At 65.6% G+C, this 113,756-nt stretch carries 104 protein-coding genes and 1 pseudogene (2 of these 105 only partly in view); 54 read left to right on the top strand and 51 right to left on the bottom strand.

Features of this window, described 5'->3' with window-relative positions:
* The 3 genes in view from AWC12_RS13505 to AWC12_RS13495 are tightly spaced (at most 16 nt apart) and all read right to left on the bottom strand, a layout consistent with a single transcriptional unit that may run on beyond the window.
* Window positions 1-599: the start of a putative bifunctional diguanylate cyclase/phosphodiesterase gene (locus tag AWC12_RS13505; RefSeq protein ID WP_024446530.1), read on the bottom strand. The gene continues 1,240 nt to the left of window position 1, outside the view; the window shows 599 of its 1,839 coding nt (coding positions 1-599); its start codon is at window positions 597-599; its stop codon lies off the left edge, out of view.
* A 16-nt stretch (window positions 600-615) separates the two neighbouring features.
* Window positions 616-2,727 (bottom strand): Rv1355c family protein, encoded by a 2,112-nt coding sequence (locus AWC12_RS13500; protein ID WP_085174905.1) that lies wholly within the window; start codon window positions 2,725-2,727, stop codon window positions 616-618.
* Window positions 2,724-3,476: a hypothetical protein gene (locus AWC12_RS13495; protein WP_085174903.1), complete on the bottom strand. Its 753-nt coding sequence runs from the start codon at window positions 3,474-3,476 to the stop codon at window positions 2,724-2,726. The genes AWC12_RS13500 and AWC12_RS13495 overlap by 4 nt, the downstream gene beginning before the upstream one ends.
* Before the next feature lie 789 nt (window positions 3,477-4,265).
* Here AWC12_RS13495 and AWC12_RS13490 point away from each other — a divergent pair.
* From AWC12_RS13490 to AWC12_RS13480, 3 genes are all read left to right on the top strand, one after another.
* Entirely contained in the window at window positions 4,266-4,718 is a 453-nt protein-coding gene (locus AWC12_RS13490) for a MaoC family dehydratase (RefSeq protein ID WP_085174901.1), read from the top strand.
* Between the two features lie 89 nt (window positions 4,719-4,807).
* On the top strand, window positions 4,808-6,145 hold the full coding sequence (locus tag AWC12_RS13485) for a flavin-containing monooxygenase (RefSeq protein WP_085174899.1): 1,338 nt from the start codon (window positions 4,808-4,810) through the stop codon (window positions 6,143-6,145).
* On the top strand, window positions 6,145-7,035 hold the full coding sequence (locus tag AWC12_RS13480; RefSeq protein ID WP_085174897.1) for an alpha/beta hydrolase: 891 nt from the start codon (window positions 6,145-6,147) through the stop codon (window positions 7,033-7,035). The genes AWC12_RS13485 and AWC12_RS13480 overlap by 1 nt, the downstream gene beginning before the upstream one ends.
* Here AWC12_RS13480 and AWC12_RS13475 read toward each other — a convergent pair.
* Window positions 7,029-7,849 (bottom strand): annotated as a pseudogene (locus AWC12_RS13475) (mycofactocin-coupled SDR family oxidoreductase). The gene AWC12_RS13480 and the pseudogene AWC12_RS13475 overlap by 7 nt on opposite strands.
* A 28-nt stretch (window positions 7,850-7,877) precedes the next feature.
* Entirely contained in the window at window positions 7,878-9,053 is a 1,176-nt protein-coding gene (locus AWC12_RS13470) for an acyl-CoA dehydrogenase family protein (RefSeq protein WP_085174895.1), read from the bottom strand.
* A gap of 107 nt (window positions 9,054-9,160) precedes the next feature.
* Here AWC12_RS13470 and fabG point away from each other — a divergent pair, with 107 nt between their 5' ends.
* Genes fabG through AWC12_RS13450 form a run of 4 tightly spaced genes read left to right on the top strand, consistent with a single transcriptional unit; the run spans window position 9,161 to window position 12,978 of the window.
* Complete coding sequence (gene fabG / locus AWC12_RS13465) at window positions 9,161-9,901, top strand: 3-oxoacyl-ACP reductase FabG (protein ID WP_024446538.1); 741 nt, start codon at window positions 9,161-9,163, stop codon at window positions 9,899-9,901.
* On the top strand, window positions 9,901-11,115 hold the full coding sequence (locus AWC12_RS13460; protein WP_085174893.1) for an acetyl-CoA C-acetyltransferase: 1,215 nt from the start codon (window positions 9,901-9,903) through the stop codon (window positions 11,113-11,115). Before fabG ends, AWC12_RS13460 begins: the two co-directional genes overlap by 1 nt.
* Complete coding sequence (locus tag AWC12_RS13455) at window positions 11,112-12,305, top strand: acyl-CoA dehydrogenase family protein (RefSeq protein WP_085174891.1); 1,194 nt, start codon at window positions 11,112-11,114, stop codon at window positions 12,303-12,305. Before AWC12_RS13460 ends, AWC12_RS13455 begins: the two co-directional genes overlap by 4 nt.
* A 4-nt stretch (window positions 12,306-12,309) precedes the next feature.
* Complete coding sequence (locus tag AWC12_RS13450) at window positions 12,310-12,978, top strand: GntR family transcriptional regulator (RefSeq protein ID WP_085174889.1); 669 nt, start codon at window positions 12,310-12,312, stop codon at window positions 12,976-12,978.
* A gap of 448 nt (window positions 12,979-13,426) precedes the next feature.
* Here the strand turns inward: AWC12_RS13450 and AWC12_RS13445 are convergent, their stop codons facing one another.
* The 6 genes from AWC12_RS13445 to AWC12_RS13420 all read right to left on the bottom strand — a co-directional run bounded on the left by AWC12_RS13445 (window position 13,427) and on the right by AWC12_RS13420 (window position 20,068).
* Window positions 13,427-14,113, bottom strand: coding sequence for a flavodoxin family protein (locus AWC12_RS13445; protein WP_085174887.1), 687 nt, complete (start codon window positions 14,111-14,113; stop codon window positions 13,427-13,429).
* Window positions 14,114-14,181: 68 nt separating this feature from the next.
* Window positions 14,182-15,240 carry a LacI family DNA-binding transcriptional regulator gene (locus tag AWC12_RS13440; protein ID WP_165762807.1) on the bottom strand — a complete coding sequence of 353 codons (1,059 nt, stop codon included), beginning with the start codon at window positions 15,238-15,240 and terminating at the stop codon, window positions 14,182-14,184.
* An 11-nt stretch (window positions 15,241-15,251) separates the two neighbouring features.
* Window positions 15,252-16,748: a purine-cytosine permease family protein gene (locus tag AWC12_RS13435; RefSeq protein ID WP_165762806.1), complete on the bottom strand. Its 1,497-nt coding sequence runs from the start codon at window positions 16,746-16,748 to the stop codon at window positions 15,252-15,254.
* An 11-nt stretch (window positions 16,749-16,759) separates the two neighbouring features.
* A complete protein-coding gene (locus AWC12_RS13430) occupies window positions 16,760-17,440 on the bottom strand; it encodes a gamma-glutamyl-gamma-aminobutyrate hydrolase family protein (protein ID WP_085174883.1) in 681 nt (226 codons plus the stop codon).
* Entirely contained in the window at window positions 17,437-18,792 is a 1,356-nt protein-coding gene (locus AWC12_RS13425; RefSeq protein WP_085174881.1) for a glutamine synthetase family protein, read from the bottom strand. The genes AWC12_RS13430 and AWC12_RS13425 overlap by 4 nt, the downstream gene beginning before the upstream one ends.
* A 7-nt stretch (window positions 18,793-18,799) precedes the next feature.
* Complete coding sequence (locus tag AWC12_RS13420; protein WP_085174879.1) at window positions 18,800-20,068, bottom strand: YlbE family protein; 1,269 nt, start codon at window positions 20,066-20,068, stop codon at window positions 18,800-18,802.
* A gap of 255 nt (window positions 20,069-20,323) precedes the next feature.
* Between AWC12_RS13420 and AWC12_RS13415 the strand changes: the two genes are divergently transcribed.
* Window positions 20,324-21,535 carry a CaiB/BaiF CoA transferase family protein gene (locus AWC12_RS13415; protein WP_085174878.1) on the top strand — a complete coding sequence of 404 codons (1,212 nt, stop codon included), beginning with the start codon at window positions 20,324-20,326 and terminating at the stop codon, window positions 21,533-21,535.
* Here the strand turns inward: AWC12_RS13415 and AWC12_RS13410 are convergent.
* The 6 genes from AWC12_RS13410 to AWC12_RS13385 are packed head-to-tail and all read right to left on the bottom strand — an operon-like array spanning window position 21,524 to window position 28,466.
* A complete protein-coding gene (locus AWC12_RS13410) occupies window positions 21,524-23,032 on the bottom strand; it encodes a class I adenylate-forming enzyme family protein (RefSeq protein WP_085174876.1) in 1,509 nt (502 codons plus the stop codon). The two genes, AWC12_RS13415 and AWC12_RS13410, sit on opposite strands and share 12 nt — an antisense overlap.
* On the bottom strand, window positions 23,025-24,593 hold the full coding sequence (locus AWC12_RS13405; RefSeq protein WP_085174874.1) for a class I adenylate-forming enzyme family protein: 1,569 nt from the start codon (window positions 24,591-24,593) through the stop codon (window positions 23,025-23,027). The genes AWC12_RS13410 and AWC12_RS13405 overlap by 8 nt, the downstream gene beginning before the upstream one ends.
* Window positions 24,590-26,032 carry a class I adenylate-forming enzyme family protein gene (locus AWC12_RS13400; RefSeq protein WP_085174872.1) on the bottom strand — a complete coding sequence of 481 codons (1,443 nt, stop codon included), beginning with the start codon at window positions 26,030-26,032 and terminating at the stop codon, window positions 24,590-24,592. Before AWC12_RS13400 ends, AWC12_RS13405 begins: the two co-directional genes overlap by 4 nt.
* Entirely contained in the window at window positions 26,032-26,829 is a 798-nt protein-coding gene (locus AWC12_RS13395; RefSeq protein WP_085174870.1) for an enoyl-CoA hydratase/isomerase family protein, read from the bottom strand. The genes AWC12_RS13400 and AWC12_RS13395 overlap by 1 nt, the downstream gene beginning before the upstream one ends.
* A gap of 3 nt (window positions 26,830-26,832) precedes the next feature.
* Window positions 26,833-27,645 (bottom strand): enoyl-CoA hydratase/isomerase family protein, encoded by an 813-nt coding sequence (locus AWC12_RS13390; protein WP_085174868.1) that lies wholly within the window; start codon window positions 27,643-27,645, stop codon window positions 26,833-26,835.
* 14 nt (window positions 27,646-27,659) lie between these two features.
* Complete coding sequence (locus tag AWC12_RS13385) at window positions 27,660-28,466, bottom strand: enoyl-CoA hydratase/isomerase family protein (protein ID WP_085174866.1); 807 nt, start codon at window positions 28,464-28,466, stop codon at window positions 27,660-27,662.
* Window positions 28,467-28,628: 162 nt separating this feature from the next.
* Here AWC12_RS13385 and AWC12_RS13380 point away from each other — a divergent pair, with 162 nt between their 5' ends.
* The 3 genes from AWC12_RS13380 to AWC12_RS13370 all read left to right on the top strand — a co-directional run bounded on the left by AWC12_RS13380 (window position 28,629) and on the right by AWC12_RS13370 (window position 31,548).
* On the top strand, window positions 28,629-29,354 hold the full coding sequence (locus tag AWC12_RS13380; RefSeq protein WP_024446549.1) for a FadR/GntR family transcriptional regulator: 726 nt from the start codon (window positions 28,629-28,631) through the stop codon (window positions 29,352-29,354).
* Window positions 29,355-29,364: 10 nt separating this feature from the next.
* Window positions 29,365-30,294, top strand: a complete 930-nt coding sequence (locus AWC12_RS13375; protein ID WP_085174864.1) for an enoyl-CoA hydratase/isomerase family protein — start codon at window positions 29,365-29,367, stop codon at window positions 30,292-30,294.
* Window positions 30,295-30,372: 78 nt separating this feature from the next.
* The gene (locus tag AWC12_RS13370; RefSeq protein WP_024446551.1) at window positions 30,373-31,548 is read left to right on the top strand and encodes a thiolase family protein; all 1,176 of its coding nucleotides are present in this window, start codon (window positions 30,373-30,375) and stop codon (window positions 31,546-31,548) included.
* An 81-nt stretch (window positions 31,549-31,629) separates the two neighbouring features.
* On the opposite strand, the gene AWC12_RS13365 is transcribed toward AWC12_RS13370, so the two are convergent.
* On the bottom strand, window positions 31,630-32,382 hold the full coding sequence (locus AWC12_RS13365) for a TetR/AcrR family transcriptional regulator (RefSeq protein ID WP_024446552.1): 753 nt from the start codon (window positions 32,380-32,382) through the stop codon (window positions 31,630-31,632).
* 220 nt (window positions 32,383-32,602) lie between these two features.
* On the opposite strand from AWC12_RS13365, the gene AWC12_RS13360 reads away from it, so the two are divergent.
* The 8 genes from AWC12_RS13360 (at window position 32,603) to AWC12_RS13325 (ending at window position 41,155) form a co-directional block, all read left to right on the top strand.
* Complete coding sequence (locus AWC12_RS13360) at window positions 32,603-33,364, top strand: crotonase/enoyl-CoA hydratase family protein (RefSeq protein ID WP_024446553.1); 762 nt, start codon at window positions 32,603-32,605, stop codon at window positions 33,362-33,364.
* A 10-nt stretch (window positions 33,365-33,374) separates the two neighbouring features.
* Window positions 33,375-34,172, top strand: coding sequence for an SDR family NAD(P)-dependent oxidoreductase (locus tag AWC12_RS13355; protein ID WP_085174862.1), 798 nt, complete (start codon window positions 33,375-33,377; stop codon window positions 34,170-34,172).
* A 238-nt stretch (window positions 34,173-34,410) separates the two neighbouring features.
* Complete coding sequence (locus AWC12_RS13350) at window positions 34,411-35,253, top strand: enoyl-CoA hydratase (RefSeq protein WP_085174860.1); 843 nt, start codon at window positions 34,411-34,413, stop codon at window positions 35,251-35,253.
* Window positions 35,250-36,467, top strand: a complete 1,218-nt coding sequence (locus AWC12_RS13345; RefSeq protein WP_024446555.1) for an amidohydrolase family protein — start codon at window positions 35,250-35,252, stop codon at window positions 36,465-36,467. The genes AWC12_RS13350 and AWC12_RS13345 overlap by 4 nt, the downstream gene beginning before the upstream one ends.
* Window position 36,468: 1 nt before the next feature.
* Window positions 36,469-38,100, top strand: a complete 1,632-nt coding sequence (locus tag AWC12_RS13340) for an acyl-CoA synthetase (protein WP_085174858.1) — start codon at window positions 36,469-36,471, stop codon at window positions 38,098-38,100.
* Window positions 38,101-38,174: 74 nt separating this feature from the next.
* Window positions 38,175-38,939, top strand: coding sequence for an amidohydrolase family protein (locus tag AWC12_RS13335; RefSeq protein WP_234814002.1), 765 nt, complete (start codon window positions 38,175-38,177; stop codon window positions 38,937-38,939).
* Entirely contained in the window at window positions 38,939-39,979 is a 1,041-nt protein-coding gene (locus tag AWC12_RS13330) for an acyl-CoA dehydrogenase family protein (RefSeq protein WP_085174854.1), read from the top strand. The genes AWC12_RS13335 and AWC12_RS13330 overlap by 1 nt, the downstream gene beginning before the upstream one ends.
* 3 nt (window positions 39,980-39,982) lie before the next feature.
* Window positions 39,983-41,155, top strand: coding sequence for an acyl-CoA dehydrogenase family protein (locus tag AWC12_RS13325; protein ID WP_085174852.1), 1,173 nt, complete (start codon window positions 39,983-39,985; stop codon window positions 41,153-41,155).
* Here the strand turns inward: AWC12_RS13325 and AWC12_RS13320 are convergent.
* The 3 genes from AWC12_RS13320 to AWC12_RS13310 form a co-directional block, all read right to left on the bottom strand.
* Window positions 41,152-42,297, bottom strand: a complete 1,146-nt coding sequence (locus AWC12_RS13320; protein WP_085174850.1) for a thiolase family protein — start codon at window positions 42,295-42,297, stop codon at window positions 41,152-41,154. The two genes, AWC12_RS13325 and AWC12_RS13320, sit on opposite strands and share 4 nt — an antisense overlap.
* 18 nt (window positions 42,298-42,315) lie before the next feature.
* Entirely contained in the window at window positions 42,316-43,125 is an 810-nt protein-coding gene (locus AWC12_RS13315) for a thioesterase family protein (protein WP_085174848.1), read from the bottom strand.
* Window positions 43,126-43,224: 99 nt separating this feature from the next.
* Complete coding sequence (locus AWC12_RS13310) at window positions 43,225-43,599, bottom strand: NYN domain-containing protein (protein WP_085174846.1); 375 nt, start codon at window positions 43,597-43,599, stop codon at window positions 43,225-43,227.
* 44 nt (window positions 43,600-43,643) lie between these two features.
* Between AWC12_RS13310 and AWC12_RS13305 the strand changes: the two genes are divergently transcribed.
* Complete coding sequence (locus AWC12_RS13305) at window positions 43,644-45,827, top strand: molybdopterin-containing oxidoreductase family protein (RefSeq protein WP_085174844.1); 2,184 nt, start codon at window positions 43,644-43,646, stop codon at window positions 45,825-45,827.
* A 75-nt stretch (window positions 45,828-45,902) separates the two neighbouring features.
* Here AWC12_RS13305 and AWC12_RS13300 read toward each other — a convergent pair whose 3' ends face one another.
* Complete coding sequence (locus AWC12_RS13300) at window positions 45,903-47,114, bottom strand: CaiB/BaiF CoA transferase family protein (RefSeq protein ID WP_085174842.1); 1,212 nt, start codon at window positions 47,112-47,114, stop codon at window positions 45,903-45,905.
* Window positions 47,115-47,327: 213 nt separating this feature from the next.
* Here AWC12_RS13300 and AWC12_RS13295 point away from each other — a divergent pair, with 213 nt between their 5' ends.
* Window positions 47,328-48,791, top strand: a complete 1,464-nt coding sequence (locus AWC12_RS13295) for an aldehyde dehydrogenase family protein (RefSeq protein WP_081660006.1) — start codon at window positions 47,328-47,330, stop codon at window positions 48,789-48,791.
* A 61-nt stretch (window positions 48,792-48,852) separates the two neighbouring features.
* On the opposite strand, the gene AWC12_RS13290 is transcribed toward AWC12_RS13295, so the two are convergent.
* Window positions 48,853-50,064 carry a cytochrome P450 gene (locus AWC12_RS13290; RefSeq protein ID WP_024446566.1) on the bottom strand — a complete coding sequence of 404 codons (1,212 nt, stop codon included), beginning with the start codon at window positions 50,062-50,064 and terminating at the stop codon, window positions 48,853-48,855.
* A gap of 201 nt (window positions 50,065-50,265) precedes the next feature.
* Here AWC12_RS13290 and AWC12_RS13285 point away from each other — a divergent pair, with 201 nt between their 5' ends.
* Window positions 50,266-51,756 (top strand): aldehyde dehydrogenase family protein, encoded by a 1,491-nt coding sequence (locus AWC12_RS13285; RefSeq protein ID WP_085174943.1) that lies wholly within the window; start codon window positions 50,266-50,268, stop codon window positions 51,754-51,756.
* Here the strand turns inward: AWC12_RS13285 and AWC12_RS13280 are convergent.
* Together AWC12_RS13280 and AWC12_RS13275 are read right to left on the bottom strand one after the other, a co-directional pair.
* Window positions 51,743-53,395 (bottom strand): medium-chain acyl-CoA ligase Mig, encoded by a 1,653-nt coding sequence (locus AWC12_RS13280; RefSeq protein ID WP_024446568.1) that lies wholly within the window; start codon window positions 53,393-53,395, stop codon window positions 51,743-51,745. The two genes, AWC12_RS13285 and AWC12_RS13280, sit on opposite strands and share 14 nt — an antisense overlap.
* Window positions 53,396-53,524: 129 nt before the next feature.
* The gene (locus tag AWC12_RS13275) at window positions 53,525-54,541 is read right to left on the bottom strand and encodes a Rieske 2Fe-2S domain-containing protein (protein ID WP_024446569.1); all 1,017 of its coding nucleotides are present in this window, start codon (window positions 54,539-54,541) and stop codon (window positions 53,525-53,527) included.
* A gap of 80 nt (window positions 54,542-54,621) precedes the next feature.
* On the opposite strand from AWC12_RS13275, the gene AWC12_RS13270 reads away from it, so the two are divergent.
* The 4 genes from AWC12_RS13270 to AWC12_RS13255 are packed head-to-tail and all read left to right on the top strand — an operon-like array spanning window position 54,622 to window position 58,835.
* Complete coding sequence (locus AWC12_RS13270) at window positions 54,622-56,250, top strand: flavin-containing monooxygenase (RefSeq protein WP_024446570.1); 1,629 nt, start codon at window positions 54,622-54,624, stop codon at window positions 56,248-56,250.
* Window positions 56,247-57,368 carry an alpha/beta fold hydrolase gene (locus AWC12_RS13265; protein ID WP_085174840.1) on the top strand — a complete coding sequence of 374 codons (1,122 nt, stop codon included), beginning with the start codon at window positions 56,247-56,249 and terminating at the stop codon, window positions 57,366-57,368. The genes AWC12_RS13270 and AWC12_RS13265 overlap by 4 nt, the downstream gene beginning before the upstream one ends.
* Window positions 57,369-57,423: 55 nt before the next feature.
* Window positions 57,424-57,798, top strand: a complete 375-nt coding sequence (locus tag AWC12_RS13260; RefSeq protein WP_024446572.1) for a nuclear transport factor 2 family protein — start codon at window positions 57,424-57,426, stop codon at window positions 57,796-57,798.
* Window positions 57,795-58,835, top strand: coding sequence for a TIGR03857 family LLM class F420-dependent oxidoreductase (locus AWC12_RS13255; protein WP_085174838.1), 1,041 nt, complete (start codon window positions 57,795-57,797; stop codon window positions 58,833-58,835). The genes AWC12_RS13260 and AWC12_RS13255 overlap by 4 nt, the downstream gene beginning before the upstream one ends.
* Window positions 58,836-58,893: 58 nt before the next feature.
* On the opposite strand, the gene AWC12_RS13250 is transcribed toward AWC12_RS13255, so the two are convergent.
* On the bottom strand, window positions 58,894-60,390 hold the full coding sequence (locus tag AWC12_RS13250) for an acyl-CoA carboxylase subunit beta (RefSeq protein ID WP_085174836.1): 1,497 nt from the start codon (window positions 60,388-60,390) through the stop codon (window positions 58,894-58,896).
* 77 nt (window positions 60,391-60,467) lie between these two features.
* On the opposite strand from AWC12_RS13250, the gene AWC12_RS13245 reads away from it, so the two are divergent.
* A complete protein-coding gene (locus tag AWC12_RS13245) occupies window positions 60,468-61,508 on the top strand; it encodes an LLM class F420-dependent oxidoreductase (protein WP_085174834.1) in 1,041 nt (346 codons plus the stop codon).
* Window positions 61,505-62,743, top strand: coding sequence for a cytochrome P450 (locus AWC12_RS13240; protein ID WP_085174832.1), 1,239 nt, complete (start codon window positions 61,505-61,507; stop codon window positions 62,741-62,743). The genes AWC12_RS13245 and AWC12_RS13240 overlap by 4 nt, the downstream gene beginning before the upstream one ends.
* Window positions 62,744-62,814: 71 nt before the next feature.
* On the opposite strand, the gene AWC12_RS13235 is transcribed toward AWC12_RS13240, so the two are convergent.
* The 5 genes from AWC12_RS13235 to AWC12_RS13215 all read right to left on the bottom strand — a co-directional run bounded on the left by AWC12_RS13235 (window position 62,815) and on the right by AWC12_RS13215 (window position 69,780).
* Complete coding sequence (locus tag AWC12_RS13235; RefSeq protein WP_085174830.1) at window positions 62,815-64,098, bottom strand: amidohydrolase family protein; 1,284 nt, start codon at window positions 64,096-64,098, stop codon at window positions 62,815-62,817.
* 54 nt (window positions 64,099-64,152) lie between these two features.
* Window positions 64,153-64,290 (bottom strand): CstA-like transporter-associated (seleno)protein, encoded by a 138-nt coding sequence (locus tag AWC12_RS13230; RefSeq protein ID WP_412093733.1) that lies wholly within the window; start codon window positions 64,288-64,290, stop codon window positions 64,153-64,155.
* A complete protein-coding gene (locus tag AWC12_RS13225) occupies window positions 64,290-66,596 on the bottom strand; it encodes a carbon starvation CstA family protein (RefSeq protein ID WP_085174828.1) in 2,307 nt (768 codons plus the stop codon). Before AWC12_RS13225 ends, AWC12_RS13230 begins: the two co-directional genes overlap by 1 nt.
* A 100-nt stretch (window positions 66,597-66,696) precedes the next feature.
* Entirely contained in the window at window positions 66,697-68,232 is a 1,536-nt protein-coding gene (locus AWC12_RS13220) for an ATP-dependent DNA ligase (RefSeq protein WP_085174826.1), read from the bottom strand.
* 30 nt (window positions 68,233-68,262) lie between these two features.
* The gene (locus AWC12_RS13215; protein WP_085174824.1) at window positions 68,263-69,780 is read right to left on the bottom strand and encodes a molybdopterin-dependent oxidoreductase; all 1,518 of its coding nucleotides are present in this window, start codon (window positions 69,778-69,780) and stop codon (window positions 68,263-68,265) included.
* Window positions 69,781-69,897: 117 nt separating this feature from the next.
* On the opposite strand from AWC12_RS13215, the gene AWC12_RS13210 reads away from it, so the two are divergent.
* Entirely contained in the window at window positions 69,898-70,665 is a 768-nt protein-coding gene (locus AWC12_RS13210; RefSeq protein WP_085174822.1) for an SDR family NAD(P)-dependent oxidoreductase, read from the top strand.
* A gap of 137 nt (window positions 70,666-70,802) precedes the next feature.
* Complete coding sequence (locus tag AWC12_RS13205; RefSeq protein WP_085174820.1) at window positions 70,803-71,855, top strand: phosphotransferase family protein; 1,053 nt, start codon at window positions 70,803-70,805, stop codon at window positions 71,853-71,855.
* A 14-nt stretch (window positions 71,856-71,869) separates the two neighbouring features.
* On the opposite strand, the gene AWC12_RS13200 is transcribed toward AWC12_RS13205, so the two are convergent.
* Window positions 71,870-72,634 carry a sulfite exporter TauE/SafE family protein gene (locus AWC12_RS13200; protein ID WP_165762805.1) on the bottom strand — a complete coding sequence of 255 codons (765 nt, stop codon included), beginning with the start codon at window positions 72,632-72,634 and terminating at the stop codon, window positions 71,870-71,872.
* 224 nt (window positions 72,635-72,858) lie between these two features.
* Here AWC12_RS13200 and AWC12_RS13195 point away from each other — a divergent pair, with 224 nt between their 5' ends.
* Window positions 72,859-73,314, top strand: a complete 456-nt coding sequence (locus AWC12_RS13195; protein WP_110808631.1) for a 2-isopropylmalate synthase — start codon at window positions 72,859-72,861, stop codon at window positions 73,312-73,314.
* A gap of 223 nt (window positions 73,315-73,537) precedes the next feature.
* Window positions 73,538-74,980, top strand: a complete 1,443-nt coding sequence (locus tag AWC12_RS13190) for an APC family permease (RefSeq protein ID WP_085174818.1) — start codon at window positions 73,538-73,540, stop codon at window positions 74,978-74,980.
* Between the two features lie 36 nt (window positions 74,981-75,016).
* On the opposite strand, the gene AWC12_RS13185 is transcribed toward AWC12_RS13190, so the two are convergent.
* Together AWC12_RS13185 and AWC12_RS13180 are read right to left on the bottom strand one after the other, a co-directional pair.
* A complete protein-coding gene (locus AWC12_RS13185; RefSeq protein ID WP_024446586.1) occupies window positions 75,017-75,394 on the bottom strand; it encodes a hypothetical protein in 378 nt (125 codons plus the stop codon).
* A 4-nt stretch (window positions 75,395-75,398) separates the two neighbouring features.
* Window positions 75,399-76,880 carry a cytochrome P450 gene (locus AWC12_RS13180; protein ID WP_085174816.1) on the bottom strand — a complete coding sequence of 494 codons (1,482 nt, stop codon included), beginning with the start codon at window positions 76,878-76,880 and terminating at the stop codon, window positions 75,399-75,401.
* A 127-nt stretch (window positions 76,881-77,007) separates the two neighbouring features.
* Here AWC12_RS13180 and AWC12_RS13175 point away from each other — a divergent pair, with 127 nt between their 5' ends.
* The gene (locus AWC12_RS13175) at window positions 77,008-77,628 is read left to right on the top strand and encodes a TetR/AcrR family transcriptional regulator (RefSeq protein ID WP_024446588.1); all 621 of its coding nucleotides are present in this window, start codon (window positions 77,008-77,010) and stop codon (window positions 77,626-77,628) included.
* Here AWC12_RS13175 and AWC12_RS13170 read toward each other — a convergent pair.
* The gene (locus tag AWC12_RS13170; RefSeq protein ID WP_085174814.1) at window positions 77,625-77,927 is read right to left on the bottom strand and encodes a hypothetical protein; all 303 of its coding nucleotides are present in this window, start codon (window positions 77,925-77,927) and stop codon (window positions 77,625-77,627) included. The genes AWC12_RS13175 and AWC12_RS13170 overlap by 4 nt on opposite strands.
* A gap of 76 nt (window positions 77,928-78,003) precedes the next feature.
* On the opposite strand from AWC12_RS13170, the gene AWC12_RS13165 reads away from it, so the two are divergent.
* Window positions 78,004-78,873, top strand: coding sequence for an SDR family oxidoreductase (locus tag AWC12_RS13165; RefSeq protein ID WP_085174812.1), 870 nt, complete (start codon window positions 78,004-78,006; stop codon window positions 78,871-78,873).
* A gap of 3 nt (window positions 78,874-78,876) precedes the next feature.
* On the opposite strand, the gene AWC12_RS13160 is transcribed toward AWC12_RS13165, so the two are convergent.
* Genes AWC12_RS13160 through AWC12_RS13150 form a run of 3 tightly spaced genes read right to left on the bottom strand, consistent with a single transcriptional unit; the run spans window position 78,877 to window position 81,765 of the window.
* The gene (locus tag AWC12_RS13160; protein ID WP_085174810.1) at window positions 78,877-80,055 is read right to left on the bottom strand and encodes an AAA family ATPase; all 1,179 of its coding nucleotides are present in this window, start codon (window positions 80,053-80,055) and stop codon (window positions 78,877-78,879) included.
* 10 nt (window positions 80,056-80,065) lie between these two features.
* On the bottom strand, window positions 80,066-81,151 hold the full coding sequence (locus AWC12_RS13155) for a DNA polymerase IV (protein WP_085174939.1): 1,086 nt from the start codon (window positions 81,149-81,151) through the stop codon (window positions 80,066-80,068).
* Window positions 81,148-81,765, bottom strand: a complete 618-nt coding sequence (locus AWC12_RS13150; protein ID WP_110808630.1) for a TetR/AcrR family transcriptional regulator — start codon at window positions 81,763-81,765, stop codon at window positions 81,148-81,150. The genes AWC12_RS13155 and AWC12_RS13150 overlap by 4 nt, the downstream gene beginning before the upstream one ends.
* 87 nt (window positions 81,766-81,852) lie before the next feature.
* Between AWC12_RS13150 and AWC12_RS13145 the strand changes: the two genes are divergently transcribed.
* The 4 genes from AWC12_RS13145 to nrdE all read left to right on the top strand — a co-directional run bounded on the left by AWC12_RS13145 (window position 81,853) and on the right by nrdE (window position 85,737).
* Window positions 81,853-82,410, top strand: coding sequence for an NAD(P)H-dependent oxidoreductase (locus AWC12_RS13145; RefSeq protein ID WP_085174808.1), 558 nt, complete (start codon window positions 81,853-81,855; stop codon window positions 82,408-82,410).
* Window positions 82,411-82,872: 462 nt separating this feature from the next.
* Window positions 82,873-83,112, top strand: a complete 240-nt coding sequence (gene nrdH / locus AWC12_RS13140; protein ID WP_024446595.1) for a glutaredoxin-like protein NrdH — start codon at window positions 82,873-82,875, stop codon at window positions 83,110-83,112.
* 40 nt (window positions 83,113-83,152) lie between these two features.
* The gene (nrdI, locus tag AWC12_RS13135) at window positions 83,153-83,599 is read left to right on the top strand and encodes a class Ib ribonucleoside-diphosphate reductase assembly flavoprotein NrdI (protein ID WP_019514555.1); all 447 of its coding nucleotides are present in this window, start codon (window positions 83,153-83,155) and stop codon (window positions 83,597-83,599) included.
* The gene (nrdE, locus tag AWC12_RS13130) at window positions 83,566-85,737 is read left to right on the top strand and encodes a class 1b ribonucleoside-diphosphate reductase subunit alpha (RefSeq protein WP_085174806.1); all 2,172 of its coding nucleotides are present in this window, start codon (window positions 83,566-83,568) and stop codon (window positions 85,735-85,737) included. The genes nrdI and nrdE overlap by 34 nt, the downstream gene beginning before the upstream one ends.
* Window positions 85,738-85,897: 160 nt before the next feature.
* Here nrdE and AWC12_RS13125 read toward each other — a convergent pair whose 3' ends face one another.
* Both AWC12_RS13125 and AWC12_RS13120 read right to left on the bottom strand, forming a co-directional pair.
* A complete protein-coding gene (locus tag AWC12_RS13125) occupies window positions 85,898-86,233 on the bottom strand; it encodes a DUF732 domain-containing protein (RefSeq protein WP_085174804.1) in 336 nt (111 codons plus the stop codon).
* A gap of 114 nt (window positions 86,234-86,347) precedes the next feature.
* The gene (locus AWC12_RS13120) at window positions 86,348-86,731 is read right to left on the bottom strand and encodes a DUF5997 family protein (protein ID WP_085174802.1); all 384 of its coding nucleotides are present in this window, start codon (window positions 86,729-86,731) and stop codon (window positions 86,348-86,350) included.
* Between the two features lie 28 nt (window positions 86,732-86,759).
* Between AWC12_RS13120 and AWC12_RS13115 the strand changes: the two genes are divergently transcribed.
* Complete coding sequence (locus AWC12_RS13115) at window positions 86,760-87,479, top strand: LysR family transcriptional regulator substrate-binding protein (RefSeq protein ID WP_085174800.1); 720 nt, start codon at window positions 86,760-86,762, stop codon at window positions 87,477-87,479.
* A 67-nt stretch (window positions 87,480-87,546) separates the two neighbouring features.
* Here the strand turns inward: AWC12_RS13115 and AWC12_RS13110 are convergent, their stop codons facing one another.
* The 4 genes from AWC12_RS13110 to AWC12_RS13095 are packed head-to-tail and all read right to left on the bottom strand — an operon-like array spanning window position 87,547 to window position 90,075.
* A complete protein-coding gene (locus tag AWC12_RS13110; RefSeq protein WP_024446600.1) occupies window positions 87,547-87,963 on the bottom strand; it encodes a VOC family protein in 417 nt (138 codons plus the stop codon).
* Window positions 87,964-87,965: 2 nt separating this feature from the next.
* On the bottom strand, window positions 87,966-88,373 hold the full coding sequence (locus AWC12_RS13105; protein ID WP_085174798.1) for a VOC family protein: 408 nt from the start codon (window positions 88,371-88,373) through the stop codon (window positions 87,966-87,968).
* Between the two features lie 9 nt (window positions 88,374-88,382).
* Window positions 88,383-88,886: a hypothetical protein gene (locus AWC12_RS13100; RefSeq protein WP_234813996.1), complete on the bottom strand. Its 504-nt coding sequence runs from the start codon at window positions 88,884-88,886 to the stop codon at window positions 88,383-88,385.
* A 7-nt stretch (window positions 88,887-88,893) separates the two neighbouring features.
* Window positions 88,894-90,075, bottom strand: a complete 1,182-nt coding sequence (locus AWC12_RS13095) for a geranylgeranyl reductase family protein (RefSeq protein WP_024446603.1) — start codon at window positions 90,073-90,075, stop codon at window positions 88,894-88,896.
* Window positions 90,076-90,227: 152 nt separating this feature from the next.
* On the opposite strand from AWC12_RS13095, the gene AWC12_RS13090 reads away from it, so the two are divergent.
* Complete coding sequence (locus AWC12_RS13090; protein ID WP_024446604.1) at window positions 90,228-90,968, top strand: TetR/AcrR family transcriptional regulator; 741 nt, start codon at window positions 90,228-90,230, stop codon at window positions 90,966-90,968.
* 65 nt (window positions 90,969-91,033) lie between these two features.
* Here the strand turns inward: AWC12_RS13090 and AWC12_RS13085 are convergent, their stop codons facing one another.
* On the bottom strand, window positions 91,034-91,402 hold the full coding sequence (locus tag AWC12_RS13085) for a DsrE family protein (protein ID WP_085174796.1): 369 nt from the start codon (window positions 91,400-91,402) through the stop codon (window positions 91,034-91,036).
* Window positions 91,403-91,529: 127 nt separating this feature from the next.
* Window positions 91,530-92,597 (bottom strand): alpha/beta fold hydrolase, encoded by a 1,068-nt coding sequence (locus AWC12_RS13080; protein WP_085174794.1) that lies wholly within the window; start codon window positions 92,595-92,597, stop codon window positions 91,530-91,532.
* A 199-nt stretch (window positions 92,598-92,796) separates the two neighbouring features.
* Between AWC12_RS13080 and nrdF the strand changes: the two genes are divergently transcribed.
* On the top strand, window positions 92,797-93,759 hold the full coding sequence (nrdF, locus tag AWC12_RS13075) for a class 1b ribonucleoside-diphosphate reductase subunit beta (RefSeq protein ID WP_036465041.1): 963 nt from the start codon (window positions 92,797-92,799) through the stop codon (window positions 93,757-93,759).
* 163 nt (window positions 93,760-93,922) lie between these two features.
* Complete coding sequence (locus AWC12_RS31625; protein WP_234813995.1) at window positions 93,923-94,690, top strand: Atu4866 domain-containing protein; 768 nt, start codon at window positions 93,923-93,925, stop codon at window positions 94,688-94,690.
* Between the two features lie 62 nt (window positions 94,691-94,752).
* Here the strand turns inward: AWC12_RS31625 and AWC12_RS13065 are convergent, their stop codons facing one another.
* The gene (locus AWC12_RS13065; RefSeq protein ID WP_234813994.1) at window positions 94,753-96,963 is read right to left on the bottom strand and encodes a PAS domain-containing protein; all 2,211 of its coding nucleotides are present in this window, start codon (window positions 96,961-96,963) and stop codon (window positions 94,753-94,755) included.
* A gap of 73 nt (window positions 96,964-97,036) precedes the next feature.
* On the opposite strand from AWC12_RS13065, the gene AWC12_RS13060 reads away from it, so the two are divergent.
* Window positions 97,037-97,390: a response regulator gene (locus AWC12_RS13060; protein WP_085174793.1), complete on the top strand. Its 354-nt coding sequence runs from the start codon at window positions 97,037-97,039 to the stop codon at window positions 97,388-97,390.
* Here AWC12_RS13060 and AWC12_RS13055 read toward each other — a convergent pair.
* Window positions 97,387-98,040 (bottom strand): response regulator, encoded by a 654-nt coding sequence (locus tag AWC12_RS13055; RefSeq protein ID WP_024446610.1) that lies wholly within the window; start codon window positions 98,038-98,040, stop codon window positions 97,387-97,389. The genes AWC12_RS13060 and AWC12_RS13055 overlap by 4 nt on opposite strands.
* A 113-nt stretch (window positions 98,041-98,153) precedes the next feature.
* On the opposite strand from AWC12_RS13055, the gene AWC12_RS13050 reads away from it, so the two are divergent.
* The 3 genes from AWC12_RS13050 to AWC12_RS13040 are packed head-to-tail and all read left to right on the top strand — an operon-like array spanning window position 98,154 to window position 101,796.
* Entirely contained in the window at window positions 98,154-100,280 is a 2,127-nt protein-coding gene (locus AWC12_RS13050; RefSeq protein WP_085174791.1) for a xanthine dehydrogenase family protein molybdopterin-binding subunit, read from the top strand.
* Complete coding sequence (locus AWC12_RS13045; RefSeq protein WP_085174789.1) at window positions 100,277-100,813, top strand: 2Fe-2S iron-sulfur cluster-binding protein; 537 nt, start codon at window positions 100,277-100,279, stop codon at window positions 100,811-100,813. Before AWC12_RS13050 ends, AWC12_RS13045 begins: the two co-directional genes overlap by 4 nt.
* Window positions 100,807-101,796: an FAD binding domain-containing protein gene (locus AWC12_RS13040; protein ID WP_085174788.1), complete on the top strand. Its 990-nt coding sequence runs from the start codon at window positions 100,807-100,809 to the stop codon at window positions 101,794-101,796. Before AWC12_RS13045 ends, AWC12_RS13040 begins: the two co-directional genes overlap by 7 nt.
* On the opposite strand, the gene AWC12_RS13035 is transcribed toward AWC12_RS13040, so the two are convergent.
* Window positions 101,793-103,385, bottom strand: coding sequence for an APC family permease (locus tag AWC12_RS13035; RefSeq protein ID WP_085174786.1), 1,593 nt, complete (start codon window positions 103,383-103,385; stop codon window positions 101,793-101,795). The two genes, AWC12_RS13040 and AWC12_RS13035, sit on opposite strands and share 4 nt — an antisense overlap.
* A gap of 233 nt (window positions 103,386-103,618) precedes the next feature.
* Between AWC12_RS13035 and AWC12_RS13030 the strand changes: the two genes are divergently transcribed.
* A complete protein-coding gene (locus tag AWC12_RS13030; protein ID WP_085174784.1) occupies window positions 103,619-103,960 on the top strand; it encodes a DUF3349 domain-containing protein in 342 nt (113 codons plus the stop codon).
* Window positions 103,961-104,024: 64 nt separating this feature from the next.
* Here AWC12_RS13030 and AWC12_RS13025 read toward each other — a convergent pair whose 3' ends face one another.
* Both AWC12_RS13025 and AWC12_RS13020 read right to left on the bottom strand, forming a co-directional pair.
* Window positions 104,025-105,071 (bottom strand): NAD(P)-dependent alcohol dehydrogenase, encoded by a 1,047-nt coding sequence (locus tag AWC12_RS13025; protein ID WP_024446616.1) that lies wholly within the window; start codon window positions 105,069-105,071, stop codon window positions 104,025-104,027.
* Window positions 105,072-105,181: 110 nt separating this feature from the next.
* Complete coding sequence (locus AWC12_RS13020; protein ID WP_085174934.1) at window positions 105,182-105,883, bottom strand: TetR/AcrR family transcriptional regulator; 702 nt, start codon at window positions 105,881-105,883, stop codon at window positions 105,182-105,184.
* 210 nt (window positions 105,884-106,093) lie between these two features.
* Here AWC12_RS13020 and AWC12_RS13015 point away from each other — a divergent pair, with 210 nt between their 5' ends.
* The 7 genes in view from AWC12_RS13015 to allB are tightly spaced (at most 5 nt apart) and all read left to right on the top strand, a layout consistent with a single transcriptional unit that may run on beyond the window.
* Window positions 106,094-108,118 (top strand): ABC transporter ATP-binding protein, encoded by a 2,025-nt coding sequence (locus AWC12_RS13015; protein WP_085174782.1) that lies wholly within the window; start codon window positions 106,094-106,096, stop codon window positions 108,116-108,118.
* Window positions 108,118-108,987, top strand: coding sequence for an ABC transporter permease (locus AWC12_RS13010; RefSeq protein ID WP_085174780.1), 870 nt, complete (start codon window positions 108,118-108,120; stop codon window positions 108,985-108,987). The genes AWC12_RS13015 and AWC12_RS13010 overlap by 1 nt, the downstream gene beginning before the upstream one ends.
* 5 nt (window positions 108,988-108,992) lie before the next feature.
* Window positions 108,993-109,997, top strand: a complete 1,005-nt coding sequence (locus tag AWC12_RS13005) for an ABC transporter permease (RefSeq protein ID WP_085174778.1) — start codon at window positions 108,993-108,995, stop codon at window positions 109,995-109,997.
* Window positions 109,998-110,645, top strand: a complete 648-nt coding sequence (locus AWC12_RS13000; RefSeq protein WP_085174776.1) for a cysteine hydrolase family protein — start codon at window positions 109,998-110,000, stop codon at window positions 110,643-110,645.
* Complete coding sequence (locus tag AWC12_RS12995; RefSeq protein WP_085174774.1) at window positions 110,642-112,219, top strand: ABC transporter substrate-binding protein; 1,578 nt, start codon at window positions 110,642-110,644, stop codon at window positions 112,217-112,219. The genes AWC12_RS13000 and AWC12_RS12995 overlap by 4 nt, the downstream gene beginning before the upstream one ends.
* On the top strand, window positions 112,219-113,055 hold the full coding sequence (locus AWC12_RS12990) for an N-acyl homoserine lactonase family protein (protein WP_085174772.1): 837 nt from the start codon (window positions 112,219-112,221) through the stop codon (window positions 113,053-113,055). The genes AWC12_RS12995 and AWC12_RS12990 overlap by 1 nt, the downstream gene beginning before the upstream one ends.
* Window positions 113,052-113,756: the 5' portion of an allantoinase AllB gene (allB, locus tag AWC12_RS12985; protein WP_085174770.1), read on the top strand. 690 nt of this gene lie beyond the right edge of the window; 705 of the gene's 1,395 nt are visible here — the first part of the coding sequence; the start codon lies at window positions 113,052-113,054; the stop codon falls past the right edge of the window. Before AWC12_RS12990 ends, allB begins: the two co-directional genes overlap by 4 nt.

Raw genomic sequence — 113,756 nt, 5'->3', positions numbered from 1 at the left:
CTCTGGTCGAGGTGCGCCAGCAGGGCCCGGCGGTTGAACAGCCCGGTCAGATCGTCGTGTTCGGCCAGATAGCGCAGCTTGTCCTCGGCCTGCACCCGGGCCTGGGCTTGGGCGAAGAGCGAGGCGATCGCTTTGAGCGCGTTGAGTTCGGCATCGGTCCAGTCTCGATCTCCGAACTTGACGAAGCCGAGTACACCGGTGGTGAGTTCTTCCGACAGCAGCGGCACACATGCCATCGATGTGGTGGGGACGTGCCTGCCTTCGTTGATCGTCTGCTGATACTCGTCGGTCGCCGGTTCTGGCCGGAAGACCACAGGTTCCTTCTGGTTCTCAGCGAGTGCGAAGACGGGGTCGGCGTCGGCGAAATAGACGACTCCCAGCGGATCGGGGTCAGGGATGTCCGGCCTCGATGGCCACTCGGCCACGAGCACCGACGCCCGGATCTCGTGATCGTTGCGCCGCAGAAAGCTCACGTCGACGTCGAAGTGCTTGACGAGGTCCGCCAGAACGCGCTGGCTGACCTCGACCCATGTTTGTGCCCCTACCCCCATCAGGCGCGTCGCCACTGAAGTGACCACGAGATCCAGGCTTTCGGACACTGACCTCCGTCCTGGTTCAGGTCGGTGTGGATCGACCGGGTAGTTGTCGACGCCGGCTCGGCACCGACGGATGGGGTGCGCGGCAGAGCCTGAGGATCAGGATCGGCGACTCATCCGATTCGATGTCAAACAACGTTTCGAGAGAGTATTGCAGGTCCGCGAGCTGCCGTGAGTACGCCGGTGACAGCGCGTCGAGTTCCCGAGGCTCTCGGGCGTACAGGAATGCAGGTGAGATAGGTTGAACGGCTAAATTTTCTTCCTGCGCGGCGATCCACACCGCTTCGAGTGCTGAACCCCCGCGCGCATAATCGGCGAGCGTGGTGCCGCGTACCGAGACCAGGGCGACGCCCGCGGCGTTCGACAGCGCCGACCGTGTCGCTTCGCCCAACGCCGAGCCTGCCTTCCAGTCGGCGAGGTGGCGCATCACCGCACCGCTGCGGAGGATGTCCAGGAATGCCAGGTCGGCCTCGGCCAGCTCGAGGCTCCTGATGTCGATTCCGGTGTCGGGACTGGGGTCCCCGGGCCAGCGGAGTTCGCTGATCATCTGCGTATGAAGGAGCGGAGTCAGGTATCTGATGCGGTCCGCCTCGGCCAGCGCCGAGGCGACGCCGTCGATATCCGCGGCCGCGGTGATCAGCTGGAGCCGTGCACCTTCCGTCTCGGCGATATGCGTCAGGGAAGCGACCGCCTCCGGTGCGATGTCCACCCGGACGCCACGATGGCGGTTTGTCTCGCGCCGCAGCATCGCGTCGAACTGGTTCGCGAGCTCGCTGTGCCCGTCGGGCCGGGTACGTACGACGGCGCTGAGCGGCGAGGAACTGTGCCCCTCGCGGTATTCGACGTCGGCCGTCAAACCGTGGGCGGCAGCAGCCACCCTGGCATTGAAGGCGGCGGCGCCGACTGCGACGGCGCTTCCGCGGAAACCGATGTCCATGGCTGACGTGAGATCGGGGTCGATCCGGATCGTCAGCGTGCCGTCGCCGACGTCGAGTGTCCATGGCTGGGTGTTCCCGCCGGAGGGAGCGCGTGCCGCCGCGGCGGCGATGGCTGTGATTGCATCACCCGTCGGCCCTGTTTCCGGCGGCAGGGCGTCAGGCGGGCCGGCGGTCTGCCCGCCGGACGCCACCTGCTCGTGCATCGGGTCTTTGATCTCGTCGAGGATCGCGGGGACGTCGACCTTCACCCGTCCCGAGTGCAGTGTCTCCCCGAGCCCGAGGCGCCGCACCGCCTCGGCCACTGTCGCGGCACCGATGGCGACTTCCGAGGACAGCTGCGGCCACGTCGACAACGTCTTGCCCACCTCGAGCAGAGAGGCCTGCATGCGCGGTCGTAACACCGCGGCGTCGATGACCCTCAGCACGTGGGGCACCTTGTCCTTGCTGCTGAGGCTCGCAAGTTGATCGGCGTTCACATCACCGAGGAGACCGTGGAAGATCGGACGCTGCGGATCTTCGTCGTATCGTTCGACGTCCAGCAGGCCGCCGCTGCTGGTGGCCATCAACACCGGCAACCGGCGTGCTCGCGCGCCCTCCCGGATCTGAACCTTGACGTCGAGCGAGTCGCATTCCTCGATCACGATGTCGAGGCCATCGAGGAACCCGTCGATCGACTCGGCTGTGATGCCTGAACTCAGCACCTGTACCGGGAGATACGGATTCAGCTCGGCGATTCGCCTGGCGCACGCCACGGCTTTGTTGACACCGAGGTCGAAGACCGAGGCGGGTACCCGGTTGAGATTGGTCAGTTCGAGGTCGTCGAAGTCGGCGAGTCGCAGTTCACCGCACAGCCCCTCGGCGGCCAAGGCATGCGCAACCGCATGTCCCACACTGAGTCCCACGACGCCTACACGCAGGGTCGCCAGGCGCGATAGTTCGTCGGCGGTGATGAGGTAGCGGTTCCGGTCGAGACGCGTGCGTTGGAACATGTCCGGGCCCAACACCCGCACGGCAGCACGACGCCACGGGTAATACGCCCACAGTGCGGTCAGCGCGTCGCGACCGTCTTCGGGTAAGCGGTCGATGAACTCGATCCGGCCGTCCGCACGAAGTCGGGCGATCTCGTGCGCATCTGCGGCGGCATCCAGCAGCACTGCGCTGTGGGTGGATTCGTGCACATCGGCGGCGGTCATCGAGTCGCTGCGTCGCTCACGGCAGGTGTGCTCCTCGGTTCCATAGCTGCAGACATCTGTCGCTGTTCGGCGAAGAACTTCGAAACCTGGGCAGGCGCAGCGTTCTTCGCGAAGCTCATACGATCCCACCATGCCAGCTTCGTGTCATATCGATGATCTGGATACGACGTGGCCGGAATCTTGGACGCCAGCACGCCACCGGAGGTCAGCCAGCGCTTGAGCACGTACGACGCTGCGGTGGCAACGATGAACTGGATGTCGAGCAGGGTCATGGTGTGCAAGGGGGTGCGTGCGATGGCGTTCGTGACTCGGCGGCTCGCCTCCGGATCATCGGTGACCCATGCGGTCTTCATCTCGGCGACGCCGAAGGGGATGCGGTCGGCCACCATCTTGTAGACGGCGTCCTGGCCGACCTGTCCATCCCATTCCTTGACGGCGTGGCACTCGTCGGCAGAGCGGTACGGGCCTCGCGCGCGGATGCCGCCGATCACCTGTCCCGATGCGTCGACGCACGCGGCGAACAGGGCGGTGTCGCGTCCTGAGCGCAGGGCGTCGGCGTCGAGGGCCGCCGCGACGCCGTGCTTTCGGTAGCTCTGGCAGGCCCCCTCGACGTAGTCCTTCCAGAGGTCGCGCTCGGTGGTGGGGGTGGCATAGACGATGGTGCATTCGATTGCAGGGTCCCAGTAGCTCGGAGTCGTCGCCAGGTTTGCGCTTTCGGCTGTGGCAGAGCGAAATTCGGGGATGGTCATTACGCTTCCATTCATCTGCGCCAGCCTTCGAACTCGACTGGACTTCGTGGGGGTACGTGACGTTATCTGCACGCGCGTCAAGTATCGCGCTGCAAGTGCCTGTATTACTAGTTATCGGCCAGTGACGTCAGGCAATTACAGAACCTCGCAGGATTGTCGGGAAGGCGCTTCCCCCGCGAAGACAGTAGATGGGCTATCAAAGGAGTCGATATCCCTGCAGGTCAAAATGCCCGTGTCCGATACATAGCGAACAATGAGTGCGGCTAGCGAGCGGACTTCGTGCAGCGAAGCGGCGAATGGACATTGTTGCTCTGCGCCCGTGTGGCCTGCGCAGGAACCCATTGTCCAGTGGCAACGACGAATATGGGGGGTCGAATGGTTACCGGCTGGTAACCGGTGTTTGGGTCTTTATCCGCGCGAACTCGCAGCGAATTAATTGTTATGCCGATGACGATGCCGTGAATTTGCTGAACTATGTTTGTGCGGACTCTTCGCTATCTCGATCAGTGTCTTATTGACGTCCGCGTGACGCACTGACGGACTGTTAGTTCTCTCTTTGTCACGTCGATTTCATCACGTGTCGACGCGCACCTAATTTCCGGCAACGGGAAAGAAATGGCGGAAGGGGAGCGATCGATTGCCATCGCTGGATGGCGCCACTCGGCCTGTGGCGTATGTGTGGTAGCCGCGCACCGGGGGGCTTCGCCTATGGCACAGTGAGCGCCGGATCGGCACGAGTACGGTCGAGCAGGATCCGACATCGCAGAGAGGCTTCAGAGGAGGCGCGGCGTGAAGAAGTTCAAGGACCTGGCTGAGTTCGTTGCGGCCGAGGGCACCCAGCTCGGACCCACCGAGTGGCTGGAGATCACCCAGGACCGGGTCAATCTGTTCGCGGATGCCACGGAAGACCATCAGTGGATTCACGTCGACCCTGCGCGCGCTGCCGATGGGCCCTTCGGCGGCACCATCGCACACGGATTGCTGACGCTGTCTCTGCTTCCGCATTTCACGCATCGGCTGTACTCCGTCGACAACGTCGCGATGGCGATCAACTACGGCTACAACAAGGTTCGTTTCATCACGCCGGTCCGAGTCGGCGCCAAGCTGCGCGCAAGGGCCGAAATTGCGGGGGTCGCTCAACTCGACAACGCGGTGCAGGCGACGCTGCGCACCACCGTGGAGATCGAAGGGTCGGAAAAGCCGGCGGCGGTCGCCGAGTCCATCGTCCGGTTCATCGGCTGATACCGGAAGACCTGGTCGCGACAAGCGTCAGGATCTATTGACGTTCGTCAAAAACGCTCCTACATTGCCATTTGGCGTGAGGAGCGACGGTGAACCCAACACACCCACGGGTCGCGGTCATCGGGGCCGGCATCAGCGGCCTCACCGCGGGCAAAATGCTCAAGGACTACGGCGTCCGGTACACCACCTTCGAGACGTCCGACCGCATCGGCGGCAACTGGGCGTTCGGCAATCCGAACGGGCACAGCAGCGCCTACCGCTCGCTGCACATCGACACGTCCAAGGATCGGTTGTCGTTCAAGGACTATCCGATGCCCGCGCACTATCCGTCGTTCCCGCATCACTCCGAGGTCAAGGCTTACCTCGACGACTATGCCGACGTCTTCGGGCTACTGGACCACATCGAGTTCGGCAACGGGGTGGTCCATGCGGCCAGGGCAGAGGACGGCGGCTGGCTCATCCGTGACCAGGCGGGTGCCGAACGTCGCTTCGATCTACTCGTCGTCGGCAACGGGCATCATTGGGATCCGCGGCTCCCGGATTTTCCCGGCACCTTCGCCGGCGACTCGATCCACTCGCACGCCTACATCGATCCGACCACGCCGCTGGAACTCACCGGCAAGCGCATCCTCGTCGTCGGCATCGGCAACAGCGCCGCCGACATCACGGTCGAATTGTCGTCGAAGGCATTGCGCAACGACGTGACCCTGTCGACCAGATCGTCAGCGTGGATCGTGCCGAAATACATCGCGGGCAGGCCGGGCGACACGTTGTTCCGAACGTCGCCGTATCTGCCACTGTCGTGGCAGCGTAAGGCTGTTCAGTTCATCGCGCCGATGCTGGGCACAGATCCGACGATGTACGGGCTGCCCCCGGCTGATCACAAATTGTTCGAGGCGCATCCGACGCAGTCCGTCGAACTGCCCCTGCGGCTGGGTTCGGGAGACGTCACCCCCAAGCCGAATGTGGCGCGCCTGGACGGCCCTACCGTGCACTTTGTCGACGGCAGCTGCGGCGACTTCGACGTCATCATCTACGCCACCGGCTACAACATCACGTTCCCGTTCTTCGACCCCGATTTCATCAGCGCGCCCGGGAACACTCTGCGGCTCTACAAGCGGATGTTCCTACCCGGTATCGACAACCTGGTTTTCATGGGGTTCGCGCAAGCGGTGCCGACCCTGTTTCCGTTCGTCGAGTGTCAGGCGCGGTTGCTCGCCGCCTATGCCATCGGGCGGTACGCGCTGCCTCCGAGAGACGAGATGGAGCGGGTGATCGACACCGACCAACAACTGCATGCCGGGCACTGCACCGACCGCCCACGCCACACCCAGCAGGTCGACTACTTCATCTATGAACACGATCTGCGCACACGCGAGATCCCGGCGGGACTCAAGCGGGCGGCCAAGGTTGCCGAGGTGGTGTGATGACGTACACGGAGATCGGCTTTCCCAGCGGTGAGGACGAGTGCAGCGCTTGGCATTTCCGCGCCCTGGGGGAGAATCGCCCGGTGGTGGTGATGGCCCACGGCTTCGGTGGCACGAAGGACTCGGGCCTGGAACCCTCCGCACGAAGGTTCGCCGGCGCCGGGTTCGACGTGGTTGCCTTCGACTACCGCGGATTCGGCACGTCGGGAGGTGTGCCGCGTCAGTCGCTGTCGGTTCGCAGACAGACTGAGGACTATCACGCGGCGATAGCAGCCGCCAAGAAGCTGCCGGGTGTCGATACCAACCGGATCGCTCTGTGGGGTGCGTCGTTCTCCGGCGGCCACGTACTGCGGGTGGCCGCAGAGCGAGACGACATCGGCGCGGTGATCGCATTGACGCCGTTGACAAGTGGGATCGCGGTCAGTCGCTCCGCCGCTGCGTCGCGCAACATCGTCACTTCGTTGCGGTGGACGCTGACCGGTGTGAAGAGCCGGATCGCGGTGGGGCGCGGTCGAGCTCCGACATTGATGCCGTTGGTGTCTCCGGTGGGCGAGTCCGGCGCGCTTGCCCTCGACGGGGCCTACGAGAGCTACACCGCCCTCGCCGGTCCGACGTGGCGCAACGAGATCGACAGCTCCATCGGCCTGCAGGTGCTCGGCGTGCGTACCACGACAGCAGCAAAGAAGCTGAGGTGCCCGCTACTGGTGCAGATCGCCGACTTCGACCAGTACGTGCCTGCCGGGGCAGTAGCCGCGACAGCGGCCCACGGGAGGGCGCAGGTTCATCGCTACCCGTGCGACCACTTCGACGTCTGGCCCGGCAACGAATGGTTCGACAAGACGGTGACCGATCAGCTGACGTTTCTGACCAGGACGCTCATCGATCAGTAGTGTGTTGAACCCTGGTCCACCGAGATCGCGCTCGCCGTGACGAATTTGGACTCATCGCTGGCCAGCCAGCACACGGCGTCGGCGATGTCCTCCGGTTCGACGGCCCACGTCGGCAGGAACGGTGTCATCATGTTCGACAGCTGCGGGTTCGTTTCCATCGCCGTGCGAGCGCGGCCACCATGTCGCCGGTGCCCATGTCGGTGACCACGGGGCCGGGGTGCACGCTGTTGACCCGAATCGAGTGCTTGCCCAGTTCGGCGGCGAAGGCGCGGGCCATGCCGGTCACCGCGTGCTTGCTCGCGGTGTAGTGAATCATGAACGGCTGCATCTTGATTCCGGCAGCTGAGCTGATCAGGATGATCGATCCGCCGCGGCCGCCGTCGATGATCTTGTGAGCGCCCGCCATCACCGAATTCCACGTCCCGGTGACGTTGATGTCCATCACGTCGCGAAAGTCGTCGGCGGTGATGTGATCCCAGGCCTGCGGCGCCGAGACGCCGGCGTTGGCGACGATGACGTCCAGTCGGCCCAGCTCCGCCACGCCCGCGTCCACCGTCGCGCGCAGGTGATCACCGTCGCGAACGTCGACCGCCGACGCGAGGATCCGACGGCCCGTCGCCTCAACGAGTTTGACCGTCTCCGCGAGATCGTCCGGCGTGGCATGGTCGTAGGGCACGCAGGGCGGTAGTGGCCCTGCGATGTCGACAGCGATGATGTCGGCGCCCTCGTTGGCCATTCGCACCGCGTGTGCGCGTCCCTGCCCTCGGGCTGCGCCGGTGATGAACGCCACCCGGCCCTGTAGCCGACCGCTCACTTCTGTCCTCTGCTCTTCGCGCAAGCGCTCATCGCTTCGCCGCCTTGCTCGCCGCCTTCACCAATCCGCCGCCGATGATCAGCTTTTGGATCTCACTCGTGCCTTCGTACAGCCGGAGCAGACGTACGTCGCGGTAGATCCGCTCGACCGGCACCCCGCGCATGTACCCGCTGCCGCCGTGGATCTGCACCGCGAGATCTGCCACTTTTCCCACCATCTCCGTACAGAAGAGCTTGGCGGCTGACGGCGCGATCCGTCGATCCTGCCCGGTGAGCCACTGCCTGGCGGTGTCTCGGACCATCGCGCGGCCTGCGAGCACGCCGGTCTGCTGCTCGGCGAGCATCGCCTGCACGAGCTGAAATCCACCGATGGGCGTGCCGCCTTGAGTCGCCGTCGCCGCATGCGCCACCGACTCGTCGAGCGCCCGCTGCGCGGTGCCGACCGCCAGCGCGGCGATGTGCACCCTGCCGCGCGCCAGCGATGTCATCGCTGCGCGGTAGCCGATGTCTTCGGATCCTCCGACCAGCGCGGCGGCAGGAACCCGTACGTCGGTGAAGTTCACGTCGGCGGTCCACGCACCTTCCTGGCCCATCTTCTTGTCCTTGGTCCCGACCTGCACGCCGGGGGTGTCCGCGGGCACGAGAAAGACCGCGATGCCTGCGCCGTTGTCGTCGGCAGGCCTGCTCCTGGCGAACGTGACGAACAAGTCCGCCGTCGGCGCATTGGTGATGTATTGCTTCTGGCCGTTGATGATCCAGTCGGACCCGTCGAGCGTGGCCTTCGTGCGCAAGCCGGACGGATTGGAGCCCGCACCCGGCTCGGTCAGGGCGAAGGAAGCGACGACGTCGCCCGACGCAATCCCCTCCAGCCACGTCGACTTCTGTTCGTCGGTGCCGTATCCGACCAGAACCTGGCCGGCGATGCCGTTGTTCGTACCGAACATCGATCTCAGCGCCAACGACGTGTAGCCCAGCTCCATCGCCAGCTCGACATCCTGGGCCAGATCCAGTCCGAGGCCGCCCCATTCCTGCGGGATCGCGTAGCCGAAGAGGCCCATGTCTTTCGCCTGCTCGCGCAGGTCGTCGGGCACCCGATCTTCGCGAAGGATCTCCTGCTCGCGCGGAACTACCGCGCTACGGACGAAGTGGCGGGTCTGGGCCAGGATCTCCTGGAAATCGTCGTCGCTGACTTCGGCGGTGGTCATCCGGTCGTGCTCCTTGTGGGAGGGAAGTGGAAGCCAATATCGTATATGAAATACGATAGCGTCCGATCTATCGGGGTCATTCGCAGAGCGCAAGGATGGGTGAAGAGATGGCATTGCTGACGAGCCGGATCGCCGTGGTCACCGGGGCGGCGCAGGGGCTGGGCTTCGCAATCGCACAACGCTTCGTCGACGAGGGCGCCAAGGTGGTGCTCGGCGACGTGAACGTCGAGGCGACGCAGGCGGCCGCGGACAAGCTCGGCGGTGCCGAGGTCGCCCGCGCGGTCCGGTGCGATGTGACCGACTCCGCGGAGGTGGATGCGTTGATTGCAGACGCCGTCGACGGTTTCGGCGGACTGGACATCATGGTGAACAACGCAGGTATCACCCGCGACGCGACGATGCGCAAGATGACCGAAGACGACTTCGACCAGGTGATCGCCGTCCACCTCAAGGGCACCTGGAACGGGCTGCGCGCCGCGGCTGCGGTCATGCGGGAGAACAAGCGTGGCGCGATCGTGAACATGTCCTCGATCTCAGGAAAGGTCGGCATGGTCGGGCAGACCAACTATTCGGCCGCCAAAGCAGGGATCGTGGGGATGACCAAGGCGGCCTCGAAGGAGCTTGCCTACCTTGGCGTCCGGGTCAACGCGATACAGCCGGGACTGATCCGGTCGGCCATGACAGAGGCTATGCCGCAACGCATCTGGGACTCCAAGGTGGCTGAGGTCCCGATGGGACGGGCCGGTGAGCCCGACGAGGTGGCCAATGTCGCGCTGTTCCTGGCCTCCGATCTGTCGTCGTACATGACCGGCACTGTTCTCGAGGTCACCGGCGGACGGCATCTGTGATGCGTGAAGCGGTCATCTGCGAACCGGTGCGTACCCCGATCGGACGCTACAACGGGATGTTCAAGTCCCTGACCGCTGTCGAACTAGGGGTGGTCGCGCTGCAGGGGCTGCTCACCAGAACAGGTGTCGCGCCCGAGGCTGTCGAGGACGTCATCGTCGGTCACTGCTATCCCAGCATGGAGGCACCCGCCATAGGCCGCGTCATCGCGCTGGACGCAGGACTGCCGGTGACTGTTCCGGGAATGCAGATCGACCGCCGCTGCGGGTCGGGGCTGCAGGCGGTCATCCAGGCGGCGCTGCACGTGGCAAGTGGCAACAACGATCTCGTCGTTGCCGGCGGCGCCGAGTCGATGAGCAATGTGGTGTTCCACTCGACGGACATGCGCTGGGGCGGGGCGAGGACCGGCGTCACCGTGCACGACGCACTGGCCCGGGGCCGAACGACCGCGGGCGGTAAGCACTATCCCGTCCCCGGGGGGATGCTGGAGACCGCCGAGAACTTGCGCCGTCAATACGACATCCCGCGCCAGGAGCAGGATGAACTCGCCGTACGGTCCCATCAGAAAGCCGTCGCCGCGCAAGAAGAAGGTCTGCTGGCGGAGACGATCGTGCCGGTGACGGTCAGCGACCGATCCGGTGAGCAGGTGATCGACACCGACGAGCATCCGCGCGCAGACACCTCGGTGGACGCGCTCGCCAAGCTCAAACCCGTTCTCGCCAAGACTGATCCGGAGGCGACGGTGACGGCGGGAAACTCCAGCGGGCAGAATGACGCCGCCTCCATGTGCATGGTGACGACACCGGAGAAAGCCGCCGAGCTGGGGTTGGAACCACTGGTGCGGATCGTCTCGTGGGGTGTGGCCGGCGTCGCGCCCAACATCATGGGTATCGGACCGGTGCCAGCCACCGAGATCGCACTCGCCAGAGCCGGCCTCAGCCTCGCCGACATCGACCTCATCGAGCTCAACGAGGCGTTCGCCGCGCAAGCCCTGGCCTGCATGCGCGAATGGAAGTTCACCGACCACGATCTGGAGCGCACCAATGTGCACGGCTCCGGGATCTCGCTCGGACATCCTGTCGGGGCGACGGGCGGCCGGATGCTTGCGACGCTGGCGCGCGAACTGGACCGGCGCGACGGCAGGTATGGCCTGGAGACAATGTGCATCGGCGGCGGGCAGGGCCTGGCCGCCGTCTTCGAGAGGGTGGGGCGATGACCAGACTTGCGCAGACCCTGGGGCTCACCGAGTTTCAGACCGAAATTGTTTCGACTGTAAGACAATTCGTTGACAAGGAGGTCATCCCGACGGCGCAGGAGCTGGAGCACGCCGACACCTATCCGCAGGCGATCGTCGACGCGATGCGCGAGATGGGACTGTTCGGTCTGATGATTCCCGAGGAGTTCGGCGGGCTGGGGGAGTCGCTGCTCACCTACGCGCTGTGCGTCGAGGAATTGGCCCGCGGCTGGATGAGCGTCTCGGGAGTCATCAACACCCACTTCATCGTTGCCTACATGATCCGTCAGCACGGCACCGAAGCGCAGAAGAGTCACTACCTGCCGCGGATGGCAACCGGTGAGACGCGCGGCGCGTTCTCGATGTCGGAGCCGGAGCTGGGATCCGACGTCGCGGCCATCCGGACCCGCGCAAAATCCAACGGTGACGGCACCTACACCATCGACGGCCAGAAGATGTGGCTCACCAACGGGGGGAGCTCGACCCTGGTGGCGGCTCTGGTGCGCACCGACGAGGGCGCCGACAAGCCCCACCGCAACCTCACCGCATTCCTGGTCGAAAAGCCCGCCGGCTTCGGCGAAGTCGTGCCGGGACTGACGATCCCGGGCAAGCTCGACAAGCTGGGCTACAAGGGCATCGACACCACCGAGCTGATCTTCGACGGCTATCAGGCCAAGGCTTCAGACATCCTTGGAGAGGCGCCGGGGCAGGGCTTCTTCCAAATGATGGACGGCGTCGAGGTGGGTCGGGTCAACGTGTCGGCGCGAGCCTGCGGGGTCGGTGTCCGAGCCTTCGAGTTGGCCGTCCGCTACGCCCAGCAGCGCACCACCTTCGGCAAGCCGATCGCCGAGCACCAGGCGATCGCCTTCCAGTTGGCCGAAATGGCAACCAAAGTCGAGGCTGCACACCTGATGATGGTCAACGCGGCCAGGCTCAAGGACTCCGGTGAACGCAACGACGTCGCCGCGGGGATGGCGAAGTTCTTCGCCAGTGAGGTGTGCGCCGAGGTCACCCAGCAGAGTTTCCGCATCCATGGCGGATACGGCTACTCCAAAGAGTATGAGATCGAGCGGTTGATGCGCGACGCTCCGTTCCTGTTGATCGGCGAAGGCACCAGCGAGATCCAGAAGAACATCATCAGTAAGCGGCTGCTGGCGGACTACCGGGTCTAGGCCGATGAGCATTCCCGAATTCGCGGCCCGGCCGCAGCTCGCCGAGGACGTCGCCCGGTTCGTGCGCCGTCGCATCTTCGACGGAATTTATCCGGCGGGCAAGTACATTCGGCTCGAACAGCTGGCCGACGAACTCGGAATCAGCGTCACCCCGGTGCGCGAGGCACTGTTCGGGCTGCGCGCCGAGGGCCTGCTCAACCTGTTGCCGCGTCGTGGGTTCGTCGTGCTGCCCATCACGAAGCGCGACATCGCCGATGTCTCCGACGTTCAGGCCCACATCGGCGGTGAACTCGCCAGCCGTGCCGCCGAGCGCATCACCGATGACGAACTGCATGAATTGGGGCTCATCCAGGATCAACTGGAGGTGGCGTATGCAGGCAACGATCATGAGGCGGCGGTCCGGCTCAACCACGCGTTCCATCGCGGCGTCAACGTTGCAGCGGGGTCGCCGAAACTCGCTCAGCTGATGGGTCAGATCACCAGGTTCGCGCTGGAATCGGTCTACCCGACGGTCGAGGGTTGGCCCGCGCACTCGATGCGCGACCACCGGGTGGTCCTGGATGCGCTCAAAGACCGCGACGGCGACGCGGCGCGCGCCGCCATGTCGGAACACCTCTGTGCCGCCGCGGGCCCGCTGATCGACCACCTCACCCGACGAGGCGTGATCGGATGATGGGCGTCCGTTGGTGATTCTCGAGGAGGGTGTTACTCAGTGCGAGTGACATGATGTGGATGAATTATGCGGGAAGGGCTTCGGCGAGATTCATATACCGTCGGCATTACTGTGTCGTCTTTGCGGATCGGTCCTAAGCGTTGGCGGGCCGTCGGGTCGGTCAAGACGCCGGACCTCACGCCCATGGAGGTCGGGAACGTGCCCGGCGGGCCTGGCAGATAGGAGACTTCGCAGCGGTGGTGGTCCTCTGACAGTACGATGCACCGGCCCACGGTGACCGCCTGCACGAACTCGCCGGCATCGGTCGCGACCACGCGGACGTGGTCGGCGACGAGCTGGCGTAGCTCGACCTCGGAACAACACGCGGGTACGACGACGCCGATCGTCTTCCACCCTGAATGCAATTCGCGCTGACGCGGTGCCTGGTGCTCGGGCCTTCCAACCCACGTCACCGGACTTGACCCGCGGACATCTCTGACTGCGCGAGTGGTTCCGCCGCGAGGCTCTCCCAAACGCGGTTGGAGCGAACGGTGTTGAGTCGGTAGTCGGTGACGCGAGTGTCGTACAACATCGCTGCCAACTTCTGTGCACGAGACACCGGATCGCTCGGATCGCGAACGATCTCGCCACGGCTGTTCCCATTGCCGACGACGACACCTACGAGGTCTTGATTCAGGTATCGGGTAAGTTCCTGGAACTGCGCGATCACACCCTGAGTAGCGCCGAGATAGCTTTCCTCGCAAGAGATCAGCACGCCGACCTTCTTGTGCATGATGCCCTCGACGACGAGATCTTGCTGTGGCGCGCTGTTGGCTGTGTAGCAGAACAGGCGGTCGAACACAGTCTTGAGTCGGCCGGGCATGCCATAGAAGTAGAGCGGCATCGCATAGATGATGCCGTCGGCTGGCAGCATCCGATCGACGAGCAACTCGCCGTACCGGTCGTCCAGAGAACACATGCGGTCCTCCGCGCGTCGGCACTTGCGGCAGTTATCCAGCATCCGCCGGACATAGTCGTCAAGGAACACGTGATCAACGGTCTGTCCGGCCGCCCGCGCGCCTTCTGCGGCCGCGTGCGCCAGGACGTGTGAGTTGCCATCCTCGCGGGGACTGGCGCTGATGATGAGGGTCTTCATGGAATTCTCCTATGGCAAAAGGTTTTTGCAGGGTGCGGATTCAGCTAGGCACGGGTATGCGGAAATGACTAGCTTTGCAGCGGGCGCAAGGTCGAACGGCGTACACGCAATTCGGTGGGCACGATGATCGTCTGGTCGGACGAGTCGTCACCTTCGAGCAGTGCGATGAGCAGCGACACCGACTGCGCTCCAATGGTGCGCGGGTTACAGAAGACTCCGCTGAGTTCCGGTGTCGTCAGGTTGAAAGTGCTGCTGTCGACACAGCTGCACACGCCCAAGTCATTCGGAACCATGATGTTCAGACGCGCGGCCTCGTGGAGGATGTCGAGGGCGATGTCGTCTGAGCCGCAGTAGATCGCATCAGGTGGCGTGGGTGAGTCCAGCAGCTCACGCAGGGCTGCCTTCGCCGAACGGTGTGAACCGGTCTCGAGCCACACGGGTTCGATCCCACGGCGTGCCGCCCAGTCCCGGTAACCGTCGATGACATCGCGCGTGTAGGAGCGGGCGAGATCGGTTATGACGGCGGCGGGACGGCGGTAGCCCTGATCCCAAAAATGCTCGAACACTCCCGACGCCGCGGCGCGGTGGTCGTTGTCTACGACGTGGCTGCCCGCTTGACGTCCGGCCGTGCGGCCGGCGGTGACGACGGGATGGGTCGCCGTCCACTCCGGATCCAGCAGTCCTTCGTCGCCGTGCGGGTCGACGATGATCGCGCCGTCGACCGCGAACGCGCTGATGGCCCTGGGGCCCACACCGGGAGGCGCGAGAACGAGCGCATAGCCATTCCGTTCTGCCTCGTCGGAGGCCCCGTTGAGTACCTCGAGGAAGTACTCGGAGTTGGGAATGAGCATGCTCGATTTGCTCTCCGTGTCAAAAGGGGCGACCTGGATAGCAAAGGTGCGACTGCGGTTTGTCTTGAGTTGCTGCGCATGGACATTGGCGCGGTAGCCGAGCTCGGCAGCGATATCGAGGACGCGTCGGCGCGTGTCCTCACCGATTCGCCCCTGATTGCTCAGGACGTGGGAGACCGTCGTCGGCGAGACGCCGGCGGCCGCTGCGACATCACGAATTGTCACCACCATGCTCGCCTCCTCGACCGCGGGGACTCCCATGATGTCAGAATCCACTACCGCAATCATCAGCGTGCGGTGACGGCGTCCGGCGCGAAGAGCTCCGGCGGTTCTGGGAAGGCACGGAGGGCCAGCGGGTAGGTGACGGCGGCAACCAGACCGGCAACCAAGAAGCCGAGATCAAGGCCACCGAAAAGGCGTGCGCCTGGTGCGGAGAACCACTCGTTGTTGGTGAACATCAGTCCGGCGGCCGCCGACAGTGACCACACGCCGACGCCGACCATGTTCAAGCCGCCGGTGAACCAGTAGACCCCGCCGCGCTCTCCTCGGTTGAACACCTGGAGGTCGGCGGTGTTGTAGTAGCCGCGGCGATGAAAGTGCCCGATCGTCAGGATGACGATCCACGGGATGGACGAGCAGGCTAGCAGCGCGAGGAACACTGCGACACCGTTTGCCAGCGCGGCGTAAAAGTGGCCGAGGTACACCAGTGACGTGGCCAAAGCGCACGCTACGAGGGTGGCCTGGACGCGGTTGAGACGTGGAATGATTGCTGAGGTGTCGAGGCCAGTCCCGTAGGTGTTGATGACGGCTTGTGCCGTTCCCGACGCCAGCCCCACATAGATCAAGGCAGGGATGAACCAGGCGGGCGCGCCGTTGACAAGTCCGAGCACGAAGGAACTGTCGGCGTCAGGGGTGCCAGACGCGAATAGGGCTGCGGAGGTGAAGACACCCCACATGATGGGCCCGCCCATGCCGAAGAGACCGCCGAAGAACATGGCGCGCAGGATGGAGCCGTCCGGGTGTAGCCGTGGCGAAATGTGCCGCGTCCAGTCTCCGGCGTAGGGGCCGTAGGACGCAACGGTAGAAGCGCACAAGAGGGCCGACAACAGCCAGGCTGCGTGGACTGACCCCAGTGCGTAGTCACCGGTGCCAGCGTAGGAGGGGTCGAAATCCACTCCGTAGACGAAGATTCCGACAATCAGACAGGTTCCTGCTGTCGGGATCATGAACTTCTGACAGAACACCATGCTCGAGTGGCCTAGCACCGACACTGTGGTGACGACGACGGCAAGAACGGCGTAGGCGCCGAGGCGCACGCCCTCGGTGTTCTGCAGATCGAAGAACCGAGTGAGCGCTCCGGCAAGGGCATCGCCGCCCGTCCAGATACTCAGCGCCGCGAAAGCCACCGATGCGCTGCCCTCGAGCACCGAGCCGATCAGTCGGCCAGCCACACCGAAGAATGCGCCGCTGGATACGGGGTTGTTTGTTCCCGTCCGAGGACCCAACAAACCAGTCGGTGCGAGAAGAGCGGCACCCATCGTCGAGCCCACGATGACCGCCGACGCCGCCTGCCACCAGCTCAGCCCGAAAGTGATCGGGAACCAGCCGATGACGATCACGCTGAAGGTCAGCGAGCCTCCGAACAAGATGCTGCTGACATTCCGAGGCGAGGATCGGCGCTCCTCTTCCGGGATGAAGTCGATGCCGTACTGCTCGATGCGCCCCGCTCGGTCCTTAGTGGGGAGGGAACCGGGATGTGACTGAGAGCTGTTGAGAAGACCCATGAGTTGCTCGCTTACTCGCCCTGCACGAGCCACCGAAATGGCTCGTGGTGACGATTGTCGTTGGTGAAGAGTGTTTCTGGATGCCATTGCAGCCCGAGAAGATTCGGACCTTCGACTGCTTCGATCACGCCATCGGTGGCCCACGCGGTCGCGTGCAGCACGTCGCCGGTGTGGCGGATGGCCTGGTGGTGATGTGAGTTGATCTCCGTGCTGCCGTCCAAGCTGGTCTCGGCCCGTGACCCGACCTCCGCTTTGATTCCGTGACGCAGCGTGGCGTAGCCGCGGTCGTGGCGGTGGTCCATGTGACCGAAGAAGCCTTCGACCGCAAGGTCCTGGATCAGCGTGCCGCCGGTGGCCACGGCCAGCATCTGGGCGCCCCGGCACACACCGAGGATCCGCTGACCGTTGGACATCGCAGCCCGCACGGCGCACCGCTCCACGTGATCACGGTGTCGGTCGACTGCGTCAAGGGTGACTCGCACGCGCTCCCCGTATTCCTCAGGATGAATATCGCCGCCACCGGAGAGCAGCAGCGCATCCACTCGCGAGATTGCCTCGGCGACAGTGTCATCGCCCTCCACAATGGTGGGCAGCAGTAGTGGCGTCCCCCCTGCGAACATCACCGCCTTGACGTAGGCGCCCACCACGGAGGGTTTTTCGGTGCTTCCGACTGTGATGCCGATGATCGTCATAGATTCAGCAGGTAGTAGTGGCGCTCACGGTCACTGACCTCGGCGTGGTCACGATGCCATTCGCCGCGCTTCATCTCTGTGTAATCGCGGACGAAGGCTTCGGGGAACACACTGTAGGTCAGCGAGTCCGCCTCGAATGCTTCAACGGCGTCGATGAGGGTGCGGGGCATGACGTCGATGCGATCGTCGGTGTAAGACAATGTGTCCTGAGGCTGGCCAGGATCGATGCCGTCACGGATGCCCTCGAGTCCGGCAGCGAGCATGAATGCCGCGGTGAGGTAAGTGTTGGCCGCCGCGTCCACGCTGCGGTTCTCGATCGCCGGACGATTGTCGGGCAGACGCAGCATGCATGACCGGTTGTTGTGACCGTAGCTGATCTTCGTCGGCGCCCAGGAGAAGTTTCCGTCTGCCAACCGTGGCACCAGTCGGCGGTAGGAGTTTGTGGTGGGATTCGACAGGGCCGCAAGTGCTTTCGCGTGTTTCAGGACTCCGCCGGCGAAATGCAGAGCTTCCTTGCGCCAGCCGGAACTGCCCGTGCCGGTCTTGAAGACATTCTCACCGCTGTGTCGATCCTCCAAGCTCATGTTGAAATGCGCTCCTGAGCCCCAGAGTTCGGCGAAGGGCTTCGGCATGAACGTCGCGACCAAGCCCTCCTCTTTGGCGGCCTGTTTGACGAGGGTGCGGAACAAGGTCATCCGGTCGGCTGAGTCGACGACTTCGGCGTGTGCAAAGTCGAACTCATACTGTCCTTCGCCACCTTCGGCGTCGAAGCTGAACAGGCCGAACTCCAATTCCGTCATATACCTCGTGACCCGGTCCAGGAAGGGCATCGCATCCAGCGTCACCTCGACGTCATACGCGGGTGTGGGCTGTAGGCGCCCGCTCGGTGCGATGGGCTCGAGGTGTCCCTGTGTCAGCGATTCCGGACGGAAGACGTAGAACTCCGGCTCGATTCCGAGCTGGCAGACGAAGCCCATGCTTGCTGCCTCGGCGACCTGCCGCTTGAGAGCCGAGCGTGGGCAGAGGGCGAACGGCTCGCGGCCACCCTGGTGCATATCGGCGATCATCCATGCGAATCGCCGGTCCCAGGGAAGAATCCGTAGGGTATTCGGATCCGGGAGGCCGACGACTTCGTCCTCGACAGGGTTCATCCGGCCAATCCCGCCCATGCCCCGGGGCGTGTACCGCTCGGATCCGGCGATCAGATTCGGTAGGTGGTCGATCGGTACGACCTTGGACTTCGGCCTGCCCAAGACATCGATCCAGCTGCCTACGGCATATCTGACGCCCTTACGCGCGAGATCGTCGGCGAGTTGGACGTACTGATCGGACAGCTGCGTGACGGTATCCATTAGTTCTTTACTTTCCTTCGGTTCTCTGGAAATTGGATTGGCGTAGTAATGCCTCGCTGGCAGTAGTGAATGGACCTAAGGGTGCGCGGGCGATGCCCGCCCCGATCTGGCCGCCTGCAGCGCCCGCGATGCCGATGTCCATAACCGGTGTGATGCCGGTATCGGCCACGGCATGGGCGTCAATGCCTGTGGGCGTTCCTCGGAAGCCCAGATACGGGAGCCTGAAGAAGGGGCTCTCGCCATGCGTGATCTGATACATCTGCTCGTTAAGTTCGATCATCCGAGTCACGCCACCCTGGTAGTCCTGCAACGTGAATGCTGCGGTCTGCGCGAAGGCGCCGAGCCCGCACACCTCAGTGGTGATACTTTCGCCACCCATGAACTGCGCGTCGTCGATGGTGACGCCAGGGGATAGGCGATAGTGCTCGAAGTGGGGCAGCGGGCCGGTGAACCACCTGCCCGGAATGCCGGACACCTGGATGCCGAATGTGCTGCAGGACATGGCCATTGCGGTGACTATCGATGACCCGGGCACCCCAGCCATCCGCGCGGCCATGACCTTCGCCGCAGCCATCGCCGGACGGAGGAAGAAATAGTCACCACCGGTGAGGTAGGTGACAAGGCGTTCACCCAGCGCGGAATCAGCAGCCAGCGACGGCAGGATCTCACGGACGAAGAGCAGCGATGCGGCAGTGTTGCGACTATGTAGCTCGTCTCCCTGCCGAAGAGCGCGGGCCATGATCGGCAGTAGCGCGACTCCGCCCCGATCGCGAATGGCCTTTCCCAATGCGGGACCTATCGACTCCGCAAGGAAACGCAGGTTGCGGTGCACCTCCGCGTTCCACACACCGTAGTTCAGCCGGGACGGCGTTTCCCCCTCGAAGAGCGTGCAGTAGGACCGAAGGCCGGTCGGACGATCCTCAACGATAAGCGCCGGCATCGACGCGGAGGTCACGCCAGCTAGCGATCCGATACAGCCATGGTCCTGACAACCCACGACCGTGACCTCACCGGTGTCGAGAAGCACCTCGGCGCCGGCGAGGTCAGCGGCAAGCCCTTCGTGCACAACGCTTCCGAGGATTGCGGTTCGCTGGCCGCCGGAGTACTCGGGCCACGGCATGGTTGGCCCCGATGTCAGGACTAGACGTGCGTGCATCGCGGGTATCGCCTCACGAGCCGGAAGCACGTCGACCAGAACCGGGTCCGCACCGGCAAATCTCGCCAGCGCCGCGTCGTTGGCGGCCCGCGTTTCTTCGAGTATCGCGGCGGGGGGCATGGGCTCTCCTCTCTCAATTAAGATAAATCGTTTTTTCACTGCTCGTACAAGACTGCCGAGAATTGATAAAACGTTTTGTCAGATGATGCACGTCACGCTGAACGGTGTCAAGACCGCTTCGTCACAGCTGTTCGGAGGGATGCAGGATCGCAGGCGTGGCTGTCTGCGAGGACGGCGGCGCACGTTGTGGTCATAGAGTGGCCGTGATGACTGATACCGTAATGCTTACAGTCAGCTTCTCTGTAAAGGCGGGTCATGGGCAGCGGGTCCATTGGCGGCTTAGCCGCCGTCCTGGAAGGCATCCGGGTGCTCGACTATGGCCGGTTCATCGCGGCGCCGTGGTGCGCGGCCCTGCTGGCGGATATGGGCGCCGATGTCATCCGGGTGGAGAAGCGGGAAGGCGGCGAGGACCGGTGGGTTCAGTCGGTCGCCGACAGCGGTGAGGGCGGCACATTCCTTCAGTGCAATCGGAACAAGCGATCACTGACGCTGGACACGACGATCGAGGAGGGGCGGGAGATCACCCGCAAGCTGGTCGCCGGCGCCGATGTCGTGGTCGCCAACATGCCCGCGGCGGGAATGCGGGCGAGCGGCCTGGACTACGACACCCTGCGCGCGATCAAGCCCGACATCATCCTGGCGAGTGCGACCGCTTACGGCGAGGGCGGGCCCTACAGTGACCGGATCGGCTTCGATGGTGCAGGACAGGTGATGTCGGGTGCGGTGTACCGGCAGGGTCTCCCCGACACACCGATCCGGACCGTGGTGCCTTATGCGGATTTCGGCACCGCGCTGACGTTGACGATCGGCGTGATGATGGCCCTGTACCACCGCGATCGCACCGGCGTGGGCCAGCATGTCGAAGGCGCCCTGCTGCCCACAGCGTTGATGCTGTCGAACGCGTTCCTCATCGAGCGCGCGCTTCTCGGGACGGACAAGCCCCGGATGGTCAATCAAGGGACGTCCGTCGCCCCGTGCGACCTGTATCGAACGTCCGACGGTGGTTGGGTGCTGCTCCAGATCGCGGGACCGCCGATGTTCAAGCGTTGGTGCCGGCTCGTCGGCAGACCGGAACTGTTCGACGACCCGCGGTTCGCCGATGACGACCTACGCTGGGAACACGGCGCGGAACTGAACGACATCATGGCGCAATGGTGCGCCGACAAGACGAAGGCCGAGGTGCTCGCGCTTCTCGAGGACGCCAAATTGCCTGCCGCGCCGCTGCATTCGACACAGGATGTGCTCGACGATCCGCATGTCGAGGCGATGGGTTACCTCCAGCGCATGCCATTCCCCGGAACGGCGCGGGACGTGCCGATCATCGAGACCCCGTTTCGGCTCTCCGAGACGCCCGGCGCGATCCGCCGTCGCGCCCCGCTGCTGGGCGAACACACCGAAGAAATCCTGGGCGAGATCGGTTACAGCGCCGATCAGGTCACGAGTCTGCGCTCGCGATCAGTCGTCTGAGAACAGGGCGCGCAGCCGCGTCACATCGACTTTCCCTGTCGGGCCACGCGGCACGTCGTCCTCGCTGTCCAGGAGTCTCCAGACAGTCGGGACCTTGAAGCTACTCAGCAGCGTGCGTGCCGCCGACCGCAACTGCTCAACCGTCACACCGCTGTCGGGCACCACCGCGGCGGCAACCCGATTACCCTCGGGACCAGCCACATTCGTCACAAAAACCATCCGGACACCGTCGAGAGCCCGTAGCGCATCCTCCACCTCAGTGGGATACACCGTGGCGCCGTTGACCTTGAACATGTCATCGGAGCGGCCGTGATAAAAGAGGAACCCGTCCCCGGTGAGATGACCGAGGTCGCCGGTCGGGTAGTAGCCGTCGGGAGTGAATACCTCTTCTCGGCTTCGTCCGCAGATGCCCCGCATTACGTGCGGACCCCCGATGTGAATCACGCCGATCTTTCCGGTGGGCGCCTCCTGACCGGACTCGGGATGGGCGATCCGCACCCGCATGCCCTCGAACGGTTGACCGCAGCTGCCCCAGGCTGATTCGGGCATGTCGGTATCGGCGGGATAGCCGCAGTAGGGCCCGAACGACTCGGTCATCCCGAACAGGCGGGCCCTACGTCCCGGCCGCGAACGCATCTGCGGCGGCAGCACAGCGTCGAGGCTGCCGGGTCGAAGCGTCGTCAGCTCGACGCCCGAGCTCGGAATGTGCCGGGCCAACGCCTCCGCCTGGTCGGGCCAGCCGCGGAACAATGTCACCCGTTCTGCTGCCAGCAGCCGCAACGTCGAATCAGGCCGGGGGACAGGCTCGGTGATCAGCGTCGCCCCGGAGATCAGCGCGGACAGCAGACCACCGCCGAGTCCGCCCACCCAGAAGAACGGCATCGGAAGATACAGGCGCGTATCGGCGTCGACGCAGCGCGGTCCCAGACCGGCACGTACCGCGCCGATCGCGTTGCCGTGCGAATGACAGACACCCTTCGGCTGTCCGCTGCTGCCGGACGTGAAGATGATCGCCATCGAGTCGGCCGGCCGGACACCGCGGGACATCGCCGCGGCGACTTCGGTCGCCGCCGCGTGGCTGGGCAGTGCGCCCATCTGATCCGTGGTCCATACGTTCTGGAGCGCGGGCAACGAACCGTCGAGCCCGTCGAGGTAACGGTGCCCACGGAACTCTTCGACGGCGATGAGGTGCTGTACCGACGCGGTACGCAACTGCGCCGTGAGCTCGCGCGGTGTCAGCAGGGTGCTCAACGGTACGACCACGGCGCCGATTCGCATGAGAGCCAGCGCGATTCGTGCCCACATCACGCCGTTGGGCATGATCAGGCCTACGCGTGCTCCCTTGTTCACCCCGGACGCCACGAAGACGGCCGCGAGGTCGCGGGTCTGCTCGTCCAGCTCGACGTAGGAGATCCGGTCGGCGGGATCGACGATCGCGTCCTTCTGCCTGTAGCGCGCAGCCTGATCACGCAGCAGGACGTCGACGGTGTCAGGCATCGAAGCGCCTTCTCAACGTGGGAAGGTCGACCTTGCCGCTGGACAGCCTCGGGACGTCGTCGTGGCGCAGTGTGATCATTCGCCGTGGGATCTTGTAGGCGGACAACTGCGGCCGCAGAGCCCTCAGCACCTCCTGCTGATCCAAAGCCGTCACAGTGTCGGTGGCGATGGCGGCGGCGACGATCTGCCCGCGTTCGTCGTCGGGCAGGCCGAGGACGTGGACGATGGCGCCGCGATCGATCGGTTGCAGGACCGTGTTGAGAGCCTTCTCGACCTCCGCAGGGGTGACGTTGGCGCCCGCCGTCTTGATCATCGCGCCGGTCCGGCCGACGAAGTAGAACACCCCGTCGTCGTCGCGCCTCACCAGATCGCCGGTGTGGAACCAGCCGTCGGCGTCGAACGTCTCCTCCCGGCTGCGCCCGTAGTAGCCCTGCATCAGGAACCGTCCACGCAGAAGGAGCTCTCCGACAGAGGTTTTCGTGTCACGACCGGTGTCGAGATCGGCGACCCGTGCCTCGAAGCCAGGGGCAAGGAAGCCGAAGGATCCGCGTCGGCTCTCCGGCTGGTCCGATTCGTCGCCACTGAGCAGGACAACGCTGCCGGCTTCGGTCATGCCGAGCATGTTGTGTCGGAGTTCGGGATCAACGGGTCGAACGTCGGCGGCCATGATGGGGTAGAGGTTGCCGCGCCGCATCGACGACAGGTCGCGGCGGGCGAAGCTCGGGTGCCGGGTCAGGTGTGCGATACCGGCCACGAAACCATTTGTGACGGTCGGCCTCTCGGCCTCGATGAGGTCGAGGGTGCGTCCGGCGTCGGTTGCGTTGGAGCAGATCAGCGTGGCCCCTGCCACCAGCGTGGCGAGAAGTCCAAAGGCGAATCCGCCGATCCAGAAGAACGGCGAGTTGCAGAACAGCCGATCGGACTCGGTGAGTGCGCGGATCTCGTTGAGGCTCCGTTGATGGCCGATCAGCGAGGCGTGCGTGTGGACGACGCCCTTCGGGTCGCTTGTCGAGCCCGAGGTATAGATGATCGCCAGCACGTCGCAGCCGGCGACGTGATCTTGCAGGTCCTCGACTACCTCGATCAATCGCGGATCGGTATCCGCGTCGAACTCGCCGTCGAAGACGATGTGGCGCAGCACCGGCACCGTGGCACTGAACAGGGAGCCCGTCGCCGGCGGTGCACCCACCGCCTCGCGCAGGGCGGCCTCGTAGTCGTGGTTGCGGTAGGTGCGGGCGGCGAGCAGGATGCTGACGTCGCTGTCGAGGAGCTGCCTACGGAGCTCGTTCGGAGTGCTGAAGGTGGAGAACGGCACCACGACGGCTCCGAGGCGTGCCGCGGCGAGCATCGCGACGACGAACTCGGATCCGTTGGGATACAACAGGCCGACGTGCGTGCCCTTACCGGCGCCGAGTGTGACGAGGCGTTGCGCCAGTACCGAGGATCGCGCGTCGGCGTCGGCGTAGGTCAGTCGGTCGTCGTCACAGATCAGCAGAGCCTTGTCGGCGAGCCGTTGCCGTTCGCGCAGCAGTCCTGCGACGGTGTCGCGCGGGGTGGTCACGGTGGCGGAAAGAATGATCGGACCGCCGTCAGGTCGGGCTTGCCCGAGGGGGTGCGGGGGATCTCGGCGGCGATCACGACCTGCGCCGGGATCTCGTAGCGCGCCAGACGGTCTGCTGCGTGCGCGATCAGCGTGTCGGGGTCAGCCGTTGCGTTGGGGCGGAGTTCGACGAGGGCCACCGGAATTTCGCCGAGGCGGGCGTCCGGCCGTCCTATCACTGCGGCGCCGGCGACGGCAGGATGGCTTTCCAGCGCGTTCTTGACGTCGTCGGGCATCACCTTGAACCCGCCGCGGATGATGGCCTGGTCGGCGCGTCCCAGGATCCATACGAACCCGTCGGCGTCGATGCGTGCGAGGTCGGTGGTCCTCATCCACCCGGCATCGCCGTCCACCTGCGCTGGGATCACTTCGAGGACCCCCTCAGTTCCCGGTTCCACCGGGGCGCCGTCTCGGTCGACGACCCGAAGCCGCGCTCCGGGGTTCGCCCGGCCCACGCTGCCGCGCTTGTCCTTCCAGAACCTCTCGTAGTCCGGCAGCGTCCAACTCGCCACCCCGCCACCGAATTCGGTGGCCGCGTAGGAGGTCAGTACGGGGATGCCGAACTTCGCCGTGAACGCATCGGCATCGTCGGCCGACAGGGGGGCGGTTCCCGACGTCACCACCTGAACGCCGGCCAGGTCGTCGCGTGTGAGCTCGGAGTGGAGCACGGTTCGCAGGGCTGCGGGCACCAGCGACACCGCTCTCGGCCGGTGTTCGCGCACGGCGTCCGCCCAGCTCGTCAGCTCGAACTTCGGTAGTAGCACAAAAGGCCGGGCCTCGACCAAGCAGAGAAGTACCCGAAACACACCCCCGACGTGTACCAGCGGTGAGTTGACGATCGCCACACCCCTACGGAGTTTCTCCGGGGCTGGAGACTTCTCGGGTTCGCGGCCTAGCACGCTGCGGGCCAGCATGTCGTAGGTGAGGTCGACCCGCTTCGGCGGCCCGGTGGTGCCGCTGGTGAGCATCCACACCGCGACGCCGGGGCGACCGACATCCTCGGACGTCGCCCCAGGTGTGATGGCGGGGCCGCTATCGAGGTCGTCGAGGGTGACGGTGGTGGCCGTCGTTCCCGGCGCCAGCGCCGCGAGATCCTCGGGGAGTCCGATGATGACAGGAAGCTGCAATTGCTCGATCTCGGCCCTGGTGCGCTCGTCGCCGCGCGCTGGGTTGATGACGACCACGGTGCCGCCACCCACCAGGACGCCGAGGAGAGCTGCGACATGAAGAGGGCTGTTGCGCAACATGATTCCCACTCGACCGGTGCCGGCGAGGGCGCTGATCTCGTCCGCGTACGCGGCCAGCTGACCCCAGGTGGACCACTGTCGTTCGAACTGGATCGCTGGCGCAGTCCGGTCGAGGCCCAGAACATCAATGATGCGCTGTGAGAGCGGGTGCATCAGCGAATCCGCGGAGCCGCTTTGGGAATCGGGCGTTCGGCGAGCTCCCGCGTGGCGATCGGATTTCCCAGACGCGTATAGATCAAGCCCTGATCCATCGCGGCCCGGTAGGGCTTGTCGAGGGATTCCCAGATCGCCTTGACCGTGCCCTGGGTGGCGGTCGGCGGTTTGGCGGCGATAGTCTGCGCGATGTCGTGAGCGCGGTCCCAAAGTTCGTTTTCCGGAACGACTTCGGTGACAAGCCCGATCCGCAGCGCGGTCTGCGCGCCGACTCGTTCGTCATTGCCCATCAGCGCCATGCGCAGCGTGTCACCGAGCCCGACGCGCCGCATCAGGCCGACCGGCTCGAGCGCGGAGACCAGGCCCGCGCTGACATGGGAGTCGAAAAAGGTCGCGCCGTCGGCACAGATCACGACATCGGCCTCGTTGACGAAGTAGAGCGCGCCCGCCGTGCAGATACCCTGCACGGCGCAGATCACCGGCTTCCACATCTTCTGCCATTTGGGGCTCAACAGCTCGCCGGGATCCTCGTGATTCCAGACGATGTCAGGCTGCCCATAGCTCGACTTGATGTCCAGGCCGGCGCTGAAGGCGCGCTCGCCGGATGCGCGCAGTACCACCGCGTTGATGTCCTCGTCGGACTTGATCACGTGCCAGACGTCGCGCATCTCCTCGCACATGGTTCGGTTGAACGAATTCAGCGCCTCGGGCCGGTTCAGCGTGATGGTGGCGACGCGGGTGTCGTGGTCAAGATCGAGCAGAATCGTGTCGAAGGTCGGTGTCGGCTTCACGGGCATTCCCTAACGGCACTGCCAGTTGGGCGCGCGCTTCTCGACGAACGCCAGCGGACCCTCTTTGGCGTCCTCGGTGCGGACGACGCGCTCACGAAACGTCTCGGCGAGGATCTCGCCCTCGAGCAAGGGCAGGTCGAGTGTCTTGTGGATGGCCAGGCGGGTTCCCCGGACAGCAAGCGGTGCATTGGAGTTCACGATGTCGGCGATTTCGTGCGCGCGTTCGAGCAACCTGTCGTGTTCGACCACCTCGGTGATCATTCCGAGCTCGTAGGCGCGCTCTGCGCTCATCCGCTCATGCTTGCCCATCAGTGCCATGCGCAGGGCGACCGAGCGAGGCAGCGCGCGTGCCAGCCGTACCATCTCGCGTGCTGCCACCAGGCCGATGCTCACGTGCGGGTCGAAGAACGTCGCCTTGTCCGACGCGATCACGATGTCACCGGTGGTGACCCAGTCCAGCCCTGCGCCGCAACAGATGCCGTTGATGGCCGCCAGCACCGGCTTGGCCATCCGGCGGAACGGGGGAGTGCCCTCCTGGGGTGCCTCCCACTGGTCGTAGGTGGACAGGTAGGGACGCTCGTAGATGACCTTGCCGTCCTCGGGGATCTCGGTGACGTCGGCTCCGGTGCAGAACGCGCGTCCGTTGCCGGTCACGATCATCAGCCAGATGTTGTCGTCACCCTCGGCTTCGTCATAGGCCGTCCGCAACTCGGTGACCATCTGGGGTGAGAGCGCATTGAGCGCCTCGGGGCGATTCAACGTGATGGTGGCCGTATGTCCGTCGACGTCGTAGGTGATGGTGTCGTACTGAGGAGAACTCACGTTCCTTCTTTCGTCTATCTGCCCTGAAAGTCGGGTGCTCGCCTGGCTCGGAACGCGGCCAGGCCCTCCCTGAAGTCTGCTGTTCGGCTGGATAATTCGAGGCCACTCAGCTCGTGGGCCATTGATTCCGGCAGCGATGCTCCATGCCCGAAGTTGATGGCTTGCTTGGCCAGACCGATGGCGACGGTGGGGCCAGAGGCCAGTCGCGAGAGAAGATCCTCTGCCACAGAGGCGAGGTCGTCTTCTGGGAAGGCGTCGTAGATAAGCCCCCAGTCGGCCGCATCGATACCGGTGACCTTCTCGCCGAGAAGCAGCATGCGTTTGGCTCGCGTCACGCCGGCGAGGCGGGGGAGCAGCCAGGTGGCACCGGAGTCGGGGCTGAAGCCGCGGTCGATGAACGGTTCCCAGAGGTTCGCATCATGGGTGGCGACCGTGAAATCGGCGGCGAGTGCGAGATTGCAGCCGAGGCCGACCGCCCAGCCCCGGACGCTGCAGACCACCGGAAGTTGGATCGTCGCAATGAGTTCGACCACTCGATTGGCCGTGTGCGGGATGCGTCGGGTGAGGTTGCCCGGTCGGGGCTTGCCGTCGTTGCTGTTGGTCGCCACCCAGTCGGCGCCCGCGCAGAAATCCTCACCCGCGCCGTCGATGTGGACAGCGCGGAGCGTGTCGTCTGAGGCGGCGTCGGTGAGGATCGCAACGAGCTCGTCGACCATCGTGTGGCTCAACGAGTTACGTCTGCTCGGCCGGTCCAGGATGATCCGCAGGATGGGACCGTCTCTGACCGGGCGCACCGCGCCCGAGTCCGCGTCGTCGCGCACCGAGCCACCGTCCTCTCGGGCCGTCTCGGGGCTATACAGATAGCCATACAGTTGGTACTACGATTACTATCCTGTACAACTTAGCAAGGAAAGGCCGCCAGCGGAACAGTGTCGTCTCAGCCGCGAGGACCACGAATTCGTCAGCCCCGGGTCGCAGAACTCGTGGCATCTCGTCTGCGCGACGACATCCTGACCGGACGACTCAAAGAGGGGGACGTGCTGCCCTCGCAGGAAGCGCTTTTCGCCGAGTTCGGGGTGAGCCCGCCCGCTGTGCGCGAGGCGATCCACATCCTCGAATCCGACGGGCTGATCTCCGTGCGGCGCGGCAATGTGGGCGGTGCCGTCGTCCACCTCCCGTCGGCGGAGCGTACGGCGCAGATGATCAGCATGGTGCTGCAGACGCGATCTGCCACGCCCGCAGATGTCAGCGAGGCGCTGCTGCATCTGGAGCCGATTTGCGCGGGCATGTGCGCCGCCCGCCCGGACCGGATGGTCGAGGTGGTGCCCCATCTGCAGGCTGCCGTCGACGCGCAGACCGCCGAATTCGACACTCCAGCAAGCTATGTGCCGAATGCTCGCAGGTTCCATGAGGCGATCGTCTCCCGGTGCGGCAACGAGCCGATGATCCTGCTGATCGGATCGCTGGAAGTCATCTGGTCGGCACACGAGTCATCGGTGTGGAGCGACGACCACCACGCCGGTGACCCGATGGAGCCCAAAACGATGCGGGCCGCGCTTCGTGCCCACCAGAAACTGCTCGATGCCATCACCGAGGGGAATTCCTCTCGTGCAATGCGTCTCGCGCAGGACCACCTCACCGCCGCGCGCCGCAGCACCCTCGCCGCCGGTTCGGACAAGACCATCGACGCCAAACTGATCACAAGCTGAGAGGCCGGACATGACCGCCGAAGACGATCGTGTGCTGTTCGACGTCGATCGCGACAAGCGCATCGCGACCATCACGCTGAACAACCCGAAACAGCGCAATTCCTATGACGCCGCGATGCGCAACCTGCTGGGGCGATACCTCGACGAGGTTGCCGAGGATGACGACATCACCGTCGTTCTGCTGCGCGGCGCGGATGGGGTTTTCAGCACCGGGGCCGATATGAACAACGCCTACGGCTGGTACGGCACAGGTGGTAGCGATGAGCGCTTGCGCGAAGAGCAGACAGGTAGCGATGAGCAGAAGCCGGGTCGCAAGAGCCGGCCGTCCCAACGTAGACGCTTGACTGTCGACCGAAAGTCGTTCGGGTTCTATCACAATCTGCTGGGCTTCCCGAAGGTCACCGTCGGCGAGATCAGCGGCTACGCGCTGGGCGGCGGCTTCGAGATCGCCTTGATGACTGACATCTCCGTCATCGCCCGCGACACGAGAATCGGAATGCCCGCCACGCGGTTTCTCGGCCCTGCCCTGGGCAGCCTGCATATGTTCTTCCACCGCCTGGGCCCGGTGTTGGCGCGGCGCATGCTGCTCACCGGCGACATCATCCGCGCGGCGGAGGTCGAACATCTCGGCGTCTTCACCGAGACCTGCGCTGCCGAATCGGTCACCGCACGGGCCCGATACTGGGCCGAGAAGGCGGCGAAGATGCCTGCCGACGGCGTGGTCATCGCCAAGGAGGCCTTCCGTCTGGTCGAACAGAGCCAGGCCTACCAGGGCGAGGAGGTCGCCAGTTATCTCTTCCACGCGTACGGCACGAATCTGCAATTCGCCGAGGGCGAGTTCAACTTCGTCAAGACGCGGGCGCAACACGGGACCAAAGAAGCGTTCCGCCTGCGTGACGAGCATTTCCACGTCCCCGAGCCGGACCCGAACCCACAGTGACCGGGCTCACCTTCTGGCCGCGCTACATTATCTGTTACTTTTGTAACGTCCTTCTGTCATGAAACCGAGGTCGAAAGCATGCCCACACCCGTCATCGTCGGTGCTGCCAGGACGGCCATCGGCCGCTCGTTCAAGGGCACGCTGGTCAACACCCCGCCCGAAACCCTGATCACCACGGTGCTGCCGGAGATCGTTCGGCGTTCGGGCGTCGACCCCGCCGACATCGACGACATCATCTTCGCCGAATCGCACTACGGCGGCGGCGACCTCGCCCGGTATGCGGCAGATGCCACCGGCCTCACGCACGTGCCGGGACAGTCGGTCAACCGGCACTGCGCAGGCAGCCTCACCGCGATCGGCAATGCGTCGGCCCAGATCGGCTCGGGTATGGAGCGCGTGCTGATCGCCGGTGGCGTGCAGTCGCTGTCCATGACACCGCTGGTGAACTGGCGCATCCCCGGCCCCGAGCTCAAGTTCGAAGAGCGCTGGATGCCGCCGACCCACGTCGAGACGCCGGACGCGCCCGCGAAGGACATGTCCATCACGGTGGGCTGGAACACCGCACAGTCTTATGGATTGACCCGTGAGGACATGGACGCCTGGGCCGCGCGGTCGCATCAGCGCGCCATCGCCGCGATCGATGCGGGCAAATTCCTCGACGAGATCGTGCCGCTCAAGGTCGAGCAGTTCGACGGTTCGGTCATCGACTTCAGCGTCGACGAGCACCCCCGCCGCGACACCACGGTCGAGAAGCTGGCCGGTCTGAAGGTTCTGCATCCCGAGATCGAGGGCTTCTCGATCACCGCAGGCAACAGCAGCGGTACCAACGATGCCGCCGCCGGTGTCGCACTCGTCGACGCCGATTACGCCGCAGCCAACGGGCTGAACGTGATGGCCAAGGTGCGGGCCTGGGGCGCTGTCGGCGTCGACCCGCGTGACACCGGTCTCGGTGGCGTCAAGGTCATCGGCAAGGTCCTCGAACGCGCCGGGCTCAAACCGTCCGACGTCACGCTGTGGGAGATCAACGAGGCGTTCGCGTCCGTGCCGATCGCTGCCGTGCGGGAGTACGGCATCGACGAGGAACTCGTGAACTTCTCGGGCAGCGGGTGCAGTCTCGGGCACCCCATCGCCGCCTCGGGCGCGCGAATGGTCACCACCCTGGTCTACGAGCTGCAGCGCCGCGGCGGTGGCATCGGTGTCGCCGCGATGTGCGCCGGCGGCGGCCAGGGCGGCGGCGTCGTCATCGAGGTCTAGCCTCACCTTTCGCCGAAACTGCATTCCACGCGGTCAAATCCGCGAAAACTCAACGCGGAATGCAGTTTCGGCGGGACGAATTCAGCGCTTGCGGGCGGTGGCTTTGGTGGCCGTGGCCTTGCGTGCCGGTTTCTGGTTCTGCTCGATGAGCCGCGCGGCGTGCTCAAGGATGCATTCCAGGCCGAACTCGAAATTGCGATCATCGGAGGCACTGAGGTGGTGCCCCTTTTCCGTGACGGCGGCTAGCAGCGGCGCGGTCTCCGGGTCGATGTTCATCGTGTCGTCGATGTCGCCGTGGCCGTCTTCACCGGCCAGGTTCTTGTCGCGTAACCGCTGCAGCACCACCGAGCCGCGGACATGAACCGACATTGCCGAGTACGTGTCGAATGCGTCTTCAGGGGACAGACCCGCCTCGACCAGGCTGCCGATGGCCTTTTCGACCTCCTGTACCCCCACCTTCGCCGCCCGCGGACTCAGCGCGGAGCGGATGAGGATGAGGTCGCACAGGATTGGATTGCCCATGAAGGTCTTTCGCATGGACCTGGCGTGGACGGCGAGCGTCTCCCGCCAGTCCTTGGCCTCGACGTAGGGGGTGGCGAATGCGTACTGGCGCAGTGCGCGATCGGTCATCGCGTTGAGCAGGTCGTCCTTTTTGCGGAAGTACCAGTAGATGCTGGTGACCCCGACGCCGAGGTGCTTGCCGAGCAACGGCATGCTGAGGTTGTCGATGCCGACCTGTTCGGCCAGTTCGAAGGCGCCCTTGATGATGTCGTCGGGATTGATGGACCCGCGTTCGCGGCGCTGCCGCTTCTCCGCGGTCGCTTGTTTGGCCACTCGGGGCTACCTCCATCAATTCGTGATCGCGAACCTATCGACAGCTATTAGTCTGAACTGCGCCTTTGCGTTCGTGTCGCCAGCCTGTCGCGCAGGCGACTCTACCGCCGCCGGCGGGATCGGATCCTGACGCCGATCTTCTCCTCTTTTACTGTAAGGCCTATAGTAAGCTTTTCCAGCACTCCCGGTGGTAACCCACACGAAAGGTGAAGGGCGACAGGTGTCAGACGAGGTTCTCCAGGAACGCCAGGGTCGGGTCCTGATCATCACCATCAACCGGCCGGAGGCACGCAATGCTTTCAACCTGGCGGTAGCCCAGGGGCTGGCTGACGCGATGGACGAGCTCGACGATTCGCCGGAGCTGTCCGTTGCGATCATCACCGGCGCGGGGGGCAACTTCTGCGCGGGCATGGACCTCAAGGCCTTTATGGCCGGTGAGGTACCCGCGATCGAAGGCCGTGGTATCGGCTTCACCGAGCGTCCGCCGCGCAAGCCCCTCATCGCCGCGGTCGAGGGCTACGCATTGGCGGGCGGCACCGAGATCGTGCTGGCTACCGATCTCATCGTGGCCGCCAAGAATGCCAAGTTCGGAATCCCCGAAGTGAAACGTGGTCTGGTGGCCGCGGGCGGAGGGCTTCTGCGGCTGCAGAAGCGGATCCCGTACCAGAAGGCCCTCGAGCTCGCCCTCACCGGTGACAGCTTCACCGCCGAAGAGGCGTCGCAGTGGGGCTTTGTCAACGTGCTGACCGAGCCGGGAGGGGCGCTCGACGGTGCGCTGGCCTTGGCCGAGCGCATCACGGCCAACGGACCGCTTGCCGTGGCGGCGACCAAGGAGATCATCGTCAAGTCCTCCGAATGGAGCGAGGCCGAGATGTGGAAGAAGCAGGGCGAGATCGCCTTCCCGGTATTCGGTTCCAAGGACGCGATGGAGGGTGCCACGGCATTCGCCGAGAAGCGCAAGCCGAACTGGACGGGAACGTAACCACCCGCCAATGGATCTGGGTCTGCGGGACGCCACCGCCGTCGTCGTCGGCGGCGGCCGGGGAATGGGCCTGGCGACCGCGCACTGCTTCGCCGAGGACGGCGCGCGAGTGGCAGTGGTGGGCCGCAACCAGGCGTCGCTCGACGGGGCGGCCGCCCAACTGCGGGAGCGAGGCAGCCCCGACGCGTTCGGCGTCCTCGCCGACACCACCGACGACGCGCAAGTCCGCGAAGCCTTTTCGGCTGTGAGCGACCATTGGGGCGGCAAGCTCAACATCCTCGTCAACGCCGTCGGTCCCAGCGTTCGCGGCACGTTCGACGAACTCGACGACGCCGACTGGCGCCAGGCCGTCGACGAAGGGGCGATGGGAATGGTGCGCTGCGTCCGCGCGGCCCTGCCGTTGCTTCGCGCCGCGGACTGGGCTCGCATCGTCAACTTCTCGGCCCACTCGACGCAGCGCCAGAGCGAAATCCTGCCCGCCTACACGGCGGCCAAGGCGATGGTGACCAGCGTCTCGAAGAATCTTTCGCTGTTCCTGGCGCGCGACGAAATCCTGGTGAACGTGGTTTCGCCGGGCAGTATCGCCTCGGAAGCGCTTGTCGGATGGGCGAATTCGGTGGGCGTCGACGGCGGTGACCCCTACGCGTTGATGGCCGCCATCGACGAGCACTTCGGTCATCCGGCGCATCTTCCGCGCGCGGGTCTGCCCACCGAGATCGGGCCCGTCGTCGCGTTCCTGGCCTCGCGCCGCAACTCCTACATTACCGGCGCGAACGTCAACGTCGACGGCGGCAGCGACTTCACCTAGGGCGAGGAGAATGTGGGGCGGCGGGTGTGAATTCGCGGCCTCGGTGCTGGGTCTGCCGATCGGGGACCACCCGCGTTCACGGCGCCGCAGGCGAGGCTTCCTGAGTTGGCGCAGAACGAGATTCGCGCCGTGTACAAGGCGGTGGGACTGGTCGGCGGATAGCGCGATCGAGCGTTTGCGGAAGCCACTACCGATAGGTGTACAGTATGTGCATCTATCCGCCTGAGGAGGTACGTCGGTGAGCGCTGTCGATCGCGTCGCGGAGCCCGCCAGCGCTGAACCGGTGCTCTACGAGATCCTCGACAGCGGTGTCGCGGTGCTCACCCTCAACCGACCGGATCGGATGAATTCCTGGGGTGGCGGCCTCGCACGCGCGTTCTACCAGTGCATCGATCGCGCCGAGGCCGACCCCGCTGTCCGGGTCATCGTGCTCACGGGCAACGGCCGGGCGTTCTGCGCGGGCGCCGACATGGGCGACCTCGACACGATCGGAGGCGCAAGCACCAACGGAGACGCCGACGTCACTGCGCTCGTCGGCGAACGTCACCCGCACTTTGTCACCGAACTGCGGAAGCCGTTGATCGCAGCCATCAACGGCGCGTGTGCCGGCATCGGTCTCACGCAGGCCCTGATGTGCGACGTGCGTTTCGCCGCGGCAGGCGCGAAGTTCACCACCGCCTTCTCCCGGCGCGGCCTCATCGCCGAATACGGCATTTCTTGGATTCTGCCGAAGGTGGTCGGCTGGGGCGCGGCGCTCGATCTACTGCTGTCGGGCCGCACGTTCTTCGCCGAGGAGGCCAAGGAACTCGGTCTCGTCAAGGACGTCTTCGCGCCCGAGGATCTGCTGCCGCAGGCCCTCGCCTACGCGCAAGACATGGCGCGCAACTGCGCGCCGAGCTCCCTTGCGGTGATCAAGCGTCAGATCTACCGGGATGCTTTGCGAAACGTCCACGAGGCCAGTGCCGATGCGGAGAAACTGATGCACGAGTCGATGCTGCGGCCGGACTTCATCGAAGGCATCACCGCATTCTTCGAAAAGCGACCGCCCGGCTTCCCGCCCCTCGAGGAGGAGACGTCATGACCACCACGCCACAGCCCTTGGACTACCGGGCAATCGACGTCGACAACCACTACTACGAACCGCTCGACGCGTTCACCAGACACCTGCCGAAGGAATTCAGGAGTCGCGGCGTGCAGATGGTTCAGGACGGCAAGCGCACGCTGGCGCTGTTCGGCGGCGTGGTCAACCACTTCATTCCCAATCCGACGTTCGATCCCATCATCGAGCCGGGTTGTCTGGATCTGCTGTTCCGCGGGGAGATCCCCGAGGGAGTGAACCCGGCGTCGTTGTTCAAGGTGGACCGGCTCGGAGATCATCCCGAGTACCAGGACCGCGATGCCCGGGTGAAGATTTTGGACAAACAGAACCTCGAAACGGTATTCATGCTGCCCACATTCGCCTGCGGCGTCGAGGAGGGGCTCAAGCATGACATCGAGGCCACGATGGCCTCGGTGCACGCGTTCAACCTGTGGCTCGACGAGGACTGGGGCTTCGACCGTCCGGACCACCGTTTTCTGTCGGCCCCGATCATCTCGCTGGCCGATCCGGACAAGGCGGTCGAAGAGGTCGAATTCGTGCACAGCCGCGGCGCGAAGATCGTCTGTGTACGTCCCGCGCCGGTGCCGGGCGAGGTGCGGCCGCGGTCTCTGGGCGACCCGGTCCATGACCCGGTGTGGGCACGCCTGGCCGAAGCCGGCACCGTCGTCGTCTTCCACCTCTCGGATTCGGGGTACATGGCCGTGCCGGCGCTGTGGGGCGGCAGTGGAGTGTTCAAAGGCTTCGGGAAGCGCGATCCGCTGGACATGGTGCTGATGGACGACCGCGCCATTCACGACAGCATCGCCTCGATGATCGTCCACCAGGTCTTCACCCGGCATCCGAAGCTCAAAGTGGCCAGCATCGAGAACGGCTCGTACTTCGTGTACCGGCTGATCAAGCGGCTCAAGAAGTCCGCCAACAATGCGCCGTACCACTATCAGGAAGACCCGGTCGAGCAGTTGAAGAACAACGTGTGGATCGCTCCGTACTACGAGGACGATGTCAAGCTGCTCGCCGAGACCATCGGGGTCGACAAGATCCTGTTCGGTTCGGACTGGCCGCACGGCGAAGGCTTGGCGGACCCGACATCGTTCACCGCGGACATCCCGCAATTCCCTGAGTTCAGCTACGAGGACACCCGAAAAGTGATGCGGGACAACGCTCTCACGCTCATCGGCGCGAACGTCACAGCCTGAAATGAGCGAGTGGACGATAGGCGATATCGTCGACGCCATCGCCGACGTCATACCGGACCGGACGATGCTCGTCTGCGGGGACCGCAGAACCACCTACGGCGAGATGGCACAACGCACCCGCCGCTTCGCGAACTTCCTGGCCGGCCGCGGATTTGGCGTACACAGGGAACGGCACGAGCTGGACAACTGGGAGTGCGGACAGGATCGCGTCGCGCTGTTCATGTACAACGACCGGTACCCGGAACTCGTGGTGGGCGCCCTGAAGGCCCGCACGGTACCGGTCAACGTGAACCACCACTACACGCCGCGCGAAGTGGCCGAACTGCTCGACTACGTCAAACCCCGCGCGGTCGTCTACCACAGGGCGCTCGGCGCGAAATTCGCGCACGTTCTGCCGCCGCCGGGGTGCGAACTGCTGATCGAGGTCGACGACGGCAGCGACGCGGCCGGTCTCGGCGGTGCGGTCCCGCTGGACGACGCTGTCGCGCAGGGTGATCCGGATCGACGCATCACCGGTTCCCCGGACGATCTGATCATGTACTGCACCGGAGGCACGACCGGACGGCCCAAGGGCGTGCTGTGGCGCCAGAGCGACACCTATGTGTCCTCGATGGTGGGCGCCGATCACGAGTCGGCGGCCGAAATCCACACGAAGGTGGCCGGCAATACCGGCGCCCCGTGGTTTGCGGTGTCGCCACTGATGCACGCCGCCGGGCTGTGGACGGTCTTCTCCGGCGCGCTCGCGGGCCTGCCTGTCGTCGTCTACGACGATCGGGCGAGGTTTGATCCGCAGCGAGTGTGGCAGACCGCCGAACGCGAGAAAGCAGGCCTGATGACGATGGTCGGCGACGCATATGCCGCGCCGTTGATCGTGGAGCTCCAGCGACGGGATTACGATCTCGCCTCGCTCTATGCCATCGGAACCGGTGGCGCCGCAACGAATCCCAGGCATGTCGCGGCATTGCTCGAGAAGCTTCCGCACGTGACCATCATCAACGGGTACGGCTCCTCGGAGACCGGGAACATGGGCTTCGGGCACAACCAGCGCGGCTCCCACCGCGAGACATTCGACCTCCGCGAGGGCGGCACGGTGGTTTCGGAGGATCTGAGCCGGTTCGTCGAACCGGGGGAGGCCGAGGTGGGGTGGGTCGTCAGGGTGGGCCGAATTCCATTGGGCTACTTCGATGATCCCGTCGCAACACAGAAGACCTTTCCCGTGGTCGACGGTGTACGGGTCGTGGTGTCCGGTGACCGCGCGTCACTGGAGTCCGACGGGACGTTGCGGCTGTTCGGCCGGGACTCGCTGGTGATCAACACCGGCGGGGAGAAGGTTTTCGTCGAGGAGGTCGAGGCGGTGTTGCGCGCACAACCCGGGGTGGTCGACGCGCTGGTGGTCGGCCGCGACAGCGAGCGCTGGGGGCAGGAGATCGTGGCCCTCGTTCAGAAGGCCCCCGAGGCTGTGGTCGATTCCGACACGCTGCGGGCGGCGTGCACCTCGGAATTGGCACGCTTCAAGACGCCGAAAGAATTCGTCTTCGTCGAGCAGGTACGCAGGCTGGGCAACGGCAAGGCCGACTACCGGTGGGCGAAAAGCCATGTGGCGCAGCAGGGCAAACTGGCGGTGCAGCCGTGACGCAGAAAGTCAACCGTGTCATTGACTGCCTGGTCAATGTGCACTTCGGCGAGACGGCCTCGCAGCCGGAGTTCATGCGCAAGGTCCGTGACGACTACTTCAAGGGGCCGAAGTCGCTCTACGACCAGGTCGAACTCCCGGCGCTGCTCGACGAGATGGCCGAACACGGCGTCGAGAAGGCCATCCTGATGGACAATCTCGTGAAGCCGTCGGTGACCGCGCGCCAGTTCGCCGAGGAGAGGCCCGACAAGTTCGCGTTGGCGATCGGCGGGGTGAACCTGCTGCGCCCGATGCCGTCGCTGCGTGAACTGACCTCCGTCGTGGCCGGGCTTCCCGTCGCCTACGCCGCGGTGGGGCCGAGTTTCTGGGGTGACGGCATGTACCCACCGAGTGACGCGGTGTACTACCCGCTCTACACCAAGTGCGCGGAACTCGAACTGCCCCTGTGCATCAACACCGGGCTGCCCGGACCGCCGATCCCCGGCGAAGTGCAGAACCCCATCCATCTCGACCGGGTGTGTGTGCGGTTCCCCGAACTGAAGTTGTGCATGATCCACGGTGCCGACCCGTGGTGGGATCTCGCGATCCGGCTCCTGATCAAGTACGCCAACCTGCGCATCATGACCTCGGCATGGTCACCGAAACGGCTGCCGGCCAGCCTTCTCCACTACATGCGGACGCGCGGCAAGAACAAGGTCATCTTCGCCTCCGACTGGCCCGTCCTGCGGCAGAGTCGCGTGGTGCCCGAGGCCCTCGCACTGGATCTGCCGCCCGAGGTGCTGGACAACTATCTGTACAACAACGCCGACGAATTCTTTTTCGGACCGAAGGGATCCTGATGGACCGTTACGAGCTTCGCAGGCTTGATTACAGCCTGTCCGAGGATCACCAGGCGCTGCAGGCGGCCTACAAGGACTTCTTCTCGACCCGCTGCACCATCGAAACGGTACGCGCGGCAGAGGAATCCGGGTTCGACAAGAACCTGTGGGAGCGTTTGTGCGCCATGGGTGCCTCGACGATGGCGCTGCCGGAGTCCGTCGGCGGTGACGGGGCGACGCTGGTCGACCTCACCCTGGTGGCCGAGGAAATCGGGCGATCACTGGCACCGGTGCCGTGGATCGACCACGTCGTGGCCGCCCGTCTCATGGCTCGGATGGGTTCGTCGGAAGCCGACGTCGTCAACGGCACGAAGCTGGTCGCGCTCGATCCCGCGCAGGACGCTTCCGACGGTGCCCGCTTGATTCCCGCCGGCTCGATTGCCGATCACGTCATTGTTCGCGACGGTGCAGACATCGTGCTCGTGCAGTTCTCGTCTCGACCTGCGCGCGTCGACAACATCGGCAAGCTACCCATGGCGTGGATCGATCCTGCTGCCGCGGACAGCCAGACCGTGCTGGCCAGCGGCCCCGCCGCGCTGGCCGAATATCAACGGGCGCTGGATGAATGGCGCCTACTCACCGGCGCCGCGTTGGTCGGTCTCGTCGAGGAGACAATGACGATCGCCGCGGAGTTCTCCAAGACCCGATTCACCCTCGGCGTCCCGATCTCCACCCTCCAGGCCATCTCGCATCCGCTGGCCAACATCGCGATCACAGTGCAGGCGGGTCGCAACCTGGCCCGCCGCGCCGCATGGTTCCTCGACAACGAGCCCGACGAGCGACGGGAGCTGGCGCCGTCGGTGTTCGTTTTCATGGCCGAGGAGGCCGCCAAAGCCGCGACGATGTCCGTCCACGTCCAGGGTGGGCTCGGCGTCTCCGCCGAGGCGGCGGCCACCGCCTACCTGGTGCGGGCCAGGGGATGGGCAGTCGCGGGCGGAGATCCGGGCGTGACGGCCAAGTACATCGCAGGAATCGTCGCCGATCGCGAAGGGCGGAGCTAAGCCATGGATTTCTCACGGGTCGAGCTGTCCGACGACGAGCAGAAGTTCCAGGACGAGCTCCGGTCGTTCCTGAGCGAAATCGTCACCGAGGACGTCATCCGGCGTGACCGGGAGACCGGCGACAACTTCGACGAGGGAGTACATCTCGCGCTCGGCGCAGCGGGCTACCTGGAGCGCGACTGGAAGGTGGGCTCCGAGCGGGCTTTCACCCGGGTCGAGCGGCGGATCTGGGAGCTCGAGAAGCGACGTGCCCACGTGCCGTGGGTGACCTCGGGCACCACCGCGATGATCGCGAAGTCCGTGGAGAAGTTCGGATCGCCCGAGCTCAAGGCCGAGGTGCTGCCCCGCGTGTACAGCGGGCACGTCCGGATGTGCCTGGGCTACACCGAGCCCGAGGGCGGATCGGACGTCGCGACCTGCAAGACCCGCGCCGTGCGGGACGGCGATCAGTGGATCATTAATGGCTCCAAGATGTTCACCACCGGTGCGCACAATTGCCAGTACGTCTTCCTCATCACCAACACCGACCCGAGCGCCCCGAAACACAAGAGCCTCACCATGTTCCTGGTTCCGCTGGCCACACCCGGCATCGAGATCCAGGGCATCCGCACCGTCGACGGCGACCGCACCAACATCGTGTACTACAGCGACGTGCGGATCGACGACCGGTACCGCCTCGGCGAGGTCAACGGCGGCTGGAGCGTGGTGCGCGAGCCACTCAACGCCGAGCACGGTGACGTGGCCGCCGCCGACGACGGTCTGGCGGATGTGTCGATCATGATGCACCAGGCGATGTTCATGGCGCACGCGGTCGACAAGGCCGCGGAGAAATCGGCCATCCCGGACCCACAGGGGCGCAGGCTCATCGACGACGGTGCCGTCGCCTATCGGCTGGGACGCAGCGTCGCCCGGCTGGAGGCATCGCTGTCGGCGCCGAGCATTTTCGGCCGCGTCGCGCTCGCACAGACCATGCGCGACATCTCGCCGGACCTGATGGATGTTCTCGGTACCGCGTCGGCGCTCCCGGTCGGTACCGACGGCTCCGCCGACGACGGCGCGGCCGAATACATCTATCGATTCGCGCCGCTGGTCGGCATCTACGGCGGCACGCTCGAGGTGTTCCGCAACATGATCGCGCAGTACGTCCTGGGCCTCGGCAAGCCGAGTTATCGCTAGGTGGTGAGGATGGTGGCACCTGCGGTGCCGGGCGCGCCGTACAGCTGGGCGAAACCGACCTTCGGTTCGCCGGGGATCTGGCGGTCGCCGGCCTCGCCGCGCAGCTGGCGCACGATCTCGTGCAGCTGGCGCAACCCGGAGGCCCCGATCGGTTCACCGTTGGCGAGCAGACCGCCATCGGTGTTGACCGGCATCGTCCCACCGATCTCGGTGGCGCCGTCGGCGATCAGCTTCTCCTGCTCGCCGTCTGCGCAGAAGCCGGCCTCGGCCATGTGGATGATCTCGGCGCCGGCGTCGGTGTCTTGCAACTGGATCACGTCGACCTCAGACGGCTCGATGCCTGCCTTCTCGAATGCCGCGCGGGACGCATAGACCGTCGGGGCCACATCCTCGTCGACCGGCGCGAAGGTGGTGTTGACCTCGTAGGCACCGTATTTGCGGGTGCGCACCTCGACGGCGCGGACGAACACCGGCTTGTCCGTGTACTTGTGCGCCAGGTCGGCCCGGCACATCACGACAGCGGCGGCGCCCTCGTCGGGGGAGCAGAACATGTACTGCGTCAGAGGGTAATTGAGCATGGGGGAGTCCAGGATGGCGTCCTCGTCCATGGGCTTGCGCCGAAAGGCGTTGGGGTTCAGTGCCCCGTTGCGCAGGTTCTTGTTGACCACTTTCGCCAGCGTCCGATGGCTGATGCCGTGCTCGTGGAGGTAACGGTTGGCCTTCATCCCGAAGAACTGGGTGGTCAGATACTGGCCGTTCTCGGCGTACCAGCTCGGCATGCCGACCAACCCGGGATCCTCGGTGAACGCACCTCGGGGATGCTTGTCCAGGCCGACGGCGATCCCGATGTCGTAGTCTCCCAGCCGGATTCCGTCCGCACATGCCTTCGTTGCGCTTGCCGCGGTGGCGCACGCGTTGAAGACATTCGTGAACGGGATGCCCGAGAGCCCGACCATGCCGACGATCGCGTCCGGGTTGGCGACGGTCCAACTGCCGCCCACGCCGAACTGGATGTCGTTCCAGGACACGCCTGCGTCGGTGACCGCGGCGGTGATCGCATCGATACCCATCTGCATCGCGGTTTTGCCCTCGAACCTGCCGAAGGGGTGCAGGCCCACCCCGATGATCGCGACGTCGTGCATCGTGTCAATCCTTTCGATCTACGCGCGGGAGCGCACCAGCTGCGCCTGCTGGATGGCGGCGACGGGTCCGCGTTCGTCGAAGAGCGTGCCGCGAGACATGCCGACGCCGTCAGCGCCGTAGTGGTTTTCGGAGCGGACACCGATCCAGATGCCCTGCGGCATGCGGTGGATGTGCACCGCGAGGTCGGTGTTGAGAAAGGTGTACTGGCTCGGGTCCAGGCGGCTTCCCATACCGTTGGCGACGTCGGCGACGGCGAACAACCGCTGCGCCGGCGTCATCGTCTCCCCGGCCACCAGATCGACCAGCGGCATCACCCAGCACTCGGCCCGCACGCTGTGCAGGATGTCGTTGAGCCAGCGCCAGTCCAGGCTCTGGATGTAGGTGCGTTCGCCGCCGTCTTCGGGGAGCCGGCGATACCCTTCGGTCACAGGCCGCATCGGCTCGACGGGTGTCTCGGGCAGTGTGATCGTCTCTGAACGCTGGAACCGCCATGCTGAGGCCGTCGCGACCCGTCGGGGCGTCTCGTCCGGGCCTGGTGCGGTCATGTCGGCGCAAAGGAGCTCGATCTGGCGGCCCGGCCGCTCGACGCGGGCCTGCACCCACAATTCGTCGCCGACAGGAACGGGTCCGAGAAGGTCGATCACGACGCGGCTGAGGCGGGCATCGTCGCGCGGCGCGCAATGCTCGATCGCCCGCACCAGGAGCGCCGACACCGGTGCGGCGTTCTGCATGGACGATCCCCACGTGCTGATGACGTGCTCGGAGGCGGCGAACCGTTCCCCACGGTGATCGTCACCCTCGACGAGCTCGTAGTAGGCGTCGGTCACGTCCCGTCCTGTCCTGTGCCGCGGTGGCCACCAGCAGGATAGGGTGACTTTTATCGAAAGCACAACTGGATGGCTTACAGGAGGCCGGGTGGCCGACGCTCACTGCTCGTCGATCAGCCGGCGGAACCGCTCGGCGGGCCAGACCGACGCGTTCGACGACCGGACGCGCTCAGCCAGCGTCCGGTCCGACGTCGCGACCCGGATCTGTTCCGGATGCGGATCGGCGGCGATGAGCCTGACGATCTCGTCGTCGGCGGAGTTCGGGCCGGGAACCGGCGCATGGGCGACGGTAACTGCCCCGGAAACGATCGGGGGCGACAGCGGGCGTTCGAAAACGACTGTCACAGCGACACCTTCGGCGTCCGCCCAGCGTTCGAGGCGTTCCACCAGCTTCGCCATCGCCCCGTGCCGGTCTCGCCACCAACCGTCGGGCCGTGAGCCGATCACGTTCATTCCGTCGACAATCCAGCGCATCCGCCGCAGACTATCGAAGAACCGCAGCCCAGAAGAGGATCGATATGGCGACCCACGTCGAGCACAAAGTCACGTTCTGCCGTATCTGCGAGCCGCTGTGCGGCATGATCGCGACCGTCGAGGACGGCAAGCTCGTCGCGCTGCGCCCCGACAAGGAGCACCCGCTGTCGGCGGGCTTCGCCTGCCAGAAGGGCATCGCCTTCACCGAGGTTGTCAACGACCCCGATCGCGTCACCACACCTCTGCGGCGCACACCCGACGGTTTCGAGCCGGTGAGTTGGGACGAGGCACTGGGCGACATCGCCGGCCGCCTTTCGGCGGTGCTGCGCGACCATGGGGCCGGCGCCGTCGGCTGGTACATGGGCAACCCCGGAGCGTTCAGCTACGCGCACGTGCTGTCGATCATGGCTTTCATCAAGGGCATCGGTCGCGGAACTCATTTCTACACCGCGTCGTCGCAGGACACGAACAGCCGGCTGATGGCCAGTCAGCTGCTCTACGGAACGCCGACCTCCGTTCCGATCCCGGATCTCACCCGCACGGATCTGCTCGTGCTCATGGGCGCCAATCCCGTGGTCTCACACGGTAGTTTCCTCACCGCGCCACGCATCAAGGACCGGATGCACGACATCGTCAAACGTGGCGGTCGCGTGGTCGTGGTCGACCCACGTAAAACCGAGACCGCGGCGCAGTTCGAGTGGTGCGGCATCGTGCCCGACACCGACGCGTTGATGCTGCTGTCGCTGCTGCAGGTGATGTTCGCCGAGGGACTCGCTCATTCCGGCGACATCAGGCTCGTCGTCGACGATGTGGACTGGCTGCGGGCACAGGTCGCGCCTTTCACCCCGGAGGCCACGGCGCCGCAGACCGGGGTCGATCCCGACATCGTGCGCGGCCTCGCTCGCGACCTCGCGGCCACCCCGCGCGCCGCCGTCTACGGGCGGCTCGGCACCTGCGTGGGCCGCTACGGAACCTTGACCTCCTACCTCATCGACGTCGTCAACCTTGTCGCCGGGAACCTGGACAAACCCGGCGGCTCCGTCATCAGCGGGCTGGGCATGCCCGCGCAGCGACTGGTCAACATCGGCATGGGCGCGCTGCTGCGCCGCACCTACCGGCGCAGGCGTTCACGCATCGGCGGGTTCCGCGCCATCATCGGCTCGGAGCCGGCCGCGCTGATGGCCAAGGAGATGACGACTCCCGGGCAAAGACAGATTCGGGCGATGTTCATCAGCGCGGGCAATCCGGTGCTGTCGGTACCCAATGGGGACGAGCTGGAGACGGCGCTGGACGGACTCGATCTCTCTGTGGCGCTTGACTTTTATCTGACCGAGACGACGTCGCACTGCGATTACGTCCTGCCGGTGACGACGATGTACGAACGCGACGACTTCCCGTTGACGTTCCAGCCGTTCCAGGCGACTCCCTTCCGGCAGGCGACCGAGGCCGTCGTGGCGCCGGTGGGCCAGGCGCGCCAGGAGTGGGAGATCGTCGGCGACCTGATCGGTCGGCTGTCCGGGCAGTCCCGGGTGTTCGGCGCGTTGACGGCAGGCGGTCGGGCACTGAGGAAGCTTGGTTCTCCCTTCACCCCGAGGATGTTCGCCGACGGCATCATCCGGGTCGCCACGGGCGGTGACCGCTTCGGGCTGCGCCGAGGCGGACTCAGCTTCGGTCGGCTGTCGCGCGATCACGCGCACGGCCGGGTGCTCTCACCGAACCTTCGAACGGGCGTGTTGAAGGAAGCGATCTCGTACCTGGACGGCCGAATCCACCTGAAGCACGACGACATCGCCGCTGAGGTCGCGGCGTTGCGGGCGCAGGAACAAGCGCAGGACTATCCGCTGCGATTGATCGGGATGCGCGAACCGCGTTCGGAGAACTCGTGGATGCACAACGCGCCGCTGCTGATGCGCGGCGATCGCGGCCAGCACGGGCTGATGAACGCCGATGACGCTGCCGAGCTGGAGATCGGGGACGGCAGCGAGATCCAGGTCAGCTCGGCCTACGGGACCATCACGATCCCGGTAACGCTGACGAAGGACATCATGCCCGGGGTGGTCGCCGTACCTCACGGTTGGGGGCACAAGGGTACGGGCGGCTGGCGGGTGGCCAACAAGGCCGGTGGCACCAACGTCAACCTGCTCACTTCGAGCGAGCCCGACGACGTCGAGTCGCTGTCGGGGATGGCGTGGCTGACGGGTGTGCCCGTCCGCGTCACCAAGGTCTGACCCCGCCGAAACTGCATTCCGCGCGCGATTTTTCGCGATCTGGCCGCGCGGAATGCAGTTTCGGCGGGAAGGGGGCTAGGCGATCGCGCCTTTGTCCTTGAGTTCCTCGATGCGGTCCCAGTCGAGACCGATTTCCATCAGCACGATCTCGGTGTGCTCGGAGGCTTGCGGCGCGCGCGTCGTCTCCAGCGGCTCGTGGTTGAACTGCACCGGGCCGCGGACCACCTTGAACGGCTTGCCGCCGTCGCTGGCTTCCACCTCGACGATCATGTCGTTGGCGATGGCCTGCTCGTCGGTGGCGAGATCGACCAGGCTCTGGAACGGCGCCCACTGACCCCTCATCGTCTTCAGGTGCTGGCGCCAGTACTCGAACGGCTTGGCCGCGATGGCTTCGGCGATGAGTTCCACGCCGGCTTCGGCATTCTGGATCAACGGCATCACATCGCTGAAGCGTGGATCGTCGGCCAGTTCGGGCAGGCCCAGATGTTCGAAGGTGTCGCGGATGTAGCCGGTCGGGCTGACGATGCACAGGTTGATCGTGCCACCGTCGGAGGTCGCGTAGTTGGCCATGAACGGGTTGACCGACGTCGTGGTGCCCGGCATCAGCGAGCGCATCGTCTCACCGGTCTCCATGCCCTGCGTCACGCTGGCGCCCGCCGCCCACCATGCCGTGCTCAGCAATGACACGTCGAGCTCGACGGCCTCCCCGGTACGCTCGCGATGGAACAGCGCCGCCGAGATCCCGCCCGCGATGTTCATGCCGCCGATCGAATCCCCGAACGCCGGAATGCCCTGGGGCAGAGCGCCGCCCAGCTCCTCAGGGGTCAGGGCGTGGCCGACGCCGCTGCGCGTCCAGAACGCCGTTCCGTCGAATCCGCCCACAAGGCGTTCGGGCCCCTTGTCACCGTAGGCGCTTCCCCGCGCGTAGATGATGTTGGGGTTCACCGCTCGGATATGTTCGATGTCGAACTTGTTCTTCTGGCGTGTCTGCGGCATGTAGTTGGTCAGGAAGACGTCGGCAGTCTTGGCGATCTCGTAGAGCACGTCCTGGCCCTCGGGCGTGGACACGTCGATCCCGACGCTGCGCTTGCCTCGATTGGGGTGCTCAATCAAGGGGTGGCGGTTGGGGTCCAACTGGAACCCGCCCATGTTGACGAAGCCGCGTTGGGTGTCGCCGCGCACCGGATGCTCGATCTTGATGACGTCAGCGCCCCAGTCGGCGAGTATCGCCCCGGCCGCGGGGACGAACGTGAACTGCGCTACCTCGAGGACCCGCACGCCCTCCATCACCTTGATCAAACTCGTCCCCTTTGACGACTGTGTCCTCACGACGATCTCGAGTGGCTCTTGGCGGGGAGTCTAGCGGAGATCCGATACTGTAATCTTTACCGTTGATCGTCCGAGACGTGGTGGAGGTGCCAGGTGAGCTCGATCCCCGCCGAACGTACCGAGACCAGCGTCGAGTGGGGCAGGCGGGCCGCCGCCGGGGCCGAGAGTCGGATGCTCATCGCCGGTGAATTGGTGGATGCCGCGTCCGGTGCGCGATTCGCCAACGCCAGTCCGGCCACGGGCGCGATTCTCGGTGACACGGCCGCGGCTGGACCAGAGGACATGGAGCGTGCCATCGCCTCGGCGCGGTCGGCGTTCGACACCAACGACTGGTCGACCAACCGCGCGCTGCGTAAGCGCTGCCTGAACCAGTTGCAGGCTGCCATCGAAGACGAGAAGGACGCGCTGCGAACAGAACTCGTCGCTGAGGTTGGGTGCCCGGTGATGACGACCGAGTCCGCGCAACTGGACTGGCCGCTCGCCGAATCATTGCGCTACCCGGCGCGGCTCATCGACGAATTCGGCTGGGAGCGCGTTCTCGAGGGCGGTGGCCTGTTCGGCGAGCGCAACATCCGCACCGTCGTCAAGGAAGCCGCCGGTGTGGTGGCCGCGGTGACGCCGTCCAACTTCCCGATCGAAGTCATCCTCAACAAGCTGGGTCCTGCGCTGGCCGCGGGCAACACCGTCGTCCTCAAACCCGACCCGCACACCCCGTGGAACGCGACCCGGCTGGGCCGTCTCATTGTCGAGAAGACCGACATCCCGCCTGGTGTCGTCAATGTGGTCACCACGCCGTCCAACGACGTCGCCGGTCTGCTCGGGACCGACCCGCGCGTCGACCTCGTGTCGTTCACCGGGTCGACGGCCGTCGGCAAGCTCCTCATGCGTCAGGGCGCGGACACGATGAAGCGGATGTTTCTGGAGCTCGGCGGAAAGTCGGCAGCGATCGTGCTCGACGACGCCAACCCTGCCGTGATCGTGCCGACCGCGATCGGGGTGTGTGTGCATGCCGGGCAGGCGTGCGCGGCCACCAGCCGCATGCTGATCCACCGGTCGCTCTACGACCAGGCGGTCGCCGACATCACCATGGCGTATCAACATGTGCCCGTGGGCGATCCGGTGGACCCCGGCACGCTCGTGGGACCGGTGATCAGTGCCGCTCAGAAAGAGCGGGTACTTTCGGCAATCGACGGGGCGCGCCGCGACGGTGCCGAGATCACCGTCGGCGGCGGGCCGGTGGAGGGACTGCCCGCATACTTGGCCGACGGACATTTTGTCGCACCGACGGTCATCACGGGCGTCGACAACGGCGCCGCGATCGCCCAGGACGAGATTTTCGGGCCCGTACTGGTGCTGCTGCCGTTCGACGATGACGACGACGCCGTGCGCCTGGCGAACGACAGCGCGTTCGGTCTTGCCGGGGCGGTGATGTCGCGGTCGGCCGAGCGGGGGATGAGCATCGCACGGCGCATCCGGACGGGTTCCTTCGGTGTCAACGGCGGCATGTTCTACGGTGCCGACGCACCCTTCGGCGGCTACAAGAGCAGTGGTGTCGGCCGCCAATGCGGTATCGAAGGTTTTCAGCAGTACCTCGAAACCAAGACCATCGCCCGGCGAGAGCGCAAGCGGGGCTGACTGTCACGTCGCGAGAGAGAAGCCAGGGCTGCGATGTCCGGCCCAACCGCAGCCAGGAATGCTATTCCGCGGGGGACGGGGTAAACGTCACCGGGAGCGCTGTCGGTGATCGGAACGGCTGACCGTGGATGTGGGGGTCGTCGTCGGTGATCAGCTCGATGTCGGACAACCGGGTCAGCAAGGTCTCGACGGCGACCCGCGTTTCCATGCGTGCCAGGTGCAGGCCCATGCAGGTGTGCTCGCCCGCCGCAAAGGAGATGTGCGGCAGCCTCTTCCGAAAGATGTCGAACTCCTCGGCACGCTCCCATCGCGATCCGTCGCGATTGGCTGACCCGATGCAGACGTCGATGACCGATCCCGCAGGAATCGGGACACCGTCGATCTCGGTGTCCTCGGTCGCGAAGCGTTGCACGGTGGTCAACGGCGTCTCGTAGCGCAGTCCCTCCTCGATCGCCGCGCCGATCAGTTCGTGGTCGGCGTTGACGGCGTCGAACTGCTCCTTGTGGGTCAACAGGAGGTAGAGAAGATTGCCCGACGACCGGTAGGTTGTTTCCAGTCCGGCCGGCAACAGCAGCCGCAGGAACGAGTAGATCGCCTCGTCGGTGAGCCGCTCGCCGTCGATCTCGGCGGACACCAGGTCGCCGATGATGTCTTCGGTCGGCGCCGAACGACGCTGCTCGATCTGGGTGAGGAAGTAGTCCTTGAGCGCCGCCGATGCCTCGAATGCGCGCTTGTATTTGACCGTGTAGCTGATCAATTCGACTGCGCGCTGGCGGAACCAGGGCAGGTCATCCTGGGGGAGGCCGAGCAGCCGGGAGATCACCCGGGTGGGGAACTCGAACGTGAAGTCGCCTACCAGGTCCGCCCGGCCCGCCTCGATGAACTCGTCGATGAGTTCGTTGACGACAGGCCGCACGATCTCAGGCTCCCAGCGCGCCAGGGATCGAGATTTGAAGGCCGCGGAGACGAGATTTCGGTGCTCCCAGTGTGGCTTGCCCTCCATCGCCAGGATGGTCGGACCGATGAACAGGCCGATTGTCGCGTCGTAGATTGTGGAGTTGAACACCTTGCCGTCGCGGAAGACGCGGTTGACGGCGTCGAACGACACTGCCGCGTAGAGGTTCTCGGGTTTGAGTGAGTCAGGCGTCTTCGACCAGTCCATCACCGAACCCCGGAACACCCCGCCCTCGCCGCGTCGGCGCGCGAACATCGGATAGGGGTCGCGCAGGTCGATGGGCTCATCGCTGGCGACGTTTTGGACGTGGGCTTCCACGCGGATACTGTAACGCTTACAGTATTGACATGTACAGCGTGTCAGGCGGTAATGGGGTCGCCGACAGTCATCGATTTGGTAGTGACGGCGTCGACGTGGGCGTGAGCTGTGGCGCCTCAAACCGAAAAAGCGACAGTAAGCATGACTGTAACTAATTCGCTAGCCGCGGACAGCGGCCGAACCGGTGTTACCGTGGGCGGCATGCCAGTGCCGCTTGAGGGCGCGAATATCCGCACACAGGAGCCGATGGCGGCCGTTCTCGAACGCCAGCGCAGAGCGTTCCTGGCGGACGGGCCACCCGATCTGGCGCTGCGACGGAACCGGATCGACCGACTGATGGCGCTGGTCCTCGACAACGCCGACGACTTCGTCGACGCGATGGCCGACGACTTCGGCACGCGGCCGCGGACGGGAACGTTGTTCACCGAGATCATGGGCATGATCTCGGTGATCGAGCACACCAGAAGCCATGTAGGGCAATGGATGCGCCCGTGCAAGCTGATGCGGCCCGCCCGGCCGTTCGGGCTGCGGGCTGAGGTGGAGCCGTCCCCGCTCGGGGTGGTCGGCATCGTCGGGCCGTGGAACTTCCCCGTCAACCTCGTCGTCCTTCCGGCGTCGGCGGCCTTTGCGGCGGGCAACCGCGTGATGATCAAGATGTCGGAGGTGACCGCGCGTACCGCCGAACTCATGCAGTCGCTCTCGGTCGCCTATTTCAGCCCGGACGAACTCGCCGTAATCGCCGGAGACGCCGCTGTCGCAGCGGATTTCGCGGCACTGCCCTTCGATCACCTCTTCTTCACCGGCTCACCATCGGTGGGGGCACTCGTAGCAGGCACGGCGGCAACCAATCTCGTGCCTGTCACGCTGGAACTGGGCGGCAAGAACCCGGTCGTCGTAGGGCCTGAAGCCGACATCGCCCGGGCGGCCGCCCGAATCGCCCAGGGACGCATGATCAACGGCGGTCAGGTCTGCGTATGCCCCGACTATGTGTTCGTCCCCGTCGAACGGACCGATGAATTCGTCGACGTCGTGCGCGAAACCTTCGTTCGCATGTTCCCGGCGATCGCGGCCAACGCGGATTATTGTTCGTCGGTCAACCCGGCCAATTTCGATCGCGTCGTCGCCCTCATCGAGGACGCCCGCGGCAAGGGCGCGCGCGTCGACTCGGTGGTGCCGCCGGGGGAGGCGCTGCCCGACCGCCGCAGCCGCAAGATCGCGCCGACGATCCTGCAGGACGTCGACCACAGCATGCGGATCGCCTCGGAGGAGACCTTCGGTCCTGTTCTGACGGTCGAACCCTACGAGCGGCTCTCCGACGTCGTCGACTACATCAACAGCCGCCCCTCACCGTTGGTCGCGTACTGGTTCGGTCCCGACGACGCCGACTTCCGCTCCTTCGTCAGACACACCAGAAGCGGCGGTGTCGCGCGCAATGACTTTGCCGCACAAATGATCCCGTCAGCGGCGCCGTTCGGTGGGGTCGGGCGCAGCGGCATGGGCGCCTACCACGGCAAGGCGGGTTTCGACACGTTCAGCCACCATCGGACGGTGGTCGGCAGCGATCTACCGTTCACCATCACCGGTCGCGCGGCGCCGCCGTTCACCCGGTCGATGCGGATGACAACCGCGCTCGCACTGCGGATGGCACGAAGCCGGACGCACAAGAGGCTCGGCCGGCTCACGACCCGCTGACCGCCTGCTCGCGGGCCCAGCGATAGTCGGCCTTGCCCGCCGGGCTGCGCTCGATGCTGGGTCGAAACACCACGGCCTTGGGCAGTTTGTAGCGGGCGATCACCGATGAGGCGTGCTCGATCAGCTCGTCGGCCGTTGCGGACGCACCATCGACCAGCGCCACCACCGCGACCACCTCCTGCCCCCACCGCTCGCTGGGCCGTCCGGCGACCACCACGTCGGCCACCGACGGATGCGATGCGATCGCCGACTCCACTTCCTCTGCGAAGATCTTCTCGCCGCCGGAGTTGATGGTCACCGAATCGCGGCCGAGGAGCTCGACCGCCCCGCCGGCGAGATGACGTGCGCGGTCGCCTGGCACCGAGTAGCGCACACCCGCGATGACGGGGAATGTGGCCGCGGTCTTGGTGGCGTCGTTCTTGTAGCCGAGCGGGACATAACCGCGCTGGGCGAGCCAGCCCATCCCGTCGTGCCCGGGTTCGAGGATGGTGCTGAGATCATCTGCGGCAACAAAGGTGTCGGGGCCCGCGGTGAACGTTCCCGTGGACACCGCCCCGGGGGCGGACATGTGCGTCATCTGCGCTCCGGTCTCCGACGAGCCGACGCCGTCGACCACCATTAGGTTCTCTTTGACGTCGATGAGGCGCTGTTTGGCCGTCGGCGTGAGCTGGGCCCCGCCGTTGGCCACCACCGCGAGTGACGACAGGTCGGCGCTGGTGCGTTCGATGGCATCGGCCAGCGGGCGGGCCATCGCATCGCCGACAACGGTGACGGCCAGGATCTTCTCGCGCTCGATGGTCGCGACGACATCGTCGACGTCGAGGTGGTCGACCACCGGTGAAAACACCACTGTCTGACCGGTGTTCATCGCGGTGAGCACCGCCCATTGGGCGGCGCCGTGCATCAGCGGAGGCAACACCATCAGCTTGGTGCCGGGGTTCTCGGCGCAGCGCTTGGCGATGTCGTCGTAGGACGTCGCAAGTTCGCCGGTGTAAAGGCTGCGCCCGCCGAACGAGGTCATGAAGATGTCGTGCTGGCGCCACAGCACGCCCTTCGGCATGCCCGTGGTTCCGCCGGTGTACAGCACATAGAGATCGTCGGGTGACGGCTCGACCGGGGGCACATCGGTGGGGCCGTCGGCGACGATCGACTCGTAATCAACTGCGCCGGGCAGCAATTCGTTGCCGGAGTCATCGGCGATCTGGATCAGGACTTTCAGCGCAGGCAGGTCCGCGCGCACCTCGGCGAGGCGCGGTGCGAAGGCCGCGTGATAGAGCAGGGCCGTCGCGCCGGAGTCGGACAGCAGGTACTGCAGCTCGCTCTTGACATAGCGGTAGTTGACGTTGAACGGCGCGACCCTGGCGCGCCATGCGCCCAGCATGCCCTCGACGTACTCGGGCCCGTTGTGGGCATAGATGCCGAGCAGATCCTGACCGACTTCATGGCCTGCCAGCTGCGACCGTTCGGTGTGGCAGCCCAGTCCCTGCGAGTGAAGGAAGGTCGCGAGCCGATTGGAACGCTCTACGACCTGCGCAAAGGTGAACCGCCGTTCGCCCTGGACGATGAACTCGCGGTCGCCGATGACCGCCGTGACAGCGTCGGCGGCGGCCGGGACGGTGAACTGAATCGACTCGGTCATGCGATGGACTCTAGACGGGCTCGCCGCGTGAGCATACAGTCGGGCAATAGTTGTCTACTCATGATTCTCTGGACCACGCTGCGATCAGGGCGGTGTGCCCTGGCGCCGCCAATTCGGTGAGGGGAATCCTCATCGGTGGGCGACCGGGTCACCAGCCGGGGGTACCTCGTAGAACTGCTGTGCCCACTTGCGCAACGCCATGTACGGCCTGGCGTCGATCTTCGCCAGCGCGGGATGTTCGATGTACTTCTGATAGCGCCAGATATCGCAGTCCTCCCACACCGTCTTGAGAAACTGCCGTTCCACCTTGTCGATGAGCTCGGGTGGCGGTGCGTCGGAGGTCTCGCCAGGAAGCTTCGGCCACCAGATCGAATAGAACATGTCGGACACCTCGTCGTCGACGGGGGTACAGGCAAAGATGAGCCGGTGATTCGATGACCCTTCGAATGCGCTCATTGCGAAGCCCAGGCCCGAGAAATGGCTGTGGATGCGCAGCGCCATCTTGTCCGGGTCGTCGCTTCGGGCATCGGGCCAGCCGGTCAAGAATCGCCATTCTTCGTCGACGTTCTCCCAGTGCAAGCAGACCGGTGTCACCGACGCGCCATGCACGTAGCGGAAATGTGAACTGTCCGGACCGTTCTCGGCGACGATCTGCGGATGCACCGGGATGGCGTCGGCGCGACGGGAGAACTCGGGGTATGGCCGGTAGTAGGCGTTCGCGTCGGTCTCGAACTGGGGGAATTTGTGAAAGATGTCGGGCAATTCCCACTGCGGCTCCTTGCCGTGCGGCTGGTACCACATGAAGACGCAGCCGTACTGCTCCTTCACTGGATACGACCGAAGCGTCAGTCCGCGGTTGGGGCGGTCGGGTTGGTACGGGATGTAGGTGTTGGAACCGTCGGGACCCCACCGCCACCCGTGGAACGGGCACTCGACGCAGTCGCCGACGACGGTGCCGCCGTGGCCGATGTGGGCGCCGAGGTGTTTGCAGTGCGCCTCCAGGACGTGCAGTGCGCCCGACTCGTCGCGGTAGGCGGCGAGGTCTTCCCCGAAGTACTTGAGCGCCTTCACATCGCCGATCTCGAACTCCGCCGACCACCCGATCATGAACCATCCCGTGACTTTCCAGGTGAACGGAACTTTCATGACGTCTCCTCGGATCCGACCACACAGTCCTGTGGACATGGATACTGTAACAGCGACAGTATTGCGGGCCCGGAGGAACAGTGACGATCGAACGTGACCCCACACGCTATGACGCGATCGTCGTCGGTGCAGGTTTCTCCGGCCTCTACGCGCTGCATCACCTTCGTGAACTCGGGCTCCGGGTCCGGGTGCTGGAGAAGGCGCGCAACGTTGGAGGGACGTGGCTGTACAACCGCTATCCGGGTGCGCGGTGCGACATCGAGAGCATCGAGTACTCGTACAGCTTCGCTGAGGCCATCCAGCAGGAGTGGGTGTGGACCGAGACCATGCCCGCCCAGCCCGAGATCGAGGCGTACCTCAACTTCGTCGCCGACCGGCTGGACCTGCGTCGCGACATCTCGTTCGGGACGAACGTCGCCGCGATGATCTTCGACGAGGACGCATCGGAGTGGACCGTGACGACAGATGCCGGCGACTCGTTCGTCGCGCCGTTCGTCGTCGCGGCCACCGGAATCCTGTCAGTACCGCTCGAGCCGACGATCCCGGGTATGGACGCGTTCACCGGCACCTCGCTGTTCACGAGTCGATGGCCCGAAGGCGGTATCGACCTGACCGGTCTACGGGTCGGCGTGATCGGAACCGGGTCCACCGGTGTCCAGTTGATTCCGGTCGTCGCCCGGGAGGCCGCGCACCTCACGGTGTTCCAGCGGTCACCGGCCTACACGTTGCCGTGGAAAGTTCGCCGGTTCGAGCCCGGGGAACTCGACGACCTCAAGGCCCGCTATCCGGAGATCCGCGCCGCGCAGCGTGAGCACCCTGTCGGTGCGGCACGGCTGAGCGCGTTCTCTGTCCTGCTCGAGATGCTCGCCAAACCGCCGCTGAAGTCGGCCTCGCGGGAAGAACGGACCCGCGCCGTCGAGGAGGGTGGCGTCATGGGCGCGCTCAACTGGGGTGACCTGTTCTTCGACATCGAAGCCAACCGGATGGCGGCCGAACTCTACGGCGAGGCGATCGCGCGGATCGTCGAAAACCCTGACACAGCAAGGGCGCTGACGCCGAGCCACCCGTTCGCCTGCAAACGACCGATCATCGACCAGGGGTACTTCGAGACCTACAACCGCGACAGCGTGACCCTGGTCGATCTGCGCTCCGACCCGATCGTCTCCGTGCGCGCCGCGGGTATCGAGACTCAGGGGGGCCTGCATGAACTCGACGTGATCGTGTACGCCACGGGATTCGATGCCATGACCGGGGCGTTGAGCCGCATCGATATCCGCGGTCGCGACGGTCTGTCGTTGGGTGACTTCTGGGCGGCGGAGGGACCGTTGAGCTACCTCGGGCTGGCTGTGGCGGGCTTCCCGAACCTGTTCACTATTCAGGGTCCCGGAAGTCCCTCTGCTGCATCAAATTTCGTCGCCGCACTGGAACAGAACGTGGAATGGATCGGCTCCTGCATCGACCATCTCCGCCAACACGGCCACCGGACCATCGAAGCGCTACCGGAGGCGCAGCGCGAATGGATCGAGCAGGCCACCGCACTGGTGGCACCGACCGTCCTGGTCCATCCGTCGTGCAACTCCTGGTACAACGGCGGCAACGTGCCAGGCAAGAAGCGCACGTACATGGGCTATACCGCCGGAATCCCCGAGTATCGGCGGCGATGCGACGAGATCGCCGCGGGCGGCTACACGGGGTTCAAGCTCGCGTGAGAACCACCGAGCGAATCTGGCGCATCGGCACCGATTTCGCGGGTGTGCTACCGCGTGCGCACCGTGCGGTTTCGGCATCGGGGGATTGGAATGCGTTCTCGTGGAGCGACCTTCGCCGGCTGGGTGAGGTCACGCTGGACGAACTGGCTCTGACGGGCATGACGCTGACGGCGCCCCCGCCGAAGCTGGAGCGTTCGCCGGGCTCGTGCGCGCCGGCGGCATCCGAGCTGTCCGCCCTCGGCGTCGCGGGCGCGAATGCCGCCCCCGATCCCGTGCGGGTGAACTCGCTGCAGCGGCGTCGGTTCGGACATCGCAGCTACGAGCAGATGACGTTCGACCACGACCCCCACCTCCCGGAGTCGCTGGTGCGTGCCGGATTCGGGGGGCCGGCGACCGCCGTCGTGCACCTGTGCCGGGCAGGTGACGATCGGCGTCCCTGGCTGGTGTGGGTGCACGGCGCCGGACAGGGGCAGCCCATCGACCTGCTGTTCGCCAGGGCGCGACGCATCCAGGAGGGCCTCGGAGTCAACGTCGCCCTGCCGGTCCAGCCGGGCTGCGGTGTCCGGGGCCAGACGTGGCCGGCGTATCCCACGATGGATCCGCTGGCCAACGTCGCCGGAATGATGCGCGTGGTGTCGGAGGTGCGGGCACTGGTGCAGTGGTTGCGGCCACAGGCCACGACGGTTGCCGTTGCCGGGGTGTCGATGGGAAGCCCTGTCGCGGGGTTGGTTTCGCATCTGGAGCCGGTCGACGCCGTCGCGGTGTTCACGCCGATCTCCGGACTCAATGCCATGATCGCCACGCACCTGGGCCGCTGGGGCCCTTCGGTCGACGAGACCGTCGCACTCCTGCGCTCTGATGTCGTCGAACAAATGATGTCCGCGCTCGACTACCAATCGGTCGAACCGACGGCGCCGACCGAGCGGCGGCTGATCGTCGGCGCGTCACACGACCAGATGGCCGGCCGCGAACCGGCCGAGGTGCTCCATGAACGCTGGGGCGGCGAGCTGCACTGGCACCGCGGCAGCCACGTCGGGCATCTTTTCGCCCCGTCCGTGCAAAGAGCCTCAGAGCGGCTTCTCAGCTCGATGGGTCAGGATCGGACCCGCAGTCGCTGATGAGCGCGGCGGCCATGATCCACTGGTAGGCGATCGACCCGACGGAGGTGTTCTCGTGACGCGTTCCGCCCGCGAGGTGGTGGAGCAGTACAACTTGATCGTGTGGAACGAGCGTGACTTCGCCCTGGCCGACGAACTGCTCGGTGAACGCGTCATCCGCCACGACGTGGGGGAGTCCACGACGCTGACGCACGAGCAGGCCGTCGCACGCGTGGTCGATCACTGGGACATGTTCGAGTCCATTCGCTTCGACCTCAACCTCGTGGTCGCCGGCGACGACGGGGAACACGTCGCGATCGTGTACCAGTCACCGATGAGGCTCAAGGACGGTACCGAGACCACCGTGGCGAGTATGGAGATCTTCCGTGTGGTCGATGGCAGGATCACCGAAGTCTGGAATTGCGGCTACAAGCAAGGGATCTGGTCATGACGCGCACCTTGGACGAACTGGGCTTCTACCTGCTGGCGGGTGCCGGCGGTGAGGGGCCCGCCATCCTGATGGACGAGGCCCGCCGTGGCGAGGAGCTCGGCTTCGGCACCGGTTTCATCTCCGAACGCTGGAACGTCAAGGAAGCTTCGTCGCTGACCGGTGCCGCGCTGGCGGTGACCAGCCGCATGCAGATCGCGACCGCGGCGACCAACCACAACACGCGTCACCCCCTGATCACCGGATCGTGGGCGACAACCATGCACCGGCTCTCCGGGGGCCGGTTCACGCTGGGGTTGGGCCGCGGAATCGCGGCGATGTACCACGCCTTCGGCGTGCCCGCGGTGACCACCGCGCAGATGGAGGATTTCGCGCAGGTGATGCGCAGACTCTGGCACGGCGAGCTGATCTTCAACCACGACGGTCCGATCGGCAAGTATCAGGTGCTGTTCCTCGATCCCGAGTTCCGCGAAGACATCCGGCTGGCGATCGTCGCGTTCGGTCCCCAGACGCTCGCGCTGGGTGGGCGTGAGTTCGACGACGTCATCCTGCACACCTACTTCACACCGGAAACCCTGCAGCGCGCCGTCAAGACGGTCAAGGACGCTGCCGAGCAGGCCGGCCGCGATCCGGCATCGGTTCGGGTGTGGTCGTGCTTTGCCACGGTCGGCGATCACCTGCCCGAAGAGCTGCGGCTGAAGAAGACCGTTGCCCGGCTGGCCACCTACCTGCAGGGCTACGGTGATCTTCTGGTGAACACCAACGGCTGGGATCCTGCGGTCTTGCAACGGTTCCGGGATGACACGGTGGTGCAGTCGATTCCCGGCGGCATCGACCACAAGGCCACCGCCGAGCAGATCGAGCACATCGCGACGCTCATCCCTGACGAGTGGTTGGAGCCCTCGGCGACCGGGTCGGCGCAGCAGTGCGTGGACCGCGTGCGCAAGGAATTCGACTACGGCGCCGACGCGGTCATCATGCACGGCGCCACACCCGACGAACTCGAACCGATCATCACCGCCTACCGCGCCAGCGCGTAGTGATTTCGGCGTGCTGAGTCGCGCGGAGCGCGACCAGACACGTCGAAATCGCGAGGGGCTAGGGGGTGATGGTGGTTCGGGTCACCGGTTGTGCTGCCGCCTGGCGGCTGTAGAGCCCTCGCTCCAGCGCATCGAGGAGTACGTCGCGGGTCTCTTCCGGGTGGATGAGGTCGTCGAAGCCGAGGTGCCCGGCCGAGCGGAACGACGCGTCCACCTCGGCCTGGCGTAGCTTGGCCTCGATGTCCTCCGTGGCGTGTGAGGCCTTGCTCAATGCGGCCGCACTCATCGCGCCCATCGTGGCGCCCGGGTAGGCGAAGGTCGCGCTCTGATTGTCGAATCCGAGCAGCGACATCACCATCGAGCCGAACCCGTATGCCTTGCGCAGCGTCACATGCAGCTTCAGTGTCGTCGCCGCGGTCTGAGCCGCGAACATCCGTGCACCGCTGCGCAACACGCCGGTCTTCTCGGAGCGGCTGCCCGGCAGCATCCCCGGGTTGTCGGCAAGGAACACGATCGGCAGGTGGAACGCGTCGGCGACCATGATGAAATGCGCTGCCTTGTCCGCGGCGTCGGCGTCGATGGACCCTGCGAGCACCTTGGGCTGGTTGGCCACCACCGCTACCGGATGGCCGCCGAGATGCGCGAGCGCGGTGATCATCGCCGGCCCGAACTTCGGTTGCACCTCGAACCAGTCGGTGTCGTCGAACACGACGTCGAGGACCGCGCGCATGTCGTAGACCTGGCGGTTGCCCCGCGGCACGATCTCCAGCAGCTCCGGCGTCGACCGGCGTCCCGTGGCCTCGCTCGCCGGAGCCGACGCCGGATACGACCATGCGCTCAGCGGGAAGTAGGACAGGTAGCGCCGGATATCGTCGAGCACCGCGGCGTCGTCCTGGCCGAGGTTGTGGATCACCCCGCTGGCCAGCGCGACGGCGGGCCCGCCAAGGTCCTCCTTCGAAATCTCCTCGCCGGTGGACTCTTTGACCACGGGCGGTCCTGCCGTGAAGATCGCGCCCTGGGTCGTCATGATCGTCCAGTCGCAGACCGGGGCGACAAGTGCGCCGTGCCCCGCGGAGGGTCCGAACAGTCCGCTGACGGTCGGCACCTTTCCCGAGCACTGGGCCTGCGCCAGCAGATCGGTGGGGGTGCGGCCATAGTGCTCGCCGCTGGGCCGGAAACCGGCGCCCTCCAACAGCATCACCATCGGAACACGATCCCGCAGCGCGAGTTCGGCAAGCCGGTACCGCTTGGCGTTGCCGCCAGGGCCGATACTGCCCGCGAGTGTGGTGAAGTCCTCTGCGCCGACCATCACGGGCCTGCCGTCGATGAGGCCGGAACCGGCGACGATTCCGTCGGCCGCGATGTCCCCGCCGACAAGCGTGCCGAATTCGCGGAAGGAGCCCTTGTCCAGCAGGTGGGCAATCCGGGCGCGCGCGTCGAGCTTTCCCTTGCCGTGATGCTTGGCGAGCCGTTGGTCGCCTCCCATGCTTCGGGAATGGTCGCGACGGCGGTTCAACTCGTCGAGTGTTTCCGCCCAATCCTCGGCCTTGGCCATGCGCAGACTCCTGTCCTCAACGGCGCGCCACGTGCAACGTTGACCATACTGAATCGCTTACTGTAGCTTCATCCACCATGGGTGCGGACGGCGGCCTCAAGGTCGACGCTGCCGTCGTCAGTCGACTGTCACACGTTCCCGCCGCCGCGGAGACGCTCGAACGCCGGGGCTACGACGGTTGCTGGACGGCGGAGATCAATCACGACCCCTTCCTGCCATTGGCACTGGCTGCAGAGCACACCAGTCGCATCCAACTGGGCACCAGCATCGCGGTGGCCTTCGCGCGCAACCCGATGACCGTGGCGCAGATCGGCTGGGATCTCCAGGAATACTCCGAGGGCCGGCTGCTGCTGGGGCTTGGCTCGCAGATCAAACCGCACATCGAGAAGCGGTTCAGCATGTCGTGGAGCAAGCCTGTCGCCCGAATGCGCGAGTTCGTGCTTGCGCTGCACGCTATCTGGGAATGTTGGCGCGACGGTACGCGTCTGGCATTCGACGGCGAGTTCTACACGCACACCCTGATGACGCCGATGTTCGTGCCGCAGCCGCACCCCCATGGCCACCCCAAAGTCTTCGTCGCCGCTGTGGGCGACCGGATGACCGAGATGTGCGGTGAGGTTGCCGACGGCCTTATCGCCCATGCCTTCTCGACACAGCGATACTTCCGCGACGTCACCATTCCGACGCTGACGCGAGGGATCGAACGGGCCGGCAGGCAACGGCGCGACGTCGAGGTGGCCAGCCCGCTGTTCGTGGTGACCGGCCGCGACGAGGCCGAGCTCACGCAGAACGCCGTCGCGACCCGCAAGCAGATCGCCTTCTACGCCTCGACGCCCGCCTATCGTGGCGTGCTCGAACTGCACGGCTGGGGCGACCTGCAAACCGAATTGCACCGGCTCTCGCGCGAGGGGCAATGGGACGCGATGGGCTCGCTGATCGACGACACGATGCTTGCGGAATTCGCTGTCGTCGCCCCGCTCGACAGTGTAGTCCGCGCGATCCGGGGGCGGTGCGACGGGCTGATCGACCGAGTCCTCGTGGGCTTCCCGCCGTCTGTAGACGAAGCGACGGTGATGGATCTCGTTTCAGAGTTGCAACGTGAGGAGAGCAGCCCATGACCGTGCGAGTAGCCGACGAGGCGGGCAAGGTCTTCGCCGACCCGACCGCATACGCCGACGAACAGCGACTGCATGCGGCAATGCGACACCTGCGGGCCAACGCGCCCGTGTCGTGGGTCGACGCCGAGGGGTACAACCCGTTCTGGGCGATCACCAAGCACGCTGACATCATGGCCATCGAGCGTGACAACGCGACCTTCACCAACTCGCCGAGGCCGGTGCTCACCACGGCCGAGGGTGATGCGCAGCACGCGGCCATGGCGATCAGCACGCTGATCCACATGGACGACCCCCAGCATCGCAAGATCCGGGCGATCGGAGCCGACTGGTTCCGGCCGAAGGCCATGCGCGCGTTGAAGGTTCGCGTCGACGAGCTGGCCAAGTCGTTCGTCGACCAGATGGCCGACCGCGGCGGTGAGTGCGACTTCGTGCAGGAGGTGGCGGTCAACTTCCCCCTCTACGTCATCATGTCGCTGCTCGGCATCCCGGAGTCCGACTTCCCCCGCATGCTGACCTACACCCAGGAGCTGTTCGGCAACGACGACGCCGAACTGCAGCGCGGCGTGACGATGGAAGAGCGAGGGCTCGCGCTGTTCGACATGTTCACCTACTTCAACGACATCACCGCCGCGCGGCGCGCGCAGCCCACCGAGGACCTCGCATCGGCGATCGCCAACGCCCGCATCGACGGCGAACCGTTGTCCGACATAGACACGGTGTCCTACTACCTGATCGTGGCAACGGCAGGGCACGACACCACCAGCGCGACAATCTCCGGCGGGCTTCAGGCGCTGTGCGAGAACCCCGACCAGCTGCAGCGGCTCCAACAGAATCTGGAGCTGCTCCCGTTGGCGGTCGAGGAGATGATCCGCTGGGTCACCCCGGTCAAGGAGTTCATGCGAACCGCACAGCAGGACACCGTCATTCGAGACGTGCCCATTGGGGCGGGCGAGTCGGTGCTGCTGTCCTACCCGTCGGGAAATCGCGACGAGGACGTCTTCGCCGACCCGTTCCGGTTCGATGTCGGCAGAGATCCCAACAAACACGTGGCGTTCGGCTACGGCGTGCACTTCTGTTTGGGCGCGGCACTCGCGCGCATGGAGATCAACAGCTTTTACGCAGAGCTGCTGCCCCGGCTGAAGTCGGTGGAGCTCGCAGGCGCGCCCGAGCACACCGCGACGATTTTCGTCGGCGGGCTCAAACACCTCCCGATCCGTTACTCGCTGAGTGGCTGATCCCGCCGAAACTGCATTCCGCGTGACCATTTCGCGCGAAGTGCCGCGCGGAATGCAGTTTCGGCGGTTGATCAGTCGCCGGAGTTGCCGCGGGCCGCGGCATGCAGCGCGTCTCCGCGGGTGCCCTTCTCGTGGTGCGACAAGGCCCTGATCGAAACATCGTGACCCTCGGCGGCTTTGCGCAGCGCCCCGACGGTCGCCTGGTCCTTCGGAATGTGGGCGAAGGGGTCCCAGTGGTACCAGCGCATCGCGTTCTCGTAGGTCATCTTGTTGATCTCGTCATCGGTGACGTTGTGGGCTTTGAGGACCGCATCGAGTTCCTCAGGGGCATTGGGCCACATCGAATCCGAGTGCGGATAGTCGGCTTCCCAGCAGATGTTGTCGATGCCGATGTCGTTGCGCAGTGTGACCCCCACCGGGTCGGAGATGAAGCAGGTCAGGAAGTGCTCCCGGAACACCTCGGAGGGCTTCTGCTTCCCGAAATCCTGCCCCGTCCACGTCGAATGCATCTCGTAGGTGCGGTCGGCGCGTTCCAGGAAGTAGGGGATCCAGCCCGTGCCTCCTTCTGACAGCGCGATTTTGAGATCCGGATACTTCTTCACCGGTGCCGACCACAACAGATCAGCGGCGGCTTGCACGATGTTCATCGGCTGCAGGGTGATCATCACGTCCATCGGCGCGTCGGGGGCGGTGATGGCGAGCTTGCCCGACGAGCCGATGTGGACGTTCATGACCGTGTCGGTGTCGACGAGCGCCTCCCATACCGGCGTCCAGTAGTCGTCATGAAAGCTCGGATATCCCATGGCGGCCGGATTTTCCGAGAATGTCAGCGCGTGGACGCCGCGTTCGGCGTTGCGGCGGATCTCCTTTCCACACGCTTCGGCGTCCCAGATGACCGGGAGCGTCATCGGGATGAAGCGCGCCGGGTAGGCGCCGCACCACTCCTCGACATGCCAGTCGTTGTAGGCCTGAAGCAGGGCCAGCGAGAACGCCGGATCCTCGGTGGCGAACAGGCGTCCCGCGAAGCCGGGGAACGACGGGAAACAGATCGAGCCGAGGATGCCGCCGGCGTTCATGTCCTTGACCCGCTCGTCGACCTTCCAGCAGCCGGGCCGGATCTCGTCGAGCCCCTGAGGTTCGAGACCGTACTCCTCTTTGGGGCGGCCCGCCACCGCGTTCAACGCCACATTCGGGATGACCACGTCGCGGAATTGCCATGTGTCCGAGCCATCTTCGTTGTGCACCAGCCGCGGCGCCTCATCCAGGTACTTTTTCGGGAGGTGGTTTTTGAACATGTCGGGCGGCTCGACGACGTGGTCGTCAACGCTGATCAGGATCATGTCGTCTTTGTTCATGGCCCGTCCCGTTCTGTGGGTGCTTACCGTATGGCCAACAGTTTAGCGCGACGGTCAGCAGCAGCGGGCGCCCGGATTGGCGTCCGCCGCGGCGTGACGGTGCCGCCAGTACTCGCGTTCGGACATCGCCTCTTCTTCGGCGTGGGTCCTGGCGTGGTGCTCGAGGTAGCGCTGGTAGTGGTTGTCACCCATCAGTGACTTCCAGTACCACCCGACCTGACCGAGGGCCTGGCGTGCGCGTCCGTTTGTGAATCCCATTGTCTCTGCACCTCCTTCTCCGCCTTGGTCATCAACATGCCCGACGGGGCGAACATGCGTGACGGTACCGGGGCATCTTCGGCGAGAGGCGTTCCCGTGCCTCGAATGGCTCTGAGCGCCACCATGACTCCGGCCACGAAAACGACGACGACGAGTACGGCGAAGATGATCGACAGTGTGCCCTGGATGAAGGTATTGCGGATGACGGCGTCGAGCTGGCCGGCATCCTTGGCCGCCCCGAAGCTGGTCTGGCCCGCGTCCCTGGCGTTGCGGTATTGGAAGTGCTGAGTCCAGTACCCGACCTTCGGGTCTCCCGAGAAGATCTTCTGCCATGACGCCGTCATCGTGACGACGAGATCCCACAGCAGCGGAATCCCGGGTATCCACGCCCATTTCAGCAGTCCGCGTTTGATGATTACCACGGTCACCACCGTGAGCGCGATCGCGGCCAGCAGCTGGTTGGCGATGCCGAACAGCGGGAAGAGAGTGTTGATGCCACCGAGCGGGTCGGTGACGCCCATCAGCAAAATGGACCCCCACGCGGCAACAACGATGACGCTGCAGATCCACGCGCCGACGCGCCAGCTGGGGTTCTGCAACTTCTTGAGCGGTCCGCCGAGATTACCGAGACCGTCGGAGAGCATGAATCGCGCGACGCGGGTGCCCGCGTCGACAGTGGTCAGGATGAACAGGGCCTCGAACATGATCGCGAAGTGGTACCAGAACGCTTTGAGAGCTTCACCACCGAACACCTTGTGCAGGACTTCCGACATTCCGAAGGCCAGCGTCGGAGCACCGCCGGTTCGGGACACGATGGAACTCTCGCCGACGCCCTTGGCGGCATCGTCGATCTCCTGCGCGGTGATCGGGTCACCCGAGAGGCCGAGTCCGTTGACGTAGTCGGCGGCGCTCTGGGCAGTGGTTCCGGTCGACGCGGCCGGAGCGTTCATCGCGAAGTACAGATGCTGGTTGAGGATTGCCGCGGTGATCAACGCCATGATCGCGACGAACGACTCGGTCAGCATGCCGCCGTACCCGATGAGCCGCATCTGGCTTTCTTTTTCGAGCAGCTTCGGGGTGGTGCCAGACGAGATCAGTGAGTGGAAACCCGACAGCGCGCCGCACGCGATGGTGATGAACAGGAACGGGAACAGCGAACCCGCGAAGACCGGCCCCGTGCCGCTACTGGCGAACGACGAGATAGCGGGGGCTTCCATCACAGGGCGGGCCAACAGGATGCCGACCGCGAGTAACGCGATGGTGCCGACCTTCATGAACGTCGACAGGTAATCGCGCGGGGCGAGCAGCAGCCACACCGGCAGCACCGACGCCGCGAGGCCGTAGATGATGATGCACCACGACAGGGCCACCTTCGACAGCGTGAACCACTCGACACCCCAGGACGTTTCGGCCACCCAGCCGCCCGCCACGACCGCGAGCAGCAGCAGGGCCACGCCGATCAGCGAGACCTCGGAGACGCGGCCGGGCCGCAGGAAGCGCAGATACAGGCCCATGAAGATCGCGATCGGGATCGTCATCGCGATCGAGAAGACGCCCCACGGGCTCTCGGAGAGCGCGTTGACAACGACGAGCGCGAGCACCGCGAGCAGGATCACCATGATCACCAGCACGCCGACGATCGCCGCGACGCCGCCGACGACACCGAGCTCGTCGCGCGCCATCTGGCCCAGGGAACGGCCCCGGCGCCGCACCGAGATCGACAGCACCAGGTAGTCCTGCACGCATCCGGCGACGACGGCGCCGATGATGATCCAGATCGCGCCTGGCAGATAACCCATCTGGGTCGCCAGGACCGGACCGACGAGCGGTCCCGCCCCGGCGATCGCGGCGAAGTGGTGCCCGTAGAGCACCCGCCGGTCGGTGGGCATGTAGTCGGTGCCGTTCTCGAAAACCTCTGCCGGCGTGGCATTGTCGTCGCGCGGCTTGACGACCTTCATCTCGATCAGCCGCGCGTAGAACCGGAATCCGATCACGTAGGTGCAGAACGCGGCGATGACGAACCAGACCGCGTTGACTGTCTCGCCGCGGAACAAGGCGATCATCGCCCACGCGATCGCGCCGAGCACCGCGACGACCGCAAAAATGATCTTGTGTTTGGTGGTGATCGGCGAGCGGTCGATGATCGCCACCGGCGGCAGGTCTTTGTCCGTGCGTATATAGGTGATGTCGCCGTCGACCTCTTCGAATCGCTCCGATGACGCGGCGGTGGGTATGGCCATGATCGCTCAGTCTCTCCCTCGTCGGCTCGACTGTGTTTCCTGCCGTGTCCGATACTGTCATCGGACGTTCACAGGATGTGCAGAAACCCCGTACTAAGGGTCAATTGGCGCGCTCGTAGAGCGTTCGCACGGTGTCGATGGTGTCGGCCTCGGCGGCCGTTTTGTCGCCGCGATAGCGCAGCACCCTGGCGAACCGCAGCGCCATACCGCCGGGATAGCGCGTGGAAGTCTGCAATCCGTCGAACGCGATCTCGACGACCTGCTCCGGGCGGACCTTGACGACGTAACTGTCGGTCGGTCCGTCCGCGATCTCCAGAAACCTGTCGGTCTGCCAGGCCAGCATCTCGTCGGTCATGCCCTTGAACGTCTTGCCGAGCATCACGAAACCCCCGGTTTCGGGGTCGCGGGCGCCGAGATGAATGTTGGACAGCTTGCCCGTGCGTCGCCCAGAACCCCACTCGACCGCGAGTACCACGAGGTCGAGGGTGTGGACGGGCTTGACCTTCAGCCACCCGGCGCCACGCCGGCCGGCCTCATAAGGCGCTGTACGCGACTTCGCCATCACCCCTTCGTGGCCGGCGGCCAGCGTGGTGTCGAGAAAGGCTTGCGCGCGTTCGGAATCCGACGTGACCAGGCGGTCGACGCGCTGGGTGGCCGGCACGATCGCGTCGAGTTTGGCGATGCGGTCTGCCGCCGGGAGATCGAGCAGGTCGACGCCGTCGACGTGGAGGAGGTCGAAGAAGAACACCGACAGCTTCTGGTTATGTCCCTCCGAGATCCCGCCGCGTCGCCCGAATCGGCTCGCGGTGATCTGGAATCGGTGCGGACGCCCGTCGGCTCTCAACGCGATCGCCTCGGCGTCGGCGATGAGATCCGTGACCGGGAGCGCCAGGGACGCCTCGACCACCTCAGGCAGGCGCGCGGTGACGTCGTCGAGGCTGCGCGTGAAGATCGACACCGACTCGCCGCGGCGGTGAATCTGCACGCGGGCGCCGTCGAGCTTCGCCTCGAACATTGCGGTGCCGCCGAGCCGTTCCAGAGCGTCGGCGACGCCGGTCGCGGTCTGGGCCAGCATCGGCCCGACCGGCTTGCCCGCCTGCAGCGTGAACTGCTCGAGCGCGCTCTCTCCGCCCGCCAGCGCGGCGGCGGCCACCGCGGGCAGGTCACCGCCCAACATCGCGGCTCTGCGCACCGCGGCGGCAGGCAACTCGGCCGCTTTGGCGACAGCATCGGCCATCACGCCGATAAGCGCGCCCTGGCGCAGCTCCCCGCCGAGCAAGCGGCGCAGGAAGGTCTGCTCGACATCGGTCGCTGCGGCGAACAGCGCGGCGAGCAGTTCCGTGCGGCGTGCCTGCGAGCCCTTGCCCGTCGTACGGCCGATCTCACCGAACCTGGCGTCGATGTCGGCGACCATCAGCGACGGCTCGGCCGCAGGCTCCGGTACGGAGCGCAGCGATGCCCAGCCGACCCCGATCTGGCGCTGCGTGAGCTCACCCGACAGCCACGACACCACGACTCGTACGTCGTCCCCGTCGTCGGCCAGCCGCAGTACGTCGGCAATCCGGGCGATCTTCGCCAGGCGCGCTGACGTGGCCGCGACCTCGGCGGAGGTGCGGGCGACATCGATCAGCAGCACGTCACCACTTTGGCATGCGCCGCCGACATGTCACCTGACGGCGAAGGTGATGGAATGCCAGCCGGTTGCGCCGTCAGGGACAGGGTCGACCCGTTCCGAGGTCTGCGTGTAGCCGGAGTTGTCGGTGGCGCGGACCGTGATCTTGTGGAACCCGGTCTCGCGGGCCTCCCACGGGAAGCTCCACAACCGCCAGGTGTCCCCGGAGTAACTGTCGCCCAGCGCCGCCTGCTCCCATGGGCCGTCATCGATCTGTACCTCGACGTTGCGCACGCCGCGGTTCTGCGCCCACGCGACACCCCCGAACGTCACAGGTCCGAGTGCGACGTCCTCACCGCTGCGGGGAATGTCGATGCGCGACTCTGTCTTGATCGGACCTCGCGGCGACCAGCCCAGCCGCGTCCAGTACGCCTCCGCGCGGTCGAACCGAGTGAGCTCCAAGTCTGTGACCCACTTGGTCGCCGAGACGTATCCGTATAAGCCCGGCACCACCAGGCGGGCGGGGTACCCGTGTTCGATCGGCAGCGGCTCGCCGTTCATGCCGACCGCGAGCAGCGCGTCCTCGCCGGTGAGCGCCTCTACCGGGGTGCCTGCGGTCCATCCGTCGACAGACATCGACAGCACCATGTCGGCATCGGAGCGCACGCCGGCCTCGGCCAGGATGTCCTTGACCCGGTAACCGGTCCAGACCGCGTTCGAGATCAAGTCACCCCCAACGGGATTGGAGACACACGTCAGGGTCACCACTTTCTCGACGACCTCGAACCGGTCCAGGTCCTCGTAGCGGAGAATGACCTCTCGGTCGACCATGCCGTGGATTCGCAACTGCCAGTCCGTGCGGCTGAGCTGCGGTACCGACAACGCGGTGTCGATACGGTAGAAATCGTCGTTGCTCGTGACGAACGAGGGCAGCGCGACGCCTTGTGGCTGCACCGAATCCGGGATGGGCGGTGCCGGCGTGTCGATTCGGGGAAGTGCGAACGCGTCGCGGTCGCCTGCCACCGAGGACGTCAGCCGGCTGATCACGACACCGACGACACCGCTGGCCACGCCCACGCCGAGCAACCCGAGTGTCATGAGGGACAGTCGTCTGCCCGGGTCCGTGTCGCGTTCGTCTCGCTCCTCATCGAACCGGCCTGAGACCAGGAAGCGCAGGACCGCCACCCCACACGCCGCGCCGACCAGCGTGGGCACGATGTCGAGCAGGGTCGCCCCGGCGCGCGACAGCACCGCGGCGCACCCCACGCCGCCGGCCGCCACGATCGCCGTGCTGCCGATCGGTCTGCGTTTGGACTCGGCCATCCCCGCCAGCGCGGCGATCACGGCAATCGTCAGGAGGACCATGACCGACAGGAAGAGCTTGTCCGCGGTGCCGAACGTGTCGATGGCCCACTCTTTGACGGGGCCTGGGGTTAGTTCGATGACCGATGAGCCGACCGCGGTGCGTACGTCGGCTTCGGGACCGAAGGCGGCGCCTACCAGCTGGGCCACGCCGACGGCCACCGCTGCCGCGGCGACGCCGCCCATCGCCTTGGCACCGAGAGTCGTCATACCGCCCAAGTTACCGGTGTGGATAACCCGAAATCCTTACCGAAAGATGTCATCGGCTAGGTTGCATGTGGGCTTTACAGATCGTCCATGTATTGGAAAGTTGGCGAAAGGGAGTAGATGGAGATCGAGGGCAAGAAGGCCATCGTCGTCGGTGGTGCGTCAGGCTTTGGGCGGGCGACCGCGGAGGCTTTGGCCAAGCGCGGCGCGAGCGTGGCCATCCTGGACCGTCCGCAGTCCAAGGGCAAGGAAGTCGCCGATCAGATCGGTGGCACATTCCACGAGGTCGACATCACCGACTTCGACGGCGCAGAATCCGTGATCAACGCCGCGGTCGAGGGTCTCGGTGGGCTGCACATCGCCGTCACCACCGCCGGTGGCGGCATTGCTGAGCGCACCGTCAAGAAGGACGGGCCGCACAGCCTGGACTCTTTCCGCAAGAGCATCGACTTGAATCTGATCGGCACCTTCAACGTCAGCAGATTGGCTGCGTGGCACATGTCGAAGAACGACCCGGTCGATGACGAGGCCGAGGAGCGAGGTGTCATCATCAACACGGCGTCGATCGCGGCGTTCGAAGGCCAGATCGGTCAGCTGGCCTACACGGCCTCCAAGGCGGCCATCGCCGGCATGTGCCTGACCATGGCTCGCGATTTGGGCAGCCTCGGCATCCGTGCGCTCGCGATCGCCCCGAGCTTGTTCGCCACCGGCCTCACCGAAGGTATCCCGGACGAGTACGCCACCGTGCTCACCAAGGATGCGGCGTTCCCCAAGCGCCTCGGCAAGCCCGAGGAGTACGCCAAGCTGGCGATCGCGATCGTCGAGAATCCGATGCTCAACGGCCAGTGTCTGCGACTGGACGCCGGGCAGCGCTTCGCCCCCAAGTAGCGGTGATCGGGCGCGCCGAGCGACGCAATGCGTCCGGGGGCGCGCCCGATTCCATGTTTGGCGAGGGTGTGCAGCCCTGCGGGACACTGGAGCCGTAATTGCGAACCGGCGGTCGCAGAACCTGACACGATGGCGCCATGCCAGTGGAGGTGACGCTGTCGGATGCCGACCAGGATGCGCTGCAGGATTGGATCCGTCGGGCCGGGATCGGGACGGCCGTGTCTGACGTCGAGCCGCTGACAGGTGGGTCGCAGAACATCGTCGTGCGCCTGGATGTCGATGGGACACCGATGGTCCTGCGCCGACCGCCGCCGCATCCCAGGCCGACGAGCGACAACACCATGCGGCGCGAGATCGCGGTGCTGCAGACACTGAAGGGCACCGACGTGCCGCACCCGCGTCTGATCGCCGGATGTGAGGACCTCGACGTGCTCGGGGTCGTCTTCTACCTCATGGAATCGATCGACGGTTTCAACCCGGGCACCGAGGTCGACGACGCTTACGTGCGCGACGCGGGCATGCGTCACCGCGTCGGCCTGTCATACGCGGGCAGTCTGGCAGCCCTGGGCAGGGTTTCGTGGGAAGGCAGTCCGCTGGCCGCCCTGAAAAGGCCGGGATCCTTTCTCGCGCGCCAGGTTCCGCAGTTCATGCGTCTGCTGGAGAGCTATCGCCACGACAACTACGCACCCGAATCGTTCCCCTCGGTACATGTGCTCGCCGAATGGCTGGATTCGCAACGCCCCGACGACACCGAGCCCGGAATCATGCACGGGGACTGCCACCTCAACAACGTCCTGCTGCGGCGCGACGTGCCCGAGTTGGCGGCCTTCATCGACTGGGAGATGTGCACCGTCGGCGACCCGCTGCTCGATGTCGGGTGGATGCTGGTCTGCTGGCCCGACGGGCCCAACCCGATCGATGCGGGCTCTGCGCTGGCCGCTCTGGGCGGGCTCGCGACACGGTCGGAACTGATCGAGGCCTATCGCGCTGCTGACGGTCGCCGTACTTCTCGGCTGGACTGGTACATCGCGATGGCCTGTTTCAAACTCGCGATCGTCATCGAAGGAACGTGGTCGCGCTACCTGGCCGGGCAGGCCAGCGCCGAAGCGGGCGAGCGCCTGCACACCTCGGCGGAGAATCTCATCGAGCTCGGTACCAGGGTGTCCAAGGGCGACAACCCTTTTCTGTGACCGGTCTTTCGTGATCATCGGTAGGCGTCGAAGCCGAGCTTGACGGCGAGCGAGAGGCCTGCGATCCCGATCGCGATCCGCATCGGTTTGTCGGGTGTATGTCGCACGACAATCGGACCGAGTCGGCCGCCCACCAGGCAGCCGAGGCCGAGCGCGACGACGGCGGGCCACTGAACGGGTGCCACCGCGGCGAAGATCAGCGCGGCAACGCCGTTGGCGGCGCCGAGCACAACGTTCTTGGCGGCGTTGGCATGTGCCAGTGTCTCACCGCCGATGCGCAGGAACAGTGCGAGCAGCAGGACACCCGCCGCGGCCCCGAAGTAGCCGCCGTAAATGCAGACCGCGAAGACCGCGATGCCCTGCAGGGCGAGCGCGCGCCGGGGCTTGGCGATCCGTCCGTCTCGGCTCGGTCGCACCGGCAGCACAATTGCCAGCGATGCGAACCCCAGCAGGACGGGGACGACCTTTTCGAATCCTTCATCCGGTGTGGACAGCAGCAGGACCGCGCCGGCGATGCCGCCGACGGCGGCGAACGGCAGGATTCGTTTGAGGAAAGCGCCCTGCCCTCGGAGCTCAGGCCGCGATCCCCAGATCGACCCGACGCCTGTAAAGACCAGCGACACGGTGTTGGTGACGTTCGCGGTCACCGGCGGCAGACCCGTCGGCAGCAGGGCCGGATACGTCGCCACAGACGCCAGCCCCGCGATGCTGCCGCACAGCCCGCCGAGGATTCCGGCCGCGAACAGCAGCACCGCATGCGACCAAGACACTCGGCACATCTTGTCCGACGGAAACTGTTTGCACGAATCAAGGCCGGGGGTCTAGCATCGCTGTCGTGCCGAGGCGACTCGTAGTAGCAACCCGCAGCGGGGTCTGATCCTGACCGACCCCTCGCTGTGGGTCGTCGCTACTTCGTCGGTCGATTTTCTTCGGATCAGAAGGCCGGCACATGAACTCCCCAGTCGCCACCACCTCACCCTCTTCGTCGATACTCTCTGCGTCGATGCCGTTCGCTGCCTACGTTGACGGCCGGATGCCGCGCCCGCTGCGCGAATCGGCCGAAACCAAGACGTTCGACGAGTTCGTCGACGAGTACGCACCGTCGGCCGGTCCGCTCAGACTGGGACAGTGGGCCTGCACCGACGGCGAGCGTCCATCGGGCCGACTGGGCCCGCAGGCCCGCAACTATCAGGCGACGCTGGCGCTCGGAGACACCATCGGCACCTCGCGCGCAGCAGCGTGCGGACCCGTCGCAGCGCTGACAGAGATGCTCCACGCCCGGGGTGTCGCCGTCGAGATGGTCGCGTTCCATCAACTGCCCGCAGGCGAGCACACGGCGACCTTCATCCGCGGCAGCCGCGACGGCAGCGACCGGTGGGCGATGGGATGGTCCGACGACCCGACCGACTCGGCGTTGCGCGCGGTCATTGCGTGCGCCAACCGGTTACTGGCCGATTAGCGAGGTTGTCTAGCGGCCATCGACCCAGCGTCGGGAAGCGCAGCACTGCGTCGATGGGATCCGTGCACCCGGGAGCAAGCGTCCCCGGGTGAGGAACATCAACGACCTTGTCGCCTCGCTGGTCCGAAAGCGACGCCGTTTGGGCACGGGCTTCAATCGGAGGCCTTAGCGTGAAGTCAGCCCCGAGCGGCAGCCGACACGAACCAGGGAAGGCGAGCGTGTGATGGACACGAAAACGGCCGAGCGGCCCGAGGATTCGTCCCTATTGAAGGTGCTCGGCAATTGGGATGTGTTGGCCCTGGGTTTCGGAGCCATGATCGGTTTCGGCTGGGTGGTGCTCACCGGGGACTGGATCGGCTCCGCCGGCACGTTGGGTGCCGTGCTCGCGATGACCGCCGGCGGCGTGATCATGGCTGTGGTCGGTCTGACATACGCCGAACTCACCGCCGCGATGCCCAAAGCCGGTGGTGAACACAACTTTCTCCTTCGCGGTATGGGCCCCCGGTGGTCGTTCATCGGCTCCTGGGGCATCGTCGGCGGCTACGTGACCATCGTGGCTTTCGAGGCGGTCGCTTTACCCAGAACGGCGTTGTATCTGTTCCCCGACCTGAACCACGTCCGGCTGTGGGAGGTCGCGGGCAGCGAAGTTCATCTCACGTGGGCACTGGTCGGTGCCCTCGCGGCAATCGTCATCACCACAATCAACATCCTCGGGGTCAAAACGGCCAGCGTCGCCCAGACCTTCGTGGTGCTATTGCTTCTGGTCATCGCCCTACTGCTGATCGTCGGAGCGTTCACTGGCGGGTCGACCGCCGATATGAAACCACTGTTCACCGGTGGCGCGGCCGGCTTCTTCGCTGTTCTGGTCGTGGTGCCTTTCCTGTTCGTCGGGTTCGACGTCATCCCCCAGTCCGCGGAGGAAGTGAACGTGCCGGCCCGACAGATCGGGCGCCTGGTCGTCGTCGCCGTGATCCTGGCGACGATCTTCTATCTGATCGTTATCGTGACCACCTCGTCGGCAATGCCCGCGAGTCGGCTCGCCGAGGCCGACATTGTCACCGCCGACGCATTCGGTGAGCTGTTCGGCAGCGATTTCATGGCGAAGATCCTGATCGCAGGAGGTATCGCCGGAATTCTCACCTCCTGGAACTCGCTGCTTCTCGGCGCGTCTCGTCTGATGTACTCGATGGCGCGGTCTGGGATGCTGCCCGCGTGGTTCGGCAAGCTACACCCGAAGTTCCGCACGCCGGTCAACGCACTGCTGTTCATCGGCGGCCTATCCTTCATCGCACCCTTCCTGGGTGAGGCGATGCTTGGGTGGCTCGTTGACTCGGGCTCGCCGAGCATCGTGGTCGCCTACCTTCTGGTGGCTGTCGTCTTCGTGATCCTGCGGCGCCGAGAGCCCGCCATGGACCGGCCACTACGGATCGGCGGAAAAGGCAACGGAGGCTTGCTGATCGGGGGCGCGGCGGTCGTGCTCTGCATCGGTTTGCTGAGTCTGTACCTGCCGGGGATGCCGGCATTCCTCGACGTCCAACCATGGGTGCTGTTCGCGGCCTGGTGGGTACTCGGCCTGTTCTTCCTCTTCCGTATCCCTACCGGCGTCGCACCGGGAGAAGACGCCGAGCATCGACTGCTCGCGGCGCTGAGAAATCGCCGGCAGTAGCGGCCCCGCACGCCGTCGATGTTCTGCCCACGCTGATCAGGTGCGGCGTGCCAGCGCCCATGAGCCGAACGCCACGGCGGCCGCGGGCACCCCGATCATGGCGGCGGCGTTCACCGGTTTGACGTCGTCACGACCGAGCACACCTGCTGCGCCGTCGGCGACGTCGCACAGCAGACCCACACGCGCCCAGGCGCGGCGCCTCGGTCCCGAGGACGTCACGGTGCCCAGCCCGACCAGGACGTCACGGACGCCGAACAGCCGCCACACATAGCGCGCCTGCCCGTCCGGGTGTGAGAACCCGAATAACTTGGCCGTCACGTCCGGTCGCGCCCATGCCAGCGCGCCGATACCTACCCGCATCGCGGCCAGCGCGACGACGCCGGTGTCGGCGACACGATCGCGTTGTTCGGTCACGAGCTCAGTGCAGTGGCCGCAGCATGATCGGCATGCCGTCGATCGGCACCGCCATACCGCCGTGGTCGTAGCGCGGCGTGTAACTCGGGTCGACGAGCTCCAGCCGGTACTTGCGCAGCAGCCTGTGCATGACCGTCTTGATCTCCAGCTGGCCGAACACCATGCCGATGCACTTGTGCGCACCACCGCCGAACGGCGCGAACGCATACCGGTGCTTCTTGTGCTCGTTGCGGGGCTCGGCGAAGCGTGCCGGGTCGAACTTCTCCGGATCGGTCCACAGCTCGGGCAGCCGGTGGTTCAGCGCAGGCCACGTCATGATCGCGGTGCCCGCCGGGATGTAGTAGCCCAGCAGATCGGTATCGCGCACGGCCTGGCGGAAGTTGAACGGCAGCGGGGTCACCATCCGCAGCGCCTCGTTGATCACCAGGTCGTAGGTCTCGAGCTTTTCGAGCGCTTCGATGTCCAGCGGGCCGTCGCCGATTCGCTCGGACTCTTCGCGGCAGCGGTCCTGCCACTCCGGGTTGGCGGCGAGGTGATAAGCCATGGTGGTCAGGGTCGACGTCGAGGTGTCGTGGGCGGCCATCATCAGGAAGATCATGTGGCTGACGACGTCCTGGTCGGTGAAGCTCTGACCGTCCTCGTCCTGCGCATGGCAGAGCACGCTGAACATGTCGGTGCTCTCGGAGCGGCGCTTCTCGGCGATCCCAGCGTTGAAGTAGTCCTCGAGCGTCTTGCGGGCGCGGATGCCTCGCCACCAGCTCAGCGGCGGCACCGGCTTGCGCACGATGGCGTTGCCCGCGCGAGTGGTGGTGGTGAACGCCTCGTTGACCGTGGTCACGAGTTGCTTGTCGGTGCCGGCCTTGTGGCCCATGAATACGACGGAGGCGATATCGAGCGTCAACTCCTTGACCGCCGGATAGAACAGGAAGCGTCGGTCGTTGGCCACCCAGTCGTTGGCGATGACCGCCGAAGCCACCGAGTCGATGTGCTCGACGTATCCGGTGAGCCGGCTGCGGGTGAACGCCTCCTGCATGATCCGGCGGTGATACATGTGGTCCTCGAAGTCACGCAACATCAGCCCGCCTTCGAAGAACGGCCCGATCACCGGATCCCACGCGCGCTGCGAGAAGTCCTTGTTGCGGTTGGAGAACACCGCCTGCGTCGCGTCGGGACCCAATGCCCCCACGGCGGGAAGCACCTGCGAGCCGGAGTAGTAGATAGGTCCGTACTTGCGGTACTGGTGCAGGATGAAGTCCGGCCCGCCTCGGAACATCTCGATCATGTGCGCGACGACCGGCAGACCGTTGTCGCCCTTGACGGCCTTGAGACCGCTGCCGGCGGGTGGCTCGGCGAGGATGATCTCGTCCCATTCCTTGTCGAGCAGGCGCTTTTCGATCGCTCCCATGCCGGGAATGGTCACCGGCGTGGGCTTGAGACGCCGTTTCGCCTGGTCGAGCAGATAATCCACCGTCGAGATCGTCGCCATCCAAGCACTCCTCAAACTAAGGGCTGTGGTCGATGTCACTTTGGCCTTATCCTGGTGGACACACTTGACGCCTGTCAAGTTTCGATGAGTTTGTGTCGGAGGTGCCGCGGTGCCAAGGTTGACAGCCATGACGGCCGAACCCACCGACCTTCGCCGCAGCAGGGGTGACAGGCAGCGGGACGCCATCGTCACCGCGGTCCGCGAACTCCTGCAGGAGAAGTCGTTCGCCGATCTGTCAGTGAGCACCATCAGCGAGCGCGCCGGAGTCGCGCGCTCAGGCTTCTACTTCTACTTCGACTCGAAATACGCCGTCCTCGCCGTGATCGTCGCCGAGGCGATGGCCGAATTGGACCAGCTGACCCACCACTACACCCCGCGTGAGCCGGGGGAGTCGCCGTCTGATTTCGCCAAGCGCATGGTCGGCTATGCCGCAACCGTCTTCGCCCTCAACGACCCGATCATGAGTGCGTGCAATTTGGCGCGCAGCACCGATGCCCAGATTCGCGAGATCATGGACGACTTCCAGGAGTCGGTCGTCGAGAAGATCGTCGGCCTGGTCCAACAGGACACCGGCGCACGCCCCATCTCCACGGATCTCACCGCGCTGGTGCGGACGCTCACCGCCGTCACGTCGATGTCGCTGTCGCACGACAGCGCATTCGTGGGGCGTGACGACCCGTCGCGCGCCATCGAGATCGTCGAGCGCCTCTGGCTGAGCGCGTTGTGGGGCGGCGACAACCTGCGCTAGTCGCTTGCGGGAAGCGGCTTGGCCTCCTTGAGGGACAGGGGAGTCGTCCCGACCGACAGCGTCCCCGCACCGGCCTTGGTCACCAGAACTTCCGCGCCGCCGTCGTCGACGTAGCGCTTACCCATCGCGTTACCTGCCGACAGATCGGGATCCAGCGACAGGGACCCGTCCTTGTCGGCGTCGAGGGCGATCATCGGCGCACCGCCGGCGCGGAGATCATCGAGGCTGTCGGCACTGCGCACGACAATGACCTGCGTATCGCACACCTGGCTCTGCAATCTGGTGCCGTTCTTGATCATCAGCGAATCGTATTGCGCCCAAGCCTGCGGCCGGGGTTCATTGGGCGTCGATGTCGCGCCGGTAATGTCACGTCATATGGCACGGAACGGATCTGACGGTTTTGCCGGCAAGCGGTGCTTCCTTACCGGGGCTGCCAGTGGGATCGGCCGTGCGACCGCGCTGAAACTCGCCGCCCATGGCGCGGAGCTTTATCTGACCGACCGGGACGCCGACGGTCTCGCGCTCACGGTGGCCGACGCGCGCGCACTCGGCGGAGTGGTGGCGCAACACCGCGTGCTCGACATCTCCGATTACGACGCGGTGATGGCCTTCGCCGACGACATCCACGCGGCGCATCCGGCGATGGATGTGGTGATGAACATCGCGGGGATCTCCGCGTGGGGCACCGTGGACACGCTGACCCATCGGGACTGGAAATCGCTCATCGACATCAACCTGATGGGTCCGATCCACGTGATCGAAGCGTTCGTGCCGCCGATGATGAAGGCTCGCCGCGGCGGCCACCTCGTCAACGTGTCCTCGGCCGCGGGCATCGTGGCGCTGCCGTGGCACGCCGCCTACAGCGCCAGCAAGTACGGTCTGCGCGGGCTTTCCGAGGTGCTGCGATTCGACCTCGCCCGCTACCGGATCGGCGTTTCGGTCGTCGTACCCGGAGCGGTGCGGACCCCGCTGGTCGACACCGTCCACATCGCCGGCGTCGACCGCGAACATCCGCGTGTGCAGAAATGGATCGGCCGCTTTTCGGGGCATGCAGTCTCACCCGACTTCGCCGCCGACAAGATCCTGCAGGGCATCGCCAAGAATCGCTACCTCATCTACACGTCGCACGACATCCGGGCGCTGTATCTGTTCAAGCGCACCATGTGGGTGCCTTACAGTATGGCGATGAAGCAGGTGAACCCGATCTTCACACGGGTGCTGCGGCCGAAATCGAAGGGCCGCTGACAGTTATCGCTTGCCCCAGTCCCACGGCGGCGTGGTGAGCAGGCCCTGGTCGGCGACCTTGGTCTCGCCCCAGTCCTTGTAGAGCTCGACCTCCCAGGCGTCGCCGTCGGATCCGATCGGTTCTGCGTCGAGTCGCTCACGCAGCGTCTGGGAGTGCGTGACCACCACGACCTGCGTGCGGGTGGCCGCACCGGCGATCAGCTCGGCCAGTGGTGGCACCAGATCCGGATGCAGTGAGGTCTCGGGTTCGTTGAGAACCATCAGCGACGGAGGTTGCGGGCTCAGCAGGGCGGCCGCCCACAGCAGGAAACGCAATGTGCCGTCCGAGATCTCGGCGCTTCGCAATGGACGTAGCATGCCGCGCTGATGCAGATGAAGGTCGAACAGACCGTCGGTGACCGACACCGAGACCGTCGCACCGTCGAACGCGGCGGCGACAGCCCGAGCCAGATCGTCTGTCCCGGTCTCCAGGATCGTCTGGACCGCGGCGGCCAAGTCGGCGCCGTCGTTGGCCAGCACCGGTGTCCTGGTCCCGACCTGTGCCAGGCGGGCGGGGGCATGGCTGTCGGCGCGAAAACCGTCGTAGAACCGCCAGTCTCGCAGCCGTTCCCGGACCATCACCAGCTCGGGTGCGGCGCCCGCCCAGTCGGCCAGAACGCTGTGGTGCGCCGGCAGATTGCGGGCGAGTTCGTCGAAGCCGCGTCCGGACGCGCTCCCGGATTCTGGGGCCACCTCGACCAGCCCGCGGACCCGGCGCACCAGTGTCGTAGCAGGCCGTGCTACCGGACCGGCGAACACCAGCTCCCGCTTGACTTCGGGGTCACGAGCGAATGCGCTCCCTCGCGCCTGGGGCAGCCCCAGGTCGATCAGATAGCCGAAATCATCTGCGGCATAGCCGAGTTCGATCGAAACCGACCTGGTGCGCGGCCCGCCCTGCGCTGTGCCGGTGCGCCGCGCCCCGGTGAGGTGCTCGGGGCCCGCCCACATCGTCGATTCGACACCGCCTTCGCGTGCGAAGGACGCAATCACCTCGCCGCTGCCACAGTCTGCAAGCAGGCGCAGCGCGCGGTACAGCGACGATTTTCCGGTGCCGTTCGCGCCGGTGATGACGGTCAGCCTGCGCAGCGGGAGAACGATGTCGCGCAGCGAGCGGTATCCGCGGATCGCGACTGTCTGCAACATGCCCCAGACGCTAACCGTCGGCGGCGACAACCGGACGTTCGACGTCGTCCATCGCGAGCTCCAGGCGCACCCCGAGCAGCCGAATGGGACGGTCCAGGTCGAATTGAGCGAGGAGGTCGAGTGCCGTCGCGGCGATCGGCTCGAAGTCGGTGGTCGGCGAGGCGAGTTTGCGGATCTTGGTCCTGGTGTAGAACGTCCTCGTGCGCACCGTGACCGCGACGCGGGTCACGACGCGCTGCTGTTCCACGACCTCGGCAAGGGTGCGCCGCGCGAGATCGGCCACGGCTGAGTCCATTTCGGCACGATCGGTGAGATCTTGCGGGAAGGTGATGACGTGGCTGCGCGACCGCGGAACCCAGGGCGTCGCGCTCACGGTGGTGTCCCCGCCACCCTTGGCGAGCAGCAGAATCCACAATCCCGTCGTCGGTCCGAACGTCGAGGTCAGAACTGCCGGATCCGTCGCGGCGAGGTCGGCAACCGTCGTGATTCCCATCGCGGCCAGCTTTTTCGCTGTCTTCGGCCCCACACCCCACAGAGCGTCGACCGGACGGTCACCCATCGTCGTCATCCAGTTGTCCTCGGTGAGCGCGTACACGCCGGCGGGTTTGCCGAAGCCGGTAGCCACCTTGGCCCGCTGTTTGTTGTCGCTGATGCCCACCGAACACGACAGGCCCGTTTCGGACGCGACGACGTCCTGGATGCGGCGTGCGAGCTCGACCGGATTGTCCACGTGCGCGCCGACATAGGCCTCGTCCCAACCCCACACCTCGACCGGATGACCGAGGTCGCGCAGCAGGCCCATCACCTTCTCTGATGCGGCGTCATAGGCAGCGGCATCAGACGGCAGGAACCTCGCCTCGGGACATCGGCGCGCCGCGGTGCGCAGGGGCATCCCGGCGTGGACCCCGAATTCCCTGGCTTCGTAGGAGGCACAGGTGACCACTTTGCGCGGCTCGGTCGGATCTCCGTTGCCGCCCACAATGACGGGCATACCGACCAACTCGGGATGACGCTGGAGTTCGACGGAAGCGAGGAACTGGTCGAGGTCGACGTGCAGGATCCACTGAGCCCGGGCCGCGGTCCCGGATCCGGTCATGACCCGCAGAGCTTGCGTGCCACCGTCTCCCACGCGTCACCGAGTTCCTGCAGGGTGCGGCCGCGGTCGGTGAGCTGGTGGTGGACGTAGTCGGCGTCGAGCAGCGACAGCAGTGCGGTGGCCTGGGTGTCGAGATCTCCCGTGGTTCCCGCGGTGTGGAGCAAAAGCCGGATATGGCTGTGGTGCAACATCATCGGCGCGTTGTAGCGCATCTGCGGGTCGCGGCCGACGTCGGAGAGCAGTGCGCGGTGCGTGTCGACGAACTTCAGTCGCTCCCGGCCGTAGGCGAGCAGGCGCTCCAGGGGAGGGGCGCCCGGGCCCAGCGGCGGCGGGCCGAACAGGAAAGCCTGCTGTTGGAGTTTCTCGTCCTCGTCGAGGAGCACGATCATCAGCCCGGCCCGGCTGCCGAAGCGGCGGAACAGCGTGCCCTTGCCGACCCCTGCTGCTACCGCGATGTCGTCGGTGGTGACCGAGTCGGCCCCACGCTCGTCGATCAGACGGCGCGCTGCATCGAGCAGCAGAGCGCGATTGCGCGCCGCGTCTCCGCGTTCGGGAGGCCCGGGATCGCCCGCCGGCAACACCGGCAGGTCGCTCCGATTCCCCGCCACGCTCACCTCGCAACTTTAACTCAGCGGGAATGTAACGGACCGTGGTCCGGTTACCTCATGGAAATGTGTCTACAAAACGATGAGGAGGAAGCGATGTCGGACCCCGTGAGCGACAGCACGGTGCTGGTTCTGGTGGGAAGCCTTCGTGCGGCTTCGGTCAACCGTCAGCTGGCAGAACTTGCCATCGAGTCGGCGCCCGACGGCGTCAGCCTCGAGCTGTTCGACCGGCTCGGCGAACTGCCCCACTACAACGAGGACATCGACAACGACGACAACGTCCCGGAATCCGCGGTCGCGCTGCGCGAGGCCGCCGCCCGCGCCGGGGCGGCGCTCGTCGTCACTCCTGAGTACAACGGCACCATTCCCGGGGTGCTGAAAAATGCCATCGACTGGCTGTCTCGTCCGTACGGCGACAGTGCGCTGAAGGACAAGCCACTGGCGGTCGTCGGCGCCGCTCTCGGTCAGTACGGCGGCGTGTGGGCGCACGACGAGACTCGCAAGTCCTTCGGGATCGCCGGTCCGCGGGTGGTCGACGATCTCGACCTGTCGGTATCGTCGGCGGCATTCGACGGCAAGCGTCCGCGGGAGAACGCCGAGGTTGCCGCTCGGGTGCGCGAGATCGTCGGCAAGTTGGCCGCCGAGATCGGCTGAGCTGTACTCGACTGAGAAGAGCCACGCCCGCAGCGGCGTGGCTCTTTCTCGTGCGCGCCGGGGCCGATTTGCTGAGCCGCCGCGGTTTCACGGGCCCGCCTGGCGGGAAATGTCGGAGCCCTCTGATAGACCGGGAGTAGGCGGTCGCCGCACCGCCGCTGTGATCTGTGACACGCCGAAAGCGGCGCGACACACCGCAGTTACCAGGGAAAATTCCAAACGTGTGATTACGACCATCTTGTGTGTGCTCTACTAACGGGGCACAACATCTAGTGGCTAGGGTGGAGAGCGGCGAAAGATGCGATTTGTCCTCGGCGGGGAGTCTGGGAGGAAGTTCCTTCCCGGACACGGCGTTGAGGATGACAGAGCTTCGGTCGTCCGGCCAGCTGTCCGTCACGTGGGGTGCGGAGTGACAACGAACCACAGGTCGTCGAAGAAAAATTTCGCTGAGGGAGCCCGCAAATGACTGTCACCGTGTACACCAAGCCCGCCTGCGTCCAGTGCAATGCCACCTACAAGGCTCTCGACAAGCAAGGCATCGCCTACGACATCGTCGACATCTCCGTCGACAGCGAGGCGCGCGACTACGTGATGGCCCTCGGTTATCTGCAGGCTCCCGTCGTGGTGGCCGGCAACGACCACTGGTCGGGTTTCCGTCCTGACCGGATCAAGGCGCTGGCCGCGGTTGCGGCGACCGCATAACTTCAGAACACATCGACCACGTGACATTGGAGAGGTAATCGTGAGCAATCTCGTCTACTTCTCCAGCGTGTCGGAGAACACCCATCGTTTCGTGCAGAAGCTCGAGCTTCCTGCCATCCGGATCCCGCTGAAGGAACGGATTCAGGTCGATGAGCCTTACGTGCTGGTGTTGCCCACCTACGGCGGTGGACACGCCAACGGTCCCGATCCCGATCGCGGGGGATACGTCCCCAAGCAGGTGATCGCCTTCCTCAACAATGAACACAACCGGTCGTTGATCCGCGGCGTCATCGCCGCGGGCAACACCAACTTCGGCGCCGAATTCGGCTACGCGGGGGTCGTCGTGTCTCGTAAGTGCGGCGTTCCATTTCTCTATCGGTTCGAACTCATGGGAACGACGGACGACGTCTTCGCCGTCCGCGCAGGATTACAAGACTTTTGGAAGGACCAGACGTGCCACCAACCGTCACAGCTGCAGAACCTGTAACTTCCACCGGCGCGCATGCCCTGCCGGGGGAGATGGATTACCACGCGCTGAACGCGATGCTGAATCTGTACGACGCCGACGGCAAGATTCAGTTCGAGAAAGACGTTCAGGCGGCGCGGGAGTACTTCCTGCAGCACGTGAACCAGAACACGGTCTTCTTCCACAACCAGGATGAGAAGCTCGACTACCTGGTCCAGAAGAACTATTACGAGCGCGAGGTGCTCGACCAGTACTCGCGCAACTTCGTCAAGACGCTGCTGGATCGCGCGTACGCCAAGAAGTTTCGTTTCCCGACCTTCGTCGGCGCGTTCAAGTACTACACGTCCTACACGCTGAAGACCTTCGACGGAAAGCGCTACCTGGAGCGCTTCGAGGACCGCGTCGTGATGGTGGCGCTGACGCTGGCCGCCGGTGACACGACGTTGGCCGAGCAGCTGGTCGACGAGATCATGGACGGTCGCTTCCAGCCGGCCACGCCGACGTTCCTGAACTCGGGGAAGAAGCAGCGCGGTGAGCCGGTGTCGTGCTTCCTGCTGCGCATCGAAGACAACATGGAGTCCATCGGGCGGTCCATCAACTCGGCTCTGCAGCTGTCCAAGCGCGGTGGCGGAGTGGCGTTGCTGCTGACCAACATTCGCGAACACGGCGCCCCGATCAAGAACATCGAGAACCAGAGTTCCGGCGTCATCCCGATCATGAAGCTGCTAGAGGATTCGTTCTCCTACGCCAACCAGCTCGGTGCCCGACAGGGTGCGGGGGCGGTGTATCTGCATGCGCACCACCCCGACATCTACCGCTTCCTCGACACCAAGCGTGAGAACGCCGACGAGAAGATCCGTATCAAGACTCTCTCGCTGGGTGTCGTGATTCCCGACATCACCTTCGAGCTGGCGAAGAACAACGAGGACATGTACCTGTTCTCGCCGTACGACGTCGAGCGCGTGTACGGCGTCGCCTTCGCCGACATCTCGGTCACCGAGAAGTACTACGAGATGGTCGACGACGCGCGCATCCGCAAGACGAAGATCAAGGCGCGCGAGTTCTTCCAGACGCTGGCCGAGCTGCAGTTCGAGTCGGGCTACCCGTACATCATGTACGAGGACACCGTGAACCGGGCCAACCCGATCGAGGGCAAGATCACGCACAGCAACCTGTGCTCGGAGATCCTGCAGGTGTCGACGCCGTCGTTGTTCAACGAGGATCTGTCGTACGCCAAAGTGGGCAAAGACATTTCGTGCAACCTCGGCTCGCTCAACATCGCCAAGGCGATGGACTCGCCGGACTTCGCGCAGACCATCGAGGTGGCCATCCGCGCGCTGACCGCGGTGAGCGATCAGACGCACATCTGGTCGGTGCCCTCGATCGAGCAGGGCAACAACAGCTCCCACGCCATCGGCCTGGGGCAGATGAACCTGCACGGCTACCTGGCCCGTGAGCGGATCTTCTACGGCTCCGACGAGGGCGTGGATTTCACCAACATCTACTTCTACTGCGTGCTCTACCACGCGCTGCGCGCCTCGAACCGCATTGCGATCGAACGGGGTACAGCGTTCGGTGGTTTCGAGAAGTCGAAGTACAAGTCGGGTGAATTCTTCGACAAGTACACCGATCAGGTGTGGGAGCCCCAGACCGACAAGGTGCGCGCGCTGTTCGCCGACGCGGGCATCCGCATCCCGAATCAGGACGACTGGAAGCGGCTGAAGGAGTCGGTGCAGCAGCACGGCATCTACAACCAGAACCTTCAGGCGGTGCCGCCGACCGGATCGATCTCCTACATCAACCACTCGACGAGCTCGATCCACCCGATCGCCAGCAAGGTCGAGATCCGCAAGGAAGGCAAGATCGGGCGCGTTTACTATCCGGCGCCCTACATGACCAACGAGAACCTGGAGTACTACCAGGACGCCTACGAGATCGGCTACGAGAAGGTCATCGACACCTATGCCGCGGCCACGCAGCACGTAGACCAGGGCCTGAGCCTGACGCTGTTCTTCAAAGACACCGCGACGACGCGCGATGTGAACAAGGCGCAGATCTACGCGTGGCGCAAGGGAATCAAGACGCTGTACTACATCCGCCTACGTCAGATGGCTCTTGAGGGCACTGAGGTAGAGGGTTGCGTCAGCTGCATGTTGTGAGCTGAACCGTTCAGCGCCGCCGGTGTTTTCGCCGGCGGCGCGGCGCGTTCGGCCCGGCAGCGGCGACCGTGGGGGTTAAGTACGTGTTCGGGCGGTTTGGCGTGCATAAGGCCCACGTTCGGCCGCGATCCCGTTCTCCAACGGCGTCGTTCGAAAGGGGTCAGCCGGGGGCCTGCGTGCACATGGTGCCGCGTGCGGCGCCCACCAATGCGGAGGCCTGGGCCGGGCTCGCGCCATATGGTGCGGTCACGGCAGCCACAGCAGCGTCCTGGCCCTGGCCGGTGTAGAGCACCCGGCAAGCCTGCAGGCCGGCCGTCATGATCGCGTCGTCATTGCCGGGGAAGCCTGCCGCGCGAGATTGATCGATGAACCGCTGCTGCTCGGCGGTGAACGGTATCGGCCACGCCGACGCCGGGGCGACGCCCACTGTCAGTGCCGACCCGGCGGCGAGTGCAGCCGCCGCGGTGGCCAGAAAACCGATCCTCGTCGGAGCCATGCCGGTCTCGCTTTCTCTGGTGATCCACCCGATGCCGGGTACAACCCAGCGTAGGACTGCCCATAGGTACCCCCGCACACCAATTTGTGGGCGCCTCATCCGGGGGAGTCCGGATCAGTCGCGCGCCTGATCCGCCCGCAGCGCCTTCAGGCGGCGCTCCTCGCGCAGCACATTCTGGTAGCTCTCGCGTTCGGCGACCAACCAGTCGGGCTTCTCCTCGAGCAGGGCATCGATCTGTTCGGTGGTCAGCGCATCGGTGATGCCGCCGCGTCCCAGGCCGGCGATCGAGACACCCAGCTTGGCGGCGACGAGGTTCTTCGGATGCGGCCCGTTCTTGCGGAGGTCTTTGAGCCACTGCGGGGGGTCGGACTGCAACGCGGCGAGTTCGTCGCGGGTGATCGCAGTGGCTTGGAACTCCGCGGGCGTCGCGGGCAGGTACACGTCCAGCTTCTTGGCCGCCGTGGCGGGCTTCATGGACTGCGCATTCGGCCTGCTCATGGGATCAGCGTATCGGTAGCCTGATGCCGTGGCTTCGCCCTCGCTGCCCTCCCTCACCCTCGGGTACGTGCCCGGCGGGACGCCGGCGAAGTGGGCCCGGATCTGGGCGGAGCGGCATCCCGACATCCGGCTGGAGCTGCGCGCGGTCCTCGCAGCGCGAGCAGCCGACGAAGTCAGAGCAGGCCACCTCGACCTGGCATTGATTCGGTTGCCCACCGACACGTCGGGCCTGGCTGTCATTCCTCTGTACGAAGAGAGAACCGTGGCAGTGGTGCCGACCGACCACGTGCTCACTGCCGGCGACGAGATCACGGCCGACGACTTGGTCGGCGAACCGACGCTGATACCGCTCGACGACGTCGTCGTGTGGACGGACGCTCCTGGCGCACCGGTCGAGCACCGACCCGAAAACACCGAGAGCGCAATAGAACTCGTCGCAGCTGGGATGGGTGCGCTCATCGTCCCCCAGTCGCTGGCGCGGCTGCACCACCGCAAGGACCTCACCTACCGCCCGATCGTCGATGCACCCGCGTGTCAGGTGGCGCTGGCCCTCCTGGACGGACCGCAGTCGGAGCCCGTCGAGCAGTTCATCGGCATCGTGCGAGGCCGCAAACCCGGCTCGTCGCGTGCGCAGACGCAGCCGGCGCCCAAACGCACCGCCCGAGAGAAAACCCTGGCCAAGCAAGCGGCACGCGCCGCTGCGGGCAAGGTCGCCCGCACGCCGGGCCGGACCGGGCGCGGCCGCTAGTGTGCGGCCAGATCGCGTTTCCGACCGTGTAGGCGATCTGTTCGCACACCAGCGGTCTGAGACGAGCTCACAGTGTCAGCGTGCCGTCGGCGTTGATGGTCCACTCCGGGTTCAGCGCGACTTCCCAGACGTGACCGTCCGGATCCGCGAAGTATCCGGAATAGCCGCCCCAGAACACCTTTTCGGCCGGCTTGAGAATCGTGGCGCCCGCCGCCTGAGCCTGTGCCAGCACCGCGTCGACGTCCGCTTCGGTGCGTTGGTTGATCGCGATCGTGATTCCGCTGAATGTGCCGTCGACCGGGTGGTGAGTGTCCTCGGCGAGATCCGCGCGACCGAACAGTGCCAGCGCAATGCCGGGCAGCTGGTAGAAGACGACGCCCTCCGGCGCGGCGTGGGCAACCCAGCCGAGACCGTCTTCGTAGAAGCGACGTGCACGGGCGAGGTCGTCGACGCCGAGGGTGATCAAACTGATGCGCTGCTCCATGATCACCAGTCTCCGGGCTGGCCGGGGCGATAGGTGCCGATAGACCATTGGCGGCCCTCCGGGTCGAGCAATTCGGTCCGGAAGTTGCCCCACGGGGTTGTCCCCGGCGCGACGAGCACGGTCGACCCGTGCGCCACCGCCCGCTCGTGGATGGCGATGATGTCTGACCTCCCGAGAATCACGTACAACCCGGAGCCGACGCAGTCCCCCTTCGGGGCCGGGACGTCATAGCCCCGGTCATCGCGCTGCACGCACACCACCGCATCACCGCGCTTCAGTTCGGCATGAGTGATGTCGCCCTCGTGGTGGAAGTCGCGCACCAACTCGAAGCCCAGCACGTCGATGATCCAGCGGACAGCTGCATGGGGATCGCGGTAACAGATGAAGGCAGATAAGTGTGCTGTGGGCATGCCACGGGTCTACCGCTCACCACTGACATCGAAGGGTGACACGAGGTCCGACCAGAACTCGACGGTCGGCGCCGCGTCGGCGCCAAACTTCCCCGCGAGATAGTCAGCGAGATTGGCGCTCGCCACGACCACGTCGGTCCGGACCACCGACAACACCGGATGGCCGACCGTGCCGCGGCCGGCCGGCAGGTAGTGGTGTGCACACACCGGAACGAGCTGCGGGACGCGCTCAAGCTGGTATCTGGCCGAACGCAGCGCGTCTTTCATCCGGGCCGGCCGCTTTCCCCACCCGTCATGCCAGAACTGAGCCCACTCCACGGCGAACAGGACGCCCTCGGCCGGCAGCTGCAGACGTTTGGCGAGGCTTCTGCGACCTTCACCACGCCAGTCGGGCCACGACGCGCCAACAGGCACACCAGCGGCCAGGAACGCCCGGTGGTCACCGGCGAACTCGAACCCGAACGTGTCCTCGACGCGCGCGATCTCGTCGTCGGTCAGCCCCGGCTCGACCATCGGCAGATCAGAAGCTGTGCAGCGGGCCCTGAGCCTTCTTGTACAGCGCCTTGAGCATGCGATCGCGGAACGCCGCATTGTCGATCAGCTTCACGCCCGCATTCGCGAGCTTCGGCTGCCCGATCAGCTTGTGCATGTAGCGGCCACGCTTGTACTCCCTGCCCCACGCGGCTTCCATCCTCTGCGCGTAGTTGGTGAAGTCGTCGGGCCCGCCGTTGGTCAGCGCCGCCACCGCGCATTCGCCTGCGGCCAAACCGGATTCGAGTGCCTTAGAGATGCCTGCACCCGAGGCAGGCTTGCCCGCACCCAGCGAGTCGCCGGTGAACAGCACGCCCGGACGCCACGGCGGCCAGGCCGTGAAGCCCATGGGCAGCCGCCAGGCCCGCACGCTCTTGTTCTTTTTCAGCTCCTCGATGGGAGGCAGCTCCCATTCGCGGGGCAGGGTGCGCAGGAACTCGCCCAGGAACTGGGTGGCGTTGATGGACTGCCAGTTCTTGTAGCTGTTCACGTAGCCGAGCCCGATATTGAAGATCCCGTTTCCCATCGGGAACACCCAGCCGTAGCCGGGCAGTTGGTCGCCCTCGAACAGCAACTTCAGATAGATGTCCAGCGAGTCGGAGTCCGCGCGGTTGGCCGGCATCTCCGAGCGGATGGCGATCGCGGAGTAGCCGTTGTACTCCGAGTCGATCTTCAGCGCGCGCTTGATGGGGGAGTAGGCGCCGTCAGCGGCGATCACCGCGTCGCCGTACACCTTCTCGCCGCCTTTGAGGACGACGCCGATGACGCGGCCGTTGGCGTCGAACTCGGGTCCGGAGACCTCGGCGCCCTGACGGATCTCGGCGCCGGCTGACTCGGCGTGCTTGAGCAGCACGGTGTCGAGGTGTTCGCGGCTGACGGTGTGGCCGTGGTCGGGCATGCCCGGGCGCTTGGGGAACGACAGCTCCCAGCGGCTCGGGCTGAACACGGTGACCCGGTTCACGCGGTGGTAGGTGGCGACTTCGTCGGCCAGGCCCATCTTCTGCAGGTAGCTGACCGCGCGGGCGGTCAACCCGTCACCGCAGGGCTTGGCGCGTGGGAACTGTGCCTTGTCGCAGACCACGACTCGGGCGCCGGTTTGCGCGGCCTGCCATGCAGCGGCGGAGCCCGAGGGGCCCCCGCCTGCGATGACCACGTCGTATCGCTGCGTCATAGATCTCTCTCGTCATGCGGATGTCGCAGCGATAGTACCCAAACTCGCTGTGCGCATCGCGTCGAGGGATGACGCCGTCACAGACCTGTGAGATGCGTCTGCCCGAGGCGGTATGAGCAGGTCAGCGGGGCCTGAGCGGGTACAGTGATCGCGTGCGACGAGGGTCGAGGGCACGTGCGGGCCAAGAAGCGGGCGTCAAGGTCGACGCCCGCAGTGAGCGCTGGCGCGAGCACCGCAAGAAGGTGCGGTCCGAAATCGTCGACGCGGCGTTCCGGGCGATCGACCGGCTCGGCCCCGAGGTTTCGTTGCGCGAGATCGCCGAGGAAGCCGGTACCGCCAAGCCCAAGATCTACCGCCACTTCACGGACAAATCGGACCTGTTTCAGGCGATCGGTCAGCGCATGCGCGACATGCTGTGGTCGGCGATCTTCCCGACGATCGACATCGCCACCGATCCGGCGCGCACCGTCATCCTGCGCGCCGTCGAGCAATACGTGCGGCTCGTCGAGGAGCATCCCAACGTCGTGCGGTTCCTGATGCAGGGCCGCTTCGCCGAGCAGAGCGAGTCGGCGATGCGCGCACTCAACGAGGGTCGTCACATCACATTGGCCATGGCCGAAATGTTCAACAACGAGCTCAAAGAGATGGAACTCGACTACGCGGCGTTCGAGCTGGCCGGTTTCGCGACATTCGGCGCGGCCGCGTCGGCCACCGACTGGTGGCTCGGGTCCGACCATGCCAGTCCGCGCCGGCTGCCTTCCGAGAAGTTCGTCGAATATTTGACGACGATCATGATGGGTGCGATCAACGGCACCTGCGAGGTGCTGGGCATCAAGGTCGACCCCGACGTACCGCTCCACGAGGGTGTCAAACGCCGCGAACAGGTCGCCTGACCCCTCCCGGCCCTCGTTCAGCAGCGCGGTGACCGCGGCCACTTCAGCGGCTCGCCGTCGTCGCTTCAATAGCTGAAGGTCGTTGCACCGTCCCCGATCCATTCCCAGAGCTGGACAGTCCCGCCCATGTCCGCGCCTGCGATGAACGTCGACGGGTCGAGCTTCTTCGCGTTCACGCACAGCGGACAGACCAGATAGCGACCACCCGCCTTTTGGTAGCGCTCTACAAGGTCCTGCAGGGACGGGCAGTTCTCGCACGCGGTCGCGACTGCGACGCCTGAAACTGCCAGGCGCACAGCCTCTTTCGCCAGAAACATCATCGTGGGCCGGCCGGCCTCGGCGGCGCCGAGCGCTACCAGGAAGGCCACGGTGACCTTCTCGGCGTCCTCAAGGCCCGTGGTCAGGCTGATCGCGGCTTTGCGTTCGCTGTTCATTGGTGTCCTCCGTGTGAATGGTGGTGTTGACACGAAGGACGCTATTGAGGAAAGACCACCGCGAAATCGGTGCTGGCCGCCGTCTTCGACGCCGCGGAGATGGTCGCGATGGCGGCCGACACGCAGGTCAGCCGCTGAGGAGGCGGGCGACCGCCGCGGCCCGTGCGGACCGGCCCGTCAGGCCCAGCTTGGTGTAGATGCTCGTCAGATGGCGTTCGACCGTGCGCACCGAAAGGGCGAGTTCTGTTGCCACTTCGGCGTTGTCGCGTCCCTGGCCGACCAGCCGCAGCACGTCGCGCTCCCTGTCGGTGAGAGTTCGTAGTGCGGCGGGCGTGCTCGGCGCGGTGACGCGTTCGCCGGCGAGGAACGCGCCGACCTCTTCGACGAACACGCGCCAGGCCGGTTCGTCGGCCAGCGTGATGTGGTTGTCGCTGTCGAGTGTCACCAGCCTGGCGTTCGGTATGCGTGAGGCGAGTTCGCGGCCGTCTGCGAAGCCGTTCATCCGGTCGCCCCGCGCATGCACTACCAGGGTGGGCATGGTGACGTGGGACAGCAGCGCGCCGACATCGGCCTGGGCGCGTGCGGCGCGCGAGCGCATCGCGTTCTCCGTCGACGTCGCGCGTGCTTGGAGCGCATCGAGCCAGCCGGCCTGCTCTTCGGATGCCCCGGGAATCATCAGATCGGTGAAGACGCGCCGGAACGTGCTGTCCGGGCGCTGCCAGCCGACTTTGATCATCTGCTGGAAGAGGCGCTCGAGCTCGGCGGCCTCCTCGCTGTGGTCGGTGGTGCCGTAGGTGCCGTAGAGGATCAGCCGGGACACGCGGTCGGGGTTCTCGATGGCGTAGGTGATCGCCACCGGGCCGCCCTGTGACATGCCCACCATCGCGCAGCGGTCCAGCTGCGCCGCATCGATCACCGCGGCGAGGTCGGCCACCCGCGCGGGCAGGCTGAAATCGGAGACGTCCCAATCGGACATGCCGAAGCCGCGTTCGTCGTAACGGATGACTGTGGCGATCCGGCCGAGGTCGCGCAGGAAGTGTTGCCACACCGGGCTTTCCCAGTCGAACTCGAGGTGGCTGAGCCAGCAGGTCGTGAGCAGCAGCGGCGGGCCGGATCCGTGGACGGCGAACGCGATCCGGGTGCCGTCGGCGCTGCGGCAAAAACGAACCTCCTGCGGAGGTGCGTCGGACGCCATGCCTGGCAGACTAGCCCTCGCGCCTAGATTTGCCCGCTGAGTTGGGTGCGCGATCTGTAACTCGGCGCGACACGCCAGACACAACATCTCGTGTTCCCGCCTGACGTCAGGCACCAGGGGTAGTGTCGGTGCTGCCGGTACGGGCCGGCCCGGTGTGACAACTTTTCGCAGGTGAAATGGGGTTCTTGTGAGCGATGGCATGAAGCTGATCGACCGTGTCTCGGCCATCAACTGGAATCGCCTTCAGGACGACAAAGACGCCGAGGTGTGGGAACGCCTCACAGGTAACTTCTGGCTGCCCGAGAAGGTGCCGGTGTCTAACGACATTCCGTCCTGGAACACGCTGACCGCACATGAGAAGCAGCTGACGATGCGGGTCTTCACCGGCCTGACGCTGCTCGACACCATCCAGGGCACCGTGGGCGCGGTCAGCCTCATCCCCGACGCGCTGACCCCGCACGAGGAAGCGGTCTACACCAACATCGCCTTCATGGAGTCGGTGCATGCGCGCAGCTACTCCAACATCTTCTCGACGTTGTGCTCGACGTCGGAGATCGACGACGCGTTCCGCTGGTCGGAGGAGAACCCCAATCTCCAGCGCAAGGCCGAGATCGTCATGCAGTACTACAAGGGCGACGAGCCGCTCAAGCGCAAGGTGGCCTCCACTCTGCTGGAGAGCTTCCTGTTCTACTCGGGCTTCTACCTGCCGATGTACTGGAGTAGCCGAGCCAAGCTGACCAACACTGCGGACATGATCCGGCTGATCATCCGCGATGAGGCTGTGCACGGTTACTACATCGGCTACAAGTTCCAGAAGGGTCTCGCGCTGACCGATGACGCGACCCGCCAGGAGCTCAAGGACTACACCTACGAGCTGCTCTTCGAGCTCTACGACAACGAGGTCGAGTACACGCAGGATCTGTACGACGAGGTCGGGTTGACCGAGGACGTCAAGAAGTTCCTGCGCTACAACGCCAACAAGGCGCTGATGAACCTCGGCTACGAGGCGCTGTTCCCGCGCGACGAGACGGACGTCAACCCGGCGATCCTCTCGGCGCTGTCGCCGAATGCCGATGAGAACCACGACTTCTTCTCGGGCTCAGGGTCGAGCTACGTGATCGGCAAGGCCGTCAACACCGAAGACGAGGACTGGGACTTCTAAAGCCCAGTTCAGGCAACCCGGTGGAAGTCACTGGGGCCCAGGCGATGTGGAGAACAGCCTGCCATCGGCTCACTGCCGGAGGCTGAGGTAACTCTGCGGTGGACGCATTCCTAGGAGAACTGCACCCTGCCTACCCGTCACCGACATACCTACCTTCGGTGCCATGACTAGGAAGAAATCGCGCTGGGGCGCGAGGATGGCATCGTCAGTGGTCGGCGCCATGGCCGCCATGACCGTCGGTTGCGCCGCGACGGCTGCCCAGGACGACTCGGAGTCCACCGCCCGCGAGCAGCGCAACGCCGAGCTGGTGCGCGACGCCTTCGAACTCGGCGTCGGAGGCGAGAACAGCTTCTATTCCATCCTCGCCGACGACGTGCACTGGACCGTGGCGCGCGCCGCCGAACCGTCGACGTACACCAGCCGCGCGGAATTCCTGCGGGACGGGGCCGGGCCGATCGTGTCTCGGCTCGACGGCGAGATCCAGGCCGACGTGCATGCCCTCCACACCGACGGTGACACAGTGGTGGCCCTGTGGCGGGGCACTGCCACTGCGCGCGACGGCAGACCGTACGTCAACGAGTACGCCTGGGTCATGACGATGCGCGAGGAGCGGATAGCTCGCGTCACGGCCTACCTCGACCTCGTCGCTCTTGACGAGCTGCTGACCAGAGTGCCGGCCCAACCCGCCGCCGAGCACCCGTATGTGGGGATGTGGGTTACCGCAGACGGACGGATCCGCCAGGAGCTGTTGCCCGACGGCCGCTACGACGAAGCGCGAGGCGACCGGCACAGTGCCTACACCGGACGGTACGAGGTGCGCGGGAATCGCATCGAGTACTGGGATGACACCGGCTTCACGGCGTCTGGGACGTTCGTCACGTCCGACGAACTGCACCACGGCGGCATGATCTTCTACCGTCAACAGTCATGATCGGCAAGGCCGGCCGGAAGGTCTGTCCGCTATTCAGTTGCGCCCAAGGCGCTTTCGCTGGTTCAGGAACGGGTGCTCTGCTCCGATTGACCAGGCACAGGAATGCGGGCGCTGATGCGCGTGCCGTCGCCAGGCACACTGGTCATCACCAGCTCGCCCGACAAAGCCTCCACCCGGTCGCGCAGACCCACCAGGCCTGATCCCGCGCCTGTCGACGCGCCGCCCTTGCCGTCGTCGGTGACCGACAACTCCAGCACGCTGCCCCCGTCGTCGAGTGCGACCCGCACCGTCACCGAATCGGCGTTCGCATGCTTGGCGACATTCGTCAGCGCTTCAGCGACAACGTAATACGCCGCAACTTCCACCGGCTCCGGCAGCCGGTGCTCGACATCGACGTTCAGTTCGACCGGCACCGGCGATCGCCGCGCCAAGTTCCGCATCGCCGGCCGCAGGCCGCCCCGAGACAGCACCGCAGGGTGCAGACCTCGCGACAACTCCTGCAGGTCGGAGTGCAGCCCGGCCAACCCCTCGACCACGGTCGACAGCTGCGCACGCAACTCTTCGTCGGCCTCCGCGGCCGCTTCGGCGTCGCGCAACTGCAGGCTCAACGACACGATGCGTTGCTGGGCTCCATCGTGGAGATCGCGTTCGAAACCGCGGCGGGCCTCGTCGGCCGCCGCCACGATGCGCGCCCGCGACGCGGTGAGCTCGGCCCGGGTCTCGGCGTTACTTATGGCCGTCGAGATGAGGTCGGCGAAATCGAGAATGTGGGCCTCGGCGGTCTCCGGAATGCCGTATGGCTCAGCGGATCCTACGAGCAGCACGCCCCGGACCCTGCCATCGACGACGAGGGGTGCGCCGGCGCCTGCGCGGACGCCGAACTCGCGTATCCGGGTGGCGATCGGAGGGGATGCCGCGTTGTAATCGTCGATACGGGCCGAATTGCCGGTCGCGCGCACCGCAGCGCTGATGCTCCCGCTTTCGATCGGAAAGCGTTCTCCGACAATCCATCCTGGCCGACCGTCGTGGTTGAGGCCGGCCAGGACGACGCCGACGTCGTCCGGCTCGAAGGCGGCCAATGTCACGTGCTCTACGCCCAGGCTGTCCGCCAGCTCGGCGACGGCGACCTCGTAGACATCTGCCAGCGGGGCGCCGCGCGCAACGAGTGTGGCGACCCGTCGCAGCGCCGCCTGCTGCGCGCGCGCCGCCCGCAGCCGGTCCTGCTCCTGCCTGCGTTCGGTCACATCGCGGGCACCGCCGAGAAGCACTCCGTGGTCGAACACGACGTTCCATTCCAGCCACCGCACCTCGCCGTCGCGGCGCCGGCATCGGTTCTCGAACTTGATCGCGCCGTCGGTCTGCGGCACCGTCGCCAGCGCGGTACGCGTGCTGTCCCGATCGTCGGGATGGATGAAATCGACGAGCGGACGCGAGACGAGTTCGGCCGCAGAGTAACCCAAGGCCCGCTCGAACGCCGGGTTGATGCGCGTGAGCCGCGCGGAGCCACCCTCGCGCACGCCCATGAACAGCAGATCGGTCGCGACGGCGAAGAATCGTTCCAGCTCCCGGCGGCTGGCCTCCAGCTCTGCGGTGATGCCTTCCCGATCGCACGCTGCGGCCAGCAGCGCCTGCAGCGACGGCACCATTCGATGCACACGCCGCACCGAGGCGACCGAAACGTCTTTCGGTACCAGCAGCGTTCCGGTGTCCTCGGTTCCGTCGCGCAAACCGATCGCCATCTGATCGCCGCTCGGGTCGGCGCTACCGACCGACAGGGTCGCGTAGGGCAGCCCGAGGACGTGGGCCAGGCGCTGCCCCGCGTCGTCGAGAGCAGGACCCAGTGCGGGTGCCCGCAACATCACGCGCGCCAGATCCGCGGACAGATCGGCCTCCAGGCGCCTCTGCTCGGCTTCGGCAGCACGCAACCGGGCCTGTCCCACAAGGCCATTGGTCAGGAACGCCAGAGTCAGGAATACCGCGAGGGCGGGTGCGAGGCTGTCTCGACCCTCGAGATGGAGATAGGCGTACACGGCGGCGCTGGCCAGTGACGTGGCGATGGACAGGCCGAAGCCCCAACCCGCGGAGACCACCAGCACGCCCAGCAATAGGATCGCCCCAAAGGCGTTCTCGGGTGCGATCTTCTTGAGAGCGAAGATCACCAATACCTCGACAGCGAGGAAGCCGGCCGCCACGGCGATCCCGAGGCCAAGGGGTCGTGCGGGGGAGCGCACGACCTGTTCGAGGAAGCGGGCGGGTGCCGATTGCCAGGTCACCGGCCGATGGTAATCGGCGAAGATTCCCGTTAACAGGAATGCCATCTGTGTTCGTCCCTGACAAGCTTGAGGCATGAGTGGTCCGCGTTGCCTGATCGTCGACGACAGCGCCGACTTCCGCGATGCGGCCCGCGCCATGCTCGAGCGGGGAGGAATCGAGGTGGTCGGCACCGCATGTGACGGCGACGAGGCGATGCGTCAGGCTGCTGCTTTGCGCCCCGATGTCGCACTCGTCGATGTGGACCTGGGCGCCGAGAGTGGCTTCGACATCGCCGAGCGCTTGCGCGACGTTCCGGTGATCCTGACCTCGACGCATGACGAACAGGATTTCGCAGATCTCATCGCGGCCAGCCCCGCGCTGGGGTTCCTCCCCAAGTTCGCGTTGTCGCCCGCTGCAGTTAAGCAGCTTCTTGGCGTTCGGTCCTAGCGCGTTTCCAGGTACATGATCACCGCGCGCACTCGGCGGTGGTTGTCACCGGTCTCGGGCAAGTTCAGCTTCGTCAGGATGCTGCGCACGTGCTTTTCCACCGTGCCCTCGGTTACCCAGAGGCGTCGGCCGATGCCGGCGTTCGACAGGCCCTCCGCCATCAGCGTCAGCACCTCGCGTTCGCGCGTACTCAGCGCGCCGAGGGGGTCGTCTCGCTTGCGTGCCGACACCAACTCGGCAACCAGGGCCGGATCGACGACCGACGCGCCATTGGCGATGCGCTGCAACGTGTCGACGAAATCCGCGACGTCGGTCACCCGCGTCTTCAACAGGTAGCCGATCGCGTGGCCACCAGCGAGGAGCTCCATGGCGTGGTCGACGTCGACATGGGCGGACAGCACCACGATGCCGACCTTCGGTGACTCGTCGCGGATCACCTTCGCCGCGTCGAGACCCTCGCTGGTGTGTGACGGCGGCATGCGGATGTCGACGAGTGCGAGGTCGGGTTGATGTTCGCGGACCAGAGCCAGGAGTGCCTCGCCATCGCCGGCCTGTCCGACGATCTCAAATCCCGAGCGCTCCAGCAGGCTGGCCAGCCCCTCGCGCAACAGCACGTCGTCGTCGGCTACGACGACCCTCAGCGCACACATAACGTCATATTCTCCCATCACAGTCAGGCGATCGCCCTCTTGCAGCTAGCCGGTACCAGCGATGGTGGCCAGCGTTGTCGACGCCATGTGCGAAGCACGCGAAGCTGTTCACCATGCCAACCTCTGTCGGGCGTCCCGTCAATCGAGTCGAGGGCGTCGAGAAGGTGACGGGGCGGGCGCGCTACACCGCCGACACTCCTGTCGGCGACGTAAGCTACGCGGCCCTCGTACAGGCGGAGATCACCCACGGACGGGTGACACCCGAGTCAATTGCAGCCGCCGCCGCGCGTGCGGCCGCGTGCGCCGGAGTGGACTACGTGCTGACACCACTGAACTGTCCACCGCTGCAGGTGCTTCCGAAGGATCTGACCTGGGACCTCCCGTTGGAACGGCGACCGCCGTTGTCAGACCTGAACGTGCAGTACGCCGGCCAGCATATGGCCCTGGTGGTTGCGGACTCGCCCGAGAACGCTGCGCAGGCCGCCTCCATGATGACCTTCGAATACGTCGAGTTGGCTCCGCAGTTGCGCGCCGCAGACGTGCTGAGCAGCCCGGCGATTGACGACGAGCCGGACGACCTCATCAGGCACGGCGTCTACCGTCCGGATCACTTCGTGAAGCTGGCCGACGAGTTGCTCCAGGATCGTCGCGGTGCCGCCGATGCACCGTCGGGCACCACCGTCGACGCGTCGTTCCGGACCCCTGTCAACAGCCACTACCCGATCGAGCTGTCGGCGACGATCGCGCAGTGGGATAGCGACCACCTGACGGTGTATGACACCACGCGGTGGATCACCGGGGAACGCCGCGTGCTCGCTGCGTACCTAGGGATACCTGAAGACCATGTGCGGATCGTATCGCCCTTGGTGGGAGGTGCTTTCGGTTCAAAGAGCTTCCTGTGGATGCACGTGGTGCTGTGCGCCGTGGCGGCGCGCGCGGTCGGCCGCGCGGTCAAACTCGTCTTGACCCGCGACCAGATGTTCACCTCGACAGGCCACCGGCCACGCACCGAGCAACGCGTCTCACTCGTCGCGGACTCGACCGGATTGATCGCGAGCACCGAACACCACACCCTGACCGAGACCTCCACGGTGGCGCACTTCTGCGAACCGGCCGGTTTGTCGGCGCGATTCCTGTACCACTCGCCGCGGTTGGATGTGACGCACACGGTGGCCCGGATCAACTCGCCCACACCATGTTTCATGAGGGGCCCGGGGGAGGCGCCCGGATTGTTCGCGCTCGAGGTCGCCATGGACGAACTGGCGTGTGCCACCGGGCTGGATCCGGTGGCGCTGCGACTGAGGAACGTCATGGACCACGACCAGACGAACGGACGAACCTGGTCGGCCGCGCACCTGCGGCAGTGTTATACGACGGGCGCGCAGCGCTTCGGTTGGGAGCATCGGCCCGCCGGACCGCGGTCTCTACGACGCGACGGCGTTCTCGTCGGCTTCGGTATGGCGACGGCGACATATCCGGGTCGCCGGATGGCCGCCGGCTGCCGTGTCGAGACCGGGGCCGACGGCCGGGTCCGGTTCAGCGCCGCGACCCACGAGGTCGGAACCGGCGTGCGCACGGTGATGGCACAGTTGGCCGCCGACACCACAGGGCTCCCGCTGTCGCAGGTGAGTTTCGACTCCGGTGACTCCGCATTCCCGGATGCGCCCTACAGCGGAGCGTCGCAGACGACCGCGTCCGTCGGGTCTGCGGTCTACGCCGCCGCCCTGGAGTGGAAGCGAAGGCGCGATGCACACGAGTCGCTGAACTTCACGGTGACCAGTGGCGGCGCGCCGGAGGGCGGGCCCGCCTCGCAGTCGTTCGGCGCGCATTTCTGCGAGGTCGAGGTTGACGAGCAGATCGGGCGCGCCACCGTCACGCGGTGGGTCGCGGTGATGGACTGCGGCCGGGTGATCAATCCGAAGCTGGCGACCAACCAGGTCATGGGCGGCATCACCTTCGGTGTCGGCATGGCCCTCCTTGAGCAGGTGCCTCATGATCCCCGCACCGGCAAGCTCATCGGCGAGTACTACGTGCCGACTCACGCGGATGTGCCCGACTTCGACATCACCTTTGTCGACCGACCCGACCCGTCCCTGGACCCGATGGGCGTGCGCGGTATCGGCGAGATCGGTGCCTGTGGGGTACCCGCGGCAATCGCCAACGCCATTCACCACGCCACCGGAAAGCGGTTGCGCGAACTTCCGATAACTCTGGAATCCCTACTGGAGGAGCACAAGTGACCAAACCGGGCCACCCCATATGTCTCGTCGTTAACGGTGTCGGGCACGAGCTGGACGTGGACGTCCGCTCGACGCTGCTCGACGTGCTGCGGGAGCGGCTCGCGCTGACGGGCACCAAGAAGGGATGTGACCACGGTCTGTGCGGTGCATGCACGGTCGACGTGGACGGCGAGCGGGTGTTGAGTTGCCTGACGCTGGCGGTCTGCGCCGACGGCGCCGACGTGGGTAGCGTCGAGGGGCTCGCACGCGGCGACGACCTTCATCCGTTACAGCAGGCTTTCGTCGACCACGACGGCTTCCAGTGTGGCTACTGCACGTCCGGTCAGCTGTGTTCGGCGCGCGCGATGCTGCGCGAATATGCCAGGGGAGACCTGTCCGCCGCGTCGTTCGACGGCGGCGCCGATCTCAGCTGTCCGCCGGAAGAACTGTCACACACAGAGATTCGCGAGCGCATGGCCGGAAACATTTGCCGGTGCGGCGCCTACCCGAACATCGTCAGCGCGATCTCGTCGGTGCACGAGGCGACATGCTGACGTTCGACTACCAGCGCGCGGGCAGCGTCGCCGATGCGATCGGCCGGGTGACGGCAGAAGGCGCGCGCTTCTATGCGGGCGGGACAAATCTGCTCGATCTGATGAAGTCCGGTGTGGAGAGCCCGGCTGTCCTCGTCGACGTAAGAGGATTGGGGCTCACCGAGATCGAGGAATCTGCGGCCGGCGGCATCGTGATCGGCGCCGGAGCCACGAACTCGGCTGTCGCAAACCACGCGTTGGTGCGCACTCGATATCCCGTGCTGTCCCAGGCGATTCTGTCGGGGGCGACCACACAGATCCGCAACATGGCGACCGTCGGTGGCAACCTGATGCAGCGGACGCGCTGCCCGTACTTCATGAATCCGGCGACGGGTCCGTGCAACAAGCGCGTGCCCGGGTCGGGCTGCGCTGCACGGGACGGCTCCCACCGCGAGCACGCTGTGTTCGGGACCGGCTTGCCCTGTATCGCCGTCCACCCGTCGGACATGGCCGTGGCCCTGGCGGCGCTGGACGCGGTGGTTCACGTGACCGGCCCCGATGGCGCGCGGACGATAGCGATCCGCGACTTCTATGTGCTGCCCGCTGCGCACCCGGACCGCGACACCTGTGTGCGCCCCGACGAACTCATCGTGGCCGTGGAGTTGCCGCCGTCGCCGTTCGGCCCCCGCAGCTGGTACCTGAAGGTCCGCGACCGGCACAGCTACGCGTTCGCCCTGGTGTCGGTGGCCGCGGCAGTGCAACTGAACGACGGCGTGATCCGGTCGGCCGCCGTGGCACTGGGCGGTGTGGCCGCAACGCCGTGGAGGGCGCCGGCCGCCGAGGCGGCGTTGACCGGTCAGGCTCCTGACCGGCAGGCCTTCCTGGCGGCGGCCGACGCTGTCGTCGCAGGGGCATCTCCACTGCAGCACAACAGCTTCAAGGTCGACCTCGCGAAGAACAGCGTCGTTCGGGCACTGAGCGAAGCCGCCGCCAGGAGGGCTTAACGCTCGTGGCTGTCCTCGATGACCGTGCGTCCGACCGCGGCGTACACCTCTGGCCTGGCGACCCGCAACCACAACGCGTACGCCAGACCGATGAGGAACACCGCGAGGATCATGAACGGGCCGACCTTGAACACCTGGGAGTTGGCGGCCAGTCCCGCGGCGAAAGCCCGGTTGTCCCACAGCAGCCACACCACGTACAGCATCGCGACGCCTCCGATCGCCGGGCAGATCAGCGTGGTGACGACATTGCCGGGGTGAGTTTTGCGCGCCCAGAAGTACGAGATGACCGCAGCCGAACAGATCGCCTGTACCAGCAGAATCGCCGCGGTGCCGATCAACGCCAGCAGTCCGTAGATGTTCACGTAGGGGACCAGAGCCGGCGTGTCCACCGGGACTCCGTTCTCATCGGGCACCTGCACTGCGGTGAAGCCGGCGAACAGCAGCACGATCACCAACGTGACGGCACTCTGCAGCGTGGATGCGATGTACGGCGAGCCGTGCTTGGGGTGGGCGCCGCCGAGGGTCTTCTGCACTGCGGCTGAGGGGATTTCGCGACCGAGGGCGAACAGGTAGCGCGATGCGGCGTTGTGGAAGGCGAGTGCGCACGCAAACGACCCGATGACGAGCAGGATCTTGTAGACGTCAAGTAGGAAGCCGCCCAGGTTCGTCTCTACCAGGCCGAAGAACAGGTCCAGCGGAGAGGCGCTGATCGAGGCCTCGACCGATGCCTTGGCGCCGTTGCCCGCCAGCACCATCGCAGAGATGAAGGTGTAGAACAGGCCCAGACCGATGACGGCGACGAGGGTAGCCCGCGGGATGATTTTCTTCGGGTTGCGTGACTCCTCGCCGTACACCGCGGTGGTCTCGAAACCGACCCAGGACCAGAACGCGAAGAACAGGCCGATCGCCATCGAACCGGCCGCAGCTGCCGTTCCGAACGCACCCTCGGGCAGTCCTTCGAACGCATTGTTGAGCAGCACGGTCTGGTCGAGCATGAACCCGTCGGGGCCGCCGCCTTTGACGATCACCGAGAACGCCAGGCCGAGCAGTATCAGCACCTCGGCCACCAGTGTCACGCCGAGAATTGCCGCGGTGAAGCTGATGTGGAAGTAGCACAGCACGGCGATGAGCAGGGTCGCGCCGACTGCAAAGACCAGCCACGGAATGTCTACTCCCACAATGGTGTTGACCGCGTCGTTGGCGAAGTAGGCGCAGCCGCCGATCAACGAACCCTCGAAGACGACGTAGGCGAAGGTGGCCAGGAAGCCACTGGCCATGCCCCAGACCTGACCGAGACCGTGGGAGATGAATCCGTAGAAGGCGCCTGTGGTGGTGATGTGTTTGGCCATCGCCACGTATCCGAGTGCGAACAGCGTCAGGATGATCGTCGCGAACAGGAAGCCGGCGGGGGCGCCGAGTCCGTTGCCGTAACCGACTGCGATCGGGGTGTTGCCGGTCATCGCGGTGATGGGCGCGGCATTGGCGACGGCCATGAAGATGACCGCGACCATCCCGATCGCGCCCTTCTTCAACCCTGCCGGCGCGGCGGGTTCCACGGCTGTGGATGCCGGAACGGAATCGCTCGCCATACGGCGTTTCTCCTTCGGATTGCAATCATTTGATCGCCTGCGACACCGCAGACCGAAGAGAGCGTCGCACTGTATAGACCACCCAACAACCGGGGTCATCCATATTTAACATGGCTCCCAGTCAATCCCCAGCTTCGCCGTTTCCCAGGATGCCGGTGAAGGCGAGGCGACGCGGAGGAGAACAGTGAATCGCCGAAGTAGCGGCGGAGATCACCGGGGACGACACTGCAGAGGTGACCGCGACGTCGTTGCTGCACTCGATCCTGGATTGGCTACGCGCCGGCTATCCCGACGGCGTTCCGGGGCCGGACCGAGTCCCGCTGTTGTCGCTGCTGCGCGCCACACCGCTCACTGAAGAGCAGATCAGAGAAGTCATCGCCCACCTGACAGAAGACGGCTCATCGGCGGTTGCCGACGGCACCATCGATGTCGACGAGATCGAGGCGTTCATCAAGGACGTCACTCACCATGACGCGGGTCCCGAGAACGTCCAGCGGGTGGCGGCCAGGCTCGCGGCGGCAGGGTGGCCGCTGGCCGGTGTCGACCATGACGCGGCCACCGGCCAATCATCATGAAGCGCATCACTGTTGGCTAACATTTCGGCCCGCATACACAACGTGGATGCGGGCCGAATCGGTGTCAGCGCAGCGCCTCGGTGTCGATCACGAAGCGGTAGCGCACGTCACTGGCCAGCACACGCTCGTAGGCCTCGTTGATGTAATCGGGCGCCACCACCTCGATTTCGGGTGTCACGCCGTGCTCGGCGCAGAAGTCCAGCATCTCCTGGGTTTCTGCGATACCGCCGATCAGCGATCCGGAGATCCGGCGGCGACCGAAGATCAGCGCCGACGCCGGCACCTCCATCGGATGCTCCGGCATGCCGAGCTCGACGAGTGTGCCGTCAAGAGTCAGCAGCCCGAGGTAGTCCTCCAGGTTGAGGTTGGCCGACACGGTGTTGAGGATCAGGTCGAAAGAGCCCCTGAGCTTCTTGAAGGTGTCGCGGTCGCTGGTCGCGTAGTACTCGGAGGCGCCCAGCCGCAGGCCGTCCTCCATCTTCTTCAGCGACTGGCTCAGCACGGTGACGTCCGCGCCCAACGCGACGGCGAGTTTGACGGCCAGGTGACCGAGGCCGCCGAGGCCGATGACCGCGACGCGGGTGCCCGGTCCGGTATTCCAGTGGCGCAACGGCGAGTACGTGGTGATTCCGGCACACAGCAGCGGTGCTGCCTTGTCGAGCGGAATGGAGTCGGGGATGTTCAGCACATAGTTCTCGTCGACGACGATGGCGGCGCTGTATCCGCCCTGCGTCGGCTGCCCGTCGCGACCGGTGCCGTTGTAGGTCCCGACCATGCCGGGGTTGTTGCAGTACTGCTCTTCGCCGGCGAGGCAGTACTCGCACTCGCGACAGGAGTCGACGAAGCAGCCGACACCGACGCGGTCTCCGACCTTGAACTTGGTGACGTCGGATCCGACCTCCGTCACCAAACCGGCGATCTCGTGACCAGGCACCATGGGGTACTTCACCTGCCCCCACTCACCGCGCACGGTGTGGATGTCCGAGTGACAGATCCCGGCGAAGTGGATCTCGATCGACACATCGTTCGCTCCGACATCGCGGCGGGTGATGGTGGTCTTGCTCAGCGGCTCGGTCGCGGAGGTGGCTGCATAGGCGGCTACGGTGCTCATCTGGAACCTTTCGGTCATCGTCAGTGGTGTTCGCCTACCCCGTCAGAGGGCGCGACAAAACGGGTCCGCAACGTTGCGGACAAAGATCACAACATGTGGTCTGCGCGGGTTTAGTCCCGTTCAGGACCCTCAGAAGAGTTGCGATTGTCACTGCGGGGGACGAGCTCGCTGGTGCATTCCCGCAGTGCCGGGGTGTCTGCGTCCGGGATGCCGAGCACCCGGAGACAGGCGTCGGCGACGTGGATCGGAAGCTCTGCACGCTGGGTGCCGCGAGCGGTCGACCACATGTTCACCAACGATTCGACCAGCCGGAACGGGAGATCGGCGGCCGCCTGGTCGACTCCGGTGTCGCCGACGATGACGAGGCTCAAGTGCAGATAGTGCAGCCGCAGCTGCTCACGATCGGAGAAGAACGGCTCGAGCCCTGCGTCTCGCAACTCGGGCAGCAGATACAGCGCGCCGAGGTTCCAGCGCCCGCTGAGCAGTTGCTGTCCGTCGAACGAGGCCAGCGCGTGCAGCTGCTGGGCGGAAGTCAGCGCGGGCTGCGTGTCCAGCAAGACCGGAAGGAACGCCAGGGTGGGGGTGACGGTCTGGCTCAGCAGGGCGCAGAGGATGTCGTCCTTGGTCTTGAAGTAGTGATACAGCGACGCCTGGCGGATTCCGACGGACTCGGCGATGGTCCGGGTGGACGTCGCGGCGTACCCGAGAGTGGTGAAGAGTTCGCCTGCGGCATCGAGGATTTCGTCCCGCGCTGTGCTGCCCGGACGACGCTGCGCCTGAATGCGGGGACGCCCGGCGCGAGTGAGCGGCATGCCACCATCGTCGCGCACAGAATTGGGATACGGCAGCGTCTCAGATATCTGTCACACGATAGAAACCTCGGACACGAACCGGTTACCCGCAGCGTCGATTGGTTACGCCAGCGACACCCACCGGTGTTGCCCCTGGGCAAAACTGTCACTTGACAGGCAAGCGGCGCAACGGCGGGTCGTGAGGGTGACTTCTACCCCTGGAGTGCTCCGATGGGAATCACGGTATCCGCGGTCGACGCGCGTGCGGTGGCTCCTGCGTCTTGCGCGGACGACCGCGATCCGGTTGCCACGGTCGGCGACCTTCACGTGACGTTCTCCAGAAGCGGACGCGACATCCACGCCCTGCGCGGCGTCTCGCTGTCCATTGCCCAGTCCGAGATCATTGGTCTCGTCGGTGAATCCGGTTCAGGCAAAAGCGTTTTGGGATTCAGTTTGCTCGGTTTGCTGTCGCGGCAAGCCCGCGTACGCGGCGCAGTGCGCGTCGCCGGACACGACATGCTCACCGGGATGGCCGGTTTCGACGAGAAGACCTTGCGCAAGGTGCGTCGCCTCGATCTCGGAGCGGTGTTTCAGGACCCGATGACCTCGCTCAACCCGACGATGCGCATAGGCAAACAGGTTGCCGAGGCCGCAGGTGGCGAAGACGAGGCGCTGCGGCTGCTCACCGCGGTCGGCATTCCCGAACCCAAACGGCGCATGCGGTCGTATCCGCACGAGTTGTCCGGCGGGCTGCGGCAGCGCGTCATGATCGCCATCGCGATCGCCGGCGATCCCGAACTGATTGTCGCCGACGAACCGACGACCGCACTCGATGTCACCGTGCAGGCCCAAGTACTTCGTCTTTTGCAGCGCCTACGCGACGAAATTGGCTGCAGTATCGTGCTCATCACCCACGACCTCGGCGTCGCGGCGCAGATTGCCGACCGGATCGCGGTGTTGTATGCGGGCCGGATCGCCGAAATCGGGCCCACGGCAGAGCTTCTCGTTAATCCGGCGCACCCCTACACGCACGGTCTGCTGCGGTCGCGCCTGACGCTGCAGACTGCGCGGGACCGCCAGCTGGCTGCCCTGCCGGGATCGGTACCCAGCGCAGCGGCCCCGCTTCCTGGATGTGCGTTCGAACCGCGGTGCGTGCTGGCCACCGACGAGTGCGTCAAGGCGCCACCGGACCCCATCTCAGTCGGGGTGGACCGGGTCAGCGCTTGCGTTCTGCCCTTGGCCGCTGTCGCCTCACGATTGGGCGATGCGTCGACCACCACCGACGAACCCGTTCCGCCCCCGCCCGTCGAGGACGTTGAGGTGCATCCGTCGGCGGTGGTGCTACGCGACGTGACGAAGACGTTCTCGGTGGCACGGCGCTGGCTGGACCGCTCCGCCGACAGCCACGGCAAGCTGCACGCGCTGCGCGGGGTATCGCTACGCGTGGAACACGGCGAGTCGGTGGCCCTTGTCGGTGAGAGCGGATCCGGCAAGTCGACACTGCTGCGGGTCATCGCGGGGCTGGAGAAGGCGACGACCGGCGAGGTCGCACTGGCGGGGCCCGCCCGGCCGCAGATGGTGTTCCAGGACGCCGGCGCGTCGTTGACACCGTGGCTGTCGGTCGGAGAGCTCATCGGGGAGCGCCTACGAGGCGGTGGGATGTCGCGTACCAAGCGTGCCCACGCGGTCGCGGCGGTACTGGAACGAGTCGGACTGTCCGCCGATGTCGCGAAGTCCCGGGCAGGCCAGCTGTCGGGAGGTCAGCGCCAACGCGTCGCGCTGGCCCGCGCCACCGTGGTGCCGCCGTCGGTGCTGCTGTGTGACGAACCGACAAGTGCGCTCGACGTCTCACTGGCCGCCTCGGTGCTCAACCTCATCAGCGATCTACGCAGAACCCTGGACATGTCAGTAGTTTTCGTGACCCACGATCTGTCCGTCGCGCGCGTGATCGCCGACCGCATCGCGGTCATGTACCTCGGGCGCATCGTCGAAATCGGCCCCGCCGAACAGGTGATCGGCGACCCCACGCACCCATACACCCGGGCGCTAGTGGACTCCATCCCCGACCTCGGCCGCGAAACCCAGATCCTTGCAGGCGAACCCGCGAGCCCGCTGTCTCCACCGGACGGGTGCGCCTTCCATCCCAGATGCCCGATCTCTGTCGACGCATGCGGTGATGCCGGACTCGACGTGCGGCTGGAGGGCTTCCCGGGTCACCCGCACCAGGTCGCCTGCATCGAGCGGAAGGCGATCTGATGGCGGTGGCCCTTCCCGCCGCCCCCGCGGTACCCAGCCGCGAACGGCGACTGCCGGCGCTACCGCAGTCGCGAAGCACGGTGATCAACTGGATCGGTTTCTCCCTGGTGATCGTCGTGACGCTGGTGTGCGTCGCCGTCCCGGTTCTCGCGCCCCACGATCCGCTGACCCCTGCGGCGATGCCGCTGCAACCACCGGGCACCGACGGGTTCCTGCTGGGTACCGACAGCATCGGACGCGACATCCTGTCCCGCGTTCTCTACGGCGCACGGTCGAGTTGGTTCGCCGCCCTGGCCGTCGTCGCGATCGGCGTCGCGATTGGGGGGCTGGTCGGGCTGATCGCCGGCACCGCGGGTGGCTGGGTCGACACGGTACTGATGCGCATCACCGATGCGTTCCTGTCGATTCCCGCTCCCGTGCTGGCGATCGCCGTCGTGGCCGCGCTGGGCCCGGGTTTCCTGCACACGCTGTTCGCCGTGTCGATCGTGTGGTGGCCGTTCTATGCCCGGCTCGTGCGTGGCGAAGTGGCCAGGCTCGCGGCACGGCCGCATGTCGAGGCGGCGAAGCTCGCGGGCGTGAGTCCGCTCCGGTTGGCAGGCAGACACCTGCTCCCGGGCGCAGTGCCGAACACGCTGGTCGCTGCCAGCCTCGACATCGGGACACTGATCCTGACGCTGGCCGCACTGTCATTCCTGGGCCTCGGACAGGCCGCCCCCGCCGCGGAACTGGGCGCCGACGCTGCCCGCAATCTGAGTTACTTCCTGCAGCAGTGGTGGATTCCGGTGATGCCGGGCCTGGGTGTGCTCGTCCTGGCACTGACCGCCAACATCGCCGGGGACTGCCTGCGCAACCTGATGAAGACGAGCTGACAGTCATGAAGACGTTCGTGGCGACCCGCCTTGGTGCGATGGTTTTGATCCTGATCGCGCTGACCGGCGTGATGTTCGTCCTGCAGAACATCTCCCCGCTGGATCCGGTCAAAGCGCAATTGGGAGCACAAGCCTCACAGGAAGCCGTCGCGGCGAGGCGCGAGGCTCTGGGCCTCAACGACCCTGTGCTGGTGCAATTCTGGAATTACCTGACCGGAGCCGTCACCGGCGATCTCGGCACGTCGTACCGCACCCGGCATCCTGTGCTTTCCGACCTGGGTGACTTCTTCCCGGCCACGCTCGAACTCGCGCTGTACGGAATCGCCGTGGCCATCGTGCTGGCCATCCTGCTGGCCTTCAGCACAACCCTGAAGTGGCGAGGCTCGGCGATGCTGCGTGCAGTGTTGTTCACCGGTTCGTCGGCGCCGATGTTTCTGCTCGGGATCCTGGGGCTGTTGGTGTTCTACAAGACGCTCGGTTGGGTTCCGGCCAACGGCCGCATCGGCATCGCCAACCCGCCGGACGGGCCGACCGGGCTGCTGACGGTCGACGGGCTGATCCGCGGCAGGTTCGACGTCGTCGGGGACGCCCTGCACCACCTGATCCTGCCCGCGTTCGTCATCGCGCTCGGTCCGGCGGTCGCGATCGGGCGCGTCCTGCGTAGCAGCCTGCTCGGCGACGTCGACAGCGACTATGCGAGAACTGCTCGGGCGAAGGGTCTTTCCGAATCGCAGATCATGGCGCGTCACGTCCTGCGCAACAGCGTCGGCTCCGCGTTGTCGATGACCGGGCTGCAGATCGGATTGATGTTCTCCGGCGTTCTGGTCATCGAGCAGGTGTTCGGCTGGCCAGGCATTGGCCAGTACATCGCTCAGAGCATCCCCGTCGCGGACTTCCCTGCGATCGCCGGCGTGACGCTCATGCTCGGCGCGCTCTATGTCGTCATCAACACGGTGTCGGACCTACTCCAGGCTGTCGCCGACCCCCGTATTGCACTCACAGGAGGCTAGGTGCCGAAACAACCACTGATCGTGGGCAATCCCGTCCTCGTCGTCGTCGACATCCAGGAGGGCGGCGGGATGTCCGCCGACGACGCGGGCATCCCGGTGATGCCCGGCCACGCCGAGCGCGTCGAGCGAGCCGAGCGGCTGGTCGCCGCTGCCCGAGCGGCGAACGTCCCCATCGTGTTCTTCCAGGAGGTGCACCGCCCCAGCGGCATCGACTTCGGCAGGGAACTCGACGGCACCGAGGGGGTGCACTGCGTCGAGGGCGGCCCCGGAACCGCACTGGAAGCCACGCTGCGCCCCAACCTCGACGGTCCCAACCACGAGTTCCACATCGTCAAGCGTCGCTACTCCGGTTTCATCGGAACAGATTTCGAGATCGTGCTCTCCGGGTTGAAGGCGTCGACGCTGATCCTGATCGGTGGCCTCACCGATGTGTGCGTGCACTACACCTTCGCCGATGCCCACCAGCGTGACTTCTACGTCCGCGTGGTTGCCGATTGCGTCGGAGGTTCGTCGCAATACCGCCACGACGCTGCGCTCGACGCGATGGAGTACCTGCAGACCGGTGCCATGCGCACGACCGACGAGATCCTCGACGCGTTCTCCGCGATCGGTTCCACCACCACCGCCCTCGAAGGAGCCTCCCTATGACCAGATTCCGTCTCCTGGCGGCGGTCGGGGCCGTCGCAGCGCTGACGCTGAGCGCCTGTAGCGGTTCGGATTCCGCGACCACCACACCGAACGCGGCGCCGACCGACAAGGTGTTGCACCTGTCGTTCCTGCAGGACCCGGGACAACCACCGGACCCCGACATCTTCTACGCGGGACAAGGTCTGCTACTGACCACCAACATCTACGAGGGACTGCTGCAGTACAAAGCGGGCACTGAAAAACCGGAACTCGAGCCGCTCCTGGCAACCGAGTGGACGGCGTCCCCGGACAACAGGGTGTTCACCTTCACGTTGCGCGAAGGGGTGACATTCCACGACGGCACCCCGTTCACGTCGGCAGCGGTCAAGGCATCGTTCGACCGGCGGCTGGCCGTCAACCAAGGCCCCGCGTACATGGTCAGCGACGTGGAATCGGTGACCACGCAGGGGGATTACGGCGTCACCATCACCCTGAAGGCACCCAACTCGGCATTCCTGGACTATCTGGCATGCCCCTACGGTCCGAGGATGCTCAGCCCGGAGGGGTTGGCCAAGAATGCCGGTACCGACAACGCCCAGACCTACCTGACCAATCACGACCTTGGCACCGGACCGTACACATTGACCGCGGCCGAGGTGGGATCGAAGTACTCGCTCCAGGCCTACCCCGGGTACTGGGGCGACAAGCCGTATTTCGAGAAGGTCGAAATCCCGGTCATCACCGATGTTTCCGCCCAGCAGCTGCAGTTCAACAACGGTCAGCTCGCGGCGATCCTGCACGATCTGCCGTCGTCAGCCGTCCAGTCGTACCTGGACAACGACGCATTCGCCAAGTATTCGCTGCCGACGATGATGTCGAACTATCTCTACCTCAACCCGCACAAGGGCATGCTCACCGACGCGACGAACCGCAAGGCGGTGCTGCAGGCGATCAACGTCGACGAGCTGGTCAAGCAGACCTACTTCGGTCGCGGTGAAGTGGCCGACCAGCTCTACCCGGCCAACATGATCGCCAGCGATCTCGCGGTCCAGAACGTCACCCACGACCCCTCGGTGTTGTCGGGCATCGTGGGTGGGCTGCCCGCCGACCAGAAAGCCGTGACGGTCGGCTACGACTCAAGCAACCCGGACAACCAACTGGTCAGCAACCTGATCCAGACACAGCTGGCAGCGGCGGGCTTGACCGCCACCGTGCAGAGTTACCCGACGTCGCAGATCTATGAGTGGATCGGCGGAGACGGAATGGATGCGCCTGACGTGCTCACACTGCTGGCATGGCCGGACGCTCCGTCCCCTTACACGTGGGGGCATATCTCCTGGGATCCCGACGGCGGACTGAACTACCTCGGATGCTCGGCGCCTCCCATCACCGCAGCATTGGCCCGGGGCCTGGAAACCGGTGATGCACAGGCCTTCTCGGAGGCGGCGGCCGCCGCTGCGGACACCGGATGCTGGCTCAACGTCGCCAACGTCGACGACTTCGTGGTGGCCCAGCCGTGGCTCAAGGGCGTGGAGGAAGGTCACGTGGTGACGAACCCGAACTCACTGCGGCTGGCGGGACTTTCGGTCGGCTGATGGCGACGCTGGTCCGCAAGAGTGGAGTGCGCCGGATCGTCCTGCTGACGCTGGGTTGGGAGGACTTGCCGAAATCTGTGTCCGTGCACGGAGCCTCTGCCGAACGGCGGATGCGGGAACCGGTACCCGGTGTGCTGCTGCAGACCGACGGCGGCTGGGTGCTGCTCGACACGGGCTTCAACACCGCCCTCATCCGGGACCCGTATCTGCGCCGCCGGTACTTCCCGAGTGTGGAGTACCAGCCCGTCCTGCCGGGGCCGGGGGAGCCGATCGAGGAGTCGCTGGCCGAGATCGGAGTCGACGTCGACGACATCCATCTCGTGGCGGTGTCCCATCTGCACGTCGACCATGCAGGCGGGCTGAAGCTGTTCGCCGGCAGAGTCCCGGTGCACGCCCAGCGCAGAGAGCTCGAATACGGTCTGTCGAACCATCCAGAGCCGGAGCGGCATGCGATCTTCCGTGTCGACTTCGACGATCCGAGGATCGACTGGCGGCTCGCCGACGGCGAAGCAGAAGTGGCACCGGGCATCATCGCCGTTCCCACCTATGGTCACACGCCGGGTCACCAGAGCTTCGTCGTCGAACTCGACGAATCCGTCGCAGGTGACGGAGCCGCCGGGTACGTGTTCGCCTTCGACGCCGCCGACCTCACCGAGAACATCGAGCAGGAACTCGCGATCGGGGGGTTCATCGACGTCGAGCCCGAGGAGACGATCGAGCCGATCCGGCGCCTGAAGAAATTGGCGCACGACAAAGGTTTTCCGCTGATCCCCGGTCACGATCCGCACGTCTGGCCGGAGATGACGCAGCACTTCCGCGATCGGTTCACCGAGTGACGGACCTCGTGCTGCGTGGTGATCGTGTGTTGGTCGACGGGCAAGTACGCCCGGCGTCCGTCGCCGTCGTCGATGGTGTCATCGCCGCGCTCGGTGAGCGCGACGCCGACCACGGTGACACCGAGGAGATCGACCTACCGCCGCAGGCAGTTCTGCTGCCGGGGTTCATCGACAGCCATGTCCACATCAACGAACCGGGCACCGACTGGGAAGGGTTCGCGACAGCCACTGCCGCCGCTGCCGCGGCCGGAATCACGACGCTGGTCGACATGCCTCTCGACTGTGACCCCGTGACGACCAGCGTCTCGGCGCTGGAGACGAAGACAATGGCAGCACAGAACCAGTGCGTGGTCGACGTCGCCTATTGGGCCGGCGTGGTACCCGGCAACATCGGTAATCTCGCAGAGCTTGCCGAAGCCGGCGTCGCGGGATTCAAGTGTTTTCTCACCGATTCGGGCAACCCCGACTTCGGTCACCTGTCATCTGACGAGCTAAGCACCGCGATGGCCGAGATCGCGGAGCTGCGATCGGTACTGCTGGTTCACGCCGAGAGCCACGACGTCATCGAAAGCAGCCGGCCGCCGGGCGGTTCCGGCTACGCCTCGTTCCTGGCTTCGCGCCCGGATACGGCCGAAGTAAAAGCGGTGCGCCTGGTCGTGGACTCGGCGCGCGAGTGCGGGGTGCGCGTCCACATCGTGCAC

It is taken from the genome of Mycolicibacterium iranicum, assembly GCF_002101705.1.
In the GTDB taxonomy this organism is placed as follows: Bacteria; Actinomycetota; Actinomycetes; order Mycobacteriales; family Mycobacteriaceae; genus Mycobacterium; species Mycobacterium iranicum.
This window is presented reverse-complemented; position numbering and strand designations above follow the sequence as displayed.

What these genes read in the sequence shown, in the direction of transcription:
- AWC12_RS13460 (WP_085174893.1), top strand. Translation starts at nt 9,901, where the DNA reads ATGCGTGAAGCGGTCATCTGCGAACCGGTGCGTACCCCGATCGGACGC.
- AWC12_RS12995 (WP_085174774.1), top strand. Translation starts at nt 110,642, where the DNA reads ATGACCAGATTCCGTCTCCTGGCGGCGGTCGGGGCCGTCGCAGCGCTG.
- AWC12_RS13210 (WP_085174822.1), top strand. Translation starts at nt 69,898, where the DNA reads ATGGAGATCGAGGGCAAGAAGGCCATCGTCGTCGGTGGTGCGTCAGGC.
- AWC12_RS13015 (WP_085174782.1), top strand. Translation starts at nt 106,094, where the DNA reads ATGGGAATCACGGTATCCGCGGTCGACGCGCGTGCGGTGGCTCCTGCG.
- AWC12_RS13195 (WP_110808631.1), top strand. Translation starts at nt 72,859, where the DNA reads ATGCCGTTCGCTGCCTACGTTGACGGCCGGATGCCGCGCCCGCTGCGC.
- AWC12_RS13335 (WP_234814002.1), top strand. Translation starts at nt 38,175, where the DNA reads ATGCGCAAGGTCCGTGACGACTACTTCAAGGGGCCGAAGTCGCTCTAC.
- AWC12_RS13055 (WP_024446610.1), bottom strand. Translation starts at nt 98,040, where the DNA reads ATGTGTGCGCTGAGGGTCGTCGTAGCCGACGACGACGTGCTGTTGCGC.
- AWC12_RS13025 (WP_024446616.1), bottom strand. Translation starts at nt 105,071, where the DNA reads ATGAGCACCGTAGCCGCCTATGCAGCCACCTCCGCGACCGAGCCGCTG.
- AWC12_RS13225 (WP_085174828.1), bottom strand. Translation starts at nt 66,596, where the DNA reads ATGGCCATACCCACCGCCGCGTCATCGGAGCGATTCGAAGAGGTCGAC.
- AWC12_RS13230 (WP_412093733.1), bottom strand. Translation starts at nt 64,290, where the DNA reads ATGGGTGACAACCACTACCAGCGCTACCTCGAGCACCACGCCAGGACC.
- AWC12_RS13280 (WP_024446568.1), bottom strand. Translation starts at nt 53,395, where the DNA reads ATGACCGAGTCGATTCAGTTCACCGTCCCGGCCGCCGCCGACGCTGTC.
- AWC12_RS13500 (WP_085174905.1), bottom strand. Translation starts at nt 2,727, where the DNA reads ATGACCGCCGCCGATGTGCACGAATCCACCCACAGCGCAGTGCTGCTG.
- AWC12_RS13125 (WP_085174804.1), bottom strand. Translation starts at nt 86,233, where the DNA reads ATGGCTCCGACGAGGATCGGTTTTCTGGCCACCGCGGCGGCTGCACTC.
- AWC12_RS13215 (WP_085174824.1), bottom strand. Translation starts at nt 69,780, where the DNA reads ATGACGACTCTCGGTGCCAAGGCGATGGGCGGCGTCGCCGCGGCAGCG.
- AWC12_RS13455 (WP_085174891.1), top strand. Translation starts at nt 11,112, where the DNA reads ATGACCAGACTTGCGCAGACCCTGGGGCTCACCGAGTTTCAGACCGAA.
- AWC12_RS13330 (WP_085174854.1), top strand. Translation starts at nt 38,939, where the DNA reads ATGGACCGTTACGAGCTTCGCAGGCTTGATTACAGCCTGTCCGAGGAT.
- AWC12_RS13010 (WP_085174780.1), top strand. Translation starts at nt 108,118, where the DNA reads ATGGCGGTGGCCCTTCCCGCCGCCCCCGCGGTACCCAGCCGCGAACGG.
- AWC12_RS13435 (WP_165762806.1), bottom strand. Translation starts at nt 16,748, where the DNA reads ATGGGTCTTCTCAACAGCTCTCAGTCACATCCCGGTTCCCTCCCCACT.
- AWC12_RS13300 (WP_085174842.1), bottom strand. Translation starts at nt 47,114, where the DNA reads ATGGAGGGCGTGCGGGTCCTCGAGGTAGCGCAGTTCACGTTCGTCCCC.
- AWC12_RS13060 (WP_085174793.1), top strand. Translation starts at nt 97,037, where the DNA reads ATGAGTGGTCCGCGTTGCCTGATCGTCGACGACAGCGCCGACTTCCGC.
- AWC12_RS12990 (WP_085174772.1), top strand. Translation starts at nt 112,219, where the DNA reads ATGGCGACGCTGGTCCGCAAGAGTGGAGTGCGCCGGATCGTCCTGCTG.
- AWC12_RS13100 (WP_234813996.1), bottom strand. Translation starts at nt 88,886, where the DNA reads ATGGTCGAGCCGGGGCTGACCGACGACGAGATCGCGCGCGTCGAGGAC.
- AWC12_RS13275 (WP_024446569.1), bottom strand. Translation starts at nt 54,541, where the DNA reads ATGAAAGTTCCGTTCACCTGGAAAGTCACGGGATGGTTCATGATCGGG.
- AWC12_RS13095 (WP_024446603.1), bottom strand. Translation starts at nt 90,075, where the DNA reads ATGACGCAGCGATACGACGTGGTCATCGCAGGCGGGGGCCCCTCGGGC.
- AWC12_RS13430 (WP_085174883.1), bottom strand. Translation starts at nt 17,440, where the DNA reads ATGACGATCATCGGCATCACAGTCGGAAGCACCGAAAAACCCTCCGTG.
- AWC12_RS13040 (WP_085174788.1), top strand. Translation starts at nt 100,807, where the DNA reads ATGCTGACGTTCGACTACCAGCGCGCGGGCAGCGTCGCCGATGCGATC.
- AWC12_RS13340 (WP_085174858.1), top strand. Translation starts at nt 36,469, where the DNA reads ATGAGCGAGTGGACGATAGGCGATATCGTCGACGCCATCGCCGACGTC.
- AWC12_RS13160 (WP_085174810.1), bottom strand. Translation starts at nt 80,055, where the DNA reads ATGTTGCAGACAGTCGCGATCCGCGGATACCGCTCGCTGCGCGACATC.
- AWC12_RS13250 (WP_085174836.1), bottom strand. Translation starts at nt 60,390, where the DNA reads ATGGCCAAGGCCGAGGATTGGGCGGAAACACTCGACGAGTTGAACCGC.
- AWC12_RS13005 (WP_085174778.1), top strand. Translation starts at nt 108,993, where the DNA reads ATGAAGACGTTCGTGGCGACCCGCCTTGGTGCGATGGTTTTGATCCTG.
- nrdH (WP_024446595.1), top strand. Translation starts at nt 82,873, where the DNA reads ATGACTGTCACCGTGTACACCAAGCCCGCCTGCGTCCAGTGCAATGCC.
- AWC12_RS13180 (WP_085174816.1), bottom strand. Translation starts at nt 76,880, where the DNA reads ATGGCGACGATCTCGACGGTGGATTATCTGCTCGACCAGGCGAAACGG.
- AWC12_RS13105 (WP_085174798.1), bottom strand. Translation starts at nt 88,373, where the DNA reads ATGCCCACAGCACACTTATCTGCCTTCATCTGTTACCGCGATCCCCAT.
- AWC12_RS13400 (WP_085174872.1), bottom strand. Translation starts at nt 26,032, where the DNA reads ATGCACCCGCTCTCACAGCGCATCATTGATGTTCTGGGCCTCGACCGG.
- AWC12_RS31625 (WP_234813995.1), top strand. Translation starts at nt 93,923, where the DNA reads ATGACTAGGAAGAAATCGCGCTGGGGCGCGAGGATGGCATCGTCAGTG.
- AWC12_RS13420 (WP_085174879.1), bottom strand. Translation starts at nt 20,068, where the DNA reads ATGCCCCCCGCCGCGATACTCGAAGAAACGCGGGCCGCCAACGACGCG.
- AWC12_RS13200 (WP_165762805.1), bottom strand. Translation starts at nt 72,634, where the DNA reads ATGTGCCGAGTGTCTTGGTCGCATGCGGTGCTGCTGTTCGCGGCCGGA.
- AWC12_RS13370 (WP_024446551.1), top strand. Translation starts at nt 30,373, where the DNA reads ATGCCCACACCCGTCATCGTCGGTGCTGCCAGGACGGCCATCGGCCGC.
- AWC12_RS13170 (WP_085174814.1), bottom strand. Translation starts at nt 77,927, where the DNA reads ATGATCAAGAACGGCACCAGATTGCAGAGCCAGGTGTGCGATACGCAG.
- AWC12_RS13450 (WP_085174889.1), top strand. Translation starts at nt 12,310, where the DNA reads ATGAGCATTCCCGAATTCGCGGCCCGGCCGCAGCTCGCCGAGGACGTC.
- AWC12_RS13305 (WP_085174844.1), top strand. Translation starts at nt 43,644, where the DNA reads ATGGCGACCCACGTCGAGCACAAAGTCACGTTCTGCCGTATCTGCGAG.
- AWC12_RS13165 (WP_085174812.1), top strand. Translation starts at nt 78,004, where the DNA reads ATGGCACGGAACGGATCTGACGGTTTTGCCGGCAAGCGGTGCTTCCTT.
- AWC12_RS13190 (WP_085174818.1), top strand. Translation starts at nt 73,538, where the DNA reads ATGGACACGAAAACGGCCGAGCGGCCCGAGGATTCGTCCCTATTGAAG.
- AWC12_RS13445 (WP_085174887.1), bottom strand. Translation starts at nt 14,113, where the DNA reads ATGAAGACCCTCATCATCAGCGCCAGTCCCCGCGAGGATGGCAACTCA.
- AWC12_RS13425 (WP_085174881.1), bottom strand. Translation starts at nt 18,792, where the DNA reads ATGGATACCGTCACGCAGCTGTCCGATCAGTACGTCCAACTCGCCGAC.
- AWC12_RS13395 (WP_085174870.1), bottom strand. Translation starts at nt 26,829, where the DNA reads ATGCCCGTGAAGCCGACACCGACCTTCGACACGATTCTGCTCGATCTT.
- AWC12_RS13155 (WP_085174939.1), bottom strand. Translation starts at nt 81,151, where the DNA reads ATGACCGGATCCGGGACCGCGGCCCGGGCTCAGTGGATCCTGCACGTC.
- AWC12_RS13345 (WP_024446555.1), top strand. Translation starts at nt 35,250, where the DNA reads ATGACCACCACGCCACAGCCCTTGGACTACCGGGCAATCGACGTCGAC.
- AWC12_RS13295 (WP_081660006.1), top strand. Translation starts at nt 47,328, where the DNA reads ATGCTCATCGCCGGTGAATTGGTGGATGCCGCGTCCGGTGCGCGATTC.
- AWC12_RS13085 (WP_085174796.1), bottom strand. Translation starts at nt 91,402, where the DNA reads ATGAACAGCGAACGCAAAGCCGCGATCAGCCTGACCACGGGCCTTGAG.
- AWC12_RS13410 (WP_085174876.1), bottom strand. Translation starts at nt 23,032, where the DNA reads ATGCCTGACACCGTCGACGTCCTGCTGCGTGATCAGGCTGCGCGCTAC.
- AWC12_RS13325 (WP_085174852.1), top strand. Translation starts at nt 39,983, where the DNA reads ATGGATTTCTCACGGGTCGAGCTGTCCGACGACGAGCAGAAGTTCCAG.
- AWC12_RS13415 (WP_085174878.1), top strand. Translation starts at nt 20,324, where the DNA reads ATGGGCAGCGGGTCCATTGGCGGCTTAGCCGCCGTCCTGGAAGGCATC.
- AWC12_RS13310 (WP_085174846.1), bottom strand. Translation starts at nt 43,599, where the DNA reads ATGCGCTGGATTGTCGACGGAATGAACGTGATCGGCTCACGGCCCGAC.
- AWC12_RS13020 (WP_085174934.1), bottom strand. Translation starts at nt 105,883, where the DNA reads ATGCCGCTCACTCGCGCCGGGCGTCCCCGCATTCAGGCGCAGCGTCGT.
- AWC12_RS13175 (WP_024446588.1), top strand. Translation starts at nt 77,008, where the DNA reads ATGACGGCCGAACCCACCGACCTTCGCCGCAGCAGGGGTGACAGGCAG.
- AWC12_RS13205 (WP_085174820.1), top strand. Translation starts at nt 70,803, where the DNA reads ATGCCAGTGGAGGTGACGCTGTCGGATGCCGACCAGGATGCGCTGCAG.
- AWC12_RS13355 (WP_085174862.1), top strand. Translation starts at nt 33,375, where the DNA reads ATGGATCTGGGTCTGCGGGACGCCACCGCCGTCGTCGTCGGCGGCGGC.
- AWC12_RS13320 (WP_085174850.1), bottom strand. Translation starts at nt 42,297, where the DNA reads ATGCACGACGTCGCGATCATCGGGGTGGGCCTGCACCCCTTCGGCAGG.
- nrdF (WP_036465041.1), top strand. Translation starts at nt 92,797, where the DNA reads ATGAAGCTGATCGACCGTGTCTCGGCCATCAACTGGAATCGCCTTCAG.
- AWC12_RS13285 (WP_085174943.1), top strand. Translation starts at nt 50,266, where the DNA reads ATGCCAGTGCCGCTTGAGGGCGCGAATATCCGCACACAGGAGCCGATG.
- AWC12_RS13480 (WP_085174897.1), top strand. Translation starts at nt 6,145, where the DNA reads ATGACGTACACGGAGATCGGCTTTCCCAGCGGTGAGGACGAGTGCAGC.
- AWC12_RS13495 (WP_085174903.1), bottom strand. Translation starts at nt 3,476, where the DNA reads ATGACCATCCCCGAATTTCGCTCTGCCACAGCCGAAAGCGCAAACCTG.
- fabG (WP_024446538.1), top strand. Translation starts at nt 9,161, where the DNA reads ATGGCATTGCTGACGAGCCGGATCGCCGTGGTCACCGGGGCGGCGCAG.
- AWC12_RS13470 (WP_085174895.1), bottom strand. Translation starts at nt 9,053, where the DNA reads ATGACCACCGCCGAAGTCAGCGACGACGATTTCCAGGAGATCCTGGCC.
- AWC12_RS13255 (WP_085174838.1), top strand. Translation starts at nt 57,795, where the DNA reads ATGACGCGCACCTTGGACGAACTGGGCTTCTACCTGCTGGCGGGTGCC.
- AWC12_RS13050 (WP_085174791.1), top strand. Translation starts at nt 98,154, where the DNA reads ATGCCAACCTCTGTCGGGCGTCCCGTCAATCGAGTCGAGGGCGTCGAG.
- AWC12_RS13035 (WP_085174786.1), bottom strand. Translation starts at nt 103,385, where the DNA reads ATGGCGAGCGATTCCGTTCCGGCATCCACAGCCGTGGAACCCGCCGCG.
- AWC12_RS13240 (WP_085174832.1), top strand. Translation starts at nt 61,505, where the DNA reads ATGACCGTGCGAGTAGCCGACGAGGCGGGCAAGGTCTTCGCCGACCCG.
- AWC12_RS13110 (WP_024446600.1), bottom strand. Translation starts at nt 87,963, where the DNA reads ATGGAGCAGCGCATCAGTTTGATCACCCTCGGCGTCGACGACCTCGCC.
- AWC12_RS13375 (WP_085174864.1), top strand. Translation starts at nt 29,365, where the DNA reads ATGACCGCCGAAGACGATCGTGTGCTGTTCGACGTCGATCGCGACAAG.
- AWC12_RS13235 (WP_085174830.1), bottom strand. Translation starts at nt 64,098, where the DNA reads ATGAACAAAGACGACATGATCCTGATCAGCGTTGACGACCACGTCGTC.
- AWC12_RS13245 (WP_085174834.1), top strand. Translation starts at nt 60,468, where the DNA reads ATGGGTGCGGACGGCGGCCTCAAGGTCGACGCTGCCGTCGTCAGTCGA.
- AWC12_RS13080 (WP_085174794.1), bottom strand. Translation starts at nt 92,597, where the DNA reads ATGGCGTCCGACGCACCTCCGCAGGAGGTTCGTTTTTGCCGCAGCGCC.
- AWC12_RS13145 (WP_085174808.1), top strand. Translation starts at nt 81,853, where the DNA reads ATGTCGGACCCCGTGAGCGACAGCACGGTGCTGGTTCTGGTGGGAAGC.
- AWC12_RS13120 (WP_085174802.1), bottom strand. Translation starts at nt 86,731, where the DNA reads ATGAGCAGGCCGAATGCGCAGTCCATGAAGCCCGCCACGGCGGCCAAG.